Source organism: Streptomyces sp. MUM 2J (assembly GCF_022414535.1).
Lineage (GTDB): Bacteria > Actinomycetota > Actinomycetes > Streptomycetales > Streptomycetaceae > Streptomyces.
In genome coordinates this window covers 1-114438 of record NZ_JADWYM010000012.1, presented here as the reverse complement: position 1 = coordinate 114438, position 114438 = coordinate 1, and the positions used below count along the sequence as shown (strand labels likewise).

Sequence of the window (114438 nt, the reverse complement as noted above, 5' to 3'; positions counted from 1 at the left end):
CCCGAAGGCCGGCACGGTGTCCCGGCTCGCCATCAGCCGTATCCAGCAGGTGGAGGGCGGCGACCTGCTCGTCCAGCTCGCCTGAATCCGACCCGGAACCGGTGCACCGCCCGAGCCCGCTCAGGGGCCGGGCGGTGCACCTCGTTCACCGTCGGCGAGCGGACCCGCACCGCCCGAAGCGGGGCCGTGCCCGGGCAGGCGGCGCCGGGCTCACCGCGACGCGTTTGCGGAACCCGGCGGCGTGCCGGGTCCCGGAAGCGGCGCGCCCATGCCGGAACCGGCCGGACCCGGAGCGGGCGGCCCGTACGCCGGGACGCCCGCAACCGCCGGCCACGCGGCCCGCCGCACGTCGGGCACCGCGGTCCCGGGGACGGCGGGGCTCGTCGCGCGGAGGCGGCGGCGCCGGGCCCACCACAGGACGGCGGCGGCGTACAGCAGCACCGTCGGGATGTCGACGGCCGCTTCCGCCCAGCCCATGTCGGCGGCTGTCCCGTCCGGCTCCAGCGCCCCGGCGATCGCGGCGGCGATGCCCATGCCGGCCAGGTTGTTGACCAGATGAAGGGCGATACCCGCCTCCAGCCCGCCCGTCCGTACCGCGAGAACGCCCGGGGGCTGCCCGCCCCGGGATCGGTGCCGGGCGTGCGCCGTCGCCCCTGCCCCGGCCGGACCGTTTCAGCCGGGCGGTGCCGACAGGTGGATCAGGATCCCGCACACCTCGTCCACGATCTCCCGGGCCTCCGGCTCGTCCGCGCAGTCGCCCAGTTCGCGCGCGGCTCCTCCGATGACGGTGGTCAGTACGCTCACCCGGACCCGACCGGCGCGTCGCCGCTCGTCCACCTCCAGCAGCCGGGCGTTGCGCCGCACCCACGCGCGGTCCCACTGGCGGCGCAGCGCGTCGAAGCCCGCGGGGCCGTCGTCCTCCAGCAGGAGTCTGCCGAGCCTCCGGTTGTCCCAGGCACCCTCCAGGTACGCCCTGGCTCCCGCCATGAAGAGGGCGATCGGGTCGTCCACACCGCGACCGCGCTCGGCGGCCAGCGTGGCCGCGGTCCGGCGCTCCTGCTCCTCCCGGAACTCCTCCCAGAGGGCGAGGTAGAGACCTCGCTTTCCGCCGTAGTGCTGGAAGAGGCTGCCCACCGGGATGCCGGAGCGCGCCGCGATCTCGGTGAGGCCGGCGTCGGTGTAACCGCGCTCGGCGAACACCTCCAGCGCGGCGTCCAGCAGCACACGCCGGACCGTTCCGTTCTGCGCCGCCTGCTCCTCCGGCAGGCCTGTGGCCCCCTGCCCGCCCGGCAGCCGACGCGCCGCCCCGCTCCCGGCGGACTCCACGACGCCGCTCACCGGCCATCACCACCTTCCCCGGCCCCGTCGCGGATGGCGAGGGCGACCAGTAGTTCCAGGAGGTCGGCGATCCGGCGCGGATTGCGGCCGGTGCGTTCCTCGATCCGGCGCAGCCGGTAGTGGGCTGTGTTGTGGTGCACCCGCAGCCGTTCGGCGGCCAGCCGGAGATTGAGATCCGCCTCCGCGAAGGCCCGTACGGTGGCGGCCAGTGTGTCACCACGCCTGCGGTCCTCCTCCAGCAGGACGCGTACGCGGGGATCGACCAGCTGACGGGCGAGGTCGTCGGCACGCAGCGCCAGGTAGTCGAACGGCGACAGCCGCGGCAGCGCCGCCACCCCGCCCCCGCTCGGCACCAGGTCGAGAGCCGCCCGCGCCTCCTCGTACGCGCGCGGCAGCTCCAGCGCGCCCCGGGCGACCGTGCTGATGCCCATGCAGAGCATGGTGCCCTTTCGCGCGAGCCGCTCCTGCACGGCCTCGAAGTGGGCGCACACGTCGTCCGCGTCCATACCGGCCCTGAGCACGGGTACGGCCACCACCTCGCCGTGACGCACGACCACCAGGGTCCGGCCCGCCCAGGGCCCGGCGACACTCATCGACGCGCTCGTGGCGTACCCGCTCTCGGCCGAGGCGTGATCCCCCGAGCACGTGTCGGCGACGCAGACGGCCACGACCGCCATCATCGGCGAACGCGGTCCGATGCCGTACGCCTGTGCCGCCGCGAACAGCAGACCGCGCGACGGTGCCGTCCCGGCCAGGAGCTGGTCCAGGAGATCCCGCCGCTCCCGGTCCGCGTCCGCCACCACGTGCTGCTGGTACTCGACGTAGGCCTGCGCGGCATGGGTGCTGGCGTAGTCGACGTACCGCATCAGCGGGGTGACGAGGGACAGCGCGGCCTGCTGGGCCTCGGCGGACGTGCCCGCGCAGTCCAGCATCGCGTCCCACATGACCTGCCGGCCGACCCGGAAGGCACTGATCCAGTCCTCCAGGGCGAATCCCGCGCGGGCCCGGCGCATGGCCGCCGCCCGGCTGAAGACCAGGTCTTCGGCAGCCATCTCGCGGTCCCCGGCCAACGCCGCCAGCTGCATCCGGTAGTGCTCCAGCACCTGCTCCCGCACCTCGTCGAAGAAGCGCTCGTCCTGCAGCGCGTACGACGGGATCTCCGCGCGCATCACCTCGACGGCGGTCTCCGCCACCTCCTCCACCCGGTCGTGGACGGCGTGCAGGATCCGCCGCCGCTCCCGGCGGAGCGGTTCGGAGAGCGAGGGAGGGCCGAGGGCAGGACCGCTGGGCATGCCGCCGATCGTCGCCGCCGGCCTCGTGCTCCGTCAACAGGCCCGGCGTGAGACATCTCCCGGGACCTGTGCGCGGCGCACAGTTCGGCGGCGGGCAAGTTGGGTGCTCACACCCAATGTGCGGCCGGAACGCCCCCACCTACTGTGACGCTCGCCCACCCCCCCCAGCACGTCGGAAGGGGCGTCATTCATGCTCGCGGTCGACGGTATCACCGTGCGTTTCGGCGGCATCACGGCACTGGACGGTGTCGCGTTCACCGTCGAGCCGGGCACCGCCGTGGGGCTCATCGGGCCCAACGGCGCCGGCAAGACCACCCTGTTCAACTGCCTCACCAGGCGCTGCGTCCCCGACGGAGGAGACGTGCGGTTCGAGGGGGAGGACCTGCTGGCCCTCCCCCCGCACGCCGTGGCCGGGCGAGGCATCGCCCGCACCTTTCAGAACCTGGGCCTGTTCCCGCAGCTCACGGTCAGGGAGAACGTCATGGTCGGCGCGCACACCCGCGGGCGCACCGGGCACCTGGCCGCGGCGCTGCGGCTGCCGCGCGTGAGGCGGGAGGAGAGGGAGCTGCGTGCGCAGGCCGACGACCTGCTGCTGCGGCTCGGCCTGGCGGAGGTGGCCGACCACCCCGCCTCGGGGCTGCCGTTCGGCACGCTCAAACGCGTCGAACTGGCGCGGGCGCTCGCGGTACGGCCCCGGCTGCTCCTGCTCGACGAACCCGTCAACGGGCTCAGCCACGGCGAGGTCGGTGAGTTCGCGGACCTGGTCCGGTCGGTGCGCCAGGAGTTCGACCTCACGCTCGTCGTGGTCGAACACCACATGGGATTCGTGATGGACCTGTGCGACAAGGTGGTCTGCCTCGACTTCGGCCGGAAGATCGCCGACGGCTCGCCCGAGGAGATCCAGCGCGATCCGGCGGTCGTCGAGGCGTACCTGGGGGTGGCTGCATGAGCGAGCAGCCCTCCACCCGGGGCCGGGCACCTGCCGAGGAGGCCTTCCTGAACGTATCCGGCCTGCACGCCGGATACGGCCAGGCACGTGTGCTGCAGGGCCTCGACTTCTCCGTCGCCCGCGGTGAGGTGTGCGCGATCCTGGGGCCCAACGGCGCGGGCAAGACCACGACGCTGCGGGCCCTGTGCGGCATGGTCCGCGGCCGCGGCTCGGTCACCCTGGACGGCACCGAGCTGCTGGGCCGCTCGCCCGAACAGGCCGCCAGGCTCGGCGTGGCGCACGTCCCCGAGGGCCGGGGCACCTTCAACGACCTGACCGTCGAGGAGAACCTGCGCGTCGGCGCCCACCTGCGCACCGGCCTCCGGAGACGGGGCCGCGCCGGACGTGCGGCCGTGGCGGCCGACCTGGAGCGCGTCCACGGCTACTTCCCGGTACTGCGCCGGCGGTCGCGCCAGGCCGCCGGCAGCCTCAGTGGCGGGGAGCAGCAGATGCTCGCCATCGGCAGGGCGCTGATGCTGCGGCCCGCGCTGCTGCTCCTGGACGAGCCGTCCCTCGGGCTCGCGCCGCTGGTCACCCGTGAGCTGTTCGAGATCGTCCGTGCCGTCAACGAGGAGGAGCGCACCACCGTGGTCGTCGTCGAGCAGAACGCCCAGCTGGCGCTGGACATAGCGCACCGGGCCCACGTACTGGAGGCCGGCCGCCTGGTGCTGTCCGGACCGGCCGCACAGATCCGTGAGGACGGCCAGGTCGCCGAGGTGTACCTGGGCGTGTCCGTCCGCTCCCGGAAGGCCGGGTGAGCGCCGTGACCGAACTGTTGCAGCAAGTGGTGGAAGGACTGGGCTCCGGTGCGGTGTACGCCAGCCTGGCGCTGGCCCTGGTGCTGATTCACCGGTTCACCGGGATCGTCAACTTCGCGCAGGGCGAGCTGGCCATGCTCTCGACGTACGTCGCCTGGCAGTTGGTGGCGTCCGGGATGCCGTTCTGGCTGGCGCTGCCGGTCACCCTCGCGGTCTCCTTCGCGGGCGGCATGCTGGTCGAGCGGATCGTCATCCGGCCCGTGCGGGGCGCGCCCGAGCTGACGGTGGTCATCGTCACGGTCGGCCTCTTCATCTTCGTCAACGCGCTGGCCGGCCTGATCTGGTCGTTCACCGTGAAGGACTTCCCGCAGCCGTTCCCCGACGGCGGGATCGACCTGGCCGGGGTGCGCCTGGACGGGGCGACGCTCGGGATCCTCGGCGTGGTGGCCCTCGTGATGGGCCTGCTGTACCTGCTGTTCCAGCACACCTCCATCGGGCTGGTGATGCGGGCCGTGGCCTGCAACCCCGCCTCCGCCCGGCTGTCGGGCATCCGGGTGGGCCGGGTGCTGATGCTCGGCTGGGGGCTGGCCGCGACGGTCGGCGCGGTGTCGGGGGTGCTCGTCGCCCCGGTGCTGTTCCTGGAGCCCAACATGATGGGCGGGGTGCTGATCTACGCGTTCGCCGCGGCCACCCTCGGTGGTTTCGACAGCCCGGTCGGCGCGGTCGTCGGCGGCGTGGTCGTGGGCGTCGCCGAGACGTTGACCGGTGCGTACGTGGACGTGATCGGTGCCGATCTGAAGGTGGGCGTCCCTCTGATGATCATTCTGGCGGTGCTGCTGGTGCGGCCCCAGGGCCTGTTCGGACGGGCGGCGGTGGAGCGCGCATGAACGACGTCACCACGGTACTCGGCACCGGCCGCGTCCGGCCGCTGCGGGCCGCGCTCACCGTGCTCCTCGCGGCCGCCGCCGTCGCCGCACCCTTCTACTTCGCCCCCTTCCAGGTCTTCCAACTCACCATGGTGCTGCTCTACGCGGTGGCGCTGGCCGGCCTGAACCTGCTGGTCGGCTTCGGCGGGCAGATCTCGCTCGGGCACGGCGCGTTCTTCGCGGCGGGGGCCTACACGACGGCGGTCATGCTCGACCGGTACGACACCGGCCACCCGGCCACGCTGCCGGTCGCGGCCGCCGGATGCTTCCTGCTGGGCCTCGGGTTCGGAGTGCCGGCCCTACGGCTGCGCGGGCTGTACCTCGCCCTGGTCACCCTTTCGTTCGCGGTGTTCCTGCCGCCCTTGCTCAAGCGGCTCGAACCGGTGACGGGCGGATCCATGGGCCTGACCGTGGACAAGCTGCAGCCGCCCGTGTGGAGCGGGCTGGCAGAGGACCAGTGGACGTACTTCGTCGTCCTCGCCGTCGCCGCGGCGGCCCTGCTGCTCGCCCGGAACCTGCTGCGTTCCCGGGTCGGCCGGGCGCTGCGCGCGGTGCGGGACAACGAGGGCGCCGCCGAGGTCATGGGCGTGCGGCTGTCGCTGCACAAGACCCTCGCCTTCGCGTGGAGCGCGATGTTCGCCGGGGTCGCCGGGTGCCTGTACACCTGGGTGATCGGCTTCGTCTCGCCCGACTCCTTCAGCTTCGTCCTGTCCATCACCCTGCTGGCCGGCCTGGTGGTCGGAGGGCTCGCCTCGCTGTACGGCCCCCTGCTGGGCGCGGCGTTCGTGATGTACGTGCCGAGCGTCTCCCAGGACCTGAGCGAGGCGGCACCGGGAGTGGTGTTCGGCCTGCTGATCATCACGGTGATGTTCGTGGCCCCGACGGGACTGGCCGGTCTGCCGGGCCGTGTCCTGGGTGCCGTCGCCCGTCGTCCGCCCCGCCCCACCGCCACCCTGGACCGGACGCCCGAGGCCGCGTCCGCACCCGATGCCGAACCGGGGTCGCCGGCGGAATCCGGACCCTCCCCGACTCCCGACCCTGCGGACCCCGCGGTTGCCGACCCCGCAGCCGCCGACGCCGAACCCGTGGGCGCACCGCCCCGCACGACGGAAAAGGAATGAAACACATGCGCAAGACGACCGCTCTGCGGGCAGCCGCAGCCGTGACAGCCGCCCTGCTCACCGCAACCGCGTGCAGCAGCCGGCGAGGGCAGGACGCCCAGGACACCGCCGCCGACGGTGCGTGCAAGGGCCAGCAGACCACCGGCATCACCGACACGACCGTCAAGCTGGGCGGCATCTACCCCCTGTCGGGACCCGCCTCCGCGTACGGCACGATCAGCAAGGGCGTGGCCGCCTACTTCAAGTACGTCAACGAGCAGGGCGGCATAGACGGCCGCAAGGTGGAGTTCGTCGTCCGCGACGACGGCTACCAACCGCCCAAGGCGGTCGAGGAGGCCCGCAGACTCGTCGAGCAGGAGAAGGTCTTCGCCGTGTTCCAGACCCTGGGCACTCCCTCCACGGCGGCCGTGTGGGACTACCTCGGCAAGCAGAAGGTGCCGCAGCCCTTCGTCGCCACCGGCGCCTCCGTCTGGGGCACCGACGACCAGCATCCCTGGACCATCGGGTGGCAGCCCAACTACGTGGCCGAGGCCCGGGTGTACGCCAAGTACCTCAAGGACGAGCGGCCCAACGCCAGGGTGGCGGTCCTCTACCAGAACGACGACTTCGGCAAGGACCTGCTCGGCGGGTTCAAGAAGGCCGTCGCGGGCAGTGGCATCCAGGTGGTCGCCGAGGAGAGCTACGAGGTCACCGACCCCTCCGTGTCGGCCCAGATGACGAACCTCGCCCGCTCCGGGGCGGACGTGCTGCTGGACGTCACCACCCCCAAGTTCGGCAGCCAGGCCCTCGCCGCCGACGCCAAGAACACCAAGTGGAACCCGCTGCACATCGTGAACAACGTGGCCGCGTCCGCCGCCGTGCTCCGGCCCGTCGGGTTCGAGAACGTGCAGGGCGTAGTCTCGGCGACCTACTTCAAGGACCCCGCCGACCCGCAGTGGGCGAACGACCCCGAGATGAAGGCCTACCGCGACGCCCTGCACAAGTACGCCCCCGACGCCGACCCGGCCAACCAGTTCAACGCCTACGGCTGGGCCGTCGCCTCCAGCCTCCACAAGGCCCTGGACACGATGAAGTGCCCGACCAGGGAAGGGCTGCGGGACGCGGTGCGCAACCTCAAGGACGTGAAGGTGGGACTGCTGCTGCCCGGTGTCACCCTGTCCACGGGCCCCGGCGACGCCTTCCCGATCGAGACGATGCAGCTGATGCGGTTCAAGGGCGAGCGGTGGCAGGTGTTCGGGGAGCCGGTGGACACCCGCAAGGAGTTCGGCCCGCTCACGAAGTGAGCCGGCGGGGCGGACCGTCGCCCACGTGCTCAGACGGAGTTCAGCAAACCGTCGACCACCAGACCGCCGACGTTGACCACCATCGCGTCGAGCACGCCGAGTTCACGGAGGGGCTCGGCGACCATGGCCGAGGATTGGCCGCGATCCGTGGCGTCACCGACCACGGGCAGGCCACGGGTGCCCTCCTCGCCGACCAGGGCGGCGGTGGCCGCGGCGGCGGAGGAGGGGGGAGACGCCGGCGCAGGTCACCGATGCTCCCGCGCGGGTTTCCCGCGCGGGAGCATCCCGCGCGGGTTTCGCGCGCGGCTCTTGCATGTCCATGTCGTAAGGACCGGCTGCGCCGCTTCGAGGAGCCGACCGGCACCGGCCTGGACGCCCCGGACACCGTGGTGGAGCCCAGCTGGGCCCCGGCAGCACGCGGGCCGCCACGCGGCAGGGGAGGCTGCGCTCCCACCGGGCGTGACCGGTCGAGCGGCGGCGAACGGAACAGCGGCGGCTGCGACGCCGGAGCCGACAAGGCGATCAGCCCGTGTGAAAGGGCGCCGAGCGCCGACGCGGCCCTGCGGCGGCCGGGGCGGAGCGAACCGTCACGCGACCGGGGCCCGGGCGGACTGCTGCGGCGGCACCGTGGCCGTGCGCGCAGCCCGCCCACACCCTCGGGGTCATTCGGCTGCGGCGAGCAGCCGTGCCTCGCTCTCCTCGTACAGCCGCCGGCTCTCAAGGCTCGCGGCGGTGCGGCGGCGGTGGTCCAGCCGACTGCCCAGCCACCCCGCCAGGTAGCCGAAGGGGATGGACACCAGCCCGGTGGACTGCATGGGGAAGAGGTCGAAGTCGGCGTCCGGGAAGATGGCGGACGGTGTGCCGGAAACGGCCTTGGAGAAGACCATGAGCAGCAGCGCGCAGGCCGCGCCGCCGTACAGGGTGGCCAGCAGGCCGGTGCGCGTGAATCCTAGCCAGAACAGGGAGTAGGTGAGCGCGGGTGCGACTGCGGACGCGCCCATGCAGATGGCCAGAGTGGTCAGCACGCCGACGTCCCAGTTCTGGACCAGGGTGGAGAGACCGATGGCGATGATGCCCACGGCCACGCTCGTCCACGCGGCCACCGTCATCTCCGTACGCGGCTCGGCCCGTCCCCGCCGCGCCGCGTGGGCGAACAGGTCGTGGGCGAGCGAGGAGGCCGCGGCCAGCGTCATCCCCGCGACCGACGACAGCAGGGTGATGAACACCATGCCGGCCACGGCAGAGTAGAGGATCGTCGAGCCTGCGGAGGTGGGGGCGCCGCCGAGCACCTGCGAGAGCATGAGCACCGACGTTCTGCCGTGCGGGTCGGTGGCGGTGATGTACCGCGACCCCACCAGCGCCGCCGCCCCCGTACCCATGATGATCACGAGGAGGCAGAACGTGGTGACCGTGCCCACCGCCCACGACATCGAGCGACGCACGGCCGGCGCGTCCTGTGCGGAGTACAGGCGCATGGTGATGTGCGGCAGGCAGGCCGCGCCGAGGACGACGGTGATCTGAAGACCGACGAAGTCCAGCCGGTCGACGGCCGACGTGCCCAGCTGAAGGCCCTGCTGGAGGTAGGCGGGGCCTGCGCCGCTGCCGTGCTGGGCCGCCCTGAGCACGTCGCCGAGGTTCCAGTCGAAGCGGTTCAGCACGAGAGCGGCGACGACGACGCTGGTGCCGAGCAGGAGCACGATCTTGATCATCTGGATGAGCGCGGTACCTCTCATCCCGCCGAGCGCCGCGTAGATGATCATCAGGCTGCCGACGATGACGATGCTCGCCGTCCTGGCGCCCGCCACGTGCGGGATGTTGAGGATGAAGGTGAGCAGCGAGCCTGCCCCGGAGAGCTGGACGACCAGGAAGGGAAGGGTCGCCGACAACGTCACCACGCAGGACGCGACACGCACGCTCCGTCCCGGCATGTTGCGGGCCAGGACGTCACCCATGGTGAACCGGCCCGCGTTGCGCAGGGGTTCGGCCAGCAGGAACATCAGCAGCACCAGGGACAGGGCGGTGCTGACCGCGAGGACGTAGCCGTCGTATCCGGCGAGCGCGATGATGCCGGTGGTGCTCAGCACCGTGGCCGCGGAGATGTAGTCGCCCGCGATCGCCAGACCGTTCTGGAGCGGGGTGAGGGAGCGGTAGCCGGTGTAGAAGTTCGTCAGGTCGTCGCGTTCCGGCCCCGCCATCACGCACATGAGCAGTGTGACGGTGACCAGTGCGGTGAACAGCACCAGGACGGTGGTCTGCGTCCCCGAGTCGAAGGCGTTCATCTCGTCACCCCCGTGGTGCGGCCGGTGGCGACGGCCTGCTCCCTGACATTGCGGGCCAGCGGATCCACCGAGCGTTGCGCACTGCGTCCGTACCAGAAGACCGCCGCGAAGGTGACGAGGAGCTGGAGCACCCCGAGGGCCGTTCCCAGGCTCAGCTCTCCGGCGATCCCGGCCCCCATCAGACCGGGGGCGTAGCAGGACAGCACGACGTACACCACGAAGGAGCCGAGCGCTGCGAGCGTGGACGTCCGGCGGAGCAGGCGGTAGGCCGAGCGCAGGGCGGCGAGGTCGACACCGCGCCGGTGCGCGTCGTGCGCGTGTGGTTCGTCCCACGGTGCCTGCCCGTACGACGCGTACCGGGGGGTGCCGTCCCGGTACGCACGGGGCCCGGGATGGGGCGGCGGCCATCCCGTCTCTGAGGGCGGGTACCGGTTCTCGTCGGCGAATGTCATCGCAGGGCCTTCCGCTACGGCTCGGATCCGTGGAGGTGATGGGGGAACGGTTGGCGGCGCACGATACCGACTGGTCGGAATGACCGGTAAGGCTGCTGCGGGTCACGTTTCGGGGTCGGTACGGTTCCCGACCGGTGTCGTGCGGTCACCGTCCGTGCGGTGCCGTTCGGGCATGGCCCGGGCGACTCCCCGCCCGGGCGCCCGCCGTATGGTGAACCTCACACCCGTCGACATACCTACCGGTCGGTACCCTGCGGCGAAGCCGTGAACGACAGGAGGCACGATGCCTGCGACCAACCGCCAGGTCCGTCTGGCAGCCCGCCCGGTGGGCGAGGTCAAACCCGATGACTGGCAACACTGTTCAGAACCCGTCACCGAGCCGGGTCCGGGCCGGTTCGTGGGCCGGACGCGCGTCATCTCCCTGGACCCGGCGATGCGGGGCTGGCTGGACGACCGTCCCTCCTACCTGCCGCCCGTGGGCATCGGCGAGGTGATGCGCGCCGGATCGGTCATCGAGGTCACCGCGTCCAACCACCCCGGCTTCCAGCCGGGCGATCACGTGGTCGGCACGTTCGGCGTCCAGGAGTACGTGGTCTCCGACGGCAGGGGTGCCATGAAGGTCGACACCTCCCTCGCCGCGCCCTCGACGTACCTCGGCGCGCTGGGCATGCCCGGCATGACCGCCTACTTCGGCCTGCTGGACGTCGGGGCGCTGAAGGACGGCGAGACCGTCGTGGTGTCGGGGGCGGCCGGGGCGGTCGGCAGTATCGCCGGTCAGATCGCGAAGGCCAAGGGCTGCCGGGTCGTCGGCATCGCCGGGGGGCCGGAGAAGTGCGCCATGCTCACCGACGAACTGGGGTTCGATGCGGTGATCGACTACCGCGCCGAGGACGTCAGGAAGGCGCTGCGCCGGCACGCCCCCGACGGCATCGACGTCTACTTCGACAACGTCGGAGGGGACGTCCTCGACGCGGCCCTGACGCGACTGGCCATGCACGCACGCGTCGTCGTCTGCGGTGCGATCAGTCAGTACAACAACACCACGCCGGTCAAGGGCCCCTCCAACTACCTCTCGCTGCTGGTGCGTCGCGCACGGATGGAGGGTTTCGTCGTCTTCGACTACGCCGAGCGCTACGCGCAGGCCGCTCGGGAGATCTCCGCCTGGATCGGAGCCGGCCGCATCAAGGTCAAGGAACACGTGGTGACGGGGAGTGTGGACGACTTCCCCGAGACACTGGGGATGCTCTTCCGCGGGGAGAACGTCGGCAAGCTCGTCCTGGAGCTGGCATGACCGCCTCCGAGAGGGCCGCCGGAACGGGATGGACGGACGGCGTCGCGCTCCGGGGCAAGGTCGCCATCGTCACCGGCGGGGCCAGCGGACTGGGCCGTGCCACGGCCCTGACGCTGGCCGAGGCGGGCGCGCGCGTGGTCGTCGCGGACCTCGACGCGCGGGGTGGCCGCGAGGTGGCCGAGATGGCCGGCGGGCACTTCCGTGCCTGTGACGTCTCGGACCCCGACGCCAACCGCGCGCTGGTGGAGTTCACCGAGGAGCAGTGCGGCGGTGTCGACATCGCGTTGCTCAATGCCGGGGTGGCGACCGGATGCGGCCTCGGCGAGGACTTCGACCTGGCACGCTACCGCCGCGCGATGGGGGCCAACCTCGACGGCGTGGTCTTCGGCACCCACGCGCTGCTGCCGGCGATGCGGGCCCGCGGCGGAGGGGTGATCGTGGCGACCGCCTCCCTCGCGGGCCTGGCGGCCGTACCGCTCGATCCCCTCTACGCGGCCAACAAGCACGCGGTCGTGGGACTCGCCCGCTCCCTCGGGCCGGCTCTGGCGACGGAGAACGTGCGCTTCAACGCCGTCTGCCCGGGGTTCGCCGAGTCGCGGATCATCGATCCGCTGCGTGACATGCTCGCCGAGCAGGGACTGCCGATCATCCCGGCCCAGGTCGTGGCGGACACGGTGCTGCGGATCGTCGCGGGCGGCGGTACCGGCGAATGCTGGTTCATCCAGGCCGGACGCGACCCGGAGCCGTTCCGTTTCCGCACCGTCCCCGGACCGGGCGAGCCGGCCGCGGCGTGAGACCGGGACGCCTCAGGTCTCCGAAGGGCGCGACGGCGCACGGGTGCCTTCCGGAGAGGCGGCTCCACACGACCGCGGCCGAGGAGCCCTGAGTCAGGACGTCCTGCCGAGGACGGCACGCATACGGTTCGGCCGCACCCCGACCTCGGCCCGCGGGCGGGACACCGCGCGCGGGCGCGCCGGGCACCGGCAGGCTCCGGTCCCGGAGCCTGCCGGAGTGCGGTGGCGGGTCAGAGCTGCCCGCTGGCGGCGATGGTGACCTTCGCGGTGGTCGCCCCGCTGTGGCTGCCCAGCGACTCGATCTTCTTGACGAGCTTCATGCTCTCCTCGTCGGCGACCTCGCCGAAGACGACGTGCTTGCCGTCGAGCCAGTCGGTGACGATCGTCGTGATGAAGAACTGGGAGCCGTTGGTGTTGGGGCCGGCGTTGGCCATGGACAGCAGGCCCGGCTTGTCGTGCTTGAGCTGGAAGTTCTCGTCGGCGAACTTCTCGCCGTAGATGCTCTTGCCGCCGGTGCCGTTGCCGCGGGTGAAGTCACCGCCCTGGAGCATGAAAGCCGGGATGACGCGGTGGAAGCTCGAGCCGGCGTAACCGAAGCCCTTCTCGCCCGTGCACAGGGCGCGGAAGTTCTCGGCGGTCTTCGGGACGACGTCCTCGAAGAGGTTGAACACGATGCGCCCGGCGGGCTCGTCGTTGATCGTGATGTCGAAGTAGGTCTTGATCGTCATACCCCCATCCTCCCAGCATCCGGGCGGGCGCGCGCACACGCCCCCCTCACCTGCCGGTCCGTGTCGCCCGGCCCGGCAGGAACCGCGACGCGCCGAGCGGGAGGGCGAACGGAACGAATCGCGCCGCCACCTCGGCCCTCACGCGGCGCGACGCATGGCGGGACAGCCGGCTCAGGTTCTCCGGCCGCCGCCTGAACCGACCCGGCTCTGCCCGGGATCGCGCGCGCCGGTGTCACCGGGGGACGAGGCGCAGGGCATGCAGGGCGGCGCCGAGGTCGGCGACGGCCGCCGGGTCGGAGAGCGAACGCCTCGTCAGCTTCTCGATGCGGCGCAGCCGGTAGCGCACGGTGTTCGGGTGGACGTAGAGGCGGTCCGCCGCCTCCGCCGCGACGCCGCCCGCGGAGAACCAGTGCCCCAGGGTCCCCAGCAGCCGCGCGCGCTCCGCCTCGGGCAGGTCGAGCAGCGGCCCCATGGCGACCTGCACCAGACGGGTCGCCTCCGCGGGTGCCGCGGCGACGACCATGGTGAGCGGGCTGTCGTCGAACCGGGCCACGCCGGCTTCGTCGCCCGTCAGCCCGGACAGCGCCAGCCGGGCGAAGCGCAGCGCCTGGGGCGTGTCCCGCAGCGCGTCGAACCGCGGGCTGACCCCCACCCGTGCCCGACAGCGCCGCAGTTCCCTCAGGACCACCGCCTCCGCGTCCTGGCGCGCCAGCGCGACCAGCCCGATCTGCTCGTCGGGCAGCAGCCGCCAGGCCGAAGCCAGGTGCGCCTGGCGCAGCGCTGCCTCGATCCCGGGCAGCGGCTCCTGACCCGGATCCGGAACGGACGCCGCGACCACGGCGTAGGGTCCCCGCTCGGGCAGGCCGAGCTGCCGGGCCACCTCCCACGGGGTCGCGGACCCCGCGAGGGCGCCCGAGAGAAGGGCTTCCACCAGAGCCGAACGGCGGGCCTCCCGCTGGAGCACCAGCTCGGCGCTCGTCTCGCGGTAGGCGGCGGCCACGGCCTCCGCGTAGCGGCCGGACAGTGCCCAGATCTCCGACGATCCCGCCACCAGGTGCGCGTCCGTGACCTGGGGATGCCGGGGTGCCTCGGCCACGACCTGTGCCCACAGGAACTCGGAGCCGACGCGGTAGGCGTGCAGCGTGTCGGCCAGCGGCACGCCCTGCTCGGCGCGCAGCCGCCCGGTGTCCCGCGCGGGCCGTACGTCGGTCGCCGAGTCCGGGCCGGTGGCGATGTGCCGGAGGATCAGGTCGGCGTTGCCCCGGCAGGAGTGCCGCAGCGACGCGAACGGAATCAGCGACTCGTCCGCATAGGACTCGACCTCGTCACGGATGCGCTCCGCCATCCGTTCGCCCAGCTCCGGGACGCGCGCCCGCAGCGCCGTGCCCACCTCCGAAAGACCCATCAATGCAGCGTACAGCCATCTTCTTGTTCCCCTGGACAATTCACCGGGGCGGGCACTGTCGGTGCGGCCATGGACGCGCGCCGGCCAGGGAGCCACCATGCCGTGAGCATCGGCGGCGGCCCGTCCGCAGCGCCACGATCATGTGTGCAAGGAGGCATCATGGCCAATCTGGCGGAGTTCCTGGTCGAGACGGCAGGTCGGCAGCCGGAGCGCCCCGCGCTGCGCCTGGGCACGGCCACCCTGACCTACGCGGAGCTCGACCGGCTGAGTGCCCAGGCTGCCGCGCTGCTGCGCGCCGAGGGCCTGCGCGCCGGCGACCGGGTCGCCCTGATGCTGCCGAACGTGCCGGAGTTCGTCGTCCTCTACTACGGCATCCTGCGTGCCGGCGGGATCGTGGTCCCGCTCAACCCGCTGCTCAAGGCCCGTGAGACCGCGTACCACCTGGGCGACTGCGGCGCCGTGCTGCTCCTTGAGTGGCATGCCGCGCCCGGGGAGGGCACCGAGGGAGCGGTCGCCGCCGGGGTGCGGTGCATCTCCGTGGAGCCCGAGGCGTTCGCAGCCCGCCTGGCCGGGCAGGAACCGCAGGCCGGTACCGCCCCCGTCGCCGCGGACGACATCGCCGTCCTGCTGTACACCTCCGGCACCACCGGCCGACCCAAGGGAGCCGCGCTCACCCACGCCGGACTGCGGCACAACACCGACGTCAACGTCACCGAGGTGCAGCGGATGACGCCGGACGACGTCGTCGTGGGCTGTCTGCCGCTGTTCCACATCTTCGGCCAGACCTGCACCATGAACGTCGCTGTGCGCAGCGGCGCCTCACTGACCCTGGTGCCCCGCTTCGACCCGCAGACGGTGCTGGACGCCGTCGCACGCGACCGGGCGACGGTCTTCGAGGGCGTGCCCACCATGTACGCGGCGCTCCTGCAGCACACGGCGGCGGCCGAGGCCGACGTCTCCACGCTGCGCATGTGCATCTCGGGCGGCGCGTCGCTGCCGGTGGAGATCCTGCACGCGTTCGAGGAGCGGTTCGGATGCATGGTGCTGGAGGGCTTCGGGATGTCGGAGACCAGCCCCGTCGTCTCCTTCAACCACCCCGACCGGCCCCGCAAGCCCGGTTCCGTGGGCACGCCCATCCGCGACGTCGAGGTGCGGCTGGTGGACGACGCCGGCCGCGACGTCGCCCCGGGTGAGGTCGGCGAGCTGGCCGTGCGCGGGCCGAACCTGATGAAGGGCTACTGGAACCGTCCCGAGGAGACCGCCGCCGCCGTCCCGGACGGCTGGCTGCGCACCGGCGACCTGGCCCGCCGGGACGAGGACGGCTACCTCTACATCGTCGACCGCAAGAAGGACCTCGTCATCCGCGGCGGCTACAACGTCTACCCGCGCGAGATCGAGGAGGTCCTGCACGAGCACCCGGCGGTGGCCCTGGCCGCCGTCCTCGGCGTGCCCGACGAGCGCCTCGGCGAGGAAGTGGCCGCGGCGGTGGTCCTGCGGCCGGGCGCCGGGGTGACGGCCGAGGAGATCCGGGAGTTCGTGCGCGAGCGCGTCGCCGCCTACAAGTACCCCCGGAAGGTCTGGCTGGTGGACGCGCTGCCCATGGGCCCGAGCGGCAAGATCCTCAAGCGGGAGATCACGGCCCCGGCCCGCTGACGGAGGGCCGTCCGTGCGGTCGTCCGCGGACCACGCGCCGCTGTCCCGCGACAGCGGACGTGGACTGTTTGCCATCGGGGTCGGACCGGCCCCGCCGCCGGCCCGTGCTGCCTGCCAGGCAGGGCACGCAGGAGTTCGAGTCCGTTCTCCGGCGTAGGGAGCGGTCCGCGGGATTCACGGCGGCGCGCGGGAGCGTGCCCGGCCGCGGCGACGCACTGCGCCTGCGGTCGGCCGGGCGCGACGGACGCGGCAAAACGGTGCAAGGACGATGCGAGTTGTTCGGCTGCATCGTTTTGCGTGACGGTGAGCGGGACGGCGCAGCCGGATCTGCCCGTCGGGTCCGCGCACCGTGCGGACACACACCGTCCGAGCCGGGAGTGGTCGCCATGACCGCACGCCAGGAAGTCCGCACCGACGCCACGAGCCGGGCCACGGGCCGGCCGCAGGAGGACGTGCCCGGCGCCGACGCCGCACTGGCCGCCCGCTTCCTCGACGGGGACGAGAGCGCGCTGGCCGACGTCCACCGGGCGTGGAAGCCGCTGGTCTACGCCCTCGCCCGGCGCGGTGTCGGTGATGCGGGCGAGGCCGAGGACATCACCCAGAGCGTGTTCCTCGCCGCCTGGCGCGGCCGGAAGGGCTTCGACCCGGCCCGCGGCGCGCTGTCCGCCTGGCTGGTGGGCATCACCCGCCGCAAAGTGGCCGACGCGCTGTCCGCCCGCACCCGTCGCGGAGAACTGCTGGCCGCGGCGGGCTCCCGCATGGTGCTGGACGAACGGTGCCGCACCTCGGAACTCCAGGGCGCACTGGACCGGGTGCTGGTGCACCAGGCGATGGCGAAGCTACCGGAGGCGCAGCGCCGTGTCCTCAGCCTCACCTTCTACGACGACCTCACCCAGACGCAGATCTCCCAGGTGACCGGCTGGCCGCTCGGCACGGTCAAGAGCCACGCACGCCGGGGACTGCACCGGCTCGGCCGATGCCTGCAGGACAGCGAGGTCGCCTGCCCGGCCTGACCGCCGCCCCGCCCGGTCCCCGCGGGGCGGGCGCCTTGCGGCACCGCCCCTGCCAGGGGACATGCGTGCGGGAGTCCCGGCGTCCGACCCGGACGAAGCCTCCCGCCCGGTCGACGCGGTGGGAGCCGGACGGTGGCGGCGGGTGTCACGTCCCGCCGCTTCGTCCCGCCCCCTCCGCGGCGCCCGCCGGGGCACGCGCCCCGACCGCGGTGAGCACCGTCGAGACCGCCTCGGGCAGCCCGCGCGGGCGCAGCAGGGCCGGCGTGTGGTGCAGGCCCCACCCTGGACCACAGAGCAGGACCCGGCTGCGCGTGCGGGCGCCGGCCACGCCCCACCGCGTGTCGGCGATGTGCCCCGCCAGCGCGGTGTCCGCGGTGCTCCGGGACTGCGACCACAGCACCACGGCGCCCGGCCCGGTGCGCCGGACGGCGGCCAGCAGCGCCTCGGACGGCACGGCAGCGCCGAGCATCAGCACCGGCAGGCCGCGCTCGGCCAGCACCGCCGCCAGCGCCTCCAGCGGCAGCGTGTGCTGCTCGCCCGGAAGGCAGGCCAGCAGCGTCGGCGGGAGGTCCAGCGCCGGACGGCGCCGCGACGCCTCGACGTAGGCGCTGCGCAGCGCCGCGGAGATGTGCCACGACAGCAGGTGCTCCACCTCCACGTACCGGTCGCCGGTCGACTCCCACTTGCGGCCGACGGCACGCAGTGCGGGCGTCAGGACCGTTTCCCAGGCGGGAACCAGACCGTAGGACGCGACGGCGACGGCCACCTGCTCCCGGACGGCTCCGGAGTCCATCCGCACGGCCGCGCGGGCCAGCCCGCGGCACTCCAGGCGGACGTCTCCGAGCGGCAGACCGCTTCCCGAGTGCGAGCGCGTCCCGGCGGGCTGCTCCTCGACCGCCGCGGACCGGCGGGCCGGGCGGGCCGGGGCGTCCGGCGTGGGACCGGCGGTGGCGTGGGCGGGCGGATGCCTCAGTCTGGCCGCGCGGGCCGCCTCCGCCGGCGGGACGCCCGCGGCGGTGAGACGGCACATCTCCTGCACCACGGCGACGTCGTCAGGGGTCCAGCGGCGGTGACGCCCCTGGACCCGCGTCGCCGGACCCAGTCCGTAGCGCCGGTCCCAGGAACGCAGTGTCGTGGGAGAGACGCCGAGCCTGCGGGCGAGGAATCCGGTCGTCACCCCCGTGCCGGCCGGCTCCTCCCCGGTCACGTCCATCGTGCGCGCACTGCCTCGTCCTCTCTGCGGCGGTAGGCGCGGCGGTCGCCGCATGCCCGGCATGCGCGAGCCCGGGCACGCCCTTCTTCGCCCCGGCGGCCCGTCGCGGATGCACGGAGCCCCGGCGGCCCCCGTCCGAAGGAGTCGATCGGAATGCAACTCTTCACCGCCTTCCTCCGGAAAAGAGATCACAGCGGATGGGATACCGGTGTCACCGCGCATCCCGCCCCCACCCGAGAGGACACACCATGAAGCTGCGCGACGAGCTTCCCGTCGATCACCGGCTCGCCACGGTCTACCGCTACGGCGCCGGGCTGTGCGGCGTCACCCTGTTGGTGTTCGGCTGCCTGGGGTTCGCGGACCGGCTGAGCCCCTTCGACACCGGCGGAACCCGCATCGCCGGCCTCAGCACCAACGGCCTGCTGAGCCTGATCTCGGTCGTCGTCGGACTCGTCCTGCTCGCCGGGGCCGTCGTCGGGGGCAACACGGCGTCCACCCTCAACCTGACCGTCGGGACGTTGTTCCTGCTCAGCGGCTACATCCACCTGTTCACCCTCGACCGCTCCGCCAACGTCCTCGACTTCGGCATGAGCAACGTCATCTTCGCCTTCGTGATGGCCCTGCTCCTGCTCACCTTCGGCATGTACGGACGTGTGTCCGGCAGGTTGCCGCACGACAACCCGTACTGGCGCCGCCGGCATCCCCGGGAGGCGGCCCGCGCGTCCCTGGAGGCCCGGCGCCGCGCCCGGCCGTCCGAACCGACCTCGGCAGCCGGGTCCGCCACCGCCGGTCCGCTTCCGCGGCGGCCCGAGTGACCTCGGCCGGCGGCCCCTGCGAGCCGCCAGCGGCAAGCCGCCGACCGGCACCGGTGGTCCCACGTCCGCCGACCGGATGGCCGGCCCCCGCCCTCGACCGCACGCGTACCGACGACGGAGACGACGCCTGCCATGACCACGTTCCACTGGCTCTTCGGTGACCAGCTCGGACCCCACTTCCTCACCCCCGGCCCCGGCGGCCCCGGCCGGGACGAGCCGCTGGTGATGATCGAGGCCCGCTCGGTCTTCCGCCGTCGCCGCTTCCACCGCGCCAAGGCCCACCTCGTCCTGTCCGCGATGCGGCACCGCGCCGCCGAACTCGGCGACCGGGTCCGCTACGTCCGCTGCGACACCTACCGCGAAGGACTCCGCGAGGCCGTCGGCGAGGGCCGGGTGACGGTCCATCACCCGACCTCCCACGCGGCGCTCCGGCTGGTGGAGTCCCTCGGCACCGTCACCGTGCTGCCCGCCCGGGGCTTCCTCGTCCCGCACGGCGACTTCCGCGCCTGGGCCGACGGCCTGGACGGCGGGCGCCTGCGCCAGGAGGACTTCTACCGCCGGGTCCGGCGCCGCCGGCACCTGCTGATGGACGGCGACTCCCCGGCGGGCGGACGCTGGAACCACGATCACGCCAACCGCGAGGCCCCGCCCAGGGGCGCCGTCACCCTGGGCGCCCCGGCCCCCTACCGGCCACGTGAGGACGACATCGACGACGAGGTGCGGCACGACCTCGACCGGTGGGAACACGACGGCGCCGCCCGGTTCGTCGGCCGCGACGGACCCCGCCGCTTCCCCGCCACGCGCCGTGAAGCACTCGCGGCACTGCGGCGGTTCGTCGACCACCGGCTCGCCGGCTTCGGACCGTACGAGGACGCCGTGCTCGCGCGGGACCCGGTGATGAGCCACAGCCTGCTGTCGTCGTCGCTCAACCTCGGCCTGCTGGACCCCGCCGAGTGCGTCGAACAGGCCGAGGACGCCTGGCGGTCCGGCCGGGCGCCGATCAACAGCGTGGAGGGCTTCGTCCGCCAGATCGCCGGATGGCGCGAGTACGTCTGGCAGCTGTACTGGTACTTCGGCGACGCGTACCGCGAACGCAACGCCCTGCGCCACCACGCGCCGCTCCCCGACTGGTTCCTCGAACTGGACGCCGACGCGGTCACCGCACGGTGCCTGGCCACGGCACTCGCCGACGTGCGCGACACCGGCTGGACCCATCACATCCCACGGCTGATGGTCCTCGGCAGCCACGCCCTCCAGCGAGGCTGGGACCCGCGGGCGGTGACGGACTGGTTCCACCGCTGCTTCGTCGACGGCTACGACTGGGTGATGCTCCCCAACGTGGTCGGCATGTCCCAGTACGCCGACGGTGGGCGCATGACCACCAAGCCGTACACCTCCGGCGGCGCCTACCTCAACCGCATGAGCGACTTCTGCGGCGGCTGCGCCCACCGGCCGACCGAGCGCGTGGGAGAGCGGGCCTGCCCCTACACCGCGGGCTACTGGGCCTTCCTGCACCGGCACCGCTCCCTGCTGGCGGGCAACCGGCGCACCGTTCAGGCGGTACGGGGGCTGGACCGGCTCGGTGACCTGGGGGAAGTGCTCCGTCAGGAGCGGCAGCGGGGCGACGCCCCACCCTGAGCCCCACCGGGCCACGGCGACGTGGCCCGGCGGCGCTGCGCCCCGCGCCCGCTCACGGGACGGCCCGCGGTCCGCGCCCCAGGTCCCGCAGCACCTCGCGTGCGGCGCGCGCCCCCGAGGCCATCGCGCCCTGCACCGAGCCGGTGGCCCGGTGGTCCCCGCACACGTGGCGTCCGGGGCCCACCCGGGTCGTCCGGCTGAGCGGCTGGGGCGGAGGCATGGCGGGCAGCGCGTCGGTGACCGTACGGACTGTCAGCAGGTCCCAGGAGTCCGTGCCGGTGCCGTACGCCTCCCCGACCGCACCGCGCACCACGCGCTCCCGGCCCTCGGTGTCGTGGCCCAGGACCGACGTGGCCACCAGCGCGTGACCGGGCGGGGCGTGACCGCGCACCACCTCGCTCAGGACACACGTGTTGAGGAAGCGGCGCCGGGTGTCGACCAGCAGGGTCGGCTCGCCCAGCGGGGACCGCTCGGCGACGTGGTAGTACGTGGTCACCACGCGGTAGGCCGGAACCGCCACCCCGGGCAGCAGCCCGGCGACCGGTCCCGGTCCCGTCGCCACCACCACGGTACGGGCGGGCAGCTCCCGGCCGTTGGCGGTCAGGGCGCCGTCCGGCGTCAGGCGCTCCACCGGTGTCTCCAGACGCACGGTCCCCTTGGGCAGGGCGGCGGCCAGCGCACGCGGGACGGCCCCGACGCCGTCCCCGGGCAGGCAGAGGGTGCCGCGCAGCATGCTCCGCCACACCAGGTGGAAGAAGCGGCCGGAGGTCTCCAGTTCGTCCTCCAGGAAGACGCCCGACAGGAACGGCCGGAAGAACCGCTGGACGAACGCGTCGGAGAACCCGGCGTCGGCCAGCGCGGTCCGCGTGGTGGTGTCACCCGCCGCCTTCAGCCACCGCGGCGGCGCGAGCATGTCGCGGCCCGACAGCAGCCCGAGGGCGAGCAGGTCGCGGGGCCCGGCGAGACGGCCCGGCAGCAGTTCCGGCAGAGCGCCGGGGCGCCGCGTCGGATCGCTGAAGCGCATCCGCCCCGACTCCGCGTGGACGAGCACGCCCGGGGTGAACGGGCGCAGCCGGAGGTCCCGCAGCGTCAGCCGCCGCCGGACCTGCGGATAGGACGTGTTGAAGACCTGGAAGCCGCGATCGACGACGAACCCGTCCACGCGGTCGGTGCGCATCCGGCCGCCGACCGCGTCCGAGGCCTCCACGACCCGCACGTCCACACCGGCCGCCAGCAGATCACGCGCACAGGCCAGACCGGCCACACCGGCCCCGACGACGAGCACGTCCGTCGCGTCCCGGGCAGGGGACACACGACCACCTCTCCCACCTCCGGGCCGGCACCACGGTCGCGAGCGACGGCGGCCTCCGGCGCGCACCTGCCCCCAGTCTTCCCGGCGCACCGGGCCCGCGGATGCAGCCGGGCGACGCGTGTCGCGCGGCCACCCGGTGACGCCCGGCCGGCCCTTTCGTGACAGCAGCCGCTCCGGGCAGGCGGGGGCCACCCGGCTGCGACGGCGTTCCGAGTCGGGTTCCCGTGTGCACCTGCGGTGAGGCGAGCAGCTCGACGAACGTCGCGCGGTCCCGGGCTCGCGGAGCAGGAGCCGCTCGGTTCCGTTCGGGGCGGGCGCCCGGGCGACGGGGCGGAGAGCCGAGTCGACCCATGGCCGGCAGCCCCGTGAGAGTGACCGGCGAGAAGGCCGGCGCCACCAGGGCCGGGGCGATGCACCGGAGGTCCCGTCTCAGCCGGCGTCCCGACCCTCGCGTTCCGCGGCGCCCGCGGCGGGGACGGTGTTCCGGGCCGGAGCCATCGCCCACCGGATTCCCGCCGTCACCACCGTGCCGAGCGGGCGCACGCAGAGCCGGTCGGCCACCGGCAGCCGCGGCAGCCACAGCTCCCGGGCCGCCCAGGACGGCAGCATTGCCACGGCGTTCGCGGCCACGGCCCCGTACGGCAGGCGGGCGAGCAACGGCACCGGCGGGCGCAGCAGCAGGTACCTGGCCGTGGCGCGGGCCTCGGGCGTCGCCCGCAGCTCGCCGCGGTAGGCGGCCAGCCGCCTACCGAGTGCCGCTCGGTCGGTGGGTGGGTCCGGCACACCGAGCGCACGGGCGATGTGCGCCATGTCGGCGACGTAGCCGTCGCAGCCCGCGTCGTCCAGCGGCCGGGCGCCGTAGCGCTGGTGGGCACGGAGGAAGCTGTCGACCTCGGCGATGTGCACCCAGCACAGCAGATGCGGGTCGGCGGCGGCGTATGCCCGGCCCTCCGCGGTCGTGCCGCGCACCCGTGCATGGACGGCCCGTACCCGGTCGCAGGCCTCCTGGGCGCTGTCGGCGGGCCCGTAGGTGGTGACGGCGAGGAAGGTGCTGGTGCGCTGCAGCCGCCCCCAGGGGTCGCCGCGGAATCCCGAGTGCGTGGCCACGGCGGCCATGGCCAGCGGGTGCAGCGACTGCAGCAGCAGGGCCGACAGACCGCCGATGAACATCGAGGCGTCACCGTGCACCCGGCGCACGGGCCGGTCGGCGGCGAACCAGCGCGGTCCCGGTGCCCCGTGGATGTGCGCGCGGTTCGTCGGGCCCTCCGGCCCCGCCACCCGGGAGAAGATCGCCTCGCCGACGGCCTCGCGCAAGGGCGCGAGGTCCGGGAAGAGTGCCATCGGCCGCCTCCTTGCTCGCCGGGCCGCGACAGGGCCGTGCCGTTCCCATGGTGCGCCACCCGGTTCCGACCGGGACAGGCCCGTGACCACCTTGTGGCCGCGGTGGTCACCGGCCCGCCCACCCGGCCAGCCCGCGCAGGACGGCGCCGCGGCCCCGGTCCGGCACCGTCCACAGGGTCTGTCCCCGCACGCCCCACCGCTCCAGCAGCGCGTTCGCGGCGAGGAACCCGGTGGTCGCCGCGCGCTCCATCAGGGCCACCGGCAGGTCCGCGCGGACCAGATCGCCGGCCAGGACCACCGCCGGGTCGGGGGTGCGCACGGTCGGCCGGCCGGCGAAGCCGCCCACCGGGAACAGGGGGCAGTCGCCGCGCCACTCGTGCCGGGCGTCGACGACCGTGGCCGTCCTGGTCTCCGGGTAGACGTGGCGCAACTGGTCCAGCAGGCGCTTCTCCTCGACGTCGCGGGACGCCTCCGGCGGTACGGCGTACGCGTGCAGCTCCACCACCGAGCCCCCGGTGCGCGCGGCCCAGCGGGACGCCTCGTCCTCCCAGCGCTCCAGGACGCTGATGTTGTCCAGGGTGCCGAACCCGCTGGTGCCGAGGAAGCCCGGCCGGTCCCGCGCGACCGGCCGGTCCAGCCACAGGCGGCTGACCAGGAACGGCGGTGCCGTGCGCAGCCGCGCGATCCGCTCGCGCCACGGGCCGTCGCCCAGCTGCCCGGAGCCGGCGACCAGGGCGCGCAGCCCCGCGGCGTCCAGGGCGAGGACCACGCCGTCGTGGCGTCGCTCGTCGCGGTCGGTGGCGACGACCTGGCCCCCGGAGACCGGCGCGACGTGCTCGACGGCCGTGCCGGTGCGCAGGTCGGCGCCGTGTCCGGCCAGGTAGCCGGCCAGCGGGTCCCACAGGGCTGTGGGGAAAGGGGCGCGGGGCACGTCGAACAGCAGGCCCTCGGCGGAGCCGAGGAAGTAGATGTGGAACATCAGAGCCATCTCCGCCGCCGACAGCTGCCCGGGATCGGCGAAGAAGCTCCGGGAGAACACCTCGAACGCCAGGTGGCGGGCGCGTTCGGGGAAGCGGACCGCGTCCAGGAAGTCCTTTGCACTGGTGCCGTCCAGCTGCTCGTAGATCTCCGGCACCCGCACGTCGAGCAGCGCGAGCGCGGCCACCGGATCCATGGCGCGCAGGTCGCGCAGTCCGAAGGAGCGGCTGAGCGCGACGAAGCCGAGCGCGCTCCACGGCGGGGTGCGCGGCACGTGCCGGAAGCTGTCGCACAGCCCGCTGCCGTGCAGCAGCGGGTAGTCCGGCAGGCCGGTCAGCCCCTCCAAGGCGGGATCGGTGCGCCGGAGCAGGCCCCGCAGGTTGTAGTACTGCCGGAAGAACGCGTGGAATCCCCGGCTCATCGTGACGGCGGTGCCGTCCCGGAGCGTGGTCGGCCACCCCCCGACGCGCCCACCGAGGTACGGCTGCCGTTCGTACAGCGTGACCGCCACTCCCCGCTCCGCGAGCGCGGTCGCCGCGGCCAGCCCCGCGATGCCGCCGCCGACCACGCCGACCGACGGCCGGGTGCCGCCGACGCGCGGCGCGCCGGGCCGGGCGGGCAGCATCCGGGCCCGCCGGTCCCGGCCCCGGCGTGCACCGTCCCGGCGGGACGAGGAGGAGCCCGTCACCCGGCCTCCTCGTCGGTGGTCGCCCGGCGGGCGACGAACGTGTGCGTGATGCCCGTCTGCCAGCCCGGCAACGGCAGGGCCCTGACCCCGCGGAAGCCGGCCGCGCGGACCCGGCCCGCGAAACGCCCGGCGGTGTCGAACGCCACGACGCTGCGCCACAGATGACGGTAGAGCGCACCGTCCCCGAGGACGGCCGCGACGGGCTGCACCACCCCCCGGCAGACCAGCGTCCACACGGCCCGGTCCGTGCTCCGCCCGCTGAGGGCGTACTCGTGCACGCCCAGCCGCCCACCGGGCCGCAACAGCTCGTGCACCGTGGTGAGCACGGCATCGGGGTCGGTGACGTTGCGGAACAGATAGGCGGCGAAGACCGCGTCGAACGGCCCGCGTACACCGGCTTCCCGCAGACGCTCCGCCGGCGCGTGGACGAACCTCACCCCGTCCGCCCAGGGCTTGGCGGCGGCTCGCCCCAGCATGCCCGCGGACGCGTCCACGGCCGTGATGTCCGCGCCCGGCAGGACCGCCCGCAGCGCCGCGGTCGAGGCTCCGGTGCCGCAGCCGAGATCCAGCAGCCGCAAGCCCGCGCCGTGCCCGGGAAGCCCCAGGCGGCGCACCGAGCGGCGCAGGTGGGCGTGGTAGCCGGGGTTGACGGCCACCAGCGCGTCGTAACTGCGGGACGCGTGGTCGAACGCGGCGGCGAGATCCTCGTCGCGCAGCAGGGTCATGCGGTCTCCCGGAGACGAAGGGACGGGGCGGATCAGTCGAAGGGGCGGCGCGGCAGCCCGGGCAGCTCCACCGCGGACCGCAGCATCGGCCCGACCGGGGTGCGCACGCCGATGGAGAGGTCCTCCCACAGGCGGGTGCGCCCGTCGAGGAAGCGGAGCAGCTGTGCCAGGGGCACCTCCGCGAACAGCCGCGAGAACAGCGCCGGGCCGTCGACCCGTCCGCTGTCCAGCGCCCGCAGCAGTACGGCGTCCATGGCACGCGACCGTGCGGAGTGGACGGCGGGCGGCACCGGCCGCCGCCCCCGGCGCAGGGCGGCGGCCACGGCCCGCGTCTGCCGCTGCACGCCGGCGAAGGTGTATCCGGTTGCGGGGCGCGTCGCCCCGCCCGCGGCACCGATGCGGAAGACCGAGGCCCCCACTTGCCGCGGTACCGGCGCGTCCGTCATCGGGATCACCCCGGTCTCCGTCGCCAGGGTCCGGACCGCACCCAGCCGCAGCACCTCCTCGGCGTACTGCCGCACAGCTGTGTCGTAGCCGCTCGCGGTGAGCGTGCGCGCCGAGAACTCGGTGTACTCGACCAGCGCCTCGTGGGCGCCGAGCGGCAGCACGTACCCGAAGGACAGGCCGTGGGCGGGCTGCGGCGTGCGGAAGTCCATCAGCTCCGCCGTGCCCGGCTCGAACGCCGGCCGGGCCGTGCGTACGAACCAGCCGTGGAAGTGCTGCAGCAGCGTCGTCCGGGCGGCCGGCAGGCTGCCCAGCGGGCGGGAGTCGAAGACCCAGCGGGCGCTGAGCACACGTGACCGTCCGTCGGCGTCCTTCATGTGCACACGGGCGCCCCCCGCGACGTCCTCCACCGTCTCCACGACCGCCTCCACCCGCCGCACGTGGGGACTGCGCCCCAGGTCCCGTTCCACCAGGCACGTGAAGTCGTCGGAACGGATCATCTTGTAGCGCAGGGGCGCGATGGCGCCCTCGACGGGTGCACCCACCGGCGGGTGCACCCGCAGCCGCCCCCAGTCCGCCCGCACCGCCGCGTCGAAACGGCCGCGTCCCGCCTCCCAGAAGCACCAGGTCCGCGGAGGTGGCCGCAGGGGGCCGGGGGGAGCGTCCACCAGGACCACGGACGGCGTTCGCGTGCCGGGCACACGATCGGCCAGCCGATGCGCCAGGGACAGCCCCGCGGCTCCCGCACCCACCACGGCCACCTCGGTCTCCGGCACGCCGCCTCCCTCCGTGTCCGACCCTGGTCGGCGCAGCCGCCGTCGGCGCCGGCGCCGACGGCGGGTTCCCGTTCCCACACCGCACGCCATGCTTCCCCGCCGCGGGCCCCGGCGGATGCAGCAGGGCGGGAGAGGGACGGCAGATGCAGCAAGGCGGACGCAGGCGCGTGACACGGACGGAGGAAGAGCGGCGCCCGGTGCGGAACCCGCGGACCGGAACCGGGAAGGGACGGACCGGGCGGCGCACCCGGAGGACGGGCCCCCGACGACCGGCCGGCCCGGCACGACCGAGGCCCGGTACCGCCCCGCATCCGTACACGCCCCCCGCGCCGAAGCAGACGGGTGACGAAAGACACCGAGAACCACGACGAGAGGAACCGGGATGCGGCCCACACAGGCGAAGGAATACCCGGCGGCCATGCCGCCCGTGCCACGCCTGGTCCCCGTGTCGGGATCGCCCGCCCGGGCGCGACCCGACGGACCGTCCGCCGACGTCGACCACGGCCCCGCGGCCGTCGCCACGGACGCGCTCCGCCGGGACGGCCCGCTGCCCGCGGTCCTGGGCGACGCGCACACCGTCGACGCCGACGTGCCCGCCGCCGTCGGCCGCATGCTGGAGCATGTGCTGGCCGACCGCCTGGCCCGCGCCGGCCTGGTCGATCCGCTGTTCGCGAGGGACCTGGCCGACCGGGTCGCGCGCTTCACCCAGGAGGGCGGCAAACGCGTCCGGGCCCAGCTGCTGTGGTGGTCCCTGCGGGCCTGCGGCGGATCGGACCCGGCGGCGGTCACGGCCGCCCTGCGGACCGGCGCGGCGCTCGAACTCCTCCAGACCTGCGCGCTCGTCCACGACGACGTGATGGACCGCTCGTCCCTGCGCCGGGGCCGGCCCTCACTGCACGCGGACGTCCGCGTGCAGTACGCCGACCACGCACCGCCCGACCGCGTCGGCCGCTTCGGGGAATCGGCCGCGATCCTCGCCGGCGACCTCGCCCTCGCCTGGGCCGACGACCTGGTGGCCGAGACCCCGCTGCCCGCCTGGACCGCGATCGTGGTGCGCCGCCTGTGGAGCGACATGCGCACGGAGATGGTCGCCGGCCAGTACCTCGACGTCCAGGGCCAGACCACGGGCGCCCTGTCCATGCCGCGCGCCCTGCGTGCCGCCTGTCTGAAGAGCGCCCTGTACTCGGTGGAACGCCCTCTCGCCCTGGGCGCCGCCCTGGCCGGCGCGGACGACGCCACCCTCAAGCGGCTCTGCTCGGCCGGCAGGTGCGTCGGCATGGCCTTCCAGCTCCGGGACGACCTCGACGACCTCTTCGGCGATCCCTGCCGGACGGGCAAGACCTGCGGCGGCGACATCCGCGAGGGCAAGCCCACCTACCTGGTCGCCCTGGCCCGCGCCCGCGCCGAGGCCGCCGGGGACCGCGCCGCCCTCGGCGTGCTCGACCGCTGCCTCGGGAACACCGGCCTCACCCTCGCGGACCTCGACGACGTACGGGACGTGCTGACCGGCACGGGCGCCCGCGCCACCGTCGAGACGAAGATCGACCGGCTCGTCGCGCAGGGGCTGCGCCACTTCGACGGTGCCGTCCTCGACCCGGACACCGGCCCCAGGCTGCGCACGATGCTCGGCGCCGCGGCAGCCGCCAGCACCGCCTGCGGACCCCGCCCCGCACCGGGCACCCCCGCATCCGTGCCGCGGACCGCCTGCGCAGAGGAGAGCCGAGGATGAGCCGCACACTGCCCGGACGCACCGACCACGTCGTGGTGGTCGGCGCCGGACTGGCCGGACTGTCGTCCGCCCTCCACCTGCTGGGCGCCGGACGCCGTGTCACCGTGGTCGAGCGCGACGCCCTCCCGGGTGGCAGGGCCGGGCACCGCGCCCTGGGCGGCTACCGGATCGACACCGGACCCACCGTGCTGACCATGCCCGACCTCGCCGACGAGGCCTTCGCCGCGGTCGGCGACAGCCTGCGCCGACGCGTCGACCTCATCCCCCTCCACCCCGCCTACCGGGCCTGCTTCGCCGACGGAAGCGCCCTCGACGTCCACACCGACGCCGACGCGATGACCGCCGAGGTCGAACGTTTCGCAGGACCGGCCGACGCCGCCGGCTACCGGCGGCTGCGCGCCTGGCTGGAGAAGCTCTACCAGGTCCAGATGCGCCGCTTCATCGACGCCAACTTCGACTCCCCGCTCGACCTGCTCACCCCCGACCTCGCCCGGCTCGCGGCGCTCGGCGGCCTCGGCCGGCTCGACGCCCGGATCGGCGGATTCCTGAGCGACGGGAGGCTGCGCCGCGTCTTCTCCTTCCAGTCCCTGTACGCGGGTGTCCCACCGGCCCGCGCCCTCGCCGCGTACGCCGTCATCGCCTACATGGACACCGTCGCCGGCGTGTACTTCCCGCGTGGAGGCATGCACGCCCTGCCGCAGGCCATGGCCGACGCCGCCACCGACGCGGGCGCCGACCTGCGGCTCGGCCACCGGGTGACCCGCCTCGAACGCTCCGGCGAGCGGGTCACGGCCGTCGTCACCGACCAGGAACGCATCCCCTGCGACGCGGTCGTCCTCACCCCCGACCTGCCCGCCGCCTACCGGCTCCTCGGCCACCGGCCGCACAGGCCGATGAGGCTCCGGCACGCTCCGTCCGCCGTGGTGCTGCACGCCGGCACCGACCGCACCTGGCCCCAACTCGCCCACCACACCCTCTCCTTCGGCGCGGCCTGGCGTTCCACCTTCGACGAACTCACCCGCAGCGGACGGCTGATGAGCGATCCCTCCCTGCTCATCACCCGGCCCACCGCCACCGACCCCGGGCTCGCGCCCCCCGGCCGGCACCTGCACTACATCCTCGCCCCGTGCCCCAACACCGACATCGGCCCGAGCGCCGCCGAGTGGGGCGACCTGGGCCCGCGCTACCGCGACACGATCCTGCGCGAACTGCAACGCCGCGGCCTCGACGGCATCGCCTCCGCCATCGAGGAGGAATGCCTGGTCACACCCGCCGACTGGCACGACCGGGGACACGCCGCCGGCACACCGTTCTCCGCGGCCCACACGTTCGCCCAGACCGGCCCGTTCCGGCCCCGCAACCTGGTCCGCGGCACGGAGAACGCCGTGCTCGCCGGCTGCGGGACCACCCCCGGCGTCGGCGTTCCCACGGTGCTGGTGTCGGGCAAGCTCGCCGCCGCGCGCATCACCGGGCTGCCCACCCGCGCCACCGCCCGCCCCCGCCCCCGCCCCGAGCGGACCCCCGTGCAGGAGGAGGTCACCCCATGAGCGAACGGGAACTCGACGCGGCCCGGATCACCGACCCCGCGCTGCGCGCCGCCTACCGGCACTGCCGCACCCTCAACGCCCGGCACGGCAAGACGTACTTCCTCGCCACCCGGCTGCTGCCCGTAGAGCGCCGGCCCGCCGTCCACGCCCTGTACGGCTTCGCCCGCTGGGCCGACGACATCGTCGACTCCCTCGCCCCCGGCGACCGCACCGCCGACCGCGGCACGGCCCTCGTCCGGCTCCAGGAACGCCTCGAGGACGGCCTGCACCGCGGACACAGCAGCGAACCGGTGGTGCAGGCCGTCGCCGACACCGCGCGCCGGTACGCCATCCCGCACGACCACTTCCGCGACTTCATGACGGCGATGCGTGCGGACCTGGTGGTGACCGACTACCCGACCTACGCCGACCTGCGGCGCTACATGCACGGCTCGGCGGCGGTGATCGGCCTGCAGATGCTGCCCGTGCTGGGCACGGTGGTCCCGAGGGAGGAGGCCGCCCCGTACGCCGCAGCCCTCGGCGTGGCGTTCCAGCTCACCAACTTCCTGCGGGACGTCGGCGAGGACCTCGACCGCGGCCGCGTGTACGTCCCCGCCGACCTGCTCGCCGGCCACGGCGTCGACCGGGACCTGCTGCACCGGTGCCGGAACACCGGCCGCGCCGACCCCCGGGTCACGGCCGCCCTGAAGGAGTTCGAGGCGCTCACCCGCGACGTCTACCGTCAGGCGGCACCCGGGATCGCCCTGCTCGACCCGGTCGCACGTCCCTGCATCCGCACCGCCCACGTGCTCTACGGCGGCATCCTGGACGCCGTCGCCCGCGACGGGTACGCCGTCCTGCACCGCCGCGCTGCGGTGCCCCGCAGGCGCCGGGCGGCGGTCGCCGCGGACGGCCTCGCCCGGGTGGCCGTCGCACGGCTCCGCCACGGGCGGACCGCCCCGGACGCCGCGCCGAACGGACCCGAACCCCGGCCCGTCGCCTCCGGTCCCGCGAACCGGACCTCCCCCGGGGAGGCCGCGTGAGCCCCGCTCCGCCCGACCGGCGCCGCCGCCTTCCGCTCTCCCTGCGCAGGCGTCCGGTCCCCTGGGAACGCCAGCAGCCCACCTGGCGCGACGCGAAACCCGCGGTGATCGCGCAGGCGCTGAAGCGGGCCCAGGCCCGCCCCTCCGGCAACTGGTTCGTCGTCGGCGCCTCCCGCACCCTGCGCGAGGCCCGGCCGCTGGCGCGGACGGTGGCCGGACGGGAGGTGGTCGTCTGGCGCGGCCCCGACGGCCGACCGCTCGCCGGGCCCGGGGTCTGCCCGCACCTGGGCGCCCCCCTGGCCGACAGCCCGGTCCGCTGCGGCACCCTGGTCTGCCACTGGCACGGACTCGCCCTGAACGGCACCCCGTTCGCGGGCTGGGAGCCGCTGCCCGTCCACGACGACGGCGTGCTGCTCTGGGTACGGCTGGACGGCGCCGGCGCGGAACCGCCGCTGGACGCCCCGGTCGTCCCGCGGCGGCCGGACCCGGCCCGTTCCGTGGCATCGGTCTACGTGGGCACCGGTGTCTGCGAGCCCGAGGACGTCGTCGCCAACCGTCTCGATCCCTGGCACGGCGCCTGGTTCCACCCGTACTCGTTCGTCGACCTCACGGTGGTGGACACCCCCAGGAGTCCCGGGGACACCGACGACGGCTTCACCGTCGACGTCTCCTTCAAGGTGGCGGGCAGGCTCGTCGTCCCGGTCCGCGCCGTCTTCACCGCCCCCGAACCCCGCACGGTCGTCATGCACATCACCGAGGGGGAGGGGCGGGGCTCCGTCGTCGAGACCCACGCCACGCCCCTGGGACCGGACGAACGGGGCCGCCCGCGGACGGCCGTCGTCGAAGCGGTGGTGGCGGCCTCCGACCGCCCCGGATTCGCTGTCGCCCGCAGGGCCGCGCCCCTGGTGCGCCCGCTGATGCGCACCGCGGCGTCGCGTCTGTGGCGCGACGACCTGGCCTACGCGGAACGGCGGTGGCGGCTCAGGTCCACGGGAGGGTTCCCCGGCTGACCCCACGGCAGCCGGGGACGGCGGGCGCGCCCCGCGCCGTCCCCGTCCCGCCCCGACCCCGGCAGCAGGCCGTGCCTGCCGCCCCGGTATCGCCGGGGGCGGACGGCGCCCGGCGCGGCGGGGCACGGGCACGGGCACAGGGCGAACGAGGCGCGACGGCCGGGACGGCAGGGGGAGCTGCCATGTGGCCCTGCCCACCGGCGCGTGCGACGCACTGCGCCGCGGTGGCCGGATCGTTCTCGGCGATCCTGTCGTGGACCCCGCCAGGACGACGTACCGGGGCCGCGCCGTGAGCACGACGGCGGGTGCCTCGCGCGCCGCCGACCGGTCGGCGGCGCGCACCGCCTGACGAGGGAGCAGGCCGGGGTGGCCCGCGCGCACCGGGCACGGGGGGGCGTTGTCAGTGGTCCCCACTAGGTTCGTTGGTGCCCCGCCGGTCCGGCGCGGGTCTTCCCTCGTGCTGCAAAGGAGATGATGCGTTGTCCGGCTTCGAGAGGTCGAGCGCGGCGCGGGTGCTGCCGCCCGCCCGGCCGCGCAAGCTCGCCAAGGTTCCGTTCGTGGAGCTGGCCGAGGGACGCCTGCAGGGTGTCGTCTCCAGCGGCTCGGCCGTCGAGCGGGTCTACGTCTCCGCGGTCACCACCCGTACGTACGCCTACGCGTGCAGCACCAACAACAACCGCCCCTGCGGCGGCGCCCGCGGTGGCTTCTGCAATCACATAGGCGCTCTCGTCAACGAGGCGGTCCTGCAGTTCGGCGCCGAGCGCGTGGCCCGCTACCTGAGGGTCGACCTCGGCGACGCCGAGGCGAACGCGCAGACCGTCCGCGCCGCCATGAGCGCGACCCGCCCTTCCCCGGCCGGCGGCAACGCCGCCGCCTCGGTCTTCAGCCGCTTCCTGCGCCATCTGGCCTATCTGGAACTCGCCCCGGTCACCTCGCCGTTGCCGGAGATGCAGTGGTTCCCGCCCACGCGGGCGGAGGACACCGCGGCGCCGCTGCGCGACGCCGGCACGGCGACCGCCGCCGAGGAGCACGACCTGCTCGGCGAGCCCGTCGACGGGCTCGCCGAGGCCCTCGCCCCCGTCGACGCCTTCGACCGGAGCCTGTCCGGCGGCCTCGCGCGCCCCGGGCCCGACCAGGCGGCGGCGCTGCGGGAGCTCGCCGACGCGGTCGCCGCGACCCCGCTCGCCGACGCCGTCTGCGAAGCCGCCGACAAGGCGGCGGCCGGCGCCGCGGGCGAGGACCACCTCCTCGCACTCGCCGCCGCCCGCACCGCGCTGCTCGGCGCCGCGCACGACGCGCTCACCGCACGCGCCGACGAGGTGACCGGCCGGACCCGCACCGAGGAACCCGGTTACACCGCCGCCGGGCCGCAGGCGGCGAACCTGCTCGCCGCCGCCCGCTCCTGGCTCTGCGACCTGGCACGTACGGGCTGGCATGGCATCGACCACGACCTGGTCGCCGGCTCCGGCCAGGTGATCTCCGCGATGCTCCCCGACCCGGAGCTGCGCCGGGCGGCCACCCTCCTCGACGGCTTCGCCGCCGAGCTCGCCGCGTCCTGCCCGGGCGCCTCGCTGGACCGGGCACCCCTGCGCCGCTGGGCGGACCTGTGGGCGCGCGGCATGCTGCTGACGGTGCCCGGAACCGCCGCAGCGTCCGCCCCCGAAACCGCCACCGGCAGGCTGCTGCCGCTCGGCGTCGACGTCCAGGAACACGCCACGGCCGCCCAGGCCCAGGTCCACGCCGTGCTCGAACCCGCCGACGGGAGCACGCCCCGGCTGGTCCGGGCGAGCGTGTCCGTGCCGAAGCCCGACACCGTCCTCGGCGCCGGCCTCTGGCAACTGCTGCGTCCGCACATGGCGCTCCTGGCGTCCGCGGCCGAGGGTCGCTGCATGGACGTCGTCGACATGCCCGTCACCGCCGAGGGCGAGCTGCTCTGGGACGACGAGCACGCCCGCCCGGGTGAGCCCGCCGACCCCTTCGCCACCGCACGCGTCGTCCTGCCCACCGCCACCGCGGCACCCGTGGCCCCCCTGGACCGGCACCCGGCGTCTCTCGCCCACCCGGTCCTCCTGGAGGACTACGCCGCCGAACAGGACGACGACACCCTGACGTTCGTCCTCCCCGGGCACCGGCTGACCGTCGACACCGACCGCGTCCCGTCCGCCGGCCCGCTCACCCCGCAGGCCGTCGCCGCGTCCCGTGCCTGTATCGGGCTGCTCCGCTGGGACGGCGGGCGTTTCCTGCTCCAGCCGCTCGCCGTGGAGAGCACCGTGCGCCGGAAGGCGGTGGCGCTGCATGCCGGGGCCTGGGCCGCCGGTACCACCGACAAGGCCGGGCTGAGGGCCGAGAAGGCCGCCACCGACGCGGTGGCCGTGCTGCGCGAACGTGCGGGAAGGCTGCTGCGGAAATGACCGACCACACCACCGAGGGCCCCGCCCTGCCCGACGCCGACGGCAACCGGCGGCAGCTTCTGTACTGGCGGCTGCTCGCCCGCCTCCTCGACCCCGAGGAGCAGCCCGGCCTCGAGACCGCGTCCCTCGCCGTCGTCGAGGACATCGGACTGCCGCCCGCGCTGCTGGACCCGCAGTCCTCCGTCGACGCCCTCGTGCAGCGCCACCCCGAACTGGCGGCCGAGTTCGACGGGCTGATGGTGCCCGAGTCCGACGGCTCGGACCGGGACCGGACCGCCGAGGTCCGGCGGGCCGCGCTGGCGTCCAAGGTGCTGCTCAACGTGTTCGCGACCGGCACCGGCACGGTCACCGCCGGGCAGCTCGCCCGCTGGCAGTCCGACACGGCCTGGCTGGAGCGTGCCCTGGGGTGCCGGCCGGGCGAACTGCGCGGCCAGCGCGGCGGTGCGGGCTCCGCGGCCGGTCCGACGGGCACGGCAGCCGGCGGCCGGGCACCCGACCTGAGCACGCTGCTTCCGGCGATCGGACCCGAACTCGGCGCCCTGGAGGCCGATCTGGTCAAGCGCATGCACCTGCGCGAGGTCCTCGCCGACCCGCGGCTCGCCGCACAGCTCACGCCGAGCATGTCGCTCATCGAGCAGCTGCTGCGCGACAAGAACAACCTCTCCGGTGTCGCCCTGGCCAACGCCAAAGCCCTGATCCGCCGCTTCGTCGACGAGGTCGCCGAAGTACTGCGCACCCAGGTGGAGAAGGCATCCGCCGGCACCCTGGACCGGTCGGTCCCGCCCAAGCGGGTCTTCCGCAACCTCGACCTCGACCGCACGATCTGGAAGAACCTCACCAACTGGGACCCCGAGGAGGAGCGGCTCTACGTCGACCGCCTCTACTACCGGCACACCGCCCGCAGGACGACGCCGCAGCGACTGATCGTGGTCGTCGACCAGTCGGGTTCCATGGTCGACTCGATGGTCAACTGCACCATCCTCGCCTCCATCTTCGCGGGACTGCCCAAGGTCGACGTCCACCTGATCGCCTACGACACCCAGGCGCTCGACCTCACCCCCTGGGTGAACGACCCCTTCGAGACGCTGCTGCGCACCAACCTCGGCGGTGGCACGGACGGCACGGTCGCCATGGCTCTGGCCCAGCCGAAGATCGCCGAACCGCGCAACACGGTCGTGGTGTGGATCTCCGACTTCTACGAATGGAAAGGCGGACCGCTGTTCGAGAGCATGGCGGCCATCCACCGTTCCGGCGCCAGATTCATCCCCGTCGGCTCGGTGACAAGCGCCGGTCGCGGGAGCGTCAACCCCTGGTTCAAGGACCGTTTCAAGGACCTCGGCACGCCGGTCGTCTCCGGCCACATCCGCAAGCTCGTCCACGAGCTCAGGACGTTCCTCGCCTAGGAGACTGCTGCCGCGACACCCGGCGCTGCGACCGGAACGGTCCGCGGCCCGGTGAACCGTCCGGTCGCGGAACCGGGTCGCGTTCCGGCAGGCGCCGGCCCACCGTCCGCCTCGCCTTCCCCGCTCACCCCCGTCACGCCCCGCAGCTCCGCCCTGCCCCCTCCCCGCTCCGTCCCGCATCCCCGCACGTCCCCGTGCACCCTCCTGGAAAGGCCTTCGCATGTCCGACCTGTTGCGCGCCCCCGCCGAGATCAAGTACGCCGAGGAGCTGGACTGGCTGGAATCGGTCGACGACAACCCCAAGCCCTTCTCCTGGCGGCTGTCCCCGAAGATGATCCGTCTGTTCATCCTGGGCTCCGAGCGGGCCGACGGCCTCGACCGCGAGGTCTCCCAGAAGTGGTTCGGCGACCGCAGCATCGTCGAGCGGGCCATCGTCACCCTCGCCTCGGACCGCGGGCTGCTGCTGATCGGCGACCCGGGGACCGGCAAGAGCTGGCTGGCCGAACTGCTGGCCGCCGCGGTCTGCCGCAACTCCACGCTCGTCGTGCAGGGCACGGCCGGCACCACTGAGGACCACATCAAGTACTCGTGGAACGTGTCCATGGTCATCGCCAAGGGCCAGTCCCGGGAGTCGATGATCCCCTCACCGATCATGACGGCGATGGAGACCGGCGTCATCGGCCGCTTCGAGGAACTCACCCGCGCCACCAGCGACGTGCAGGACGCGCTGATCTCCATCCTGTCGGAGAAGTACATCTCGGTCCCCGAACTCGACAGCGACAGCATCGTCTTCGCCCAGCCCGGTTTCTCGGTCATCGCCACCGCCAACAGCCGTGACCGGGGCGTCAACGACCTGTCCTCCGCCCTCAAGCGGCGGTTCAACTTCGTGCGCATCCCGGTGGTGACCAACAAGAAGAGCGAGGCGGAGATCGTCCGCTTCCGCACCGAGGAACTGCTGCGCCGGCACAGCATCGACCTGGACGTGCCGCCGACCCTGCTGGACGTGCTGCTGCGCAGCTTCTCCGACCTGCGTGCCTCCGCCGCGGCGGCCGGCAGCGACGACGAGAAGCTGGAGTCGGCGCTGTCCACCGCCGAGCAGATCGGCGTCCTGGAGGACGCCGTCCTGCACGGGAACTTCTTCGGCGAGCGCGCCCTGACCGCCCGCACCCTCGCCTCCTCGCTCGTCGGATCGCTCGCCCGCCGCGAGCCCGAGGACCTCGCCATCCTCAACAAGTACCTGCACGGCGTCGTCGAACCGCGGAGCAAGGAAGAGGGCGGCTCCTGGCCGGAGTTCCTCGAAGGCGGGCGCGACGCGATCGCGACCCTGTCGTGAGCGCCGTGGACGAGGGAACCTTCACCGCCCTGCGCGGCCAGCTCCAGCAGGCCGCAGCGGCGTTCGCCGACGGGCCCCGGGCGCTGGAGGGCATCCTCCTCGGCATCGTCGACGACGTCGACCGCGCGGTACGCGAACCACTGGAGATCTTCCCGGTCTGCCACCACTCGCCCGCCTCGGCCCTCGCCATGGCGCGCCGGCTGCGCGAGAAGCAGCCGAAGGTGGTGTACCTGGAGCTCTGCGAGGACATGGCACCGCTGCTGACGGAGCTGCGCAACTGCCGGCTCCCGGTCGCCGTGCAGGCGTACGCCACCGAGGTCGACGGCTTCCCCGCCGAGTGGGCACCGCTGTCGGTCGTCGCCCCGATCACCGAGGCGTCCGCCGAGTACCAGGCGATCGCCTACGCGCTGGACACCCCCGGCGTCGAACTCGTCCTCGTCGACCGTTCCTCCGACCACGTCTTCCAGTGGCGGGAGAACGGCGACGGCACCGCCGAACCGGCCGACGCGGACGCTTTCGTCGAGGAGGAGGCCGCCCTGCACGGTGACGCGGTCGGCGTGGAGATCGGCGACCTGCGCCCCCGCTTCGCCGAACTGGAGGAGCACCTGCTGCGGCACGGCCGGGTGAGGCACTGGTCGGAGTGGTGGCACCAGTACGTGGAACTGCCCCTCGGGGACAGCGACCACGCCACCTACCTCCAGGTGATGCTGCTGATCGGAAGCCTCTTCCGTCGCCTCGCCCCGGGCGACCCGCACCGGGTCCGCGTCGACGAGGACCGCGAGCGTCACATGTGGACGCGGATGCGCTCGCACCTCGCCGCGACCGGCACCGACCCCGCCGACTGCATCTACGTCTGCGGCGCGTTCCACGCGGCCAGCCGGGTGGCGGAGTTCGGCGTGGACGGCGACGACGCCTTCGACATCAGCGCGCCCAGCGCCACCCGCTGGCAGCACGGGCTGATCCCGTCCAGCCACGCGGCGATCGAGGCACAGTTCGGCCTCACCGCCGGTTCGGTGTCCATCGCCGCGACCCAGTTCGCCAAGAACCTCCGGCGCACCCGGGTCGTGCCCTACCGGCTCACCGGGCAGGCCGGCTCCGGCACCGCGAAGAAGGGAGCGCGGAAGACGGCACAGGCGGCGGCGACCGCCACCGCGGCCCTCCCGCCCGGTGGCGCGCCCGCCGAACCCGACAGGCTCACCGGCTTCCTGCAACGGCCCCCGGTCCTGGACCGCCTCGACGAGACCGAACTCCTCGGCTGGTCGGTGGAGATCGTGCGGGCCGCCCGGCGCAACGGCTACCTCGCCTCCACCGCCGACGCCATCGCGGTGTTCGAGACGTCGATCCTGCTGGCCGGCATGCGCGACCGGGCCAAGCCCACGCCGTACGACTTCCAGGACGCGGCGGTCACCTGCATCGAGAAGGACCGTGTGCCGGGCCGGCGCGACGTGCGCCGCCTCACCGAGATCATGCTCGGCGGCGACCGGGTCGGCCGGGTCGGTTACGACGCCCTGCCGCCGCTCGCCCGCGACGTCCACGACCGGCTCGCCCCCCTCGCCCTCAGGCTTCAGCAGCGCGGCGTCCAGCGGGCCCTGCTCGACATGACGTCCCGGCCGGAGCTGGAGCAGTGCTCGGACGTGCTGTGGATGCTCCGTTACCTGATGCCGCACGGTGCCGCGCGTCCCGTCATGGGCGAACGGCGGCTGGGTGAGCGCCCCATCCAGGAGTCGTGGGACCTGGCCCTCGGCACCCATCAGCGGGCCCTCATCGAACTGGGCTACGAGGGCGTCAGCATCGAGCAGGTCCTCGAACAGCGGCTGCGGCGCACCGCCTACGGCCCCCAGGCGACCACGGCGACCGTCCTCGAAGCCGTCGAGGACGCCACCCTCTACCTGCACAGCCGCCGCCTCGCCGACGAACTCGGCCTGCACGCCCTGGAGGTGCTGGCGACCGAACGCAGCGTCGACGGCGCTCCGGAGGTCCTGCGCCGGGCCCGCCGGCTGCTCGGCCACTACCGCACCAGCGAGCCGTCCCTGCCCGCGTGGATCGAGGCCTTCGTCAAGACGGGCTACGCACACTACTGCACCCTGCTGCCCACGGCGTTCGCCGACGACGACGCGAGCGTCCGCCAGGTCGCGGCCATGCTGGGCTTCCTGTTCAGCATGGAGAGCCTCGCGCTGTCCCTCGGCTGCGACCGAGCCCAGCTGGAACTCGCCGTCGCCCAGTCGCATCCCGAGGACCCGGCCAAGACGGCCCTGCTGTGGGCAGCCGAGGCCCAGCTCGGCCGGCTCTCCCGCACCGATCTGCGCGCGCGGTGCGACGCACTGCTCGCCAACCCGCTGGTCGTCCCGGCCTACCCGCGCTACCTCAGCGGGTTCCTGCACGCCCTGGAACCGGTGCCCCAACTGGCCGACTTCGTCGTCGAGGCCGTCTCCCACGCCTTCGCCCGGCTGCCGGATCCGGTGCTGCTGCCCTGGCTGCCGACCCTGATCACCACCCTCCGTGACGGCGGCGACCTCGCACCCCTGCTGATCCGCGAGGCCGGCCGCGTCTTCCCGGGGCGGCTCGCAGCCCTGGACGCGTGGGTCCCGCCCTGGCACGGCGAACCGGCCGCGGAGCCCGCCGGCCCTTCCCGCGCTGGCTCTGCCGGGCGCGGAGCCCTGCCGCTGCTCGCCGCCCACCCCGCCACCTGCGACGCGACGGCGCACCTGCTCGGCTGCGAGGGGACATGGCAGGTGGCGGCGCCGGCCCCCGCAGGCCCCGTGCTCCTCGCCCGCCATCCGCGGACCGCGCAGGCGCTGCAGGTGCTGCTGGGCGGCACGGCACAGTAGTGAGTCACCGCCCCGGCCGGCGGGGAGGAAACGGCCGGGGCACACGGGCCGCGGGGTACCCCACCCCGGGGGCACCGGTCCCGGCCACGCGGCCCCGGCATACTGGATCAAGACAGCCCGGACCGCGAAGCGTGACGGCACCCCGAGGGCCCCGTCGCCGCGTCCGGGCAGGCACTCGCCACCGGCCCGCAACGGCGGAGCCGCGTGGCTCCACCGCGTCGTCAGGCGAGGGCCGCGGCCCCCGCTGGGCGGGGACCGCGGCCGTCGGGGTCGTCAGCAGGGTTTGCGCCAGGTGTCCAGTTCCGGCTTCTTCACCATCGACGACAGCCGCAGCGACCGCGCCTGCGGGCAGAACTCCTCCCGCGGTTCGGAGTACTCCACGTGGAAGACCGCCTTGCCCGCCTTCACGAACGGTTCGAGCCGCCGGCACTCGTCGTACTGGGCGCACTCCTCGTTGACGGCGAAGTCGAAGTGACCCAGCAACTGCGGGATCTGGGGCAGGTCGTTCTTCAGACCCACGGCCAGCCCCCGCTCGTGCGCGATCTCCGCGATCATGCGGTTGTAGCGGAGCTGGTCGGCCGCCGTGAGCGGGAAGCCCGTCTTGTTGCCGTACCCCTCGACCAGGTCCGGCTCCACGGCGTCGAAGCCCTTGTCCCGGCACATGTCGAACCGGCGTTCCATGAGGGGCCGCAGGACCGACACCTTGCGGATGTCCAGCCAGCGTTCGCCGTTCCAGCCGTTGGGCCCACCCAAAACCGACTGCGGGAAGTCGTGCCGGTCGGGGCGGAAGTCCTCCCACGCTCCCACGTTGATGTAGCAGATCACCTTCCTGCCGTCGCGGTGCAGACGGGCCACGTCCGAGGCGGAGTTCTCGAACCCGTCGATGTCGTAGACGGCGGCGTCGACGGAGGGGTCGACCCGCCCGTCGAGCTGCCACTGCCAGGTCAGCCCGGGCCGCGGCTGCCACAGCGCGGCCGTGCGCGGGCCGCCCGCACGGCCGTGGCCGCCGGAGCAGGCGGCCAGCGCCGCGACGAGGGCCAGCGCCAGGGCCGCGGCGACGGGCCGCGCGCCCCGGCTCACCGGTCCGCCTCGCTCAGTGCGGGCGTGAGCCGGGACCACGGGTTGGGCAGCTCTCCCGTCACGGGGCCGCATACGGCGGCCCCCCGCTCGTGCGCGGTCCGCACGGCGAGCGGGACGAGCTGCTCCGGCACCCCGTAGACGAGGTGGCACATCCGGTCCGGTGGCTGCCGCATGGCCCACGACGGGCGGCTGAACGTCGCCACGTACGTGGACCAGTGGCCCTCGAAGGTGACGGTGAGGTCCGCGAGCCGCGCATAGCCCGCAGCCGGGTGCACCCCCGGGTTCAGCACGACCGTCGAGGCACCCAGCCGGCGCACGGACCGCACCAGGCGGCGGCAGGCCGACAGCCCGTCCGGCCCTGCCGTCACCCGGTCCAGGAAGCATCCGTCCGCCGCGTACCACTGCTGATGCCGGCGTACCTCGGCGGTGACCTCTGCCGGGTCGCGCGTGCCGTAGTCCGTGTCGACGTAGCCGATCAGCCGTGCCCCCGCCGCGTGCAGTGCCTCCGCCGCCGCGGCGAACGCCGGATCCGGGGCGGACCCCGGCCCGTTCGCGGGGTTCATCACGACGGCGTAGGTGCGGCTGGCGCCGCCGATGAGGCGCTGCCAGGCTGCCGGGTCCTCCGTCGGATGGACGTACAGCGGGATCAGCAGACTCACCGCGTCCTCGCCGCCTCGGGCGGGTGCGAGCCGGAGCCCGCCGCCTCCCACAGCGCGGCCAGCGACGCCTTGAGGATGTGCTCGGGGCGCCAGCCGAGGGCGTCGCCGGCGGCGGTGATGTCGGAGCACTGCCACGACACCTGGGCGGAGCGCGTGGAACCGCCCCCGCCCTGCTCGGCGATCCGCCCCCGGAACCCGGCCACGTCCGCCAGCGTCCGCACCAGCTCGCGCACCGGGACCGCATCGCCGCCGCTGATGTTCAGCACCCGGGGCAGGCCGCCCGGGGCGGTGGCCGCGAGCACCACCGCCCGGGCCACGTCGCGGGCGTCCACGAAGTCCCGGTGGGCGGACAGGTCGCCGAGTTCCAGGACCGCCCCCGGATCGGCCCCGGCCTCCGCGAGGAGGCCGGCGACCCGGCCGGGCAGGCCGGTGGGCGGGGCTCCCGGGCCCACCGGGTTGCCGACCCGCAGCACCACGGCGTCCAGGCCCGACGCGGTCACCGCCACCGTGCCCGCGAGCTTGGTCGCACCGTACGGGCCGGCCGGGGAAGTGCCCGCCGACTCGGGCACCCGCGTGCCGGGTGCGCCGGGGCCGTACTCGGCGGCCGAGCCGAGATGGACCAGACGGGCCCGGGGCGCCGCCTCCCGCAGCGCCGCGCAGAGCACGGCGGGGCCGCGTGCGTTCACCTCCGCGAGCGTGACGGGGTCCCCGCCGGTCGCTCCCGCGCAGTTCACGACCGCGTCGGGGCCGACCGACGCCAGGGCTCCGGCCAGCTCCCGCGGCCGGTCCGACGCCAGGTCGACGGTCACCTCGGCGGCCGACCGGCCGCCGAGGAGCAGCCGCACGCCCGGACGGGCGCGCAGCTGCTCGACGACATGGCTGCCGAGGTATCCGGTGGAACCGAGAACCAGGATGCGCATGGGGTCTCAGGCTCCCTTGAGCAACAGCGACTTGCGGCTGGTGAACTCGGCGTTGGCCCGGTCGTAGTCGTCCGGACGCCCGATGTCGAGCCAGTAGCCGTCGAACTCGTAGGCCTGCGGGGGCCGCTGCTCGGCGAGCAGGTCCAGCACCAGCTCGTCGAAGCCCAGCGGCAGCCCCGGCGTGTAGGCCTCCAGCGTGGCGCGCGAGACGCCGTAGACGCCCATGGACACCCGGTAGTCGATGCTCGGCTTCTCCGTGAACGCCACGACCTGGCTGGCGTCCGTCGTCAGCACCCCGAAGTCGATGCGGACCTTGCGGGCGTAGGTGGCGATGGTCAGCGGCGCCCTTGACGCCTCGTGGCGGCTCAGCACGTCGGCGTAGTCGAGGTCGGTGAGTACGTCGCCGTTCATCACCAGGAAGTCCTCCGGAAGCCGGTCGCGGAGTGTGAGCAGCGGGCCCATCGTGCCGAGTGGGTTGTCCTCCATGGCGTAGTCGATGCTCATGCCCCACTGGGAGCCGTCACCGACGTAGGCACGGATGATCTCCCCGAGATGGCCGATGGCGATGGTGCAGCTGGTGAAGCCGGCCTTCGACAGCTGGCGCAGCACGATCTCCAGGATCGCGTGCTGGTCCCCGATGGGGACGAGCGGTTTGGGCAGCGCGGTCGTGTACGGCCGCAGCCGGACGCCCTTGCCTCCGGCGAGGATCACTGCGTGCATGGCGTACCTCCTGAGGTGGGTTCCGGTGGATCAGATGTTGTAGATGCCGGTCTTGTAGCGGGCCAGGTTGGACGGCTCGCCGAACCACTCCACGGTGCGGGCGAGACCCTCCTCCAGCGAGTGACCCGGCCGCCAGCCGGTCGCCGCCGTCAGCCGGGACGCGTCGGCGACCAGCCGCATGACCTCGGAGTCGGCGGGCCGCAGGCGCTGCTCGTCCTCACGGACGTCGAGAGGCACGTCCATCACCTTGCCGATCAGGGCGACGAGGTCGCCCACGGAGATCTCTCCGCCCGTGCCCGCGTTGAAGGTGCGGCCCACGACCTGCTCCGCCGGGGCGGACCCCACCGCGAGGAACGCCTGCGCGGTGTCCCCGACGAAGGTGAAGTCGCGTGTCGGGCGCAGATCGCCCAGGGTGATGGTGCGCTCCCCGGCTGCGAGCTGTCCGACGACGGTGGGGATGACCGCCCGCATCGACTGGCGCGGGCCGAAGGTGTTGAAGGGCCGGAGCGTCACCACGGGTGTGCTGAAGCTGGCGTGGTAGCTGTCGGCGAGCCGGTCGCCGCCTGCCTTCGAAGCGGCGTACGGGGACTGGGTGTTGATCGGGTGGTCCTCGGTGATCGGGACGGTCTGCGCGGTGCCGTAGGTCTCACTGGTCGAGGTGTGCACCAGACGCGGCGTGCCCAGTGCCCGCACCGCCTCCAGCACGTTCAGGGTGCCGGTGACGTTGGTGTCCACGTAGCTGTGCGGCGCCCGGTAGGAGTAGGGGATGGCGATGAGTGCGGCGAGGTGGTAGGCGCAGTCGGCGCCTTCGAGCAGTCCGCGGACCGAGCCCGGGTCGCGTACGTCGCCGAGGACGATCTCCACCTGGTCGAGGACGTCGGCGGGCAGCGTCTCCAGCCAGCCGTAGGAGGAGAAGGAGTTGTACTGGGCCATGGCCCTGACGCGGTGCCCGGAGGCCACGAGAGCCTCGGTGAGGTGAGAGCCGATGAATCCCTCGGCCCCGGTGACGGCGGCGAGCGGTGCGGAGGTCAAGACGGGGGGTCCTTTCGTCGATGTCGAACGTGTCGTCGATCGGAGTCGATCCGAGTCGAGTTGATGCGCCCCGAGCCGAAATTCGGCATGGTATGGACTGATTTGAGGCGTTTTGTGTGGTCAAGTCGTGAAGTTGTGTCATATGGACGTGCCGTATTGCCCGTTGCCGGTGGGGTGGCGGGGCCGGCACTCACCCGGCCGGGGTCAGGCGTGCTGTGCGGGCCTGCCGAGCACCCCGAGCGTGCAGACCGCGAGTCCGGCGGCGGCCACACCGCAGGCCACGGGCAGCGCGAGTGCGCCGGGCGGCAGGTGGAGCCAGGTGACAGCCCCGACCGCGACGGCGGCCGGCAGGCACAGCACGGCCGGCGGCCAGGCCGAGCCGAAGGCCTGGAGCAGCAGTGCGGTCCACAGGGTGGCCGCGAGTACCAGGACGGACGGGCCGGAACCGGTGAGCAGTGCCGGGGGGAGCAACAGCAGGAGGTAGACGGACAGGCACCGGCCGAGGACGGCCGTCGAGCGGAGCAGGAACTCCCGGGGCGTCGCGCTGACCCGGAGCGCGGCGACCGACCACCCGCGGTAGCGGTACAGCAGCCACTCGGCGGGGCCCATGCTCAGTGTCAGGGCGATCACCGCGTACGGGTGCCGTAGCCCCTCCAGCATGACGAGAAGGGCGGCGGCCAGGCCGAACAGGCCGTACGGGACCGAGGCGCGCAGGGGTGGCCGCGGGCCATCGGCGGCGGCCGGGGCGCGCAGACCGGACCACAGCACGCGGACGGTGACGGAGAGCGTGGCCAGGAGCGCCAGCAGCGTCAGCCCCGCCCGCGCCGCGGCACCGGGCTCCCACCACAGCGTGGCCGCCGCCCCGCCGACCAGCGGGCTGAGGGCGGCCAGCAGCAGCCGTTCCCGTCCCAGCACCAGCAGCACGCCGGCCGCCGCCAGGTAGAGCGCCTGGGCCGCCGCGACCGCGGTGACCGGACCGCCCCGGGCGGGCACCGCGGCCAGCGCCGTGGACAGCGCCGCACCCATCAGGGACCCGGTCAGCAGGGTGCGCGCGGCCTCCCGGCGACCGGTGACCATCCGCAGGTACGCCCGGTGGCCCAGGGCCTGTCCCCACGCCCAGGACACCACGCCCGCCACGATCAGGACGGGAGCGTACAGGTCCAGGCGCCACAGCGGCGCGGTGAGCACGTACGCCAGGGCCGGTAGCGCGAACAGCAACCCCCGCAGCAGGCAGCGCAGTGTGTCGGGCCGCCAGGGGTCCGCCGGGGCGGGTGGCTCCGGGAACGTCCGCGGTACTCGCTCGTACAGCGCCGACGCCAGTGAGAACAGGTTGGGGTGGCCGTACCGCTCCTTGATCAGGGAGGCGGACAGGCCCTCGGCCTCCAGGAGCGCGGCCACCTCCCAGGGGTGGACCGCGGGGCCGATCCGGTCGGCGAGTTCGGCGGCCAGCGCGTTGACCGCCTCCTCGTCGGGGCCCGGCCGGGGCAGCCGGATCGCCAGGGTGGTCTCGTCCCGGGTCCAGCGCGGGCGGCGGGGCTGCGGGGGCCGGGCCAGCCGGAGCGCCAGCGTGTCCTGCTCGGAGCCCCCGGGTTCGAGGGGCATCGGACCGCTCATCCGGTGAGACTCCCCAGGCCGGCGACGGTCGCTGCGGGCACGAGGATGCGGGTGGGCACCCGCTCCTCGCGGCGCGACAGTTCGTGGTAGATGCCGCGGAAGGTGTCGATGGTCTGCCGCAGCGTGAACTGCTCGATCACCCGCAGCCGCGCCGCCTCGCCCATCGCCCGGCGCCGCACCGGGTCGCCCAGCAGCTCCACCGCCGCGGCGGCCATGGCTTCCGGGTCGCGCGGCGGCACCACCAGGCCGGCGTCGCCGACGGCCTCCCGTACACCGCCCACGTCGGTGGAGACGGTCGCCCGCCCGCACGACATCGCCTCGATCAGCGTGAACGGGAAGCCCTCGCTGATGCTGGACAGCATCACCACGTTCCCCGCGGCATAGGCGTCCCTGATGTCGTCGACGCGGCCCTCGAACGTCACCGCGCCGGCCTGCCCCAACTCGGCGGCGAGCGCCTCGCAGCGTTCCCGGTAGGCCTCCCCGCCCCGTGGAGTCCCGCCGAACAGGCGCAGCCGCACGTCGGGCTGACGGGTGCGGACGATCGCGAAGGCGCGGATGAGCGTCTCCAGGTCCTTGATCGGGTCGACGCGTCCGGCCCAGCTGAGCGTGAGCGTCCCGGGCTCCGGGCCGGCCGGCGGGAAGGCCGCCGGATCGACGCCGTTGTACACCGTCCGGATGGACGCCGGATCGGCGCCGCCCTGTTCCTCCCAGAGCCGGTTGTAGCGGTTGCCCGGTGTGACCAGGGCGGCCTGGCGGTAGCTCTCCTGCGCGAGCAGCCGGAAGAAGCCGAGGACCAACGCCTTGACGGGCCAGCGGTACGGCGCGGTGCGGTAGCCGAGGTACCGCTCGCGCAGGTAGACGCCGTGCTCGGTCAGCAGCAGCGGGACCCCGTGGCGTTCGCGGGCCGCGAGACCGGGCAGGACCGCGACGCCGCCGCTGACGGCGTGTGCGACCCCGGTCTCCGGCGGCGGCGCGGACAGCGGACGCAGGGCGTGTTCGAGCAGGGCGGTTGCGGTCAGCGCGTCGTGCAGTGTCGGCTGTGCCTCCCGGACGGCCAGTCCGGGCCGGTTCCACACGGCGGTCAGGACGGAGATCGCCGCGTCGTCCCGGAGGAAGGGGCTGAGCCGTCCCTCCACCGCGGCCTGGGCCAGGACGTACAGGGAGGGCGCGAACCCGGCCTCGGCGTGCGGGTCGAGCAGCGCGGCGAGGAACTGCCCGTAGGCGTCGGCGAGCCGGTCGCGGGACCGGCCGCGCGGTGGGCGTCCCGGCGGGGCGTCGCCCCACATGGGGACGGACCGCACGCCGGTGACATGGCCCGGCAGGTCCCAGACGACTGGCTCGCGTCCGGTGCCGGTGACGGCGATGACGTCGAAGTCGAGGTCGGGCATGCCGGTGACGAGCTGGTCGCACCAGACACTGACGCCGCCGTGGCTGTGTGGATAGGTGCCTTCGGTGAGCAGGGTGACGCGCGTCGCGCTGGAGCGCCGCGCGCCGTGGTGAACGTGCAAGATGTGCTCCACGGCAAAGGTGTGGGGTCGTCGTGCCGGCCCGGCCGCGTGAGCGGGCTGCCGGGACCGGGCTGCCGGTGCGCCGGTCAGGGCTCCGCGGTCGGGGAGAGCGGTGTGGTGACGCCCTCGGGGATCCGTGTGCGCGGTGCCGGCCGGGCGGCCTTCGTGGAGCTGACCGTCTGGCCTGCCGTGGAGGAGGCGGCGGTGGACGCCGGGAGGGTGAGGGTGAGCGGGGCCGAGGCGGTGGTCTGGGACCGGCCGTCGGCGGTCACCTCGGCCCGCACCCCGTCGGCGCTGCCGGAGCAACCGCCGTGGACCGGGTAGTGGCGTCCGGCCCCGGGGCGGGCGCGGGTGTACGCGTCGACCTGCGGGATGCCGTAGGCCGACGCGTACGCGGCCAGCGCGGCCATCTCGGGGGAGTGCGCTGCGAACGGGTTGCCGTCCGGCAGGACGATCGTCTGGAACCCGGCACGCGGCCGGCCGTCCACGGTGTCGGCCGGATAGCCGGCGTCGATCACCGGCCGGTCGCAGCGGGCGCGGTCGATCTCGGTGTACGGCATTCCCGCGGTGCCCGGTTCGGCGGCGATGGCGTCGGCGGCCGGTCCGCCGTCGCTCACGACGAGTACCCGCAGGTCGATGCGGGGAGCAGAGGTGTCGGCCCGAGCCCCCGTGGCCGGTGTTCCGAGCGCGGTGATGAGCGCGCCCGTGGTGGGCAAGGTCGTGCGTATGGTCCGCTTCATGCGGTGTTGTTCCCTCCCGAGGCAGGGGCGATCACGGCTCCGCGGAGCGGACGCACCCCCACGCGTGACGCCGGCTTCCCCCTCAGAGGCCGGTCGTCGACGCATCCGTCGCGTCACATAGTGAGCTGTCTGTGGAGTTTTCGTGGTTGCGTTGCGAAACCTGACGGAAAAGTGCAGGTGCCCGAGATGAGACCATCCGCCCGTCCTGCGGCTGGGTCCGCCCGCTGTGTGTGCCGGGTGGCCGGTGGTTCCACGGGGCGCTGCGCAGGTCAGGCAGGGGCGTGATGTGCCGGCGGATGGCGGGGGCCCGTCGGTGGAACTTCCATTGGTCCAGACCAATATGACAATCTGTTGTGGCCGGAATCAGCTCACTGCGTCGCCCGGTCGGTTCGTCAGGCCGCACAGGGCGCGCGTCTCGGGCGTGTGGACCGGGGCCGCCGCTGGTGTTCGTGCCGTCGCTGAACTCGGCGTAAAAAGTCGATTTCCGGCCGAGGTGCTCGCCGCGGGGATCACGACGAACCGCCGTCGCCGGGGTGTGCCCCGGCTCCGTCGCCGCGGGGCTGCCACACCACTCCGCCGTCCTGCGGTCCCGTTCGGTCGCGGTGCTGCGGTGCTGCGGTGCTGCGGTGTGACGGGCGGTGCTTCACTCGCGCGGGTGAAGCATCGCCCGCGTTCCGCCCCGCACCGCATGGCCGCCGCGGCGCGGGGGAGAACGCGGGCAGGCGAGGAGCCCGACGCCGGAACGCCGAGGCCGTCCCTCGCGAAGGAGGAGAGAGCACGTGAGTGACGTCGTCTTCACCGCAGACTTCGCCTCCGACCGCCAGTGGGTCGCGGGGCACTCCTGGGCCTATCCAGGCGGCGGGCCCACCAATCCCGGCGACGACAAGCTGGACCACCTCACCCCGGACCCCTCGTACTCGCGCGAGGGCACGTTCCGCGCGACGCGCCGGCCCGACGGCCTCTGGGACACGGGCCTGCTGACCACCGAGGGCAGTGCCGAGGGCTTCATGCTGCGGGCCGGGGACCACCTGGAGACCCGGGTGAGGTTGCCGACCGGGCTGGGTGCGTGGCCGGCGATCTGGACCTGGCGGGACGGCGGCAACGAGGTCGACGTCTTCGAGTACCATCCGGACAACCCGGATCTGCTGGAGTTCACCAACCACGTGCACCGGTCCGGGGGTTACGTCCACGACGAAGCCGTGCGGCCCGGAGCGGTCGCCGACCTGGCCGTGACGTTCGGCAGGCGTGGCGTCGTCTGGTACCTCAACGGGGAGCGGGTCTTCGCCGACGCCCGTGGCGTGGGACTCGGCTGGCACGCCTACCTCATCGTCAACCTCTCGGTGTGCGCCGGCCGCTACCACCCGCCGCCGGACGCCGACACCACCGAGCTGTCCTACGAGGTGGAGCACCTGCTGGTGCGCCGCCCCGCCCACCGGTACCCGGGCGGCTGACGGGCCCGCGCACGCCCGTCGGGCCGGCCGTCCCCACAGGGTCCCCCCTGCCGGTGCGACGGTGGTTCCCCGGCCGGCGGTGCCGGACCGGGCGTCCCCGTGAACACGGTGGTGCGAGGCATCGGCCACCTCACCTCCTGGGGCGGTCAAAGACACGGCCGATCGGGCCGGTGTGACGATGCCATGAACCGCCGGCCCGGGAGCCGCTCGCCGCCGCGCGGAACAGGTCTGTACCAGCCTCTTGCACCGGGCCGTCGCGCGCCGCAAGCTCCCCTCATGGAGCTGGAGTTGCGGCATCTGAAGACCATCCGGGCGATCGCCGAGGCGGGCAGTCTGACCAGAGCGGCGACGGCGCTCGGGCTTGCGCAGCCCGCGCTCAGCGCGCAGCTCAGGCGCATCGAACGGGCCCTGGGCGGAGCACTGTTCGAGCGGGGCCGGCACGGTGTCCGGGCCACGCCCCTCGGTGAACTCGTCCTGGAACGCACGCAGATCGTGCTGCCCGCCGTGCGTGAGCTCCAGCAGGAGGCGGCCCGCTTCGCCCGCACCAGACGGCAGGCGGAGCGGCTGCGGATCGGCGGCACCCACGGCCCGCTTCTGGGCGCACTCGTGGACCACCTGGCCGGCGCCGCTCCCGCCACCACGGTGACCACCCGCGCCTCGTGGTCCGAGCGGGAACTGGCCGGCCTGCTCGCCGAAGGGCGGCTGGACTTCGCCCTCGCCGGCACCTGCGGGTCCGCCGCGCCGCCCGGCGCCCCGCACCTCGCCTGGCAGGAGATCGCCGTGGACCCGGTGTTCGTCATGCTCGCCGAGGATCATCCCCTCGCCCCCGGGCGGGAGGTCGACCTGGCCGCCCTCGCCGGCCAGGAGTGGGCCTGCGTGCCCGGTGACGGCTGCTTCGCGGACTGCTTCACGGCGGCCTGCGCCCGCGCCGGGTTCACCCCGCGCCGCATGTACGAGACGGACACCGCCTCCTGCGTGCACCTGGTGCAGGTCGGGCGTGCGGTGGGCCTGTGCCGGGCCACCTTCCCACCGACGCCCGGCCTGACCACCCGCCCGCTCGCCGGTACGCCGCTGGTGTGGCGGCACCTGCTGGGCTGGCACCCGGGAACCCAGCAGCCGGACACGGCGGCGGTCCTGCTGACCCAGGCCCGCATCGCCCACGCCAGGGCGGCTGCCCGCAGCGACAGCTACACCAACTGGCTGGCCCGGCGCGGCGATCCCGACACGGCGCTGCGGTGATCCGGGCGTTTCCATAACACCGGGGCAGGGGGTCGGCTGACGTCTTATGCCGCCCCGCGGCGCCTCCCTACGGTTTCGGCACTCCACCCGATTCCGAGGAGACCTCCCCATGCTCCTACGACATGCCAGAGCCGTCTGCGCCGCCGCCGCTGCGACGGCCGCGCTGGTCGGGGCCGGGCTCAGCGGCTCCGCCAGCGCCGGACCGGCCCACCCCGCCACCCCCACGGCGGCCGGGACCCTGCGCACCGCCGACGCCCCTCCCGGGCTCCTGAGCGCCCTGCAACGAGACCTCGGTCTGGACCGCCGCCAGGCGGAGCACCGCCTGGCGAACGAGGCCGAGGCGGGCGCCACCGCCGGCCGGCTGCGCGCCGCGCTGGGCTCCGACTTCGCGGGCGCCTGGGTGCGCGGCGCGCAGTCGGAGACGCTGACCGTGGCGACGACCGACCGGGCCGACGTTCCCGCCATCGAGGCGCGGGGCGCGCACGCCGCCGTGGTGACCCGTTCCCTGACCACGCTCGACGCGGCCAAGGCACGCCTGGACCGGGCCGCCGCGCACTGCTCCACCCGGGACACCCCGGTGTGGTACGTCGACGTGCCCACCAACACCCTCGTGGTGCAGGCGATACGACCGCAGGCCGCCCGCTCGCTGCTCGCGGCGGCCGGCGTGGACGCGTCCCTGGCCCGCGTGGCCACCTCGCCGGAACGGCCCCGGCCGCTGTACGACCTGCGAGGTGGCGACGCCTACTACATCGGCACCGGCAGCCGCTGCTCGATCGGGTTCCCCGTGACCCGCGGCACCCAGCAGGGGTTCGCCACGGCCGGGCACTGCGGGCGCGCCGGCAACACCACCAGCGGCTCCAACCGGGTCGCGCAGGGAACCTTCCAGGCGTCGGTGTTCCCCGGCAACGACATGGCGTGGGTGGCCGCCAACTCCGGCTGGACGGCGACGCCCTACGTGAACGGCTCGGGTTCCCAGGTCGCCGGGTCAGCCCAGGCCCCGGTCGGCTCCTCGGTGTGCCGCTCGGGTTCGACGACCGGCTGGCACTGTGGAACCGTCCAGCAGCTGAACACGAGCGTGACGTACCAGGAGGGCACCGTCAGCGGGGTGACCCGCACCTCGGTGTGTGCCGAACCGGGTGACTCGGGCGGCTCGTTCATCTCCGGCAGCCAGGCGCAGGGCGTCACCTCCGGTGGCTCGGGCAACTGCACCAGCGGCGGCACGACGTTCTTCCAGCCGATCAACCCGATCCTCCAGGCCTACGGCCTCACCCTCAAGACCAGCGGGAGTGACCCCGGCGACCCGGGCGATCCCGGTGACCCGGGTGGCACCTGGGCGGCGGGAACCGTCTACCAGGCGGGCGACACGGTGACCTACGGCGGGGCGACCTACCGCTGCATCCAGGGCCACCAGGCGCAGACAGGATGGGAGCCGCCGAACGTGCCGGCGTTGTGGCAGCGGCTGTGAGGCGCTGACACAGCCGGCCGGTGGGGACCCGGGCGTTCCTGACGGAGCGCCGGGGCCGCCCGGCCGGGTCCGGGCCGGCCCGGGGACCGGGCCACGGGGCCGGCGACCCGCCACAGGAGGAGGGCGGGTCGCCGGCCGGGCGCCGTCGGCCCCGCCGCCCGCCGGGGTGCGCGCTCGCCGTGGCCTGCGGCTCGCCGGGGGGACCGATCGCCGGGCCGGCTGTTCCGGAGCCAGGCCCTCGCACTCCATCCGCAGCGTCAGCCGGTCGTCCGTCAGGGGTCCTCCACTGTGGTGAGTTCGCCGTCCGCCGGTGTGTCTTCGGTGTCGCGGAGTTCGTCGGCCGGGTCGGTCCCACATGCCGGGGTAGACGGTTGCCCGGGACCATCGTGCGGGGAGATCACCATGCGCCGCATGGTGAGACGCAACGGCCCGCGTCCGCCGTCGAGTTCTTCCATCCACCGTGGCCGGATCCCGGCGCGGGGGCGGCGGGACGGCGGCGGGTTCAGGCCTCCAGAGGCGACCCGCCGGGCCCGCCCTGCCCCGTCGCCCGTCTCACCAGCGCCAGGATCCGCTTCTCGACCTCGTCGTCGATCTCGACCACGGCGAAAGCGGTCGGCCACATCAAGCCGTCGTCCAGCTTCGCCGGGTCGTTGAACCCGAGTGTCGCGTAGCGGGCCTTGAACTTCGCCGCGCTCTGGAAGAAACAGACGACCTTGCCCTCCAGGGCGTAGGCGGGCATTCCGTACCACAGCCTCGGCGCGAGGCCCGGGGCGCCGGCCTTGATCACGGCGTGGACGCGCTCGGCCATGACCCGGTCGGTGTCCTGCATTTCGGCGATCTTGGCGAGCACGTCCCGCTCCGCCTCCGCCGCCTTCTGGGCCCGTGAGCCGCGGCGCGCCGCCTTCCTCTGCTCCTGCGCGTGTTCCTTCATCGCGGCCCGCTCCTCGGCCGTGAACCCCTCGTACGCGCTGCCGCCGGCCATCGTCTCTCCCGTGGGTCGCTCGCTCGCAGCAGGTCCCGCGTTCCCGGCCGGACCCGATCGCTCCGTCACAGCATCCCCCCGCCGGACACGGCCCGCACCTGTGGCGACCACGGGAACCACGGCCCCGGGACACCCGGGCGGCACACCCGCCCCCCACCGCCCCCGCCGGCCTTCACGGGCAGCCCGGTACGGCGGGCACGTGCGGCAGGTACTACCGAAGAACGGAAGCGTGCCTCCATGGTGAACCGTGTCCCTGCCGGGCCCGCGGCGCGGGCTCCTCGGCCGGCCCGGAGGCGGCGTCGCCCCGCCCCGCGGTCCCGGGGCCCAGCGCACCGTCTGGCTGCGCGCCGACTCCACGGCGGCCGGGGCGGCGTCCGCGGCCCTGCCCTGAGCGCGCGTCCCCCTTCGGTGACCACGGGCCGGACACCCGGTCGCCGGGACCCCGGGCGAGGCCTTGCCGTCCGAAGCCCGACGCGCCGGGCGGCAGTGACGCGGGACTCGCACCGCGCCGCCGGGTGCCGTGTGCATCCATCGACTCCGCGGGCGGCGAAAACGGGGGCAGACGGCCGGTGACGACACTTCCGGCCGACCCCCTGCGGCAGGAGACGGACATGCACGAGACGGCCGTGGACCGCGCGACCGGCACGGTGTCACCCCATCGCGCCGCCGTCGCGTCCGTGCGGCACCCGGAGGACACCGGGTTGGCGGACGCACCGCTCACCTGGCGCTCGATCGGCCTGGAGACGATGGCGTCCATGCTGGTGGTGTCCCTGCGCCGCCTGGCGGCCCGGTACTTCGAGGCCGAGTGCCAGTGGCCGCGACTGCACCCGCTGAACGAACGTGTGACGGCCGTGCCGCACCACCCGCTGATCATGGTCGAGTCCCTGCGCCAGCTGGCCGTGGCCGTGGAACGTCGTCACCTGCCGCCCGTCCGGGGTGCGCGGCTGGAGGCCGTGTCGGTCAGCCTGGGGCTGCATCCGCGGACGAGGCCGACGGAACGGGGGGGTGCCACCGATGTGACGGTCCGCTGCGCCCTCAGCGACCTGGTGGTGAGGTCCGGAGCCGTCGAGGCGTACCGGCTCTCGGCGGAGTACCTGCACGCCGGGATGCTGTTCGGCCGGGGCACCATGCGCTTCGCCCCGCCGGCACCCGTGGAGGGGGCTGTCGCCGACGTGGTTCCGCCGCCGGCGCTGCTCCATCCCCCGGCCGCCGCGGTGGGCGCTGCCGGGGACCAGGACGTCCTGCTGGCGCGGGGGGCGCAGGGACGACTCGCCGTGGTCCCCCGCGACCCCGCGCACCCCGTCCTCCTGCCCGGACGGCCGATCCAGCTGCCCGCCCCGGCGGTCCTGGAAGCCGGACGGCAGGCGGCACTGCTGAGCTCCGGGATGACGGCCGCCGCGGTGATCGGGCTGCGCCTGGACCTCCGGGAAGCGGTCCCGTCGTGCGGAGCCCTGGTCGAGGTGGCCGGGGAGCCCAGTGGCGTCCGCTTCCTCGTCACGGCCGCCGGCCGGATCTCCGCCACCGGCACCGTCCAACTGCTGGGACGGTGACGCACGCCCGGAGAACCGGCCCGGAACGGGGGCTCCGGTGCCCGCGGACCCGCCCCTCCGCCCTTTCCGGCCGGATTCCGGAGCCACGTGTACGGCGCGCCGCCCGAGAGGGGGGCGCGCCGCACACGTGGGTGGGCGGAGGCGGATCGCCGACGCCGCCCCCTCGGCAGGGCATCGTGCGGGTCCCGCTGGTTCCGTCCGGCCCTACTTCCCCTGTACGCCCGCTCCGCCCTTCTCACCCAGTTTCCCGACGAAGTCCTGGGCCTTGTCGACAGCAGTGTCGATCTTGTCGCTGTGCTTGCCGGCGGTCCTGCCGTCGATGAAGTCGCCGACCTTCTCGAGCCCCTCGGAGATGGTGTCCCCGTGGGCCTCGGCGAGGTCCTCGGCCCTGTCCTTGAGGTTCTTCAGGGCATCGAACATGTGCGAACCTGTCTCCTTGTGCTGAACTGCCTGGTCAGGGCCATGTTCCCATGTCCGTCGGCGGTGGACGGGAGGCCGCGGGGGCGTGTTGGGTGCACCGCCCGGCACGGGGTGCGCCGGCGGGTTCCGGGTCGGTCGGCGGCCGGCCCGCGGCGGTGTCAGTACCACTGCGCCTTGGCGATCCCGGCGGTCAGCCGGGGCTCGGGAGGACTGCTGCTGATGGCGTATCGCTGCGCCTTCTGCCCCGCTTCGACGTCCCGGGCGCCCACGTAGACGGTCTCGACGACCTTCCCGTCCGAGTCGCTGAAGTCGACCTGCACCGCGAAGGAGGCGGTCCGGTCGGTGCGGTTGGTCATGGTGACGAGCAGCGCGCGCACGTTGTTCGTGGCCGACAGGGGCAGACCGGTCAGGGAGACGTCGCCCACGGCGTTGCCCTGCCCCTGGACCTCGCCCAGTTCCTTCCGGGCCTCCGTACGTGCCCGCTCGCTGTCCGCCGAGACGGATGCGGCGAACTCCGAGGCCCGGGCGGCGGCCGACGAGGCCGCGGATTCCTGGACCTCGGCCTTCCTCGACGCGGCCGACGACAGGATGCTCGTGGGCGCCTCACCCGAGAAGTTCGACGTGACGGGAGCGGTCGGCGCCGGGGCGGTGCCGCCGTCCCCACCGTCGCCGCCGCTGCAGGCAGCGAGTGCCAGCACACCGCTGACGGCTGCGCACATCCCGTGGGTCAAGGGGCGGCGCAGCGCGGGGCGGGGAGTCCGGGACGGTGTGCCGCTGTTCATGGGCTGCTCCTCGTTCGGGGCCGGCCGAGCCTCGACGCCCCCTCGGTGAGAAATGCGTGACACATCGCTTTCATGCCACTTTCACGGCAAGTGTGGGGGCGGCGCCGAGCACCTTCCAGCCAGGCGTACTCCAGCCGGTGCCGGGGACGGTGGCGGCCGGATCCGGCGACCGGCGCCCCGCCCCGGGCACCGGCCGAAAGGTCCTGGCGATCCTTCGGTGCGTCCGGCCGCGGCCCTCCTGCCGTGGCGGCGGCCCGCCCCGGCGGGGCACCCGAGGAGTCACGCCCGTGGGCGTGCGCCGCGCGGCGCCGTCCGGGGAGCCCGGGGGCCTCGGCGAAGACGGGTCATCCGCCCCCGTCGGTGTCGGTGTCGGTGCGGGTCCTCGCCGCCCGCCGCAGTCGGTGGTGGCGTCCCGCGCTCTGCTGCGTGACGGCGTCGCCGACCATCGTCCGTACGACGTCCTGGAGCCCGTGCAGCGCATGATGCCGGGCCGGGCCCGCGCCCGGGTCCTCCCGCAGTTCCTTCAGCAGCGCCCAGCACAGCATCATCATGACGAGCACGAACGGCAGGGCCACCAGAATCGTCGCCGTCTGCAGCGAGCTCAGCCCGCCCACCACCAGCAGCACCGCGGCCACCGCCGCCATCAGCACCCCCCACGTCACCACGAGCCAGGACGGAGGGTGCAGTGCGCCACGGCTGGTCAGCGAGCCCATCACGAGGGAGGCCGAGTCGGCGCTCGTCACGAAGTACGTCATGACCAGCACCATCGCGATGAAGGACGTGACCGTGCTGATGGGCAGGGCGTCCAGCATCCCGAACAGCGACGCCTCGGCACCGTCCTCCATGGTGCTCTCGAGGTCCGCCTCGCCGGTCGACTGCAGCCGCAGTGCCGAACCGCCCATCACGCAGAACCAGACGACCGTCGCCGCGCTCGGCACCAGCAGGACGCCGATGAGGAACTCGCGGATGGACCGGCCGTGCGAGATGCGGGCGATGAACGTCCCGACGAACGGAGCCCACGACAGCCACCACGCCCAGTAGAAGATGGTCCACGAGCCCAGCCACTCCCGGTCGGAGAAGGCTCCGGTGTGCGAGGCCATCGGCAGCAGGTTCTGCAGGTACCCGCCGATGGACGCCGGGATCGTGTCCAGGACGTAGACGGTCGGGCCGAGCAGGAAGACGAACACCATCACGCCCGCCGCGAGGACGATGTTCATCGTCGACAGCCACTTGACGCCCCGGTGGAGTCCCGAGAAGGCGGAGACGACGAACGCCGCCGACAGGGCCGCGATGATGACGAGTTGCGCGTTCTGGGTGGCGTTGATGCCGACCGTGATGTCGAGCCCTTCCGCGACCTGCAACGCGCCCAGGCCCAGGCTGGTCGCCGTGCCGAAGACGGTCGCGAAGACGGCGAGCAGGTCGATCACCCGGCCCGGCCACGACCCCGCCCGCCGCGCCCCGATGAGCGGCACGAACGCGGCGCTGAGCCGGTTGCCCCGGCCCTTGCGGAAACCGGCGTACGCCAGGGCGAGCCCTGAGATCCCGTAGATCGCCCACGGTGTGAGCGTCCAGTGGAAGAACGAGTACTGCATGGCCACCCGCGCGGCCCCGTCGGTCTGGGCCTGCACCCCGCTCCCCGGGGGTGGTGCGAGGTAGTGCGTGAGCGGTTCCCCGACGCCGTAGAACATCAGGCCGATGCCCATTCCCGCGCTGAACATCATCGCGATCCAGGCGAGGTTGCCGAATTCCGGCTCGGTGTCGTCCCTGCCCAGCCTGATCATGCCGAACCGGCTGAACGCGATCACCAGGCACAGGACCAGGAACACGTCCGCGGCGACCACGAAGAGCCAGCCGAAGTTGTTCAGGACCCAGGTCAGGCTCGTGGAGGAGACAGTGTCGAACGACTCGTCCCCGAGCCAGGCCCACAGCACCACGCCGACGACGGCGGCCATCCCGATGGCGATGAGGAGGCGGTCGGGCGATTCGGTCACCGGGATGCCGGGATCCGGCCCTGCCTTGGGCTGGTCAATCGGTTCCGTGCTCATGATGTCCCACTATGGTCGGAGATCATGTTCCCCTGTCGGGCGGCACGCCGCCCGACAGGGGCCTCGAACGGACGGCCGCGGCGCGCACCGCCGCGCACGCCCCGCGCCAGGTCGGGGGCGGGAGCGCGGCCGCCGGAGATCCGTGTCCGGTGCGGAAGCACGGGCCGGCCGCATGCGGGGCGGCTTCCGCCGATCGCCGCACGGGCCCGCGCCCGGGCGGGCTCACGTCGAACGGGCGCGAGGTGTCCCCCGGCCGGCCACGACCCGCACGGTCACCAGGTGCGGCCCGCCCGGAGCAGGAGGTCCCGCACGCGGGCGACGTCGGGATTGCCGGGGCGGCCCGGGCGCTGGGCCAGATAGCCGGTGTTGATGGGCGGGTCGTCCGGTTCCAGGAGCGGGACGAGCATGCCGGAGTCCAGCTCGTCCCGGCACAGATAGCGCGGCAGGACCGTGAAGCCGGCTCCCGCGGCGACGGCCGCGAGGACGCCGCGCAGATCGGGAACGGTGACGGCGGCGGCGCAGGACAGGCGCGTACCGAAGACGTGACGCCAGTAGCGGCGGGCGATCGGCACGTCCTCCGAGTAGGTGATCAGGGGGACGGTGCGCAGCGCCGCGGGCCCTTCCGCGGCGAGGCGTGCGCCGACCCGGTCGGCCCAGGAGGGCGCGGCGACCAGGACGAACTCCTCGTCCATCAGCGGTTCGGCGGTGAGGGTCCGGCCACGGGGACGGAAGGTGGCGATGACCAGGTCGTGCCGCCCGGCGCGCAGTTCGGCCAGGAGGGGCTCGGTCAGGCCCGGGGTGATCCGCAGTCGCACGCCCTCCGCGGTCAGCGGGGCCAGCGCCGGCAGGACGCGGGTGCAGATCAGTTCGGCGGGGCCCGCCAGGTGGACGGGGGGTGCCTGCCGGTCGGTCGAGGGTTCGGCGCCGGTGGCGGCGGCCAGCGCGTCGAGGGGTGCGCCGACCCGGGCAGCGAGGTCGTGGGCGACCGCTGTCGGGGAGACGCCGCGGGGCCGGCGGACGAACAGCTCGCGCGCCATCTGCCGCTCCAGGGAACGGATCTGAGTGGTCACCGTGGGCTGCGACAGGCCCAGGAGCCCGGCTGCGGCGGTGAACGAGCCGGAGCGGTAGACCGCCAGGAAGGTGCGCAGCAGATTCAGGTCCGCGCCCGGTGTCCCCGCAGCGGCCGGTGGCACGGCCGCCCCGTCGGAATGCCCATATGTCGTCACGAATCAGATGCCCCATCCCTGCGCCGGACGTGCTCCACCACGACCAGGATGCCTTGGCGGGCCCTTTCCGCGTGGTGCCCGCGCTGCGGGGCAGGGCACGGGCGTCCTCCGGCCCGCCCGGGAGACGTGGAGAACCGGGAGGCGAACGGGACCTGGGTTCTGCCGGCGCAGGTGGGCGAGCGCGGCCCGACCGGGGTGCCCGGTCAGCGGGCCGGGGCCGAGGAACCCAGCAGGCCGTTCAGCAACGCGTCGGTGGCCGGCCCCAGCAGTGCGCCGCCGTCCCGCACCGACTCCAGCCCCGTCACCAGGGCGACCGCGATGTCCGCGGCCCGGGCCGGCTCTTCGACCGTGCCCGGCTCCGCGAACAGCCGGATCAGCAGCTGCCGCAGGTCCGCGGTGAAATCGGCGCAGATGTTCCCGAACAGGCGGGCCTTGTGGTCCAGCAGTTCGGCGGTGTGGGGGGAGGGACCGCTGAGTTCGGCGACCAGGTCGAGCCTGGCCTGCAGGACGCCCCGTATCCGTGCCGCGTACGGGGCGTCCCGGTCGTCCGCCGCCCGCCGGGCCCGCTCGAGGGCCTGTGTGTGCAGGCGGTGGGCCAGGCGGCGGAAGACGTCGTCCTTGTTGCGGACGTACTGGTAGACAGCCGACCGGGACACACCCATGCTGGAGGCGATGTCGTCCATCGTCGTGCGCCGTACGCCGTACCGTGTGAGGCAGTCGTACGCGGCGTCGAGGACCTCGTCGAGCCGGTCGGAGCCCACGCGTCAGCCCAGCTTCTTCAGCAGCTCGGCGGCGAGCGGGGCGGAGGAGGCCGGGTTCTGGCCGGTGACCAGGTTGCGGTCGACCACGACGTTGGGCGCCCACGGCTCGCCCACCTGCACGTCCACACCGGCCTCGACGAGACGCGTCTCCAGCAGCCAGCGTGCCTTGTCGGCGAAACCGGCCTGTGTCTCCTCCGCGTTGGTGAACGCGGCCACCCGGTAGCCGGCGAAGGCGTTGCCGCCGTCGGCCCCCGTCGCGGCGAGCAGCGCCGCAGGAGCGTGGCAGACCACACCCAGCGGCTTGCCGGAGGCGAGCGTGTCGACGAGGAGCGCGCCGGAGGTGGCGTCGACGGCGAGATCCTCCATGGGGCCGTGACCGCCGGGGTAGAACACGGCGTCGTAGTCACCGAGTTCCACGTCCTCCAGGCGGAGCGGGGACTTCAGCTCGGCCATGGAGGCGAGGGTCGCGGCGATCCTGTCGGCCCCCTCCCGGCCGCCGTTGACCTCAGGTGCCAGGCTGCCCTGGTCGACGGTGGGCACGACGCCACCGGGGGTGGCGACGACGACCTCGTGGCCGGCTGCCCGGAACGCCTCGTACGGGGCGGCGGCCTCCTCGGCCCAGAAGCCGGTGGGGTGCTTGGTGCCGTCGGCCAGCGTCCAGTGGTCGACGCCGGTCATCACAAAGAGGATCTTCGACATGGTGAATCTCTCCGAGGCTGCTGGTGCGGGCCCGCGGGGGCCCGGGACGAGCCGCACGCACCGTCACGGTGTGCGGGTCGACACTCCGTGCACAGATCGTCAGTGCGGCGATGTCGTCGACGGTAGGCCGGACCGGCCAGCGGTGACCAATGCGGAATCCAATGCCGGACATCGGGATTCCGATGCCTTCTTCGGGAATGCGGTCCCGGGCCGTTCACCTGGCGGGGGCCGGCCCGATCCCGGTGGAGTGCGGGCGGCCGTGCCGGGCGGGGTGGCGGCGCCCGTGCCCGGTGGTACCGGCGGCCGCCCTCAGCCCACCGGTGCCGGCGTGCCGCGGAAGGTGCGCCGGTAGGCGAGGGGTGAGACACCGATCGCGGCGTGCAGGTGCTGGCGCAACGAGGTGCCGGTGCCGAACCCGACCTGTCCGGCGATGTCGTCCACCGGCAGGTCGGTGGCCTCCAGAAGGTGCCGCGCCTGCGCGACCCTCTGCTGGATCAGCCACCGACCCGGGCTCACGCCGACCTCGTCGTTGAAGCGGCGGGCGAAGGTGCGCAGGCTCATGCGGGCGTGCCCGGCGAGTTCCTGCAGGGTGATCGGCTCGTGCAGGTGCTCCAGCGCCCACTGACGGGTCGCGGCCGTTCCGTTCGCGGAGGTCTCGGGCACCGGGCGTTCGATGTACTGCGCCTGGCCGCCGTCCCGCCAGGGCGGGACGACGCACACCCGCGCCACCTGGTTGGCCACCTCGCTGCCGTGGTCCGCGCGCACGAGGTGCAGGCAGACGTCGACTCCGGAGGCGGCGCCGGCGGAGGTGAGCACCTGCCCGTCGTCGACGAACAGCACGTCCGGATCCAGCGCCACCTGCGGGTACCACTCACGGAAGCGCCCGGCCAGCGCCCAGTGAGTGGTGGCCGGACGCCCGTCGAGCAGACCGGCGGCTGCCAGCACGAACGCACCGGTACAGATCGACACGACGCGTGCCGTCCGGGGGATCGACGCCAGTGCCTCCCGCACCGGCGCCGGCACGTCGCGCGTGACGAGGGAGGAGTCGACCGGCGGCAGAACGACCGTGTCCGCCGTCGTCAGCGCCTCGGGACCCCGCTCGACGGTCACCGAGAAGTCCGCGTTCGTCCGGACCGGACCGCCGTCGACGGAGCAGGTCAGCACCTCGTAGCGGTCTCCCGCGGCCCCGAAGACCCGGCTGGGGATCCCCAGCTCGAACGGGTACACCCCGTCCAGGGCGAGCACGACGACACGATGAGCACGACGCATGGCAGAATCCTGTCGAAAGATGGCAATCATGCCATGGTACTCGGTGGGCCGGCCCGCGAGGCTGGAACGCATGACGAAGACCGCCACGATGCGTGCCATCAGCCAGGACACCTACGGAACCCCTGAGATCCTCAAGGAGGTACGGATCCCGCGACCCGCGCCGGGACCGAGCGAGATCCTCGTGTCCGTCCGCGCCGCAGGCCTCAATCCCACGGACTGGAAGCACCGCTCCAGCGAGCTGTTCCTGGGCGGCCGACTGCCCCTCGTCCTCGGCTGGGACGTCTCCGGGGTGGTCGAGGCCGTCGGTTACGGCGTCACCCTCTTCAAGCCCGGGGACGAGGTCTTCGGCATGCTGCCCTACCCGTACGGCGTCGGCTCCCACGCCGAGTACGTGACGGGACCGGCGCGTGCCTTCACCCACAAGCCCGACGGCATCGACCACCTCCAGGCCGGTGCCCTGCCCCTCGCAGCCCTGACCGCCCACCAGGCGATCGTGGACACCGCCGACGTCCGGGCCGGACAGCGGGTCCTCATCCATGCCGCGGCCGGCGGCGTCGGCCACCTCGCCGTGCAGATCGCCAAGGCCCGCGGTGCGTACGTCATCGGCACCGCCAGCGCCGCCAAGCACGACTTCGTCCGTTCCGTCGGCGCCGACGAGGTGATCGACTACCGCAGCACCGACTTCCGCGACGTGGCCCGCGACATCGACATGGTCCTCGATCCGCTCTCGGGCGACACCCGCGCGCGCTCCCTGGAGGTGCTGCGGCCGGGCGGCACGCTCGTCTCGCTGCTGCCGGGCACGGACCCGGGAGAGGCCGCGCGCGCGACCGAGCGGGGCGTGCGCGTGGAGACCCTGCTGGTCGAGGCGGACCACGCCGGAATGAACGCCGTCGCCGAACTGGTCCGGGCCGGCGTCCTGCGCGCCCACGTCGAGGCGGTCCTCCCGCTCGCGGAGGCGGCCAAGGCCCACGCCCTGGGCGAGACCGGCCGTACGACCGGCAAGATCGTGCTGACCGTGGACGCCCCCGCGTAGCGACGCGGCGGAGGCGGGGTGTGCTCGCGGAGCCCGAAAGGCGCCGCCGCACCCCCCGTTCCGCCCCGGGGCGCCGACGTCGGGCATGACGCGGGTCCCGGTCGCACGTCCCCCTCGCGGCTGCGGCCCGCCGGCGGGCGCAGGATGCCGCCCGCCGATGTGATCGACAGGGGCATCGCGGGCACCCCCCAGGGCGGGGCAAGCGCGCTCCGCGCCCCACGGCATCCCCCATGCGGCAGCGCCTGCCGCCACGGCGCGGAGCGTGATGCGCGAGCAGCAATGGAGGGATGAAATGCCCGGAAGTATCCTCTGTGTGTACTCATGCTCACGATCCGACCGAATCGGGTCCCGGCTCTGCGGGAGCGCACATGTCCTCCAAGCGACGCAGGAAGAAGAAGTCACGCCGCAAGCACGCCGCGAACCACGGGTGCCGGCCCCAGTCCTGAGCGGGTGACTCCGGCCGCCCCACCTGCGCGCCGCGGCCGGAGTCCCACCCGCCGGCCGCTGCTGCGCGCACTCCGGGCGGGCCGTGCCCGCGTCCCGGACCGTGCGCCGGGCGGCGGCACCGCGGCACACGGGGAAGTGCGAACCGCGCCCTCGTCCCGCACGGCCCCGGAAGGAGCGCGCAGCATGGATGACGCGGACCAGCCCTTCCCCCGCGAGGTCCCGGCCCGGCACCAGTGGCCGGCTCCACCCGGTGTCCTGCTCGACCTGCTCAGCGTGTCCGCCGTCGTGGTCGACAGCGGCGGTCGCATCGTGTTCTGGAGCCCGCAGGCCGACGACGTGTTCGGATACACCGCGAAGGAGGCGCTGGGCCAGTACGCGGTCCGCCTCCTGGTGCACAAGGAGCACCGCTACGAGGTGATGCAGTGGTTCGCCCGGCTGAGGGACGCCGGCACGAGCTGGGCCGGTGCGTTCCCCATCCGGCACAAGGACGGCAGCACACGCCTGGTGGAGTTCCGCAACATGCGGCTGCTGGACGACCTGGGCGACGTCTACGTACTGGGCATCGCCGCGGACCAGGCCATGGTGCAGGGGCTGGAGACCAAGCTGGCGCTCTCCGATCACCTGGTGTCCCAGTCACCCGTCGGCGTGGCGCTTCTCGACCCCGACCTGCGCTACGTGCTGGTGAACCCCGCTCTGGCCCGGATCAACGGCATTCCTGCCGCCGATCACATCGGCCGCCGCCCGCGCGACATCCACCCCGATCACGCCGAGATCATCGAGTCCGCGCTGCGCCAGGTCCTCAGCACGGGAGTTCCGCTGATCGACCGGTACCTCGTCGGACGGACCAAGGCCGACCCCGAGCACGAACACGCCTACTCCGTGTCGTACTACCGGCTCACCGCGCCCAGCGGACGGGTGATCGGGGTGGCGAGCTCCGTCGTCGACGTCACCGAACGTCACCTGGCCGCAGCCGAGACGGAGCGGGCCCGGCGCCGCCTCACCCTCCTCGCAGACGCCTCCGCACGCATCGGGACCACCCTCGAAGTGGAGCGGACGGGCCGGGAACTCGCCGCCATCGCCGTCCCCGACCTGGCGGATGTCGCGTCGGTCGACATCCTCGACTCCGTCCTGGCCTTCCGCCGTTCCTCCGGGCGGCAGGAAGGCCCGGAGCTGTTCCGCGCCCTCGCCGTGGCCGGGGCGTACCCGGCCGGCGTGACCGGCGCCGCCGATGTCGTGGGGGAGCTCTCCGCCTACGGTGCCGACCGCCTGATCACCCAGTGCGTCCGCACCGGACAGCCGGTCGTCGTGCCGCGGGCGCAGCGGGAGGACCTGCTGCGCATCGCCCGCGACGCCGATGCCGCCGATGTCTTCGCCCGCGCCGGCGTGCACTCCTACCTCGCGGTGCCCCTGATCGCTCACCACCAGGTGCTCGGGGCGTTCGACGTGATGCGCGCCCGCAACCCCCTGCCCTTCGACCACGACGACGTCCTCCTCGCCCGCGAGCTGGCCGCGCGCGCAGCCGTGGCCATCGACAACGCCCGCTGGCACGAGAGCGTGCGCAACTCCGCCGAGACGCTGCAGCGCAGCCTGCTGCCGGTACGCCCGCCTCCCAGGCTCGCCGGACTGGACGTCGCCTCGCGCTACGAACCGGCCCAGGCCTCCAGCGAGATCGGCGGTGACTGGTACGACGTGGTCCCGGTCGCCGGGGACAGGACCGCGCTCGTCGTGGGTGACGTCATGGGCAAGGGCATCGACGCCGCCGCGGCCATGGGGCAGCTGCGGGCCACCACCTGCGCCTACGCCGACCTCGGCATGGCGCCGCACGAGGTCCTCCATCACCTCGACAAGATCACCTGCGGTCTTGAGGACTTCATCGCCACCTCCGTGTACGCCGTCTACGACCCGCACCGGCACAGGTGCCGCATCGCCAACGCCGGACACCTTCCGCCGGTGATCGTGCCCGCCGGGCGCCGCCCCGAACTGCTCGCTCTCTCTCCCGGCGCACCGCTGGGGGTCGGCGGGGTCCGCTTCCGTACCAGCTCGTTCGTCCTGGAACCCGGCGACCGGCTCGTTCTGTACACGGACGGCCTGGTGGAGACCCGCGACGCCCCCATCGACGGGCGCCTGACGGCGTTGCTGAACGTCCTCGACGGCTGCCGGCAGCCGCTGGAGGAGACCTGCGACTGGCTCCTGAACGCCCTGCGGCACCCCTACGACCGCGACGACGTCGCGCTGCTGATCGCCCAGGCCCGCCCGCTGGAGAGTGAGCCGGGACATGCGGCCGGCAGCTCCCCGGAGTATCGGAACTGACTGCCCGGCAGCGGATCGAGCAGGATCGAAGAAGCCACCGCCCGCCGACCGTGTCTAGCGTCGAGGACATGACTCATCTGGCATCCATCACCCTCGGCGTGGCCGACGCCGAGGCCGCACAGCACTTCTACACCACCGCGTTCGGCCTGGGCCCGGGATCACCGGTGCGTCTGCGGACCGTCGAGGAGCCCACGAGCGGCTTTCGCGGATTCACCCTGGCCCTCACCGTCTCCCGGCCGTCCGACGTGGACGCCCTCGTCGACGCGTCCCTCGCCACCGGCGCCGTGCCACTGAAGCCGGCCACCAGGTCCCTGTGGGGATACGGCGGCGTCGTCCGGGCCCCGGACGGGGCGATCTGGAAGATCGCCACGGCGTCGAAGAAGGACACCGGCCCGGCCACCGGGACGATCGACGAGATCGTGCTCCTGCTGGGCGTCGAGGACGTCAAGGCGAGCAAGCAGTTCTACGTCGGCCGGGGCCTCGCGGTCGCCAAGAGCTTCGGAGGCAAGTACGTCGAGTTCGCCGCGGGCGCCACGGCTGCCGCCGCGCCCGTGAAGCTGGCGCTGTACAAGCGTCGCAGCCTGGCCAAGGACCTGGGCGTGGCCGCCGAGGGCACCGGATCGCACCGCATCGTCCTGGGCGGTTCCGCCGGTTCCTTCACCGATCCCGACGGCTTCGCCTGGGAAGCCGCCGCCCTGGCACCTTCCTCGTCCTGACAAGGCAGGAGGAGGCCCCCGGCTGCCCCGCTGCCCGCGGCGCAGCCGGGCCGGCAGCGCGGGGGGAGCCGTGCCCGCTCCGCCGGTCGCCCCCGTCGCGGGGCCTCGAAGCGGATCACCCGCCCGACCGGGCCACCTGCGCGGCCGCGTGGTCCAGAAGCATCTCCAGCGCGACCGGATAGGCGCTGTGCGGCATGCGCCGGGCCAGCAGCTCCGCTGTCGCGGCGATGTTCGGATGCGACTCGGCCGGCAGCCGCGCATAGGTGGAACGCCACATCTCCTCGTCGCCCGTACGCGCCTCCTCGGCCAGCGCCAGGGACCCGGCGTCCAGCGCCGCAAAGGCCAGACTCTGGTCGATGAACGCGTGGTACACGCCCACCGCCACCGCGTCGGCCAGCCCGGCACCCCGCAGTATCCCGAGGATCGTCTCGTCCACCGCGATCTCGCGGGGCCGGCCGGTCACCCGGCTCGCGGTGAGCACGGCAGCCTGCGGATGCGCCAGGTAGGAGGCGTGGATGGCCCGGCCCAGGGCCCTCAGGTCGGCCCGCCAGTCCCCGGTGGCCGTCCAGCCCTCCAGGGCCCGCCCCATCAGCTCGTCCCCGATGGCCCGGGTCAGATCGTCCATCCCCGCGAAGTACCGGTAGAGGGTGCTGGGGTCCGCGCCCAGCGCGGCACCCAGGCGGCGCGCGGTCAGGCCCGTGCTGCCGTGCTCCCGCAGCACACGCAGTGCCGTCCCCACGATGATCTCCTCCGTCAGCACGGTTCCGGACCGCGTCGGCCGCCTCCGGCGGCGCGCCGCTTCGGCCACCACAGGTTTCGCCATCCCGCCCTCGCCCTCCCCGGCCTCTCCCGCCGGACTCCTTATGCCAACGGGGTTGACCTTATCCTGCGCCGTGCCGTTGCATCGAGCCTGCCCGGAGGCGCCCGCCTCCCGGAAGAAAGGTGTCTGACATGCGCGTACTCCTCGTGGGAGCCGGCGGCGTAGGCACGGCCGTCACCCGCATCGCAGCGCGCCGCGGCTTCCTGACCCACATGGTCGTCGCCGACTACGACCTCGCCCGCGCCGAGGCGGCGGTCGCAGCCCTCGGGGAGGGCGGCGCCCGGTTCAGCGCGCGCCAGGTGGACGCGTCCGACCAGGAGTCCGTGCGCCGCCTGCTCGTCGACCAGCAGTGCGACGTCCTCCTCAACGCCACCGACCCCCGGTTCGTGATGCCGCTGTTCCACGCCGCCCTGGAGGCCGGCGCGCACTACCTGGACATGGCGATGTCGCTGTCCGCGCCCCACCCGTCCCACCCCAACGAGGAATGCGGGGTCAAGCTCGGGGACGAGCAGTTCGCCCTGGCCCGGCGCTGGGAGGAGAGCGGACGGCTGGCCCTGGTCGGCATGGGCGTCGAACCGGGGCTGTCCGACGTGTTCGCCCGCTACGCCGCCGACGAACTCTTCGACGACATCGAGGAGATCGGCATCCGGGACGGCGCCAACCTGACCGTCGAGGGCTACGACTTCGCCCCCTCGTTCAGCATCTGGACCACCATCGAGGAGTGCCTCAACCCGCCGGTGGTCTACGAGAAGGACCGCGGCTGGTTCACCACCGCCCCGTTCAGCGAGCCCGAGGTCTTCGACTTCCCCGAGGGCATCGGCCCGGTGGAGTGCGTCAACGTCGAGCACGAGGAGGTGCTGCTCATCCCGCGCTGGGTACCGGCACGCCGCGTCACCTTCAAGTACGGCCTCGGGGACGACTTCATCGCCAAGCTCAAGACCCTCCACGAACTGGGCCTGGACGCCACCGCCAAGGTGACCGTGCCCGGCGACCAGGGGCCTGTGCGCGTCTCCCCCCGGGACGTCGTCGCCGCCTGCCTGCCGGACCCGGCCGGCCTGGGCCACCGGATGACCGGCAAGACCTGCGCCGGCACCTGGGTCAAGGGCACCCGGGGCGGGGCACCGCGCGAGGTGTACCTCTACCACGTGGTCGACAACGAGTGGTCCATGCGCGAGTACGGCTCGCAGGCCGTGGTGTGGCAGACGGCGGTCAACCCGGTCGTCGCCCTGGAACTCCTGGCCACCGGCGCCTGGTCCGGCGCGGGCGTCCTCGGCCCGGAGGCACTGCCCCCGCGCCCGTTCCTGGACCTGCTCACCGACTACGGCTCCCCGTGGGGCCTGCGCGACGAGGCCTGACCCACAACGCCGCCGGGCGACACCCTCCGCCCGGCGGCGTACCCGTTCCGCACGGGCTCCCGGCCGCCGCCAGACCGCCGCCGGTGCACTCGGCGCCACTGCGGAGGGCACGGCCCACGGCGCCACGAGGACGCCGCCGCCCGGCACGGCAGATCGATCACCGAGCCGCTCAGGCCCGCAACCCCGGCAGCCGGTCCGCGCCGCCGATGTCCTCGGTTCCGATGACACCCAGCAGTTCGAGCTGGGCGGCGCCTTCGCTGCCGGGCGGGGCGGTGAACCACAGCAGCCGTTGACAGCCGTCCTCACTGAACATGCTGTGGCAGTCGAGCTCGATGACGCCAAGCGCGGGATGGACGATGCGCTTGTGGTCGCTGCGGCGCAGTGCGACGTCGTGGGTGTCCCAGAGAGCGGCGAACTCCTCGCTGCGCCGCCTGAGTTCACCCACCATCCGCTGCACCGCGGTGTCGCGTCCGCGGCGGGCCGCCACGGCCTGCAGATCGGCGACGAACACCCGGGAGTGGTGGGGATGGTCCTCGGCCGGGTAGAGGGCACGGGCATCCGGGTCGGTGAACCAGCGGTGGACCAGGCTGGCCGCGGGGCCGTGCGTCGCGGGGGGCCGACCGACCAGCGCGACGGCCAGCGGGTTCTGGACGAGGGTCTCGTGCAGGTCGGTGATCACCTGGGCGGGCGTGGTGGTCAGGCGGTCCAGCAGGCCGAGCAGGCCCGGCTGGACATGCGCGGCGGGCCCGTGCCCAGCCGGCGGAACAGGCCGGTCCGCAAGGTGGAACAAGTGGTCGCGGCTGTCACCGTTCAGGCGCAGGGCCCGTGCGAGGGCGGCCAGGACCTGAGTCGAGGGCTGGGCGCCGCGGCCGCGTTCGAGCTCCGTGTAGTAGTCGGCGGAGAGCCCGGCCAGCTGAGCGACCTCCTCGCGCCGCAGGCCGGGAACCCGGCGGCGGGGCCCGGTGGGCAACCCCACCTCGGCGGGACGGATCCGGTCGCGCCGGGATCTCAGGAATGCGGCGAGTTCGGCGTGGTTCACGCCCTCCATGGTCGCGCGTACCGGTGCGCTGAGCCAGGGGATGGCAACCCCTGGGTGGGCAGAGCCCTGGCTGACCTGCGGGGACCGTCCCAGGCTGGTGCTGCGGGCACAGCGCCGCAACCGCATCCGGCGGTGGCGCGCACGCCGCACGCCACGGCCTGCCGGCGGTGACGTCTTCGATCCGGCCTTCCCAGGAGAGCCCATGTCCTCCCACGAAACCTCGCAGAACCCCGTCCCGTCCGGTTCCGGCGGCGATCGGGCCCGCGTCGCCGTCGTCACCGGCGGTTCGCGGGGAATCGGCCGTGGGACGGTGAGCCGGCTGGCCGCCGACGGATTCGCCGTCGTCGTCGGGTACGCGGGAAGCCGCGATCTGGCCGAGGCGGCGGTCGAACAGGTCACCGGTGCCGGCGGCCGGGCGGTCGCCGTCCGTGCGGACGTCGCCGACGAGCGGCAGGTCGCCGAACTGTTCGGCACGGCCGAGTCCGAGTTCGGCGGCGTCGACGTCGTCGTGCACGCGGCCGGACGCATGCACCTGGCCCCCGTCGCGGACCTGGACCTGGCGGAGCTGGACGCCGTGCACCGCACCAACGTCCGTGGCACGTTCGCGGTCGCCCAGCAGGCTGCCCGGAAGATCCGTGAGGGCGGAGCCGTCATCACGTTCTCCACATCCGTGGTGGGCCTGGCCTTTCCCGGCTACGGCGCCTACAGCGCGAGCAAGGGCGCGGTCGAGGCCCTCACGATGATCCTCGCCCGCGAGCTGCGCGGCCGGGACGTCACGGTCAACGCCGTCGCTCCCGGACCCACCGCCACCGACCTGTTCCTGCAGGGCAAGGACGAGGAGACCGTCGCCCGGCTGGCAGCGCAGCCCCCGCTGGAACGCCTCGGCACCGTCTCCGACATCGCCGAGGTGGTGGCCTTCCTGGCCTCACCGGCCGGCCACTGGGTCAACGGCCAGGTCCTCCGTGCCAACGGCGGCATCGTCTGACGGCCCCCTCGCCCCTCTCTTCCTCTTCCGGCTCCTCCTCTTCGTCCTGCCTCCCTCCGTCCACTCCGCTCCTTCCTCCGAGGACCCATGACCACCGGAACATCCAGAACCGTCCTGCTCACCGGAGCGTCCAGCGGCTTCGGCGCGTTGACCGTACGCGCCCTGGCCCGAGCCGGACACACCGTCCACGCGGGGATCCGGCACACGGCCGGCCGCAACGCGCCGGCGGTGGACGACCTCAGGCGCTACGCCGCCCGCCACGACGTCGATCTGCGCGCCGTGGAACTCGACGTCACCTCCCAGGAATCCGTCGATGCCGCGGTCGCCCATGTCCTTGCCGCCCACGGCCGCCTGGACGTGGTCGTCCACAACGCCGGCCGTCTGGCGACCGGGCCCGCCGAGGCCTTCACCCCCGAGCAACTGGCGCAGCTGTACGACGTCAACGTGCTGGGTGCCCAGCGCGTCACCCGCGCCGCGCTGCCGCACCTGCGTGAGCAGGCGGAGGGCCTGCTCGTGTGGATCGGAAGCTCCAGCACCCGTGGCGGATGCCCGCCGTTCGTCGGCCCCTACTTCGCGGCGAAGGCCGCCCTCGACGCCCTCGCCGTCAGCTACGCCGCCGAGGTGCTGCGTTTCGGCGTCGACACCGCCATCGTCGTGCCCGGGGCCTTCCCCTCCGGCACCAACCACTTCGCCCACGCGGGTTCACCCGCCGACACCACCAGGGCCGCCGCCTACGACGACCGGTACGGCGCCCTGCTGACCGACCTGGATGCGCGGCTGGCCGCACTCGTTCCACCGGACGCCGACGCCGCGGACGTCGCCGACGCCGTCGTACGCCTCGTGGCGATGCCTGCGGGCACCCGCCCGCTGCGCACCCACGTAGACCCCAGCCGTGACGGCAGCGAAGTCGTCTCCGCGGTCGCCGACCGCGTCCGCGCCGACTTCTTCCGCCGCATCGGACTGGACGACCTGCTCACCGCAGGCAGCTCCCGCTAGGGCGTGTTTCGAAAGTCCCGCCTGCCTGGCGGCGTCTGGCACGCACGCTCGCCGCGTTGTCGGGCTCGACCCGATACATCCAGTATCGGGGCGACCCTCCGCCTTGCGATCGCACGCACCAGACGCCGCCAGGCCTGCCCTTCGGGCAGACGACGCTACTTTCGAAACACGCCCTAGATCCGCCCGTTTCCCTTCGAGAAGGAGAACCCTCCATGCCGTTCGCACACTTCAAGGTCCCCGCCGGAACCCTCGACGAGAAGCAGAAGGAGAAGATCGTCACCCGCACCACCGAGCTGTACGTCGAGATCTACGGTGAACGGGCCCGCGCCAACACCATGGTCCTGGTCGACGAGGTCGCCGACGGAGGCTGGGGAATCGGCGGCAACGTCCTGACCCTCGCCCTGCTCCAGCAGACGCCGGACCCGGAGGCCTGACGCCCGGCACTTCCCCGGCACGGCCCGATCCGCGCCTCGTGCCCGTCCGGCCCCTCGCCGTACGGGCACGAGGCGTGCCCTGACCATCAGCACCGGAGGGCGCCGGGACGACTCCCGACGCGGACGCTTCCCGGACCCGGGCCTCACGGTGCTGCGAGACGTGCGACGCGGTCGTTCGCCCTCAGCGGGCGCCGGTCTCGACCGAGGTTCTGGACGCGGTCGTGGCCGATGGCGCCGAGGTGTCGCTCTGCTGGAGTTCGGCGAGGAGCTGGTTCCGCCCGGCCATGAGCTCGGTGAGGATGCGTCGCGCCGCGCGCAGGAGTTCGGCCACGTCGCCACCGGCGAGTGCGTACCTGACCGTGGAGCCTTCGCGCATGGACACGACGATGCCGGCGCGGCGCAGGACGGCCAGCTGTTGCGAGAGACTGGACGGCTCGATGTCGATGTCGGCCAGCAAGTCACGCACGGGGACCGGGCCGTGCTGCAGCAGTTCCAGGACCCTGATACGCGCGGGATGGCCGAGCATACGGAAGAACTCTGCCTTTGCTTGATAGAGGGGGACCTGCATAGCGCTCTTCCTGCCTGTCGAAGTGGCCTTTCACGGCGCGGCGGTGTCCGGGGACGCAGCCGCGCCATGAGTCGTGCCCGTTCATTTTTCTCAGTCCGGCCGGCTTTCGTTCACGAATTGCCGTCCTCTCCAAGTGATGGCTTGAAGAATTCTTCAATTCATGGACATGAGTAGGCCGGGGTCGCAGGGAACCTAGACCTCGAGTTGTCCTTCGATCCGCTTGAGCTGGTGGCGGGCCATCGCCAGGTTCGAGCGGCTCTTGTCGATGACGAGGTAGAGGAACAGGCCGCTTCCGTCCCGGCCGGTCACCAGCCGGATGAGGTGGTACTGACCACCCAGGGTGATCAGGATGTCCTCGATCTGGCTCTTGAGCCCGAGTAGTTCCATGGTGCGCACCTTGGCGCGGATCACGTCCGTGTTCCCGGCCGCGGCGACCGTCAGATCCAGTTCCTTGCTCCCGCCCAGGGTGCCCAGGGCCATGCCGCTGGTGTAGTCGACGACAGCCGCCCCCAGTGCCCCCTCGATCGCGGTCATCATTTCCTTCAGTGCCACTTCCACGGTCGCCATCGGCGCCCTCCCCTTGATCGTCGGCTGTGGCCGGCTCCCTTTCAGGACCTGCCCGTGGACGCACCGTACGTGCGCAGGACCGGCGGGCGAGATGCCTGACCGGGAACGATTCAGGATGATCGGAAAGTGATCCGATGTGAAAAATCCATGATCAGGAATGCGGGATTGATCGAGGTCCGAGTAACCCTTCGGCGGGAGCGCCAGTCTCTGGACCGTTGACGGATCTGATGGTCGATGGACCGTGGGCCTTTTCTGCCCTCACTCTGAGCTGGTCAGATGAAGGGTGAGGACAGTGTGGGGGAGGCCGGTGATCCGGGTGGTCGAGCACCGCAGTGTGCGGAGGAGCCGCCAGGACTTGAGGGTGGCGACGGCCTCGCCTCGACGACATAGCGGTAGGCCGTCGTGGTTCCGACGCCGAACCCGGCCGCGAGCTGAGCGTATGTGTGCCCCACCCGCAGTTGGGCGAGGGCGAGCAGGGCCTGGCGGCCGGCGCTCAGGCGCCGCCGACGGGAGCCGATCGCACGGCGGTGCCGCCGCAACTGCTGTGTGAGGAAGCGGAGGGTAGAGCTGGACACGTCGACGCCCGACGGGTAGACAAACACATGAAGCCTCTGGTGGAGACGGTTCTCTTGGTCGAAAACCCATTTACCAGGGGCTTCACCACGTTGTCAGCCCAACCTCCGTACTCCAGAGGCAGGTTGGAAAGGGCTCACCAATCAGATGGAGGCTCAGCCCGTTGCTCCATCAGTGCCCTTTGAGGAGTCCGGCTGGGAGAAGATGTGCGTGTCAACCGTCCCGGTTCTGTGGCGCCACCTATGGTCACCTCCGTTCGGCATTGTGTCGATGAATTCCTGCATGGAATTGTAGAAATCAGATCATTTCCATGAGCCGACCCAAGGGAGATCGTAATGTCGGAGGAGCGGGAGGGATGGTCCAGGCGCAGTGCCCTCAAGGGGCTGACTGCTGCAGCTGGTGCCGTCTCGCTAAGTGGCGTGTCATTGCCGTCGGCGGTATCAATGCCGTTGACCAGGAACGGAACGGTGCCTCATGGGTCCCACGAGGCAACCGAGCTGACGGGGCGCCTCGTTCGCCCGCAGGATCCGGGCTACGAGTCGGCCCGGAAGTACTGGGACGAGTTGTTCAACTCATACCCGCAGGTTGTGGTGTTCTGTCAGAACACCGAGGACGTGGTGAATGCTCTCCGATACGCACGGGAGAACGACATCGCTTTCCGGGCCCGAAGCGGCCGCCACTCACTCGAGGGATGGTCATCGGTCGACGGGGGCATCACGATCGATGTCAGCGATCTCAAGTCGGTGCACATCGACCCGAGGGCGATGACTGCCACAGTGGGTACGGGGTTGACTCAGGGCGAGCTGGTCAACAACCTGTCGCCGTTCGGCTTCCCGACCGGCAACGAGGCGACCGTGGGGCTAGGCGGATTGATCCTGGGCGGAGGCATCGGGCTCTTCAGCCGGAAGATGGGCGTCGCCTGTGACAACCTGCTGGCCACCGAAATCGTCATCCCCGACGGCGCGTCGGGAGCGAAGGTCGTGCGGGCCGACTCGGAGCACCACTCGGATCTACTGTGGGCCTGCCGGGGCGGCGGTGGCGGCAACTTCGGCATCGCCACGTCGTACCAGCTCCGGATTCACGCGATTCCCAGGAAAGTGGGGATCTGGAAGGTCACCTGGCCGTTCCGTGCGCTGGAGCGTGCGCTGGACACGTGGCAGCGCTGGGCGCCGTCGGCCGATGAGCGGCTGAGCTCGACGTACAACGCCGGCATCCCCTCCGTGGGTATCGAGGTCAGCGGGACCTTCCTCGGACCGGCGGACCAGGTGCGCAAGATGGTCGAACCTCTGCTCGAGGTGCCAGGGGCCAGCTTCGAGGTGACCGCGGAGAGCTACGTGGACTACTTCAATGCTGAAAACTCGGGTCCGCGTGAGTACTTCAACTATAAGTTCACACCGATGTGGGTACATGAGCCGCTCCCGCGGAAGAGCCTGGGTGAAATCAGGCACATGCTGGCCAACGCGCCCAGTGAACACTGCAACTTCTGGGCCCTCAGCTGGGGTGGAGCGGTGCGCCGGCCGCCGTCGGGCGGCGCGGCTTGGTACTGGCGCGACCCCATCTTCTACGCCGAGCCCGGCACCGGCTGGAACGGCTCCGAGAACAACAGCTTGCACATCGGCTGGATCGAGCAGTTTCGGGACATCCTGCGGCCCTACTTCCACGGCGGATATGTCAACGTCCCGGACAGGTCGATCGCGAACTGGGGCGAGGAATACTACGGCGAGCACTTCAAGCGACTCCGGGCCATCAAGGGGAAGTACGACCCGCACGAGGTCTTCCAATTCGAGCAGAGTATCCCCCCGCTCTGCTGAGCCGGTTCCGTCGTTCCGGAGAACGGGCCTTGCCCCAGGGCCGGGAGGTTGCCGGTAGTTCGTCAAATCCGGCAGTAGACGTCAATGGGCCTTTTCTGCCCTCACTCTGAGCTGGTCAGATGAAGGGTGAGGACAGTCTGGGGGAGGCTGGTGATCCGGGTGGTCGAGCACCGCAGTGGGCGGAGGAGCCGCCCGGCTTCTGCGAGAGCGTCGACGGTGCCGTGTTCGCGGGCAGCGCGGACGTCGTGGACGGCGCCGGGCGGGGCCGGTGAGGCCCAGGGCAGTCGGGTCGGCCACCGGGGTGGAGGAACCGGGGCCGAGTCCGGACTGCTGTGGCCGTGCCGAGGCGGGACCGCCCGGTGCGACGGTCGAGGCCGGGGCGGGAGAGGGGGGAGGGAGCGGCCCAGCGGGCGCTTTCCGGGCCCCGGCCGCCGCAGAGGCCGGACGGTGGTCGGCGTCAGAGTCTGCTGCCGAAGTCCTGGGTCCACCACGGGCCGCCCGAGCCCTGGTGGACGCCCACCCCGAGGTTCTTGAAGGAGCAGTTCAGGATGTTGGCCCGGTGACCGGGGCTGTTCATCCACGCATCCATGACCGCCTGGGGCGTCTGCTGCCCCTGGGCGATGTTCTCCCCGTAGGAGGACCAGCGGTAGCCGGCGTCCGTGATGCGCTGCCCGGGACCGACGCCGTCGGGGTTGGTGTGGTCGAAGAAGCCGCGGGCGGCCATGTCGTCGGAGTGGGCCAGGGCCGCCTTGTCCAGCTGGGAGTCCTCCGTGAGCGGCCCGCAACCTGCCTTGGCCCGCTCTTTGTTGACCAGTGCGACGACCTGGCCCACGGTGCCGGAAGGGGTCGGTCCGGCCTGCGGCGCCGCGGCGGAGGGTTTCTTGGTCGGCCGGGGGGTGGGCGAGGGGGAGGAGGGCCTCTTCGTGGGGCGGGGAGTGGTCGGGGTGGGGCTGGGCTTCTTCGTGGCCGGGGCGGTGGGGCTCGGTGAGTTCGTGACGGTCGGCGATGCCGCCTCGACGGTGCGCGTGGCGGACAGGTCCACCACGGGGCCGTCGGCGGGCCGGCTCGCGGTCGTCTCCCCGTCGCCCGTTCCGGGGCCGGTCCCGAAGTACCACAGGCCGCCGCCCGCGACGCAGGCCGCCACGACCGCGCCGCCGATGGCCCGGCGCCGCACGCGCCGGCGTCGGCGTGACGCGCTGCGGGACGTGGAACGGCGGCCACCCGCGGCGCGGTGTCCGGAGCGCGTACGACCCGCGCCGGCGTCTGCAACGGCATCCGCGTCCGGATGAGCGGAGGCGGCTGCTGCCGCCGGGGACGCCGAACCCGCCAGGCCGATGCCGTCCGCCGCCCGGCCCCCCTTCGTGAGCAGCGCCGCCGACACGGGGACCAGCGCCAGGCCGGCCAGGAGCCCCTCGGCGGGCATGAGCCCGCTCCACAGACCGGAGCACCGCATGCAGGAGCGGGCGTGCCGGGCTATTCGCTTGCGCCACAGTGCCGACGGCCTGCCGTCCCAGCACGCCAGCACGCCACTCAGTTCCCGGCACGGCGGCTGCGCCTCCAGCGCCCGGACCACCACACGGCCCGCCTCCAGCTGGGCCTTCATCCGCTGCACCCGGACCGCGGTGTGCTGAGGGGACATCTCCAGCGCCGCGGTGACCTCGGCGCGGGTCAGTTCGCCGGCGCACTCCAGCCACCACAGCGACAACAGCGCCCGGTCGTCGGGCTCCAGCCAGCGTGTGGCCCGCGCGGTCTCCCGGCGCTGGCCGGACAGCTGCAGCCGCACCATGGTCAGGTCCACGAAGTCGGCGCCCGGGTCCGCGAGGTCCCGGGCTTCCTCCACGGCGCCCGGCGCGGACTGCCGGGCCTGCCAGTGCGCGCGGACCTGGTTCATCGCGATGGTCACGAGCCAGGAGCGGAAGCTGTCGGGGCTGCGCAGCCCACCCAGGGAGTTCAGGGCACGGAGCATGGTGTCCTGCACGACGTCGTCGACGTCGACGGAACCGTTCAAGGCACGGCCCACGATGTTGTAGACCAGCGGGAGGTACGCGCCGACCAGAGCGTCCTGGGCCGCTGAGTCGCCTGCTCGGGCCGCGGTGACCAGCGCCGCCGACTCCACCGTGTGCTGTGTACTCATCAGAAGCTTCCCTGTCCTCGGTGCCGGACGGTACTGCCCGACACATGGGAGACCCCCCGGCGAGCTTCCGATAACAACTTTTCGGAGACCCGTTCGACCCGAGACTCGCCGCACGGGGCGGATCCCACAAGGCAAGAAATCACAGTGACCGGCCCGAAGCGCCCCCACCGTCCCCGTACGGACGGCACCGGGCGCCGCCGAACGACCCTCCGGCCGGGCCCGCAAGGAGTCCCGGCGGGTATCGAGGTCCGCGACTCCGGCCGGCCCCGGATGGACCGCGATCCTCCCGGACTTCGTGTCAGATCATGGACGAGGGGCCGTGTCGCCGGGGTGGGCGGAGGGCGGGTTCGCGAAGGATGAGAGCATGGGGATCGTCCTGCCGACTCTTTTCGCACTGCTGGCCGCACTCAGCAACGCGCTCGCCACCGTGCTGCAGCGCCGGGCCGCACTCACCGTGCCGCAGTCCAAGGGGTTCCGCCCCGGACTGATCCTCGATCTGCTGCGACGACCCGTCTGGCTGGCGGGCATGCTGACGGTGATCGCGGCCGGTGTGTGGCAGGCGGTCGCACTGGCGACCGGTCCGCTGTCGCTCGTTCAGCCGCTGTTCGTCCTGGAACTGCCGCTGGCCCTGCTGTTCGCCTCGCTGATGCAACGCCGCCGCCCTTCCGGCACGTTGCTGCTCCAACTGCTCGTCGTCGTCGCGGGGCTGGGCCTTGCGCTGTGGTCCGCCGCGCCGGCAGGCAACCGTACGCATGTGTCCATCGACCGCTGGCTTCCCGTGCTGGTCGCCTGCGCGGGCGCCGTCGTCCTGCTGGCCCTCGCAGGGCTGAAGCGCCCTCCGGGCCGGCTCCGTGCCGCGTGTCTCGGTACGGCCACCGCGATCTGCTTCGCCCTCACGGCCGGTCTGATGAAGACCGCGGTGCACATCCTCACCGATGGCGGTATCGGTGCGTTCCTGACCTCGTGGCAGACGTACGCCTTCGCTGCGAGCGGGGTGTGCGCCATGCTCCTGCTGGAACACGCGATGCAGGGCGGGCCCCTGATCGCTTCACAGCCCGCGCTCACCCTGGGGGACGCCACGGTGAGCCTTCTGCTCGGTGTGCTGGTGTACGAGGAACGGGTGCGGGGCGGCTGGTGGCTGCTGCCACTGGCGTTCGGGGTCGGGCTGATCGTCGCCGGAGTGCTCGCCCTGGCCAGGAGCGAGGCGGAGGCGTTGTAGCACGTGCCGTCCTCGACGGGCTGACCGACGGGCGCCGACGGCACGTACGAGATGGTCCTCGCCGTCCGGCCGTCCGGCCGTCCGGCCGTACGAGCCGACGGACCCGCCGCCGTCGGTGAGGCGGCGCGCCGCGGGAAGGCACTCAGCCGCTCACGGGAGCTTCCAGGGGGCTCGGCTCGCGGGGGAAGAGCGCCTGGCCACGCTTGCGGCCGGGACCGGTGCCGACACTCCCGTCAGGATGCAGCCGCAGCGGTCGGGGCCGTCCTGGACGGCCCCGACCGCCGTGATCGCGCCGGACACGGCCAGGCCCTCTCAGCCGTTGGCCGGTCCGGCAGGTGCATGTCACTCATCGGCCGTTCGGGACCGTGTCCTCGAACGTCGTGCCCGCGGCGCGGTACGACGCGACCATGGCGGCTACCTGAGCAGGCGTCAGGACCCGGTCCCTGACGTGGAGCACGTAGTCGACCTGCTCGTCGTACGAGCGGGGCGTGGTGCTGGGCTGCCCGGCCAGGTCGATCAGCCACTGGTTGAAGTTGATCGACATGGGTCGCTCGGGCAGATACGCGGCGTCGTGCGTGCCGAACAGCTGGCCGTCGATGTAGTACCTGATGGCGCTGTCGTCGATGGTCAGCACCAGGTCGTGCCAGCCGGCGTAGCTCTGCCGGACCTGCGAGTGCTGGTTGACCGCCTGCCACGGGTCGGGGTTGTACGTCTCCCAGGACGTCGTGTAGAGGATGTGGGACGGCTCGCCCCAGCCCCCGTTGGGGAGGTACTCGAAGTCGTACTCCGAGTAGTCGTCGGCCATCGGGGCCTTGAGGTCGTTGATGGTGAAGAACGTCTGGACGACGCGGTCGCCGTCGGGCCCGGACACGGGCGCGTCGGAGAACTTCACCCGGGCCGCGTAGGTGCCGTTCTTGAACTTCGTCGCCTTGGTGAGCACCTCGGTCTGCTTGGTGGTTGCCGCGGTTCCCGCCGTCTGTGAACGGAGGTTCATCACCGAGTTGCCGCCGGAGACGGCGAAGGTGACGTTCTCCGGGGCCCAGGTCGCGCCGGGGACCCCCGGACCGCCGGAGTTGGACCGTACGTTCCAGCCGTTCGACGAGATCCTCGGGTCGCCTGAGCCGGTGTAGTTGAAGTCGTCGAACAGGGTCTGGCCGCCGGTGGGCGGCTCGGTGGGCGGATCCGTCGGATCGTTGCCCTCGGGGGCGGTGCCCCAGACCGTCGTGCCGGACAGCCGGGCGGTGACCTTCGGCCAGTCGGCGTAGGCCGTCTGCGAGGGGCCGAACGAGTAGTCGTCGCTCTGCTGCAGCCTCTGCCAGTCCGACCGGTAGAAGCGCAGCTGCATGTCCCCGGTGTCGGCGCCGGGCGTGAGACTGCCCGCACCCGGGGTGAAGCCGATCTCCAGGTAGCGGTCGGCGGTCGCCGTGGGGCTGGACAGGGTGCCGAAGGCTCCGGTGATGTTGCTGCAGCCCCTGACCGCCCAGGAACACGCGAAGCGGTACGAGGTGCCGGAGCTGTCGGCCTTGAAGTAGTAGCGGATCTTCACGGCGCTGAGCTGGACCGTGCCGTCCCCGGTGTTCCTGATCCTGAACCAGGGTTCGGTCTGGTCCGCCGTCGCGCCCGTGGCGCTGGTCCGGTACTGGACCGTGACGTCGTCGGTGGCGGCGCTTGCGGTGGCGGGCAGCGCGGCGAGGCCGGCTGCGGCGGTGGCGACGGCCGCGGCCGTCGCCACCGCCGTGCGCAGCGAGGTCGGGCGGGTTCGGGAGGTCATTCCGAGTCCTTTCCGGGATGGGGTGGTGGGGATGTCGGTTCGGGTAGGCCCGCCGGAGTGGCGGGGAGGAGGGCCGAGGACGCCGAGGACGGTCGGGGAGGACCGGGGTGTCAGGGATGGCGGCGGACCTCGAGCGCGTCCAGCCGGGTGGTGTGGTGTCGCAGGCGGGAGCAGAAGTCCTCCCATTCGGTGGGGCCGCTCCAGCCGCGGTCGGCCAGGGCGCACAGTCGGGGGAAGGTGAGATAGTCGAGACGGTCGGGGCTGGCCGCGTACTCGGTCCACAGCTGGGTCTGGGTGCCGAGCACGTGAGCGGCGCTGTCCGGGGAGGCCCCCGCGGGTATCGGGTCGTTGTCGTGGACGTCCCGCAGGCTCACGACGGCACCGGCTTGGGTGCGGGGCTCATGGGGGGCGGTGCTCTGGGGGTAGTCGAGGTACGTGGCCCGGTAGTGGGCGTTGATCACGTCCTGTCCCCGGTCGGCGGCCGCCAGCGCGTGCAGGGGGTCCCGCCAGGCCATGACGACGAAGTCCTCGGGCAGTTCCGTCCCGGTCTCGGCCCAGCCGACCGGACGCCGGCCGTTCGAGCCGAGGAACCTCCCCACCCGGTCGAGGAACCAGCCGTGCAGAGCCGCGGGTCCGTCGAGGCCTTCGTCCCGCATGCGCGCCGTGGCCTCGGGGCTGCGCTCCCACTCGGTGAGCGGGCACTCGTCCCCGCCGACGTGGATGTACGGGGAGGGGAAGACGTCCATGACCTCGTCGAGCACGGTTCGGCAGAAGTGGAAGACGTCCTCGTGCACGCCGAGGACGGTGTCGCACACTCCCCAGCGGGTCCACACGTCCAGCGTCCGGCCGGGATCGTTGCCCAGGCGCGGGTACGCGGCCAGGGCGGCCCGGACGTGCCCGGGCATCTCGATCTCGGGCACGACCGTGACTCCGCGGGCGGACGCGTACTCCACCAGAGCGGTCAGCTCGGCGCGTGTGTACGAGCCGGAGTGCGCCGTTCCGTCGTAGTGGTCGCCCGTGGCGTCGGTCGCGGACCGTGCGCGGTGGCCGCCGATCTCGGTGAGCTTGGGGTAGGCCGCCACGGGCATGCGCCATCCCTGGTCGTCGGTCAGATGCAGGTGGAAGACGTTGATCTTGTGCAGGGCGAGGAGGTCGACGTAGCGGTGCAGGTACGCGGCGGGCTGGAAGTGACGGGCCACGTCGAGCATGGCCCCGCGCCAGGGGTGCCGGGGCGCGTCGGTGATCTCCGTGCAGGGGACGGACCAGTCCACCCCGGCCTGCGGTCGGCGCGCCAGGGCCGGTACGGGCAGGAGCTGACGGAGCGTCTGCACCCCGTGCAGGAGGCCGCCGAGGCGAGCGGCGCGCAGCAGGACCGACCGCGGCCCGACCGACAGCCCGTACCCCTCGCCGCCGAGGCCGCTCAGGGCCGGGTCGAGGGCGAGGGCGACGGTACCGTCGGCGGCGGGAGCAAGGGGCAGTCCGGTGGCGGGGGAGAGGAGGGTGCGCAGCAGCCGGGCCGCGGGTTCGGCTCCCTCGCCGACGCGCAGGCGTGTGCCGGTGTCGAAGGTGAAGCGTCCGGGCCTGGTCCGGATCCTGGCGGGCCGGGGCACGAGCGCGGTGGTGGGCAGCGGGTGGGGGGACACGGACGTCTCCTGTGAGGGCACGGTTGTCTCCGAGGGGCCGCGCAGCGGGAAGGGCCGGGCGAGTGCCGGTGGAGCCGGCGGACCGCCGGACCGCCGGGGCGGCGGGGCGGCGGGGTCGGGTGCGGGTGGGTCAGCCCTTGACGGCGCCGGCGGCGAATCCGGCGGTGACGTGACGTTGGAGCAGGAGGAACACGGCCAGGGCGGGCAGCGCGAACAGCGTGGAGGCAGCCATGGTGGCGCCCCAGTCGGTGCCGAAGACGTTCTGGAAGGAGGACAGCCAGACCGGCAGTGTGCGGCTGCCCTGGTGCTTGATGATCAGGAAGTTGGCGTAGGTGAACTCGTTCCAGGCCGTGATGTAGCCGAAGAGGGAGGTGGCCATCAGCCCGGGAGCGAGCAGCGGGAAGGCGATGTGGCGGAAGGCCGCCGACCGGGTGCATCCGTCGACCCGGGCGGCCTCCTCCAGTTCCGGCGGGATGGCGGCGATGAACCCGCGCAGCACCACGATGGTGAACGGCAGCGTCATCATGAAGTAGATCAGTGTGAGGGTGGGGAGCCGGTCGAGCATGCCCGTGTCGCGGGAGATGATGTAGACGGGGATGATCAGCGCTTCCCAGGGTGCCATCTGCGCGATGAACACCATGAGGATGAACGCGCGACGGCCGCGCCAGCGCATGCGGGCCACGGCGAAGGACGCGCCGAGTGCCACGACCAGGGCGAGCAGCACGGCGGCCAGGGTGACCAGGATGCTGTTGCGCCAGAACAGCCCGAACCCGTCGGCGTCGACGGCGGTGCGGAAGTGGTCGAGTGTCCATGCCCGGGGCAGGAGCCGCGGTGTGCCGGACTGGATGTCCCGATTGGGCTTGAACGCGGTGGCGACCATCCAGTAGACGGGGAAGAGGCAGACCGCGATCGTCGTCCCGGCGGCGGCGTGCACCGGAAGGCGTCGTAGACGCGGGCGGCGAACCGGGGTCACAGGGCCTCGCCCTCCTGACGGAAGAGCTGACGGAAGTAGAGGACGAGTACGGCCGCCATCATCAGGACGGTGATCACGGAGACCGCCGAACCGAGGTCGTAGCGCTGACTCGCGAGTGCGGTCTGGACGGCGTACACGGGCAGGATCGTCGTCGCGTCGCCCGGTCCGCCGTTGGTCATCACCCAGATCTGCACGAAGGCCTTGAAGGTCCAGATGACCTCCAGCGACAGCACCAGCATGAAGATCGGCCGGATCAGCGGGAAGGTGATCGTGCGGAAGATGCGCGGGGCCGAGGCGCCGTCGATGCGCGCCGACTCGTACAGCTCCGCCGGCACCGTCGTGAGGGCCGAGTGCAGGGTGATGGCCGCGAACGGTACGGACTGCCAGACGATCAGGACGACCAGGATCACGAAGGCGGCCGGGCCGTGGGCGAACCAGGGATAGCGGTCGAACGAGGCGAACCCCAGTTCCTTGAGGGCCCAGTTGACGATGCCGAACTCCGAGTGGAACAGCCACTGGAAGACCGTGGTGGCCGCGAGGACCGGCGTCGCCCAGGTGAGCACGAGCGCGCTGAGTACGGCGGTGCGACCGATCCGGCCGAGCCGTTCGATCACCAGGGCCACCAGGGCGGAGAGCAGCATGATCAGGACGACGTTGACGGTCATGAAGAGGAACGTGCGGCGTACGACCTGCCAGAAGCGGGGGTCCGACAACAGCGTCTCGTAGTTGCGCAACCCCACGAACCGGGCGTCGCCCCGGATGAGCTGACGCAGCTGGAAGTCCTGGAGCGAGATCAGGACGGTGCGTGCCAGGGGGTAGACGAGCAGGTACAGCATGCCCAGCACGGTCGGTGCGACGAGCAGGTAGGGCCATGCGCCACCGGCGGCGAGCCGTGGCCGCGCGGCCCGGACCGGGGAGGTGAGCCGCCGGGCGGGGCGCCGGCTGGGCGGAGGGCGCGTCGCGGTGCGTTCGCGGGTGACCGGCACGGCGTCGTCTCCTTTCGGTCTGCCGGGAACAGAGGGCTCAGGAACCGGACTTCATGGCGGTGGTGATCGCCTCGGACGCCTTGACGGCCTCGGTCCGGGTGTCGGCACCGGTGAGTACGGCTGTCATGTAGTCCTTGATCGGGTTCTTGGCTTCGACCGCGGCCCAGCCGGGGGTGTTCGGAGTCGCCCGGCCGACGGCGGCGCCGGCGGCCATGGCGGAGGTGCCGGGGTCGGAGGCGACCGCGTCGGCCAGGGTTGTCTTGTTCGGCACGTAGCTCATGGCGACGGCGAGCTTGCGCTGCCATACCTCGCCGGTGAGTTCCCTGATGAAGGTGTACGCGGCCTCGTGCTTGCCGGACGCCACGGGAATGACGAGGTCGGAGCCACCGATGAAGACGGAGCCGGGCTTGGCCGCGGTCTTGCCCGGGATGGGGAAGAAGCCGAGCCTGCCCTCCAGCTCGGGGTTGTTCTCGATGACGGCGCCGGCGCCACCGGGTGTGGAGATGATCTGCGCCACCTGCCCCTTGGCCATGACCTCGGCCTGTGGCGGCTCCGCCTCGTCGGAGTCCCGGGGGCCTCGTCCCAGCGCCTGGAGCCGCTGGTAGAAGTCCATACCGGCCAGCGCTTCGGGGGTGTCGAGCGTTCCCCGCCAGGAGTCCCCGGACCGGCTGGCCAGGTCGCCGCCCTCGTCCCAGATGAACCCGGCCAGCGCGTACCACATCTGGCCCGGCAGATAGATGCCCTGGGTGCCGGCGGAGTTGAGCTTCTTCGTCGCGGCGATCCACTGGTCGCGCGTCTTGATGGCCGCCGGGTCGATGCCGGCCTTCCGGAACAGGTCGGTGCGGTAGATCACGACACGGTTGGCGGCGTAGTACGGGATGCCGTACTGCTTGCCGTCGTACGCACCGGGCTCGGCCAGTCCGCGCAGCCAGTCCCGGCCCCCGAGCTCCCCAACCCTGTCGCTGAGGTCGAGCAGCCCGCCGCTCTGCGCGAACCGGGCGACCTGGGTGTTGCCCGTCTCGATGACGTCGGGGGCGTCGTTGCTGGCGAGCGCGGCGGTGACCTTCTCGCCGATGCCGTCCCACTCCTGGATCTGCACCTTGACGTCGATGTCCGGGTGCGCCGACTCGAAGCCCGCCACGAACTCCTTCTGGAATTTCCCCGAGATGCTGTCCCTCATGAGCCAGACGTCGACGGTGGTCCTGCCCCCGGCGGAGGCGCCGGAGGAACCGGAGCTGCTGCAGGCGGTGAGGCCGCCGGCGATCACCAGTGCGCAGACAGATGCGAGCGTACGGAGCTTCACAGTTCACCCTTGGGGAGGAGAGAGCACCAGGCAACCTGACCAGTTCGGTAACTGGATAGGTGACCTCTTGTTGGTCGTTGAAGGTGGCATAGACCAATCGAGGCGTCAACCCCTCACGTTCACACGCCTTTTGGGCATCCCGATGTGGGTGATCTCTGACGGCGAGGGGTGAAACCGTCTACACTGCACCTGACCAGTGGTCCATCGGTGGTTAGATCGGGGCACGTGGCCGGGGAAGCACACTGCAGCGGGGCGGGAGCGGCACATGAGCACAGGTGGCGGGTCGGGAGCGGTCCTCAAGCGCGAACGCGTCCGCGACTACATCCTGGAACTCATGGAGGCACTCCGCCCCGGAGACGCCATTCCGTCCGAGCGGTCCCTGTGCGCCACCCTGAACGTCTCCCGGCCCACACTCCGGGCGGCCGTCGACGAGCTCGTCGCCGCGGGTCTCCTCGTGCGCGAGCACGGCCGTGGGATGTTCGTGGCGCCCGAGAAGATCATCCAGGAACTCGTCTCCGACCAGCGGGCCATGGCCGTTCCCCGGGCCTCCGGCATCTGGTCGAGCCGTCTGCTGGAGTTCACCACCATCGCCGCCGGCGCCCGGGTCGGGCGCAAGCTCCACCTGTCACCCGCGGCCGACATCGTCTACGCGGCCAGGCTGCGGCTCGTGGACGGTGCGCCCATGGCCATCGAGCACCTGCACATCCGGGCCGACCTGGCTCCCGCCCTGACCGCACGGGAGCTGGAGGCCGGTGACCTGTACGACCATCTCCGTGACCGGCACGGAATCCAGGTGAGCGAGGCGGTGCAGACCATCGAGCCGACGGTGGTCAGCCAGGCGGAGTCCAGGCACCTCGGCATTCCGCACCTGTCGCCCGCGCTGCTCTTCGAGCGACTCACCCGTGACACCGCCCACCAGCCTGTCGAGTACGTCCACTCCGTCTACCGGGGCGACCGCTACCGCATCGTCTCCCGCCTGGCCCTGGGGCCCACCGCCCCCGAACCCGCCGGTGGGGCGGCCCATCTCCCGGGAATCCCGCCCGGCGTCCTCACCCAGCGGGAACCCCTCGCCCACACGACCAGAGGGGACGTGCAGCCGGCTCGTTGACCCCGGCCTCACCTCGTCGGCGCCGTGGGAGTGCCGGCGCGGGTGCCGTGCGGCCGGGCGTCCGTGGCCGGCTGCGGACGCGGGCCGTCGACGGAACCCGCCGGGTGCCCGTGACATCGGCGAGCGGTCCCGGGGCGGTGCCGTCGAGACCGGCGGGGAAGCCGGTCGCCGAGCGGGGCCGTCGCTACGAAGCCGGCCTCGTCCCGCCCTGTGTGGCCTGCAGATCGGCCAGGAGTTCGGCCTGCCCGGCGAGCAAGCCGGACAGGATGGCCCGTGCGACCCGCAGCAGCTCCGCGACCTGTGGGCTGGTCAGCGAGTAGTACACGGTCGAGCCCTCCTTGCGCGTCTTGACCAGGTTGGCCCGGCGTAGCACGGCCAGCTGCTGGGACAGGTGCGCGGGCTCGATTCCCACCTCGGGCAGCATCTCCGCGACCGCGTGCTCGCGCTCGCTCAGCAACTCCAGGACCCGGATACGGGCCGGATGGCCCAGCGTCTTGAAGAACTCGGCCTTCAGTTGGTACAGCGGTGTGCTCACCGTGCCGTCTCCTCTCCGAGACTGCAGCACGGCACCATCGGCCGGAGCTCGGCGCATCGCGTCCATCCACTCGTCAAGAACATGTGGCCCATCCTCGCCTGCGGCAGTGGCCACGCCGAACCCGCACCCGGGGCCGGGGGCTCGGAGTGCGGTGGTGGCGACCTCAGGAATTGCTAATATTAGCAATTCCTGAGGTCATGGAGGAGGGCGCGTGAGGATCACCCCGCTGCGCGGCATCGGCGTGTCCTGGCTGAAGTGTCCCGCCTGCCGTCTCAAGTGCCGCCCCGCCGCCGTCGGCCCGGACGGCGGCTGCCCTCGCTGTGGGAACGCCGGGATGCTCCGGCTGTCCTTCGGCGGCCGTCCGGCCCGGTCGGAGCGGGACACCGACCCGGTCGCGGGTACCCACCGGAACTGACCCGGCGCGAAGGGCGGACCGGGAGACAGGACGGGTGACCGGGGCACGCCGGCCGGATCCGCAGTTCGCTTCCAGGGGAGTGCACCACCAGAGAGGGCCGTGCACGAAGCAACCGCAGGGGTTCTTGGCGCGGACGCCGACAGTGTCTCCGGCTTCCGACCGGCCGCGACGGCATCCGCCGAGGACGTGGTGAACGCCGCGGACGAGGAGGCCCACGTCATCGAGCCGGTGCGAGACGGGGGCGGTGCCTCCCACCGGTGCCCGGGCCGAAGGTCACCCGTACGCGAGACCGCCCGGGACGACGTCCCGGGCGGTCGGGCAGGGCGAGGTGCCCGGTCAGGCCTTCTTGACCACGCTGGACTTGAGCTGCATGGCGCCGAACCCGTCGACCTTGCAGTCGATGTCGTGGCCGTCCACGCCGTCGACGAGGCGGATGTTGCGCACCTTGGTGCCCGCCTTGATGCCGGTCGGGCTGCCCTTGACCTTCAGCGTCCTGACGACCGTCACGGTGTCGCCGTCGGCCAGCACGTTGCCGACCGCGTCCTTGACCACCCTGTCGCGGGAGCCGCCGTGCGCGGACTCCTCGGACGGTGACCACTCGTGCCCGCACTCGGGGCACACCAGGAGCGCACCCATCTCGTAGGCGTACGTACCGGAGCACGCGGGGCAGGGAGGAAGAGTTTCACTCATGGCACAGCTGTCTTTCAGTCGGTGAGCGGAGATGCGGATGAGGCGGGCCACCCGTCGGTGCGCCACGCCTGCAGCCCTTTCTCGGGGTCCGACGGGCGCCGGGCGTGGGCGGCGAGGGCGGCGGCGAGGTCACAGTGGACGGGGATGTCCGGACAGTCGCCGTGCGGGACCAGCGAGCCGTCGGCGGGAATGGCGGCCAGTGCCAGGCTGCGGCCCGCGCCGGCGAGGCGGTGTGCGGCCTCGGTGATGGCCAGTTGGCCCTCCGCGGACCAACTGCGCAGCTCGGTCAGGTCGAGGATGATCGGTCCGCTGCCGCGGGCGATGACCCAGCCGACCGCGCCGCCGAAGCGATGGACCGCGTCCGGGCCCAGGTATCCGGCGACGGAGAGGATGCCGAGCCCCTGCTCGCTGGTGTAACGCCACTCGATGGTCATGGGGTGAACTTCCTTGTGCTGCCCGCTGGGTTCAGAGGGGGAGGGTGATCCAGATGCTCTTGCCCCGCCCGTCGGCGTCCGGACGGACGACCGCGCTGCCGCCGAGGCCCAGGGTCACCTCCATGACGGTGGCCAGCCCGCCGGTCCCGCTGCCGAGTGCGCCGTGCAGCGGAGGCCGGCAGGGGTGCCGGTCGTGGACGGCGAGGGCCAGGCAGTCCCGGCCCGCCGCGTAGATGACGGTCAGCTGCGGGGAACGGGCGGCGGCATGCCGGACGCTGTTGGTCACCAGCTCGGCCAGGATCAGCAAGGCGGGGTCCACAGCGGGATGGCGCAGACCGATGCCCCACTCCACCAGGGCCAGTTCGGCCGTCTCACGGGCCATGCGCACGGCCGCCGGTACCGCCGGCAGCGTGAGCACGTGCCGGTGGGGGAGGGCTTCCAGTTGCGTGGACATCACGCCTCCACACGGATCAGGCGAAAGCCGCTGACCGTCTTGAGGTGCAGGCGCAGCACCGTGTCGTGCGGGCCGTGCGTCCATCCGGTGAGGGTGCGCCGGTAGTGGCCCGCTTCGTCGGGATCGGCGATCACCTCGGCGGGGCCGGACAGGGTCACCGTCCAGCCGGTGCCGGGCGCGACACGGATGTCGTCCACCTGGTACGTCACCGCCTCCCGCACGACGGCCGCCTGCACGGGGGCCCGGACGATCAGACATCCGCACTCCCACACATGGCGGGCGGGCCGTACGACGGTCTGCCCCCGCTGCGGATACACCAGCCGCCCCAGGCTGCTGCCCTCCACCAGCCACAGTGCCTCCGCACCGGAGAGCCCGGCCATGCGCAGGGCGGCGAGGGGGTGGTTCATCGCACAGGCTCCTCACGCGCTTCGGGGGACTCCGGCGGATTCGGGATCGCCGTCTGCTGCCTCCGGGCGGCACCCTGGGGCAGGACTCCCACCGCCTCCAGATGATCGCGAGCGGCCCGGATCGCCTCCGGTGTGGTGGCGTAGTCCCGGCCCTCGTGCCGCAGCAGCTCCAGCGCCCCGACGGAATCGAGGACCTGGTGCTGGTCGGGGCGTATCCCGGAGGCCAGGACGAGGATGCCGCGCCTCGTCAGCTTCTCCACCGCGTCCTTGAGGACCAGGGCACCCGTGGCGTCCAGGGCGGACACCCGCGACATGCGCAGGATGACGACCCGTACGTCGGCCAGTCCGGTCAGCTCCAGCAGGAAACGGTGCGCGGCGGCGAAGAACAGCGGCCCGTCGATGCGGTAGGCGACGATGTGCTCGGCGAGCAGGGCGTGCTCCTCCGCACTGTGGTCGCCGCGGTCGAGGGGGACCTCCTCGAGGCGGGCGTCCTTGGCCACGGCACGCAGGGCGAGAGCACCCGCCACGGCCAGACCGATGATCACCGCGTACACGAGGTCCAGGGCCAGGGTCGCGACCGCGGTGAGCACCAGGATCAGCGCGTCCGAGCGGGTGGCCCTGGCCATCGCCCTGAGCGAGCCGACCTCGACCATACGGACCGCGGTGGCCAGCAGTACACCGGCGAGGGCGGCGAGCGGCATCTTCGAGACCAGGGGCGCGGCCGCGAAGACGATCACGGCGAGGACCGCGGCATGGGTGAGGGCGGCCAGCCGGGAACCGGCACCGGTACGGACGTTGACCGCGGTGCGGGCGATCGCGCCGGTCGCGGGCACGCCGCCGAACAGCGGCGCCGCGATGTTGGCCAGCCCCTGGCCGAACAGCTCACGATCCGGGTCGTGCCTCTGCCCCACCGTCATGCCGTCCGCCACCGAGGCGGACAGCAAGGACTCCAGGGCCGCGAGCGCCGCCACGGCCACGGCCGGTGCGAGCAGGGTGCCGAGCGAGCCGAGTTCCAGGAAGCCGAGCGAGGGCGCGGGGAGCCCGGACGGGAGATCGCCGATCGGCTTCACCGCGTCCAGGCCCGCGACCTGGGCGACGATCGTGGCCGCGACGACGGCCAGGACGGAGAACGGGACGGTCGGCCGCCAGCGGGCGCCGATCAGCATGACCGCGGCCACCGACACCGCGAACGCGGCCGCCGTCCCGTTCGGATGCCGCACGAACTCCTCGACGGCCCGCCAGGCGACGACCAGCACGCGGTCGCCCTCCGGCTTGGGCACTCCGAGAGCGTTCGGGATCTGCTGCAGGCCGATCACGCAGGCGATGCCGAGAGTGAAGCCCTCGACCACCGGGGCAGGCACGTAACGCATGTACTTGCCCGCCTTCAGCACCGCCAGCGCGACGAGCATCACGCCCGCCATCAGCCCGACGGTCAGGACCGCGCCCGGCCCGTACTCGGCGACGATGGGCACCAGGACCACGGTCATCGCGCCGGTGGGCCCGGACACCTGGAGGTTGGACCCGCCGAACACCGCGGCGAGCGCCCCGGCGACCACCGCGGTCGCCAGTCCCGCCTCGGCGCCGAGTCCGGAGGAGACCCCGAAACCGAGTGCGAGGGGCAGGGCCACCATCGCCACGGTCAGTCCGGCGAGCAGATCCTGCCGGGGGGCACGCCGCACGTCCGCCAGGTCGCCACGGGTGGGCAGGAGTGCGGTGAACAGGGCTGTCGCCCGCCTGATCGCCGAGGTCATCGCGCAGTGACCTCGGCTTCCCGCAGCTCGGCCAGCAGCTCGCCCTGCCCTGTGAGCATCTCGGTGAGGATGCGGCGTGCGGCCCGCAGCAGTTCGGCCACGTCCCCGCCCGACAGCGCGTAGACGACGGTCGAGCCCTCCCGGGTCGAGGTGACGATCCCGGACCGACGCAGCACCGCCAGCTGCTGCGACAGGCCGGACGGCTCCACCTCGATGGCCGTCAGCAGGTCCCGTACCGGCATCGGTCCGTCCTGGAGCAGCTCCAACACCCGGATGCGTACGGGATGCCCCAGCATCCGGAAGAACTCGGCCTTGGCCTGGTACAGCGGAACGGACACAACCCCTCGACTTCCCCGAAGAGAGCCCCGCCTCGGGGCAGCCACCAAAGGCTGTGCCCACGGCTACCTGCGAACACAGTCAATACAGCATCTAGCTAATTGCGAAAATTTGCAATTCAGCATCTGTCTCATCGCGGGCAGGCCCGCCGGGCCGCGACTGCCGCCTGCGCCGTCGGCGTGCCCACCGGGCAACGGCGTGTGATCCACCGCTGCAGTCGCCGTTCCCGGCCGCGGTCCGCGCGGACGGCTGCACGGGGCCGGGCGCGGGAGGGTGATGCGGCGTGCGGACGGTCACGCCGGCCAGCTCGGCCACACGTCCCACGGTCAGGTGTTCTTCCAGGGCGCCGACCACGCGGCATGACGCCACGTGCGGGTCGAGCAGGTCGCCCTTGCCAGACTCGCGGGCCGGTGCCCGGACCGGACGGACGCATCCGTCGGCGACCGGCCCGGCGAGGGGTCAGGCACTACGGGGAGCGCCGTGCCGAGGGTGACGGCGCGGAGCCGGCGGCCCGTGCACAGTGCGGCCAGTCGTGGAAGTCGCGTTCCCGGCTCCACAGACGCCGGGCCGCCTGGATGTTCCACTCCGGGTCCAGGGCCTTTCGCGGGGTGCCGTCCAGATCCCGCAGACGGGCGTCGGAGATCTGGAAGACGCCCCAGTTCCGGGTGCCGTTGGTGTTGGGGAGGATGTGCAGCGGGTCGAGGAAGGACTGGCAGTCGGCGATGGCCACCGCCGTGTCCGGTGCCTCGGGGAACACCTCCCGGATCCGCTGCCGCACCCTCTCCGGCGGCCATACGTCCATGCGGACGGGTGAGGAGGAGAGCGCCTTCTTCGTGGGCTCCCCCACGACTCCGTTGGGCGGCAGGCCGGCCAGCACCTGGAAGGCCGTGACCCGACGGAGCGTCTGCGGCCCGAAGTCCCCGTCGACGTCGATGTCCGCACCCTTGGCGTGCAGCAGTCGCTGCACCTCCCTCGCGCACGCGTCGTGCTGGCCCATGGCGACGACCGGCGAGCAGGCGGGCGAGAACAGCAGCCGGCTGTCGCCCGAACCGCCCGGGCCGTCCCCGGTCCCGGGTGCGTCACGACCGTTCGACAGCGCCAGGGCGGAGACGCCGAGCGCCACGACCGCGGCGGTGGCGAGGAGAGCGGTCATCAGCCGACGGCGGCCGGCGCCTCGCCCGGGTGCCGGGCGGGCGCCCGCCACCCGGGCGCCGTCTTGGTCCGCTTCCGCTGCACCGGTCCCACCGGGCGGGCCGGTGTTCTCGTCATCCGTGGCAGCCGGCCCGCGGTCCGCGGTCGCGGCCGCCTCGCCCATGACGGAGTCCGTGCCGGCTGCCGGGTGGTCGCGGGCCTCCTCGGCGGGATCCGGGCCGTCGGCCCCCTCCTGCTCGGCGGCCTCGTGGGCCCTGGCCGCGTCTGCGAGGGCCCACAGGCGATGAAGGGTCCGCAGCTCGTCCGGAGCGGCACCGCACACCGTGGCCAGCCGGTGCACGCTTCCGTAGTCCTGGGGCACGGACCGTCCCCGGCAGTACCGGTGCAGCGTGGATCCGGGTATTCCGGACTTTTCGGCGAGGGCTGCGTAACTCAGCCCGGATCTGCTCTTCAGAGCGCGAAGTTGCGCGGCGAACCGCTCGGTCTCTGGGCACGCAGGCGCCACTGTTCCCCCTCCACCAACCGGACAGGACGTTGGTCGGGCGTCTCATGCCCGACACTCTGCCACCGCAGGCATCCCATGGCCGTCCCAACGGCTCGGGAACGCCGCAGGCGGTCGGCGTCCCGCAGTCCCGGCATCCCGATCGGCCCGCCTTCGTTGCCGGCTCCGGTCTCGAATCGCCAGCATCGGGCCGTCCGATCACCAGCCCACGACCTTCGAGGAGATCAGACTCATGCGCCTCACCCTTCGCCGGCACGGTCGCGCCACCCCGCTCTTCGCGGTACTCGCCGTCAGCGCCGCCGCAGCCACCGCACTGGCCGTGCCCACCTCGGCGTCGGCGGCACCGGACACCGCCACCTCGGTGGACTGCGCCAGTGGTGATGTCTGTTTCTGGACCGGCTTCAACTTCACGGGCAAGAGGTGTGCGTGGTCCGTGGCCGACCCGGACTGGCAGAACGGCGCCATCAGGTGCTCCTGGGCCGCCACCGAGAACGTGAAGTCGGTGTGGAACGCCGGCACCGGCAACTACAGCGGCGTCGCCTACTACACCGGCGCCAACTACAGCAACCGGATCGGGTGCACCAGGCAGCAGCAAGGCGGCAACCTCGCCGGGACCTACAAGGTCCGTTCCCACAAGTGGATCTCGGGCAGCTGCGGCTGAACCGCGCACCGCGTGTGGCAGCCTGACGTGAACGCGGCGGTCGGTGCGCCCGGGTGAGCGTACCGACCGGAGCGGCTGCGTCCGGTGGCGGCCGCCACCGGACGCAGCCGGGTGGAATGCGACCGTCGGCCCGTCGCGAGGCGTCTCCCTCTCTTGCGGGCCCTCGTCTCGGTTCGGTGCCGGGAAGCCTTCGTCCCGGCAGGGGCTTCCGGCTCGGGCAAGGCGCCCTGGGGAAGGGCCTGTTCGCTGCGGGGGCGCCTCTGCGACCTGCGTCCAGCCGGGTGAGGCGGGGAATGGAGGGGCTGCCTGGCGTGTCAGGGGGCCGGGTGGGGGGCTGTGCGGGTGGTGAGGCGTTCCCAGTTGCGGTGGGCGATGTCGGCTTTCTGCTGGTCGGTGAAGGGCGCGTCGGTGAGGAAGGAGCGGGCGGCGCCGTTGCTGGTGTCGACGTAGGGGAAGCCGCCGGGGCGGAAGCCGTAGGTGAAGGGGTAGTCGGTGGAGTAGAGCATGCGGTCGGTGCCCATGACCTCGGCGGTCCAGCGAAGGTAGCGGGGGCTGTTGGTGCCGCTGCCGGCGACCCAGAAGTTTTGCCTGAAGTAGTCCGCGAGTGGTCGCTGGAGGCCGCCGGCCTCCGCGAAGAATCCGGTGTGGTCGAGGTAGAACATGACGATCTCGCCCCAGTGCCCGGCGATCACTTGCAGGTCGGGGAACCGGTCGAAGACACCCGAGAAGATCATCCGCAGGTACTGGATGCCGAGGTCGTAGTACCAGCCGATGCCGGCTCCTGCCAGCCAGGTGCCTATCCGGCCGATGCCGGAGTAGTAGGCGTCGATCACCGGCTGTGCCGGCGTCTGCGGGTGGAAGTGCAGGGGCACCCCCAACCGCTCGGCGGTGGCGTACAGCTCGTCGTTGTGCGGGTGGTCGGCCGGTTTGTCTCCGGTCCGGCCGTACAGCATGGCGCCCGGGAAGCCCAGCTCGCCCACCGCGCGCTCCAGTTCGGCCGCGGCCGCGGCCGGCGACTGGGTGGGGATCGCGGCGAACGCCTGGAAGCGGTCCGGGCGCGAGGCGACGATCCGGGCGAGTTGGTCGTTGGCCTCGCGGGCCACGCCGATCGCGTCGGCCTGCGGCAGGTCCTGCACGCCCGGCGAGGACAGCGACAGGACGGCGACGTCGATGCCCTGGTCGTCCATGTGGGCAAGCCGCTGTGCGCCGACCTCGCGCAGGTTCCTGGCGATCGGGCCGTCCCCGAAACCGCGGGCGGGCGTCCGCGGTGATCCGGCCCGCCGGTACGCCTCGTGGACGGCAGGCACGACGACGGTCTCTTCCACTCCGATGATCTTCAGGTGTTCGGGCATGGAGACGCTCCCAGCGTTGTTGTTTCCGGTGGAATCCCATAGAAGGTACCACCGATAATATCAACGTCAACACCTGTGCGATAACGGTGGTAGCCAGGCGGTGGCCGAGTGGCGATATCGTTGGTTCATGCCTGTCGACCCGAATGCCGGACCGCTTGTCGCGGAGCCCGGCGCCACAGCGCGCGAGCAGACCCGTCGCCGGATCATCGACGTCGCGATCGACCTGCTCGAGCGCGGAGGTCGTGATGCGGTCACCACCCGTGCGGTCGCCGACGCCGCCGGACTTCAGCCGCCGGCCCTGTACCGGCTGTTCGGCGACAAGGAAGGACTGCTCGACGCCGTGGCCGAACGCGGGTTCAGCCGGTTCCTGGCCTCCAAGCACATCGACCCCGACCCGCAGGACCCCCTCAAGGAGCTGCGGGCCGGCTGGGACACCGCGGTCGAGTTCGGGCTGGCCAACCCCGCGCTGTACACGCTGATGTACGGCGAACCCGTCAGGTCCGCCGTCTTCCACATCGGCCTCGAACTCCTCAGGGAGCGCATCCGCCGCCTGGCTGTCGCGGGCCGACTGCGCGTCGAGGAGGATCTCGCGGCCCAGATCATTCACGCCACGGCACGCGGTGCCGTGCTGACCTGGCTGTCCCTTCCCGAGTCCGAGCGCGACCCCGCCCTCCTCGTCGCGCTGCGCGAGGCGATGATCGCCGCCGTCACCGACCAGGTGCCGGCCGTACGGGAAGAGGGCCCCGCCGGTGCCGCCCGCGCCCTGCGCGCCGCGCTGCCCGACCAGGACCTCCTGAGCCACGCCGAACGGCAACTGATGGTGGAATGGCTCGGTCGACTGTCCACGGAGCCGCCCCGCGGACGCACGGGCAGCACCGACCGGGGGAGTACCGACCGGGTCCGGGACTGAAGGTGCAGAGGCCGGCGGCAGCGACCGCGTTCAGGCAGGGTTGCCGGGCTCGGAACGACTGACGCCTCGACAGAACGTGCCGCGGGCAGAGGCCGGATCCGCCGAGACGGGGCCGCCCGAGTCCCTGCCCGCTGCACCGCGCGCCTCTGCCGCCCGTCCGTGCCTCTTTGAACGGACCGTCGGCCCCTTCCCGCCCGTGCCGCGCGTGGCTGCCGACGGCCCCGGACGGGCCGACGCGCCGCGTCTCCCCCCGCTCCGTGATCACGCCGAGGTGCCCGGTCAACGGTGCGATACGGCGGTCGGGCGACCGGTCGCGCGCCGTGTTCGTTCCGTCCACCCGCCCGAACAGCGCCGACCGCACCGCGGGGGCGGCGAAGGCGAGGAATTCTCGGGAAAACCGTTGTCCGTGCGGGTGCCGCCGGTCTCCCAGGTGCCGGACATCAGACCGGCAGACCCGAACCACCACGGAGCGATGCAATGCCCCTGTACAACGAATCACCCACTCGTCCGGACGAGCCCGGGCACGAGGAATCCCGGCGGGGGCACCGCCCGGACCAGCGCCGCCACCGCCGCCCGCGCGGATGGAAGGGAACGGTTGCGGTCCTGTCCGGCACCGCGGCCGTGGCGGGTCTGGTGGTCGGCACGATCGTGCTGACCGGGCCGGATCCGGATGAGGTGGCCACGGCCACCGTGACCACCCCCACGGCGAAGTCCGACCCCGCCCCGCCGAGGGGCACGCTCTCCCCGTCCCCGTCCGCTTCACCGTCGGCCTCACCGTCGGCCACCCCGTCCCCGTCCGCTTCGCCGTCCTCCGGTGCGGCCTCCTCGCCGGCCCGCAGCCGCGCCACCCTGACACGCTCTTCTCCCCCCGCGGCCCCTGCCCCGGCGAAGACCGCGTCGTCGAAACCCGCGTCGCCCAAGGGCGGCCCGGTCGGCCCCGACCCCACGCTTCCCGGGCCCCGCTCGACATCGCAGAGCACCAGCGAAGCGGAGGCGATGTCGCTGCGGCTGCTCAACGCGGAGCGGGCGACGGTCGGTCTGCCCCCGCTGGCCCTGCGCGCCGACCTGAGCGACTTCGCCCGCAGCTGGGCGCGGCACATGCGTACCTCCGGGTTCGGCCACTCCAGCAGCTCCGACACGCAGTACCTGGTCACCGGCGGCCGCACCTGGATAGGCGAGAACATCGTCTGGTGGAGCGACGAGTCGATGACCGCCCAGGAAGCCGCAGAGAAGTTCCAGGCCATGTGGCGCCACAGCCCGGGCCATTACAAGGCCCAGACCAGCACGTCGTTCACCGAGGTCGGCGTGGGTATCCACCACGACGACTCCGGCTGGTGGGGAGTGCACAACTTCTCCGACGCACACTGACCGCGCACCGGCCCGCCTCGGCCGTCCGGCAGACCCGCCCACCCCGGCACGGCCGCCGTGCCCGCCATGCCGGATGGTCGAGGCACCGGGCCCGTTCGTCCAGGACCCCCGCAGACGAACGCCGTCCCCGGCGGCACCCGCGGACGTGGCGGGGGATCCGCTTGCGACCGACCGGCGGCGGCCCGCCGTCCCAGCCCCCCACGACGTCCGTGGCGCCGAGGCACGTCGTGTCGAGGCCGCTGCCGGGACACGCGGCGACGATCTCGACCCCGCGGGCGAGCGGTGACGGTCACCTTCCGCCGGGGGGCGGTCTGCCCGCGTTCCCGGCGGTCGGCGGCGACCGGACCGGTGCTGCCGTGGCCACCGTCCGCGATCGCCTCCTGCCGTTCCGGTGCCGTGCGACCGGCCGGGAGGAGCTGCCGGGCGGCCGCCTCACACGTCCTGCTCGGCCCAGACCGTCTTGCCGTCCGGCGTGTACCGCGTGCCCCAGCGCCGTGTGAGCTGGGCGACCAGGAGAAGTCCGCGTCCCCCCTCGTCGAACGCGCGCGAGCGTTTCATGTGCGGCGTGGTACTGCTGGCGTCGGACACCTCGCACATGAGTGCGGAGTCGCGGATCAGACGCAGCGTCAGCGGGGGGCGGGCGTAGCGGATCGCGTTGGTGACCAGTTCGCTGGCCACGAGTTCGGTGGTGAACGACAGCTCCTCCAGCTCCCAGTCCGCCAGCTGCTCCGTGACGAGGCGGCGGACGCGCGCGACGTCGGCGGGGTCGGCCGCCACGTCCCAAGTGGCGATGTGGGAGGAGGAGAGCGCCCGCGTGCGCGCCAGCAGGAGGACCGCGTCGTCCTCGTACTTCTCCGGTGAGAAGCCGCGCAGCACCTTGTCGCAGAGGCTTTCGAGGGAGGCCGACGGCCCGGTGAGCAGCTCGCCGAGCACCCGCAGCCCGTCGTCGAGGTCGCGGCCTGCGGAGTGCGGCAGGCCGTCGGTGTAGAGCGCGATGACGCTGCCCGGGGCCAGTTCGACGCAGTCGGTCTCGAAGGGCAGCCCGCCGACGCCCAGCGGCGGACCCTGCGGGGACTCCGTGAAGCGGACCGTGCCGTCGGGGGAGACGATGGCGGGCGCCGGATGCCCGGCGCGGGCGGTGGTGCAGCACCGGGACACCGGGTCGTACACCGCGTAGAGGCAGGTGGCTCCGGCGACCGGGGTGTGCTGTGCCGGTGTTCCGCGCCGGGCCGCGTACTCCTCCTCGTCGAGGCGGAGGACGAGGTCGTCGAGATGGGTCAGCAACTCGTCCGGCGGGATGTCGATGTCGGCCAGGGTCAGCGCGGCCGTGCGCAGCCGGCCCATGGTCGCGGACGCCTCGATGCCGTGGCCCACGACGTCTCCCACCATCAGCCCCACGCGCGCGCCCGACAGGGGGATGACGTCGAACCAGTCGCCTCCGACGCCCGCGCTGGACTCCGCCGGAACGTAGCGGGTGGCGATGTCCGCCGCCGAGAGCCGTACACGGCGGCGCGGGAGCAGGCTGCGCTGCAGGGCCAGGGACGTGCTGCGCTCGCGCGCGTAGCGGCGGGCGTTGTCGATGGCTAGTGCCGCCCGGGTGGTGATCTCCCGTGCGAGCAGGATGTCGTCCGTGTCGAACACGTCCGGGGTGCGGTGGCGCATGCAGTGGACGACACCGAGCAGCGTTCCGCGGGCGAGCAGCGGCGCCGTGATGAGGGAGTGGACGCGGTGGAGCCGCAGGATCGCCGCGTAGCGGGGATCGTTCCCGAGCCATTGCCGGACGTCCCGGTCGTCGGCCCAGTGCCCTGACGGGGTGTCGGCCGTCAGGGCTCGCGCCATGGGCGACAACGGGTGGTAACGACAGGGCAGGCCGGGGCGTGCGGCGGACTCGGGGCAGTCGTCCAGGACGGAGCTCTGCGCGGCGCGCAGAAGCTGCGGCTCGCCGTGCCGGGCGGGAGAGGTGCCCGAGCGCAGCACGTCCTCGAAGAGGTCGACGGCGGCGAAGTCGGAGAAGTGGTCGACCGCCACCCGTGTGAACTCCCGCGCGGTCTCCGACACGTCCAGGGTGGTGCCCAGACGGACACTCGCGGCGTTCATGACCGCGAGCCGCTGCCGGGTGCGGTACTGACCGGTGATGTCGAGGGCGGAGACGGGTGCCCGGCGCGGGTGCCGGGGCGGGGTGTCACCGGCCAGCCGGGAGAGCGCGGCCGGCAGGCCGGTCAGCGACGTGATGACCGCGTCGGCCTGCGCCAGGTCGTGCCGACCGGGGGCGGGCGGCGCCTCACCGCGGAGCATCCACACGGTGCGCAGCCCCGCTCGCGACGCTCCCCGGACGTCGGCGTCGAGCCGGTTGCCGACATGGACGGCGCGCTCGGCCGGGACGCCGAGCCGGTCGAGCACGGTGCGGAAGGCCTCCGCCGCGGGCTTCTCGGCGGAGTCGACTCCGCCGAGGACGACGGCGCCGAAAAGCGGGGACAGGCCGTCGCGCCGCAGTGCGTCCCGCACCTGCGGCGGGGAGTTGGAGAGGATGCCGAGCCGGTAGTCGTCGGCCAGTGCCCGCAGCACCGGTGCCACATCGGGGTAGAGCGACTCGACGGGATAGGCCCAGTGCCTGGCGATGTGAGCGCGCAGCAGAGCGACGTCCCCGTCGCGGAGGAACCTTCGGGCGAACGCCGTGCGCAGACCGGCCCCGCCTTCGCGCTCCGCCTCGTACAGGGACCAGAACGCGCTCTCGTCGAAGTCGTCGGCCAGCTCGTGGACCGCGCGGTAGAGCGCTTCGACGAAGCGCTCGTCGTCGTAGATCGAACCCCCGATGTCGAACACCACCGCGTGGACAGGGCCGGCCCTCGTGCCTTCGCTCTGCGCGCTGTGGCTTGCGGTGGCGTCGACTCCCACGCTGAGCCTCCCGGACACGGGGCGCTCCCGTCATCAACCATCGTGGCACCGAGCCCTCCGGCACGCGAACCGCCCGGCGGAGGCGGGACGCCCCCGCCGGGACGTCACGCCTCCGCCGGAGCGCCTCCGCTACGGCTTCCCGCCGGCCCCGCCGCGGCCGGCGAGGACCTCCGGGTTGGCGCAGTGGGCCAGCGGTTCGCCCCGCAGGTGGCGGACCGTCTCCGCGGCGCAGATCCGGGCCGCCTGGTGCGCGGTCTGCTTGCTGGCACCCGCGAGGTGGGGTGTCATCACGATGCCGGGGGTGCGCAGCAGCCGCGAGTCCGCCGGGAGGGGTTCCTCGGGGAAGACATCGAAGGCGGCGGCGAACAGATGCCCCCGGTCGAGGGCGTCGCAGACCGCGTCGTAGTCCAGCAGTCCGCCCCGCGCGCAGTTGACGATCACGGAGCCACCCGGCATGGCCGCGATCTGCTCGGCCCCGATCATGCCGCGGTTGTCCGCCGTCAGCCGGGCGTGCAGGGACAGCACCCGGGACCGCGCCAGCAGCTCGTCCAGGCTCACGTTCTGCACTCCGGGCGCCGCGTTCGAGGACAGGTACGGGTCGTGGACGAGGACGTCCGCGCCGAAGCCGCCGAGGATGCGGGCGACGCGGTGCCCGATGGCGCCGTAGCCGACGAGTCCCACGGTGGTGCCGGCCAGTTCCATGCCGACCTCGTCGTACCGGTAGTAGTCGCCGCGCCACACCCCCCGGGCCAGTTCGTGGTGGGTGTGGGGGATGCGGCGCAGCGCGGCCAGCAGCAGGGCGACGGTGTGCTCCGCCGTCGCGGTGGCGTTGCGGCCCGGGGCGTACGTCACCGCGACACCGTGTTCCGTGGCGGCCTCCAGGCTGGCGTTGACCGGCCCGCCGCGGCCGACGGCGAACAGTTCGAGGTCCGGGCATGCCTCCAGGACCCGGCGGGTGAGCGGAGCCATCTGGGTCACACAGATCCGCACGCCCTGGAGGGCCTCGATGAGCTGTTCCTCCGTGCCGGACGCCTCGTGCACCTCGGCGACGTCGCCGAAGGGTTCGACGGGCCAGGGCAGCTGCAGCTCGCGGATCTCCAGTCCCCCGGGGGGACCGCCGTGCCCGGCGCGCAGCGCGTCGGCGAGCAGGCCGGTGTGGACGAAGTGGTCGCCTGCGGCGAGGATCCTGACGGTCACGGGGTCTCCTCCTCGGGTCCGGCGGCCGGGGCCGGGAAGTCGCCGAAGGCTTCGGCGGGGGTGTTGAACTGCACCAGTGCTGCCGTGTCCGTGCCGTGGAAGCGCAGTTCGGTGATCGCGCAGTTGCGCATCAGGGGGAACAGGCGCCGGTACTCCGACAGCGGGACTCCCAACAGATGGCACAGGAGCAGCCGGTTCAGGGTGCTGTGGCCCACGACCACGACCCTGCCGTCCGGGTGGAGACGGTGGATCTCCCGCAGGGCCGCCATGCCCCGTTCGACGGCGTCGGCCGGACGCTCGCCGTCCGGCAGGTGGTGGAGTGCCGGGTCGGCCTGGAAGGCGGCGAGCTGTTCGGGGAACACGTCGCGCATGTCGGCGGTGGTGAGTCCCTCGCCGCGCCCGAAGTCGATCTCCCGCAGCCGGGGGTCCTCGCGTGGCTCCAGCCCGGTGGCCTCGGCGACCGGCCGGGCCGTGTCGCGGGCACGAAGCAGCGGCGAGACCCACAGGGCGTCCGGTCGCGCGCGCTTGGCCCACGCCGCGAGCTGCTCCGCCTGTTCGCGCCCGCGCGGGGTGAGCGGGATGTCGCTGCGGCCCGTGTAGCGGTTCTCGGCGTGCCAGATCGTCTCTCCGTGGCGGACGAGTACGAGATCGGTCACAGGTGGGCTCTCCTTCGTGCGTGCCGGGCGACGGCCGTGGGCAGCCAGCCGTGCTCTTGCAGTGCGTCGACCAGCTTGAGATGGCTCTCCAGCAGGCGGCGGGTGTGCTCGGGCCGCGGTTCGACCACGGCGCGCAGCCGCACCATGTCGCGGGCGACGGCGCCGAGCGGGGTGGTGGCGCCGAGCGGGGCGGTGGTGCCCGCGCGGGCGAGGACGGCCATGCCGAGCGCGGCCTCGGCGTTGTCCGGCAGCCCGAGGGGACGGGCGAGGACGTCGGCGCGCAGCTGGCACCAGTAGCGGCTGCGGGCCCCGCCGCCGGTGAGGGTCACCGGTCCGTCGAGGGGGGCGCCGAGCAGCCCGAGGTAGTCGAAGCAGAGGCGCTCGACGAACGCGACACCCTGCAACAGCGAGGCGTAGTAGTCGGCGTCCGAGGCACCGCGCCGGTTCCCCAGGGTGAAGCCCTCGGCCCTCGGGGCGAGGAAGGGGAACCGTTCTCCCCTGGAGGCGAGCGGGTACGTCACCAGGCTGGACGGCTCGTACCGCTGGGCCCTGGCGTCCAGCCGGGCGAGGTCGTGCCCGGGGAACACACGGGAGAGGACTCCCGCACCGGTGCTGGAGGCGCCGCCGGGCAGCCAGTTCCCGTCCGGGGCACGGTGCGAGTAGACGACCCCCAGGGGGTCGCGCAGTCGCCGGGCGGTCACGCCCTTGAGCACGAGAGTCGTCCCGAGCACGGAGTTCCACGCACCGGGCTCCAGGGCACCCGCGCTGATCTGGGCCGCGCAGCCGTCGGTCATGCCGGCGACCACGGGGGTGCCCTCGGGGATGCCGGTGGCCTCGGCGGCCTGCGCGCACACGCCGCCGAGCACGGTGCCGGGCCGTACGACGTCGGGCATCAGTCCCGCGGGGATCCGCAGGTCCTCGAAGAGCTTGGTGGGCCATGTCCCGCGCTCCGTGTCGTAGCCCGTCTTGAGGGCGTGGCTGGAGTCCGTGGCCACCGGGCCGCCGGTGAGCTGCCCACCTACGTAGTCGGCCTGGTGGAGGAGCCGGGCCCCGGCGGGGAGGCGGGAGCGGCGGCCGAGCAACCAGAGCAGCTTGGGCAGCGCCCAGGAAGGCTGCGGCCGGTGCCCGAGCCGTTCCCACAGGGCGGCACCGGCCTCGGCGGCCAGGGGGGCCTCCTCGACGGCGCGGGAGTCGTCGTACATCAGGCCCGCGGTCAGGGGGCGCCCGGTGCCGTCGGCGAGCAGGATCGTGCCCGAGGTGGCGCACACGGCGACACCGCGCACCGGGGTGCCGGGCACCGCGCCGAGAGCCTGGCGGCACGCCGTGCGCACCGCGCTCCACCACTGCTCGGGGTCCTGTTCGTGCCGGGGACCGTCCCGGCGGCTCCGCAACTGCTCGGCGCCGGAGCCGCGGGTGCCTCCCGCCGCGTCGACGGCGAGCACGCGGACGCTCTGGGTGCCCAGGTCGATGCCCAGCCACACCTCGGGGCGGGGGTCCGGTTCAGGCATGAGGGTCTCCGGTGGAGGTCGTACCGGCCGGGCGGGGGGACGTGTCCGGGCAGGGTGGGGAACCGGCGAGAACCTGCCAGCCCCTGGCGGACAGGCCGCGAAGGGCGAGGAACGTCTCGAAGCGGGACGCGTGGAACGCGCTGCGCTGCGCGTCCGGTTCGTCGGCCGTCCGGATGCGTACGTACCGGCGGGCGGCGGTGGTGATGTCGGGTTCCTCGCCGAGGCTGACCAGACCGCTCAGGAAGGCACCCTTGGCGCCGACCTCGCTGTCGGCCGACCGCACGGTGCGCAGTCCGGTGACGTCGGCGATGAGCCGGCACCAGGCGTCGCTGGCAGCGCCGCCGCCGCACAGGCGCAGTTCGTCCGTCGCGGCGCCGGAGGCGGTGAGGCAGTCGCGGATCACCATGGTGAGCCCTTCGAGGACGGCCCGGGCGATGTCGCAGGGCCGGTGGTCCAGGCTCATCCCCCAGAACGTGCCGCGGGCGTGCGGGTCGAGGAAGGGCGCCCGTTCCCCGGCCGGTGAGAGGTAGGGCAGGAAGACCAGGCCGCGGGCGCCGGGCGGGCTCTGGACGGCGAGCTCGCCGAGCTCGGCCGGTGTGCCCAGGCCCAGGGTCTGCACGGCCCAGGCGATCACCTCGGTGCCCGCGAGGGTGGGGAAGGCGCGCAGCGTGCGGCCGGGCGAGCCCACCGCGATGGTCAGCCCGGACGGCTCGCCCCCGGTGTCGAGGCCTTCCCGCACCACTTCGGTGCACAGCGTGGTGCCGAGGATCGTGCAGGCCTGGCCCGGTGCGGTGGCGCCGACGCCGATCGCCGTCGATACGACGTCGTACGGGGCCATCACCACCGGCAGTCCGGCCGGCAGGCCCAGCTCCTCGGCGGCCCGGCCGGTGAGTTCCCCGACCCGCCCGTCGTCGTCGCGTACCGGGGGCAGCAGCCGCGCCGCCCAGTCCAGACCGAACAGTGTGCGGATCCCGGGGGAGTAGTGCCGGGTCCGGGGGTCGAGGAAGGGGGCCGAGGCGTCCGACTCGTCGACGGCCGTCACACCGGTGAGGCGCAGGAAGAGCCAGCCGCCGCAGTACAGGGAGGCGGAGGAGCGCGCCAGCCGGTCCGGATCGTGCTCGGCGAGCCAGGCGAGCACGGCGTTGGGCAGACCCGGGAACGTCAGCGATCCCGTGCGGCGGAAGGCCTCCTCCAGGACTCCGGAGGCCCGCCAGGCCTCGACGGCGGGCGCGGCGCGCCCGTCCGACCACAAGATCGCTGGCCCGGTCGGCTCCCCCTTGTCGTCGACGAGCCAGCAGCCGTCGCCCTGCGCCGTGAAGGCGATGAAGCGCACGCCGTCCGCGGCATGGCGCCGGGCGGACCGGACGGTGGCCACCACGGCTTCCCACACCGCGCTCATGTCCTGTTCGGCCCAGCCGGGCCGTGGACGCCGGACCGAGGTGGCCTGGCGTACGACGGCCATCTCGTTGCCCTCGTCGTCCAGGACAACGGTCTTGATCATGGAAGTGCCGACGTCGACCGCGAGCACGGACATCGGGATGGCTCCTTGTCCCAGCGCACTGCTGAGTGAGGGGGACGGTCGGGCCGCGGTGCGGCCCGGCGTCTCCGGTGGGCGGGTGTGCGTCCCACCCCTCCAGCTTGACGGGCCGGACGGGCGTTCGGCGGGGTGACGGTCCGGGGCCGGGCCGGACAGGGGTTCGGCGGGCCGTCCGGCCCGGCCCCGGCCGGTGGACCGGGGCGGTGGGGGCGTGCCCTGGCGGCCGTCGCCGCGCGGCGGGGGCGGGGTGCCGCCGGTCACCCGCGTCCGTGCGAGGCCCGTGACCTCCGGGCGACCGAGTCCAGCGCCACCGCGAGGAGCAGGACGCCTCCGGTGACGGCGAAGCGGTAGGCGGAGCTGAGGCTGAGCAGGGTCAGACCGCTGGAGATGGACTGGATGACCGTGACGCCGAGAAGAGCCGAGAAGGCCGATCCCCGGCCGCCGAAGAGGCTCGTGCCGCCGATGACGGCCGCCGCGATGGCGTTGAGGTTCACGTCACCCCCACCGCTGCTCTGGTTCGCCGACGCCAGGCGGGCGGCGGCGAGCACCCCGCCGAGCGCGGCGAGGGTGGTGCAGGTGACCAGGGCGCCCGTGTACACCCGCCGTACGTCGATGCCGGCCCGGCGCGCCGCCTCGGCGTTGCCGCCGACGGCGTACAGGGTCCGGCCCCACCGGGTGCGGGTGAGGACGTGGTGAGCGGCGATCACGAGAGCGACGAAGGCGACGTACATCCAGCCGACGCCCCGGGCGCGGTTCAGGTACCAGACACCGGACTCCAGCAGAACCAGCAGGGCGCCCGACCGCAGCGCGGTCAGCCGCAACGGTGGGGCGGACAGACCCGCCCGCGAACGCCCCCGGGCGCGGGCGAAGCCGCTGACGAAGTGCCCGCCCGCCGCGCCCAGGGCCAGGAGGTAGGACAGCCACACGGGGACGTAGGCCGTCTGCGCGAAGTGGACCAGGGCGGAGTCGAAGGGGATGTTGACCGAACCGCGTTCGCCCAGGATCCCGAGCTGGATGCCGAGGAAGCCGAGCAGGCCGGCCAGGGTGATCACGAAGCTGGGTACCCCGAGCCGGTTGTACACCTGCCCGTAGAACCAGCCGATCAGCGCTCCCGCGGTCAGGGCGGCCAGCACGGCCAGGGGCCACGGCAGCCCCCGGTCGACGAACAAGAGCGCCATGACGGCGGCGGCGAGGCCGCTGACCGAGCCCACGGAGAGGTCGATCTGGCCGACCAGCAGGACGCAGACCACCCCCAGGGCGATCACCCCCACGGGCACGCTCTCCATGGCGAGGTTGCCCAGGTTGGCGCTGGAGAGGAAGGTCGGGTTGGCCGTGTCGAGCACCGTCCAGATGACGATCAGGCCGGCGACCACGGGGAGGGCACCCAGGTCCCCGGAGCGGAAGCGGTCGGCGAGTGCGCGGGCGGTGCCGCGTATCCCGGTGTGGACGCGCAGGCGTTCGTCACGCAGGTCGAGGGCGACGGGCCGGATGTCGGTCGTGGTGTCGTTCACGGGGTCACCTCTGGGGTGCGGGCGGAGGCATGGTCGGCGGAGCGGCTCGCGGCCCTGCGGGCCACCACGTTGTCGGTGGCTCCGGTGATCGCGGCGACGACTTCCTCGGCGGTCACGGAACCCACGTCGAAGACGCCGTTGTTGCGGCCCAGACGCAGCACCGCCACCCGGTCCGCGACCGCTTTCACGTCGGACATGTTGTGGCTGATCATGATCACGCCGAGTCCGCGTTCCCGGAGGCGCTCGATCAGGTTGAGGACCTCCGCGGTCTGGGCGACGCCGAGGGCCGCGGTGGGTTCGTCGAGGATGATCAGCTTGGGATCGCCCAGGAGGGACCGCGCGATGGCGACGGTCTGGCGCTGCCCTCCCGACAGGGAGGCGACCGGCGTGTGGAGGCTGGGGATCTTCGCGGAGAGCTGGCCGAGGAGCTCCCAGGACCGGGTCTCCATCTCGACCTCGGCGAGCCGGTGCGGGCGTATCTCACGGCCGAGGAAGAGGTTCTGGATGACGTTGAGGTTCTCGCACAGCGCGAGGTCCTGGTAGACGGTGGCGATGCCCAGCTTCTGGGCGGCGCTCGGGTCGGGGACGGCGACCGGGCGCCCCTGGAAGGACAGGGTGCCGCCGGCGTCCGGTGTGTGGACGCCCGCGAGCACCTTGACCAGGGTGGACTTGCCGGCCCCGTTGTCCCCGACGAGCGCCACGATCTCACCGGCGTGGACGTCGAGGTCGATGCCGGTGAGGGCGGCGACCGCGCCGAAGGTCTTGCTGATCCCGCGCAGGGACAGCACGGGCGTCGGGGCGCCCTTGGGCCCGGCGGCTGCGGATGTGGGCATGAGTCTGCCTCGCATGGTCTGGGGCCGTCAGGCCGCCCCGGGGAGCGGCCTGACGGAACCCTCGGGTGGGGATGACGGGGGTGACTACTCGATGCCGGCCTTGCGGCAGGCCTCGGCGTAGGCGGCCGTGCAGATCTCGGATGTCTTGAAGGGCCCGTTGTCGATCAGGGTGACGGCGAGGTTGTCGAGGGTGACCACCGTCGGCTCGAACAGCCGGGCGGGGGTGTCGAAGATCGACGTCGGTGCGGCGGGGGTCTCGCCCTGGGCGAACCCGTAGGCGATCTCCGCCGCGGCCTCCGCCACGGTCTTGATGGGCTTGGAGATGGTGTTGTACTGCTCGCCCGCGACGATGTGCTGCGCGGCGGCGAGTTCGGCGTCGTTGCCGGTGACGGGCGGCACCGTGTCGATCCCCGCGGCCTTGAAGGCGGCGATCGTGCCGCCGGCCGTGCCGTCGTTGGCCGCGACCACGCCCGCGATCCTCCCCTTGTACTGGGTGATCTTGGAGCTGACCCAGTTCTGTGCCTTGGTGGGGTCCCAGCCGGGGGTGTCGTACTCGTCGAGCAGCTTCAGTCCGCTCGGGTCGACGGCCTGGTGGATGCCCTTCTTGATCAGGCCCGCCGCGGCGTCGGTGGGGGAGCCGTTCACCTCCAGCAGACCGCCCTTGGCGCCGGTCTCCTTCAGGTGGTCCACGAGGGACTTGGCGATCATCCGGCCGATCGCCTCGTTGTCGAACGAGACGTAGTAGTCGGCCTTGCCGTCGGGGATGGGACGGTCGTAGGCGATGACGGGCACGCCCTGTGCGTGCGCCCTGTTCACGATGGTGGCCGCGGCGGCCGAGTCGACCGGGTCGATCACCAGCGCCTTGACGCCCTGGGCGAGCGCGGAGTCGGCCTGTCTCTGCTGGGTCGCCGGGTCGGCCTTCGCGTTGGCGTACACCACCTCGCAGTCGGCGCAGAGGGAGGACAGCTTCGCCTCGAACAGCGGCTTGTCGAAGAGCTCGTAACGAGTGGAGGCGATGTCCGGCATCAGGAAGGCGACCTTCATCTTCGCCGAGCCGGAGTTCGACGTGCCGCCGGCGCATGCGGTGAGGGTGGCGAGAGCGGCGAGCGCCGTCACGCCGGTGGCTGCCTTCAGGGCGCGGTGCTTGAACATCGGATTCTCCTTCGCCGCCGCCGGAGCGGCTGGGGCGTGGCCGGGGGCGCGGCACGCGCGGTGCGGGACGCGGGGGAGCGGAGCCGTCGGCCCCGGGCCGGGTGGATGAGGAGCCCGCATGGCCGGACCGGTTCCTGCCGCTTTCGTGGAGCGCGGGGACCGCTTCCTCGGGATGAGCCGGTGTTCGACGGCTCCGCCCTGCGGGTATGTGAGATCTAACTCCACGGATGTTAAATCTGACAAGGCTGCTGGTGTTTTCTGTTACGTCTTCGCAATCCGAGGCAGCGCCGTCCGTCTCCCGGCACGCGCGGTGACAGGTACCTTGAGGTGCATGGATGACAAGAAGCTCGTCGTGGCGGAGGACAACGACCGGTCCGGTCTCGGCCTGAGCGAGCGGCGTGAAGTGATACGTCGCGAGGTGCTCCGGCAGGGCTTCACACGGATCGACGACCTCGCCCGGGTGCTCCAGGTCAGCGTGATGACGGTGCACCGCGACCTGGACGCTCTGGCCGAGGAGGGGTGGCTCACCAAGGTCAGGGGCGGTGCCACGGCCAACCCCTCCGCGCTCCAGCAGGCGGGGGTACGCGAACGCACGGCGGCGCTCAACGCCGAGAAGGAAGCCATCGCCGCCGTCGCCGCCGAGTCCCTCCACCGGGGGCAGACCGTCTTCGTCGACGAGAGCACAACGGCCCTCGCGCTGCAGCCCCACCTGGCCGCGGCCGCGCCGCTCACGGTGGTGACCAACTTCCTCCCGCTCGTACGGGCCCTCGGTGCCGTGAAGGGCATCGAGGTGGTCACCCTCGGTGGCCGCTACTTCCCCCTTCAGGAGGCGTGCCTCGGCTACCAGACAGCACAGGCCATCCGGAACCTGCGGGCCGACCTGCTGTTCATGTCCACCACCGCGGTCAGTGCCGGCGCCTGCTACCACCGGTCCGAGGCGACCATCGAGGTCAAGCGGACGTTCATGCAGTGCGCCGACCGCTCGGTACTGCTCGTCGACCACGCCAAGTTCGGCCGCCGCGCCCCCTACCTGCTCGCCCCCCTGGACAGCTTCGACCAGATCGTCACCGACTCGGGTGTCGACGACGAGGAGATCGCGGCGCTGCGGGAGGGGGGCGCCCAGGTGCGTATCGCGCCGGTGGGCCGCGCGTAGCGTGCACGTGCGGCCGCGGGCGAGCGGTGCGTTACTGGGACTCGGGGGACAGGTCCCACTCCGCCGGACGCCGTGGACGCACCGTTGGACGCGAAGACACAGCGAGCGCACCGGGGACGGCTCGACCGCCTCGGCATACCGAGGCCGCTGGCCTGGGGCTTCCCCGGTGTCCTGATCTTCATGATCGGCGACGGTGTCGAGTCGGGTTACCTGTCGCCGTACCTGACCGACCAGGGCGTGTCCGGGAACGGGGTGGCCCTGCTGTTCACGGTGTACGGCGTCAGCGCCGGCATCGCCGCCTGGCTGTCGGGAGCGCTTTCGGACCTCTGGGGGCCGCGCCGGGTGATGTGGGCCGGCCTGGCCGTCTGGGTCGCCTTCCAGCTCCTCTTCCTCGTGGTCGCGGTCCCGACGGTGAACTACCCCCTCCTGCTGACCGCCTACGGACTGCGGGGGTTCGGGTTCCCGCTGTTCGCCTTCGGCTTCCTCGTGTGGATCGCCGCCGCGACACCGGCGGCCCGGCTCGGCAGCGCCGCCGGATGGTTCTGGTTCGCCTTCACCGGCGGACTGCCCACCCTGGGCTCCCTGGTGGCCAGCGGTCTCGTGCCGCGCATCGGCGCCTACCGGACTCTGTGGGCCGCTCTGCTCCTGGTGGCCGCCGGTGGACTGATCGCCCTCCTCGGCGTGCGTGACCCGACGGGCGGACGCCGCCTGGCACCACAGGGCGAACGGCCGCTGGCCACACTCCTCGGAAGCGTCAGAATCGTGTGGCGCAACCCCCGCATCGGCGTCGGCTGCCTGGTGAGGATCATCAACACCGCACCCGAGTTCGGTTATCTGGTCTTCCTGCCGATCTTCTTCACGGAGACCATCGGATTCAGCCTCTCGCAGTGGCTTCGCCTGCTGACCGTGATGTTCGCCGTGAACATCGTCTTCAACCTGCTCTTCGGCCTGGTGGGGGACCGTTTCGGCTGGCGTCGCACGGTGGCCGTCTTCGGCGGCGTGGGCTGCGCGATCACCACACTCCTGCTGTACTACGTGCCTACGGCCGCCGGGGACGACTACCCCCTCGCCCTGCTCGTCGCAGGTCTGTACGGGGCCACTCTGGCCGGCTACGTCCCGCTGTCCGCACTCATGCCGTCGCTGGCGCCGCAGCACAAGGGCCAGGCCATGGCGGCGCTGAACCTCGGCGCCGGCGCCTCGGCCTTCGTGGGACCGGCGATCGTGGGAGTCCTGCTCGCGCCCCTCGGCGTGGCGGGTGTCATGTGGGTCTTCGCCGGGCTGTACGCGTCGAGCGCCGTGATGACGACCTTCCTGCGGCTGCCCGGCGAGACGGCCGACCGCGGCCGACGCCCGCAGACCGAGCGGGCCGCCGCGGACGTGGCCGGGCTCGCCGCCCGGGCCGGCGGCACTCTGCTGGGCCATCCGGTACGGCTGCGTCCGACCCCCGGCCAGGACGTGGAGCTGATCCTGTTCGACGTGGGCGGCACGCTGTACGACGACGACTGCTTCGCCCAGGCCCTGTACCGGGCGGCATGCGACCTGGGCGGCAACACCGTGGACGAGGCCGAGTTCTGGCACCTCTACGACGCGCAGCGCGAACGCGGGGCGGGCTCACTGCACCGGGCGGTCGCGGCGGCGTTCGTCCCCGGTCGTGAGCAGGAGCTGCGTCGCCTCACCCGCCGGCACTGGCACTACCCCGCCGAGGCGCTCTATCCGGACGTCGTACCGGTCCTCACCGCGCTCGCCGGCCGCTACCGCCTGGGCATCGTGGCCAACTCCCCGGGCCAGGTGCTGGCCGCCCTGGAGCGCGACGGGCTGCGTGAGCTCCTCACCGTCACCGCGCTCTCCGACGACGTCGGTGCGGAGAAGCCCGATCCGGCTGTGTTCCGGCATGCGCTGGCCCGGGCCGCGGTCCCGCCCGAACGCGCTCTGCACGTGGGCAACAGACTGGAGAACGACGTCCGTCCGGCCCACCGGATCGGCATGCGGACCGTCTGGATGCTGCGGGGGGAGGCCAGCCACGCCCCCACTCTGCGGCAGCTCGCGGAGCCCGACGCCGTGATCACCACCCTGACGGGCCTGCCGACCGTGCTGGCACGCCTGGCGGGAGGCGACCCTCCCGGCGGGAACGCCGCCCGCTGAGCCACCCGGCCGGCGCCGCGGCAGCAGGCCGCGTTGCTTGCCGGGGCCGGAGCGGGCCGGGGACACCACCGCCCGGACTGCAGGGAACCCTTGCCGCTGCCGTCCGGCTCCGTGCCCTGCCGGGGAGACAGGTCCTGGCCGAATCCGCCGGGGGCGTGCCCGGCCACCGGTGGGTGCAGACGGGGACGCCGACGGCGAGGGCACGCCGGTACTCCGGCCCGGCCGGCCGCAGAGCCGGCTCCCGGTGCTCCGCGGGTCAGTGCTGCTGCCCAGGGTGGTGGGAGACGTCCTCCCGAGCCCGGCGCCAACGTGAGACCGCCTGCTCGACGACGCTGTCCCACTGTCGTCGGACCTCCCGCTCGGAGGGGCGCCGGCCCTGACGGATCAGGATGAGCTCTTCGCGCACCTCTCGGCCCAGCGCGGCCGACGCGACGAGGACGAGCATCACGGTGAAGAGGGCCGAGAGCATGGCGAAGACCGCGCCCACGACGCCGTAGCGGGACGCGTACACGTTGAAGAGACGCGGCAGATACAGGGCCGCGCCCAGTGAGTAGGCCGCCAGGAGGATGGTGGCGGTGATGCCGAAGGGAATCAGGTCCGGCCAGGCGATGCGTCCTGCCGACAGGATCCGGCCGCTCCAGACGAGGAACACCGCGTTGACCGCCGCCTCGCACACCACGGCCGACAGCGCCAGTCTGCCGCCGAGCACCATCGAGATCCACCCGGTGACCAGGATGTAGCCCCCGAGACCGGCGATCCACCACAGGCCGTTGCGCGAGTTGCGCACGCTGAGGGGCTTGAGCTCCCACGTCTGTTCGAAGAGCCGTTGCGCGGCGCGCGCGAAGCTGAGCGCTGAGATCGTCAGGAAGAGCGCTCCGAGGACGCCCACGCCCGCGCCCGCCGTCTGCGAGGCGGAGAAGAGGGAGTCGACCGCCTCGGCGCCGGCTCCGTCGAGGTCGTAGCGATGGATGATCCGCTCCGAGGCGTCCGACGGGACCAGGCCGCCCAGTACGGCTCCCAGCAGGACGGCGAGCGGAATCAGCGTGGTGAGGGCGCTCGACGCCAGAGCCATCGAACGGTCGAAACCGACGATCCTCTGGAAGCGGTTGACGACGCGCAACGCGAAAGCAGGACGCAGCCAGAACGTCAACGTCCTGAAGATACGCTCGCGGTTGATCCTCGCCGTCCTGCCCTCCACGGGATCCGGTGAACTCCGGCCGCCCGACCGTACCGGCCGACGCACGGCGGGTCCGCCGCACGACACGCGTCCTTCGTCCGAAAGGCCGGGACCGGGAATCCAGGTGCGCTCCGCCGGGGGTCCTGACAGGATCCACAACGCCGCTGCGTTTACCGGTTCGAGCGGGATGCAAGCCCCTTCTCCATGATCGCGATTTCGGTGT

Annotated in this window: 98 protein-coding genes and 4 pseudogenes (1 of these 102 only partly in view); 43 read left to right on the top strand and 59 right to left on the bottom strand. The window is 72.9% G+C overall.

What is annotated here, in order from left to right; genetic code table 11:
• On the top strand, positions 1-85 hold the 3' portion of the coding sequence (locus I3F54_RS13640; RefSeq protein WP_240119019.1) for a pyruvate carboxylase. The gene continues 3290 nt to the left of window position 1, outside the view; 85 of the gene's 3375 nt are visible here — the last part of the coding sequence; the start codon falls outside the window, past its left edge; its stop codon occupies positions 83-85.
• A gap of 125 nt (positions 86-210) precedes the next feature.
• Here I3F54_RS13640 and I3F54_RS13635 read toward each other — a convergent pair whose 3' ends face one another.
• The 3 genes from I3F54_RS13635 to I3F54_RS13625 all read right to left on the bottom strand — a co-directional run bounded on the left by I3F54_RS13635 (position 211) and on the right by I3F54_RS13625 (position 2630).
• On the bottom strand, positions 211-534 hold the full coding sequence (locus I3F54_RS13635) for a hypothetical protein (RefSeq protein WP_240118985.1): 324 nt from the start codon (positions 532-534) through the stop codon (positions 211-213).
• A gap of 138 nt (positions 535-672) precedes the next feature.
• Positions 673-1338: a TetR/AcrR family transcriptional regulator gene (locus I3F54_RS13630; RefSeq protein WP_240118984.1), complete on the bottom strand. Its 666-nt coding sequence runs from the start codon at positions 1336-1338 to the stop codon at positions 673-675.
• Positions 1335-2630, bottom strand: a complete 1296-nt coding sequence (locus I3F54_RS13625; RefSeq protein ID WP_240118983.1) for a CdaR family transcriptional regulator — start codon at positions 2628-2630, stop codon at positions 1335-1337. The genes I3F54_RS13630 and I3F54_RS13625 overlap by 4 nt, the downstream gene beginning before the upstream one ends.
• 190 nt (positions 2631-2820) lie before the next feature.
• Between I3F54_RS13625 and I3F54_RS13620 the strand changes: the two genes are divergently transcribed.
• Genes I3F54_RS13620 through I3F54_RS13600 form a run of 5 tightly spaced genes read left to right on the top strand, consistent with a single transcriptional unit; the run spans position 2821 to position 7706 of the window.
• Entirely contained in the window at positions 2821-3579 is a 759-nt protein-coding gene (locus I3F54_RS13620; protein ID WP_240118982.1) for an ABC transporter ATP-binding protein, read from the top strand.
• Positions 3576-4376: an ABC transporter ATP-binding protein gene (locus I3F54_RS13615; protein ID WP_240118981.1), complete on the top strand. Its 801-nt coding sequence runs from the start codon at positions 3576-3578 to the stop codon at positions 4374-4376. The genes I3F54_RS13620 and I3F54_RS13615 overlap by 4 nt, the downstream gene beginning before the upstream one ends.
• 5 nt (positions 4377-4381) lie before the next feature.
• On the top strand, positions 4382-5263 hold the full coding sequence (locus tag I3F54_RS13610; RefSeq protein ID WP_240118980.1) for a branched-chain amino acid ABC transporter permease: 882 nt from the start codon (positions 4382-4384) through the stop codon (positions 5261-5263).
• Entirely contained in the window at positions 5260-6423 is a 1164-nt protein-coding gene (locus I3F54_RS13605; protein ID WP_240118979.1) for a branched-chain amino acid ABC transporter permease, read from the top strand. The genes I3F54_RS13610 and I3F54_RS13605 overlap by 4 nt, the downstream gene beginning before the upstream one ends.
• A gap of 5 nt (positions 6424-6428) precedes the next feature.
• Positions 6429-7706 carry an ABC transporter substrate-binding protein gene (locus I3F54_RS13600; RefSeq protein ID WP_240118978.1) on the top strand — a complete coding sequence of 426 codons (1278 nt, stop codon included), beginning with the start codon at positions 6429-6431 and terminating at the stop codon, positions 7704-7706.
• Between the two features lie 662 nt (positions 7707-8368).
• Here I3F54_RS13600 and I3F54_RS13595 read toward each other — a convergent pair.
• Both I3F54_RS13595 and I3F54_RS13590 read right to left on the bottom strand, forming a co-directional pair.
• Positions 8369-9985, bottom strand: coding sequence for a cation acetate symporter (locus I3F54_RS13595; RefSeq protein ID WP_240118977.1), 1617 nt, complete (start codon positions 9983-9985; stop codon positions 8369-8371).
• Entirely contained in the window at positions 9982-10437 is a 456-nt protein-coding gene (locus tag I3F54_RS13590; protein WP_240118976.1) for a DUF485 domain-containing protein, read from the bottom strand. Before I3F54_RS13590 ends, I3F54_RS13595 begins: the two co-directional genes overlap by 4 nt.
• A gap of 283 nt (positions 10438-10720) precedes the next feature.
• Between I3F54_RS13590 and I3F54_RS13585 the strand changes: the two genes are divergently transcribed.
• On the top strand, positions 10721-11728 hold the full coding sequence (locus tag I3F54_RS13585) for an NADP-dependent oxidoreductase (RefSeq protein WP_240118975.1): 1008 nt from the start codon (positions 10721-10723) through the stop codon (positions 11726-11728).
• Positions 11725-12522 carry an SDR family NAD(P)-dependent oxidoreductase gene (locus I3F54_RS13580; protein ID WP_240118974.1) on the top strand — a complete coding sequence of 266 codons (798 nt, stop codon included), beginning with the start codon at positions 11725-11727 and terminating at the stop codon, positions 12520-12522. The genes I3F54_RS13585 and I3F54_RS13580 overlap by 4 nt, the downstream gene beginning before the upstream one ends.
• A gap of 230 nt (positions 12523-12752) precedes the next feature.
• On the opposite strand, the gene I3F54_RS13575 is transcribed toward I3F54_RS13580, so the two are convergent.
• Positions 12753-13250 carry a peptidylprolyl isomerase gene (locus I3F54_RS13575; protein WP_240118973.1) on the bottom strand — a complete coding sequence of 166 codons (498 nt, stop codon included), beginning with the start codon at positions 13248-13250 and terminating at the stop codon, positions 12753-12755.
• Positions 13251-13482: 232 nt separating this feature from the next.
• The gene (locus I3F54_RS13570) at positions 13483-14655 is read right to left on the bottom strand and encodes a CdaR family transcriptional regulator (protein WP_240118972.1); all 1173 of its coding nucleotides are present in this window, start codon (positions 14653-14655) and stop codon (positions 13483-13485) included.
• 159 nt (positions 14656-14814) lie between these two features.
• Here I3F54_RS13570 and I3F54_RS13565 point away from each other — a divergent pair, with 159 nt between their 5' ends.
• Positions 14815-16308 carry a long-chain fatty acid--CoA ligase gene (locus I3F54_RS13565; RefSeq protein WP_240118971.1) on the top strand — a complete coding sequence of 498 codons (1494 nt, stop codon included), beginning with the start codon at positions 14815-14817 and terminating at the stop codon, positions 16306-16308.
• A 386-nt stretch (positions 16309-16694) separates the two neighbouring features.
• On the top strand, positions 16695-17321 hold the full coding sequence (locus I3F54_RS13560) for a sigma-70 family RNA polymerase sigma factor (protein ID WP_240118970.1): 627 nt from the start codon (positions 16695-16697) through the stop codon (positions 17319-17321).
• A 145-nt stretch (positions 17322-17466) separates the two neighbouring features.
• On the opposite strand, the gene I3F54_RS13555 is transcribed toward I3F54_RS13560, so the two are convergent.
• Positions 17467-18534 (bottom strand): MerR family transcriptional regulator, encoded by a 1068-nt coding sequence (locus I3F54_RS13555; RefSeq protein ID WP_240118969.1) that lies wholly within the window; start codon positions 18532-18534, stop codon positions 17467-17469.
• A 248-nt stretch (positions 18535-18782) separates the two neighbouring features.
• Between I3F54_RS13555 and I3F54_RS13550 the strand changes: the two genes are divergently transcribed.
• A complete protein-coding gene (locus I3F54_RS13550) occupies positions 18783-19349 on the top strand; it encodes a DUF4383 domain-containing protein (protein WP_240118968.1) in 567 nt (188 codons plus the stop codon).
• Between the two features lie 132 nt (positions 19350-19481).
• Positions 19482-20987, top strand: coding sequence for a cryptochrome/photolyase family protein (locus I3F54_RS13545; protein ID WP_240118967.1), 1506 nt, complete (start codon positions 19482-19484; stop codon positions 20985-20987).
• A gap of 52 nt (positions 20988-21039) precedes the next feature.
• On the opposite strand, the gene I3F54_RS13540 is transcribed toward I3F54_RS13545, so the two are convergent.
• From I3F54_RS13540 to I3F54_RS13520, 5 genes are all read right to left on the bottom strand, one after another.
• Entirely contained in the window at positions 21040-22299 is a 1260-nt protein-coding gene (locus I3F54_RS13540) for an NAD(P)/FAD-dependent oxidoreductase (RefSeq protein WP_240118966.1), read from the bottom strand.
• 429 nt (positions 22300-22728) lie between these two features.
• Complete coding sequence (locus tag I3F54_RS13535; protein WP_240118965.1) at positions 22729-23640, bottom strand: oxygenase MpaB family protein; 912 nt, start codon at positions 23638-23640, stop codon at positions 22729-22731.
• Positions 23641-23746: 106 nt separating this feature from the next.
• The gene (locus I3F54_RS13530; protein ID WP_240119018.1) at positions 23747-25243 is read right to left on the bottom strand and encodes an FAD-dependent oxidoreductase; all 1497 of its coding nucleotides are present in this window, start codon (positions 25241-25243) and stop codon (positions 23747-23749) included.
• A 59-nt stretch (positions 25244-25302) separates the two neighbouring features.
• Positions 25303-26031, bottom strand: coding sequence for a class I SAM-dependent methyltransferase (locus I3F54_RS13525; RefSeq protein ID WP_240118964.1), 729 nt, complete (start codon positions 26029-26031; stop codon positions 25303-25305).
• A 32-nt stretch (positions 26032-26063) separates the two neighbouring features.
• Complete coding sequence (locus I3F54_RS13520) at positions 26064-27251, bottom strand: lycopene cyclase family protein (RefSeq protein WP_240118963.1); 1188 nt, start codon at positions 27249-27251, stop codon at positions 26064-26066.
• A 382-nt stretch (positions 27252-27633) separates the two neighbouring features.
• Between I3F54_RS13520 and I3F54_RS13515 the strand changes: the two genes are divergently transcribed.
• From I3F54_RS13515 to I3F54_RS13470, 10 genes and pseudogenes are all read left to right on the top strand, one after another.
• Positions 27634-28980, top strand: coding sequence for a polyprenyl synthetase family protein (locus I3F54_RS13515; protein ID WP_240118962.1), 1347 nt, complete (start codon positions 27634-27636; stop codon positions 28978-28980).
• Entirely contained in the window at positions 28977-30527 is a 1551-nt protein-coding gene (locus tag I3F54_RS13510; protein WP_240118961.1) for a phytoene desaturase, read from the top strand. Before I3F54_RS13515 ends, I3F54_RS13510 begins: the two co-directional genes overlap by 4 nt.
• The gene (locus tag I3F54_RS13505; RefSeq protein WP_240118960.1) at positions 30524-31549 is read left to right on the top strand and encodes a phytoene/squalene synthase family protein; all 1026 of its coding nucleotides are present in this window, start codon (positions 30524-30526) and stop codon (positions 31547-31549) included. Before I3F54_RS13510 ends, I3F54_RS13505 begins: the two co-directional genes overlap by 4 nt.
• Positions 31546-32559 carry a DUF5914 domain-containing protein gene (locus tag I3F54_RS13500; RefSeq protein WP_240118959.1) on the top strand — a complete coding sequence of 338 codons (1014 nt, stop codon included), beginning with the start codon at positions 31546-31548 and terminating at the stop codon, positions 32557-32559. Before I3F54_RS13505 ends, I3F54_RS13500 begins: the two co-directional genes overlap by 4 nt.
• 184 nt (positions 32560-32743) lie before the next feature.
• Complete coding sequence (locus tag I3F54_RS13495) at positions 32744-32908, top strand: hypothetical protein (protein ID WP_308373464.1); 165 nt, start codon at positions 32744-32746, stop codon at positions 32906-32908.
• A gap of 130 nt (positions 32909-33038) precedes the next feature.
• Positions 33039-33533 (top strand): annotated as a pseudogene (locus tag I3F54_RS13490) (hypothetical protein); the annotation flags it as partial.
• An 18-nt stretch (positions 33534-33551) separates the two neighbouring features.
• The gene (locus I3F54_RS13485) at positions 33552-34970 is read left to right on the top strand and encodes a hypothetical protein (RefSeq protein ID WP_240119017.1); all 1419 of its coding nucleotides are present in this window, start codon (positions 33552-33554) and stop codon (positions 34968-34970) included.
• Entirely contained in the window at positions 34967-36373 is a 1407-nt protein-coding gene (locus I3F54_RS13480; protein ID WP_240118958.1) for a VWA domain-containing protein, read from the top strand. Before I3F54_RS13485 ends, I3F54_RS13480 begins: the two co-directional genes overlap by 4 nt.
• 220 nt (positions 36374-36593) lie before the next feature.
• On the top strand, positions 36594-37706 hold the full coding sequence (locus I3F54_RS13475; protein ID WP_240118957.1) for an AAA family ATPase: 1113 nt from the start codon (positions 36594-36596) through the stop codon (positions 37704-37706).
• Positions 37703-40534 carry a DUF5682 family protein gene (locus I3F54_RS13470; protein WP_240118956.1) on the top strand — a complete coding sequence of 944 codons (2832 nt, stop codon included), beginning with the start codon at positions 37703-37705 and terminating at the stop codon, positions 40532-40534. Before I3F54_RS13475 ends, I3F54_RS13470 begins: the two co-directional genes overlap by 4 nt.
• Positions 40535-40807: 273 nt before the next feature.
• Here I3F54_RS13470 and I3F54_RS13465 read toward each other — a convergent pair whose 3' ends face one another.
• From I3F54_RS13465 to I3F54_RS13430, 8 genes and pseudogenes are all read right to left on the bottom strand, one after another.
• A complete protein-coding gene (locus tag I3F54_RS13465) occupies positions 40808-41614 on the bottom strand; it encodes an endo alpha-1,4 polygalactosaminidase (RefSeq protein WP_240118955.1) in 807 nt (268 codons plus the stop codon).
• On the bottom strand, positions 41611-42273 hold the full coding sequence (locus tag I3F54_RS13460; RefSeq protein ID WP_240118954.1) for a spherulation-specific family 4 protein: 663 nt from the start codon (positions 42271-42273) through the stop codon (positions 41611-41613). The genes I3F54_RS13465 and I3F54_RS13460 overlap by 4 nt, the downstream gene beginning before the upstream one ends.
• On the bottom strand, positions 42270-43193 hold the full coding sequence (locus I3F54_RS13455) for an NAD(P)-dependent oxidoreductase (RefSeq protein ID WP_240118953.1): 924 nt from the start codon (positions 43191-43193) through the stop codon (positions 42270-42272). Before I3F54_RS13455 ends, I3F54_RS13460 begins: the two co-directional genes overlap by 4 nt.
• Positions 43194-43199: 6 nt before the next feature.
• Entirely contained in the window at positions 43200-43913 is a 714-nt protein-coding gene (locus tag I3F54_RS13450) for a sugar phosphate nucleotidyltransferase (RefSeq protein ID WP_240118952.1), read from the bottom strand.
• Positions 43914-43943: 30 nt separating this feature from the next.
• A complete protein-coding gene (locus tag I3F54_RS13445; protein ID WP_240118951.1) occupies positions 43944-44945 on the bottom strand; it encodes a GDP-mannose 4,6-dehydratase in 1002 nt (333 codons plus the stop codon).
• Positions 44946-45149: 204 nt separating this feature from the next.
• Positions 45150-46559 carry a hypothetical protein gene (locus tag I3F54_RS13440; RefSeq protein WP_240118950.1) on the bottom strand — a complete coding sequence of 470 codons (1410 nt, stop codon included), beginning with the start codon at positions 46557-46559 and terminating at the stop codon, positions 45150-45152.
• Positions 46556-48067 carry a GT4 family glycosyltransferase PelF gene (gene pelF / locus I3F54_RS13435; RefSeq protein ID WP_240119016.1) on the bottom strand — a complete coding sequence of 504 codons (1512 nt, stop codon included), beginning with the start codon at positions 48065-48067 and terminating at the stop codon, positions 46556-46558. The genes I3F54_RS13440 and pelF overlap by 4 nt, the downstream gene beginning before the upstream one ends.
• A gap of 251 nt (positions 48068-48318) precedes the next feature.
• Positions 48319-48807: pseudogene (locus I3F54_RS13430) on the bottom strand (hypothetical protein); the annotation flags it as partial.
• 779 nt (positions 48808-49586) lie between these two features.
• Here I3F54_RS13430 and I3F54_RS13425 point away from each other — a divergent pair.
• The 3 genes from I3F54_RS13425 (at position 49587) to I3F54_RS13415 (ending at position 52962) form a co-directional block, all read left to right on the top strand.
• Positions 49587-50258: a beta-glucanase gene (locus I3F54_RS13425; protein ID WP_240118949.1), complete on the top strand. Its 672-nt coding sequence runs from the start codon at positions 49587-49589 to the stop codon at positions 50256-50258.
• A 276-nt stretch (positions 50259-50534) separates the two neighbouring features.
• A complete protein-coding gene (locus I3F54_RS13420) occupies positions 50535-51497 on the top strand; it encodes a LysR family transcriptional regulator (protein ID WP_240118948.1) in 963 nt (320 codons plus the stop codon).
• A 109-nt stretch (positions 51498-51606) separates the two neighbouring features.
• Positions 51607-52962, top strand: a complete 1356-nt coding sequence (locus tag I3F54_RS13415) for an alpha-lytic protease prodomain-containing protein (RefSeq protein WP_240118947.1) — start codon at positions 51607-51609, stop codon at positions 52960-52962.
• A gap of 502 nt (positions 52963-53464) precedes the next feature.
• On the opposite strand, the gene I3F54_RS13410 is transcribed toward I3F54_RS13415, so the two are convergent.
• Positions 53465-53944 (bottom strand): iron chaperone, encoded by a 480-nt coding sequence (locus I3F54_RS13410; protein WP_240118946.1) that lies wholly within the window; start codon positions 53942-53944, stop codon positions 53465-53467.
• 247 nt (positions 53945-54191) lie between these two features.
• Between I3F54_RS13410 and I3F54_RS13405 the strand changes: the two genes are divergently transcribed.
• Together I3F54_RS13405 and I3F54_RS13400 are read left to right on the top strand one after the other, a co-directional pair.
• On the top strand, positions 54192-54335 hold the full coding sequence (locus tag I3F54_RS13405; RefSeq protein WP_240118945.1) for a hypothetical protein: 144 nt from the start codon (positions 54192-54194) through the stop codon (positions 54333-54335).
• 220 nt (positions 54336-54555) lie between these two features.
• Positions 54556-55494, top strand: a complete 939-nt coding sequence (locus I3F54_RS13400; RefSeq protein ID WP_240118944.1) for an AfsA-related hotdog domain-containing protein — start codon at positions 54556-54558, stop codon at positions 55492-55494.
• 204 nt (positions 55495-55698) lie between these two features.
• Here I3F54_RS13400 and I3F54_RS13395 read toward each other — a convergent pair whose 3' ends face one another.
• From I3F54_RS13395 to I3F54_RS13365, 7 genes are all read right to left on the bottom strand, one after another.
• On the bottom strand, positions 55699-55914 hold the full coding sequence (locus I3F54_RS13395; RefSeq protein WP_240118943.1) for an antitoxin: 216 nt from the start codon (positions 55912-55914) through the stop codon (positions 55699-55701).
• A gap of 158 nt (positions 55915-56072) precedes the next feature.
• Positions 56073-56696, bottom strand: a complete 624-nt coding sequence (locus I3F54_RS13390; protein WP_240118942.1) for a hypothetical protein — start codon at positions 56694-56696, stop codon at positions 56073-56075.
• Positions 56697-57040: 344 nt separating this feature from the next.
• Complete coding sequence (locus I3F54_RS13385) at positions 57041-58741, bottom strand: BCCT family transporter (protein WP_240118941.1); 1701 nt, start codon at positions 58739-58741, stop codon at positions 57041-57043.
• Positions 58742-59013: 272 nt separating this feature from the next.
• The gene (locus tag I3F54_RS13380; RefSeq protein ID WP_374205919.1) at positions 59014-59967 is read right to left on the bottom strand and encodes a LysR family transcriptional regulator; all 954 of its coding nucleotides are present in this window, start codon (positions 59965-59967) and stop codon (positions 59014-59016) included.
• A gap of 203 nt (positions 59968-60170) precedes the next feature.
• Entirely contained in the window at positions 60171-60728 is a 558-nt protein-coding gene (locus I3F54_RS32090) for a TetR/AcrR family transcriptional regulator (RefSeq protein WP_308373460.1), read from the bottom strand.
• 3 nt (positions 60729-60731) lie between these two features.
• Positions 60732-61427 (bottom strand): type 1 glutamine amidotransferase domain-containing protein, encoded by a 696-nt coding sequence (locus tag I3F54_RS13370; protein WP_240118940.1) that lies wholly within the window; start codon positions 61425-61427, stop codon positions 60732-60734.
• A 309-nt stretch (positions 61428-61736) separates the two neighbouring features.
• On the bottom strand, positions 61737-62696 hold the full coding sequence (locus I3F54_RS13365; protein ID WP_240118939.1) for a GlxA family transcriptional regulator: 960 nt from the start codon (positions 62694-62696) through the stop codon (positions 61737-61739).
• 88 nt (positions 62697-62784) lie between these two features.
• Here I3F54_RS13365 and I3F54_RS13360 point away from each other — a divergent pair, with 88 nt between their 5' ends.
• The 3 genes from I3F54_RS13360 (at position 62785) to I3F54_RS13350 (ending at position 67202) form a co-directional block, all read left to right on the top strand.
• The gene (locus I3F54_RS13360; RefSeq protein ID WP_240119014.1) at positions 62785-63729 is read left to right on the top strand and encodes an NADP-dependent oxidoreductase; all 945 of its coding nucleotides are present in this window, start codon (positions 62785-62787) and stop codon (positions 63727-63729) included.
• Positions 63730-64359: 630 nt separating this feature from the next.
• Positions 64360-66486 carry a SpoIIE family protein phosphatase gene (locus I3F54_RS13355; protein WP_240118938.1) on the top strand — a complete coding sequence of 709 codons (2127 nt, stop codon included), beginning with the start codon at positions 64360-64362 and terminating at the stop codon, positions 66484-66486.
• A gap of 68 nt (positions 66487-66554) precedes the next feature.
• Complete coding sequence (locus I3F54_RS13350; protein WP_240118937.1) at positions 66555-67202, top strand: glyoxalase; 648 nt, start codon at positions 66555-66557, stop codon at positions 67200-67202.
• Between the two features lie 115 nt (positions 67203-67317).
• Here the strand turns inward: I3F54_RS13350 and I3F54_RS13345 are convergent, their stop codons facing one another.
• Entirely contained in the window at positions 67318-68025 is a 708-nt protein-coding gene (locus tag I3F54_RS13345) for a TetR/AcrR family transcriptional regulator (protein ID WP_240118936.1), read from the bottom strand.
• A 128-nt stretch (positions 68026-68153) separates the two neighbouring features.
• On the opposite strand from I3F54_RS13345, the gene I3F54_RS13340 reads away from it, so the two are divergent.
• Entirely contained in the window at positions 68154-69377 is a 1224-nt protein-coding gene (locus I3F54_RS13340) for a saccharopine dehydrogenase family protein (RefSeq protein ID WP_240118935.1), read from the top strand.
• A gap of 169 nt (positions 69378-69546) precedes the next feature.
• Here the strand turns inward: I3F54_RS13340 and I3F54_RS13335 are convergent, their stop codons facing one another.
• Positions 69547-70416 carry a helix-turn-helix transcriptional regulator gene (locus tag I3F54_RS13335; RefSeq protein ID WP_240118934.1) on the bottom strand — a complete coding sequence of 290 codons (870 nt, stop codon included), beginning with the start codon at positions 70414-70416 and terminating at the stop codon, positions 69547-69549.
• 202 nt (positions 70417-70618) lie between these two features.
• On the opposite strand from I3F54_RS13335, the gene I3F54_RS13330 reads away from it, so the two are divergent.
• The 3 genes from I3F54_RS13330 to I3F54_RS13320 all read left to right on the top strand — a co-directional run bounded on the left by I3F54_RS13330 (position 70619) and on the right by I3F54_RS13320 (position 72831).
• The gene (locus tag I3F54_RS13330) at positions 70619-71401 is read left to right on the top strand and encodes an SDR family oxidoreductase (protein ID WP_240118933.1); all 783 of its coding nucleotides are present in this window, start codon (positions 70619-70621) and stop codon (positions 71399-71401) included.
• Positions 71402-71488: 87 nt separating this feature from the next.
• Positions 71489-72397 carry an SDR family NAD(P)-dependent oxidoreductase gene (locus I3F54_RS13325; protein WP_240118932.1) on the top strand — a complete coding sequence of 303 codons (909 nt, stop codon included), beginning with the start codon at positions 71489-71491 and terminating at the stop codon, positions 72395-72397.
• A gap of 212 nt (positions 72398-72609) precedes the next feature.
• Positions 72610-72831 carry a tautomerase family protein gene (locus I3F54_RS13320; RefSeq protein ID WP_240118931.1) on the top strand — a complete coding sequence of 74 codons (222 nt, stop codon included), beginning with the start codon at positions 72610-72612 and terminating at the stop codon, positions 72829-72831.
• A 181-nt stretch (positions 72832-73012) separates the two neighbouring features.
• On the opposite strand, the gene I3F54_RS13315 is transcribed toward I3F54_RS13320, so the two are convergent.
• The 3 genes and pseudogenes from I3F54_RS13315 to I3F54_RS13305 form a co-directional block, all read right to left on the bottom strand.
• Entirely contained in the window at positions 73013-73399 is a 387-nt protein-coding gene (locus I3F54_RS13315) for a metalloregulator ArsR/SmtB family transcription factor (RefSeq protein ID WP_240118930.1), read from the bottom strand.
• A gap of 192 nt (positions 73400-73591) precedes the next feature.
• Positions 73592-73966, bottom strand: coding sequence for a hypothetical protein (locus tag I3F54_RS13310; RefSeq protein ID WP_240118929.1), 375 nt, complete (start codon positions 73964-73966; stop codon positions 73592-73594).
• A 374-nt stretch (positions 73967-74340) separates the two neighbouring features.
• A pseudogene (locus I3F54_RS13305) lies at positions 74341-74568 on the bottom strand (transposase family protein); the annotation flags it as partial.
• Positions 74569-74874: 306 nt separating this feature from the next.
• Here I3F54_RS13305 and I3F54_RS13300 point away from each other — a divergent pair.
• Positions 74875-76350 carry an FAD-binding oxidoreductase gene (locus I3F54_RS13300; protein WP_240118928.1) on the top strand — a complete coding sequence of 492 codons (1476 nt, stop codon included), beginning with the start codon at positions 74875-74877 and terminating at the stop codon, positions 76348-76350.
• Between the two features lie 101 nt (positions 76351-76451).
• Here the strand turns inward: I3F54_RS13300 and I3F54_RS13295 are convergent.
• A pseudogene (locus tag I3F54_RS13295) lies at positions 76452-76637 on the bottom strand (IS5/IS1182 family transposase); the annotation flags it as partial.
• A 170-nt stretch (positions 76638-76807) separates the two neighbouring features.
• Positions 76808-78484: a sigma-70 family RNA polymerase sigma factor gene (locus tag I3F54_RS13290; protein WP_240118927.1), complete on the bottom strand. Its 1677-nt coding sequence runs from the start codon at positions 78482-78484 to the stop codon at positions 76808-76810.
• Between the two features lie 364 nt (positions 78485-78848).
• Between I3F54_RS13290 and I3F54_RS13285 the strand changes: the two genes are divergently transcribed.
• On the top strand, positions 78849-79703 hold the full coding sequence (locus I3F54_RS13285; protein WP_240118926.1) for a DMT family transporter: 855 nt from the start codon (positions 78849-78851) through the stop codon (positions 79701-79703).
• 346 nt (positions 79704-80049) lie between these two features.
• On the opposite strand, the gene I3F54_RS13280 is transcribed toward I3F54_RS13285, so the two are convergent.
• The 5 genes from I3F54_RS13280 to I3F54_RS13260 form a co-directional block, all read right to left on the bottom strand.
• Positions 80050-81474: a cellulose binding domain-containing protein gene (locus I3F54_RS13280; RefSeq protein WP_240118925.1), complete on the bottom strand. Its 1425-nt coding sequence runs from the start codon at positions 81472-81474 to the stop codon at positions 80050-80052.
• A gap of 110 nt (positions 81475-81584) precedes the next feature.
• Positions 81585-83117, bottom strand: a complete 1533-nt coding sequence (locus tag I3F54_RS13275) for a beta-N-acetylhexosaminidase (protein WP_240118924.1) — start codon at positions 83115-83117, stop codon at positions 81585-81587.
• Between the two features lie 130 nt (positions 83118-83247).
• Positions 83248-84051 (bottom strand): carbohydrate ABC transporter permease, encoded by an 804-nt coding sequence (locus I3F54_RS13270; protein WP_374205918.1) that lies wholly within the window; start codon positions 84049-84051, stop codon positions 83248-83250.
• 35 nt (positions 84052-84086) lie between these two features.
• Positions 84087-85076: a carbohydrate ABC transporter permease gene (locus I3F54_RS13265; RefSeq protein ID WP_240118922.1), complete on the bottom strand. Its 990-nt coding sequence runs from the start codon at positions 85074-85076 to the stop codon at positions 84087-84089.
• Positions 85077-85113: 37 nt separating this feature from the next.
• Positions 85114-86379, bottom strand: coding sequence for an extracellular solute-binding protein (locus I3F54_RS13260; protein WP_240118921.1), 1266 nt, complete (start codon positions 86377-86379; stop codon positions 85114-85116).
• 265 nt (positions 86380-86644) lie between these two features.
• Between I3F54_RS13260 and I3F54_RS13255 the strand changes: the two genes are divergently transcribed.
• Complete coding sequence (locus I3F54_RS13255) at positions 86645-87487, top strand: GntR family transcriptional regulator (protein WP_240118920.1); 843 nt, start codon at positions 86645-86647, stop codon at positions 87485-87487.
• Positions 87488-87671: 184 nt separating this feature from the next.
• Here I3F54_RS13255 and I3F54_RS13250 read toward each other — a convergent pair whose 3' ends face one another.
• On the bottom strand, positions 87672-88022 hold the full coding sequence (locus I3F54_RS13250) for a metalloregulator ArsR/SmtB family transcription factor (RefSeq protein ID WP_240118919.1): 351 nt from the start codon (positions 88020-88022) through the stop codon (positions 87672-87674).
• 211 nt (positions 88023-88233) lie between these two features.
• Between I3F54_RS13250 and I3F54_RS13245 the strand changes: the two genes are divergently transcribed.
• Positions 88234-88437 carry a hypothetical protein gene (locus I3F54_RS13245; protein WP_240118918.1) on the top strand — a complete coding sequence of 68 codons (204 nt, stop codon included), beginning with the start codon at positions 88234-88236 and terminating at the stop codon, positions 88435-88437.
• Between the two features lie 336 nt (positions 88438-88773).
• Here I3F54_RS13245 and I3F54_RS13240 read toward each other — a convergent pair whose 3' ends face one another.
• The 7 genes from I3F54_RS13240 to I3F54_RS32380 form a co-directional block, all read right to left on the bottom strand.
• Positions 88774-89127 (bottom strand): zinc ribbon domain-containing protein YjdM, encoded by a 354-nt coding sequence (locus I3F54_RS13240; protein ID WP_240118917.1) that lies wholly within the window; start codon positions 89125-89127, stop codon positions 88774-88776.
• A 14-nt stretch (positions 89128-89141) separates the two neighbouring features.
• Positions 89142-89561: an STAS domain-containing protein gene (locus I3F54_RS13235; protein ID WP_240118916.1), complete on the bottom strand. Its 420-nt coding sequence runs from the start codon at positions 89559-89561 to the stop codon at positions 89142-89144.
• Between the two features lie 31 nt (positions 89562-89592).
• A complete protein-coding gene (locus tag I3F54_RS13230; protein ID WP_240118915.1) occupies positions 89593-90015 on the bottom strand; it encodes an ATP-binding protein in 423 nt (140 codons plus the stop codon).
• Positions 90015-90422: a pyridoxamine 5'-phosphate oxidase family protein gene (locus I3F54_RS13225; RefSeq protein WP_240118914.1), complete on the bottom strand. Its 408-nt coding sequence runs from the start codon at positions 90420-90422 to the stop codon at positions 90015-90017. Before I3F54_RS13225 ends, I3F54_RS13230 begins: the two co-directional genes overlap by 1 nt.
• The gene (locus tag I3F54_RS13220) at positions 90419-92173 is read right to left on the bottom strand and encodes a SulP family inorganic anion transporter (protein WP_240118913.1); all 1755 of its coding nucleotides are present in this window, start codon (positions 92171-92173) and stop codon (positions 90419-90421) included. The genes I3F54_RS13225 and I3F54_RS13220 overlap by 4 nt, the downstream gene beginning before the upstream one ends.
• On the bottom strand, positions 92170-92511 hold the full coding sequence (locus tag I3F54_RS13215) for a metalloregulator ArsR/SmtB family transcription factor (protein WP_240118912.1): 342 nt from the start codon (positions 92509-92511) through the stop codon (positions 92170-92172). The genes I3F54_RS13220 and I3F54_RS13215 overlap by 4 nt, the downstream gene beginning before the upstream one ends.
• A gap of 464 nt (positions 92512-92975) precedes the next feature.
• Entirely contained in the window at positions 92976-94166 is a 1191-nt protein-coding gene (locus I3F54_RS32380) for a helix-turn-helix domain-containing protein (RefSeq protein ID WP_240118911.1), read from the bottom strand.
• A 229-nt stretch (positions 94167-94395) separates the two neighbouring features.
• Here I3F54_RS32380 and I3F54_RS13200 point away from each other — a divergent pair, with 229 nt between their 5' ends.
• The gene (locus I3F54_RS13200) at positions 94396-94824 is read left to right on the top strand and encodes a peptidase inhibitor family I36 protein (RefSeq protein ID WP_240118910.1); all 429 of its coding nucleotides are present in this window, start codon (positions 94396-94398) and stop codon (positions 94822-94824) included.
• A gap of 314 nt (positions 94825-95138) precedes the next feature.
• Here I3F54_RS13200 and I3F54_RS13195 read toward each other — a convergent pair whose 3' ends face one another.
• Positions 95139-96176, bottom strand: coding sequence for an amidohydrolase family protein (locus tag I3F54_RS13195; RefSeq protein WP_240118909.1), 1038 nt, complete (start codon positions 96174-96176; stop codon positions 95139-95141).
• Between the two features lie 127 nt (positions 96177-96303).
• On the opposite strand from I3F54_RS13195, the gene I3F54_RS13190 reads away from it, so the two are divergent.
• Together I3F54_RS13190 and I3F54_RS13185 are read left to right on the top strand one after the other, a co-directional pair.
• Positions 96304-97086, top strand: coding sequence for a TetR/AcrR family transcriptional regulator (locus I3F54_RS13190; RefSeq protein ID WP_240118908.1), 783 nt, complete (start codon positions 96304-96306; stop codon positions 97084-97086).
• Positions 97087-97563: 477 nt separating this feature from the next.
• The gene (locus I3F54_RS13185; RefSeq protein ID WP_240118907.1) at positions 97564-98454 is read left to right on the top strand and encodes a CAP domain-containing protein; all 891 of its coding nucleotides are present in this window, start codon (positions 97564-97566) and stop codon (positions 98452-98454) included.
• Between the two features lie 432 nt (positions 98455-98886).
• On the opposite strand, the gene I3F54_RS32375 is transcribed toward I3F54_RS13185, so the two are convergent.
• From I3F54_RS32375 to I3F54_RS13145, 8 genes are all read right to left on the bottom strand, one after another.
• Positions 98887-101367: an HAD-IA family hydrolase gene (locus I3F54_RS32375; protein WP_240118906.1), complete on the bottom strand. Its 2481-nt coding sequence runs from the start codon at positions 101365-101367 to the stop codon at positions 98887-98889.
• Between the two features lie 111 nt (positions 101368-101478).
• A complete protein-coding gene (locus I3F54_RS13175; protein ID WP_240118905.1) occupies positions 101479-102546 on the bottom strand; it encodes a 2-hydroxyacid dehydrogenase in 1068 nt (355 codons plus the stop codon).
• Positions 102543-103202: a histidine phosphatase family protein gene (locus I3F54_RS13170; protein ID WP_240118904.1), complete on the bottom strand. Its 660-nt coding sequence runs from the start codon at positions 103200-103202 to the stop codon at positions 102543-102545. The genes I3F54_RS13175 and I3F54_RS13170 overlap by 4 nt, the downstream gene beginning before the upstream one ends.
• Positions 103199-104710 carry an FGGY-family carbohydrate kinase gene (locus I3F54_RS13165; RefSeq protein WP_240118903.1) on the bottom strand — a complete coding sequence of 504 codons (1512 nt, stop codon included), beginning with the start codon at positions 104708-104710 and terminating at the stop codon, positions 103199-103201. The genes I3F54_RS13170 and I3F54_RS13165 overlap by 4 nt, the downstream gene beginning before the upstream one ends.
• Entirely contained in the window at positions 104703-106244 is a 1542-nt protein-coding gene (locus I3F54_RS13160; protein WP_240118902.1) for an FGGY-family carbohydrate kinase, read from the bottom strand. The genes I3F54_RS13165 and I3F54_RS13160 overlap by 8 nt, the downstream gene beginning before the upstream one ends.
• A gap of 260 nt (positions 106245-106504) precedes the next feature.
• Positions 106505-107758 carry a sugar ABC transporter permease gene (locus I3F54_RS13155; RefSeq protein ID WP_240118901.1) on the bottom strand — a complete coding sequence of 418 codons (1254 nt, stop codon included), beginning with the start codon at positions 107756-107758 and terminating at the stop codon, positions 106505-106507.
• Positions 107755-108591 carry an ATP-binding cassette domain-containing protein gene (locus I3F54_RS13150; RefSeq protein ID WP_240118900.1) on the bottom strand — a complete coding sequence of 279 codons (837 nt, stop codon included), beginning with the start codon at positions 108589-108591 and terminating at the stop codon, positions 107755-107757. Before I3F54_RS13150 ends, I3F54_RS13155 begins: the two co-directional genes overlap by 4 nt.
• Positions 108592-108675: 84 nt before the next feature.
• The gene (locus I3F54_RS13145; RefSeq protein ID WP_240118899.1) at positions 108676-109743 is read right to left on the bottom strand and encodes a sugar ABC transporter substrate-binding protein; all 1068 of its coding nucleotides are present in this window, start codon (positions 109741-109743) and stop codon (positions 108676-108678) included.
• 331 nt (positions 109744-110074) lie between these two features.
• Between I3F54_RS13145 and I3F54_RS13140 the strand changes: the two genes are divergently transcribed.
• Both I3F54_RS13140 and I3F54_RS13135 read left to right on the top strand, forming a co-directional pair.
• Positions 110075-110896 (top strand): DeoR/GlpR family DNA-binding transcription regulator, encoded by an 822-nt coding sequence (locus tag I3F54_RS13140; protein ID WP_240118898.1) that lies wholly within the window; start codon positions 110075-110077, stop codon positions 110894-110896.
• A gap of 84 nt (positions 110897-110980) precedes the next feature.
• Positions 110981-113038 carry an RbtT/DalT/CsbX family MFS transporter gene (locus I3F54_RS13135; protein WP_240118897.1) on the top strand — a complete coding sequence of 686 codons (2058 nt, stop codon included), beginning with the start codon at positions 110981-110983 and terminating at the stop codon, positions 113036-113038.
• A gap of 256 nt (positions 113039-113294) precedes the next feature.
• On the opposite strand, the gene I3F54_RS13130 is transcribed toward I3F54_RS13135, so the two are convergent.
• Positions 113295-114188 (bottom strand): YihY/virulence factor BrkB family protein, encoded by an 894-nt coding sequence (locus I3F54_RS13130; RefSeq protein WP_240118896.1) that lies wholly within the window; start codon positions 114186-114188, stop codon positions 113295-113297.
• Between the last annotated feature and the right edge of the window lie 250 nt (positions 114189-114438).

Excerpts from the sequence above, each read along its gene's own strand:
- I3F54_RS13635 (WP_240118985.1), bottom strand. The coding sequence starts at position 534 with ATGGGCATCGCCGCCGCGATCGCCGGGGCGCTGGAGCCGGACGGGACA.
- I3F54_RS13625 (WP_240118983.1), bottom strand. The coding sequence starts at position 2,630 with ATGCCCAGCGGTCCTGCCCTCGGCCCTCCCTCGCTCTCCGAACCGCTC.
- I3F54_RS13620 (WP_240118982.1), top strand. The coding sequence starts at position 2,821 with ATGCTCGCGGTCGACGGTATCACCGTGCGTTTCGGCGGCATCACGGCA.
- I3F54_RS13615 (WP_240118981.1), top strand. The coding sequence starts at position 3,576 with ATGAGCGAGCAGCCCTCCACCCGGGGCCGGGCACCTGCCGAGGAGGCC.
- I3F54_RS13605 (WP_240118979.1), top strand. The coding sequence starts at position 5,260 with ATGAACGACGTCACCACGGTACTCGGCACCGGCCGCGTCCGGCCGCTG.
- I3F54_RS13600 (WP_240118978.1), top strand. The coding sequence starts at position 6,429 with ATGCGCAAGACGACCGCTCTGCGGGCAGCCGCAGCCGTGACAGCCGCC.
- I3F54_RS13595 (WP_240118977.1), bottom strand. The coding sequence starts at position 9,985 with ATGAACGCCTTCGACTCGGGGACGCAGACCACCGTCCTGGTGCTGTTC.
- I3F54_RS13590 (WP_240118976.1), bottom strand. The coding sequence starts at position 10,437 with ATGACATTCGCCGACGAGAACCGGTACCCGCCCTCAGAGACGGGATGG.
- I3F54_RS13585 (WP_240118975.1), top strand. The coding sequence starts at position 10,721 with ATGCCTGCGACCAACCGCCAGGTCCGTCTGGCAGCCCGCCCGGTGGGC.
- I3F54_RS13580 (WP_240118974.1), top strand. The coding sequence starts at position 11,725 with ATGACCGCCTCCGAGAGGGCCGCCGGAACGGGATGGACGGACGGCGTC.
- I3F54_RS13575 (WP_240118973.1), bottom strand. The coding sequence starts at position 13,250 with ATGACGATCAAGACCTACTTCGACATCACGATCAACGACGAGCCCGCC.
- I3F54_RS13570 (WP_240118972.1), bottom strand. The coding sequence starts at position 14,655 with ATGGGTCTTTCGGAGGTGGGCACGGCGCTGCGGGCGCGCGTCCCGGAG.
- I3F54_RS13565 (WP_240118971.1), top strand. The coding sequence starts at position 14,815 with ATGGCCAATCTGGCGGAGTTCCTGGTCGAGACGGCAGGTCGGCAGCCG.
- I3F54_RS13560 (WP_240118970.1), top strand. The coding sequence starts at position 16,695 with ATGACCGCACGCCAGGAAGTCCGCACCGACGCCACGAGCCGGGCCACG.
- I3F54_RS13555 (WP_240118969.1), bottom strand. The coding sequence starts at position 18,534 with ATGGACGTGACCGGGGAGGAGCCGGCCGGCACGGGGGTGACGACCGGA.
- I3F54_RS13550 (WP_240118968.1), top strand. The coding sequence starts at position 18,783 with ATGAAGCTGCGCGACGAGCTTCCCGTCGATCACCGGCTCGCCACGGTC.
- I3F54_RS13545 (WP_240118967.1), top strand. The coding sequence starts at position 19,482 with ATGACCACGTTCCACTGGCTCTTCGGTGACCAGCTCGGACCCCACTTC.
- I3F54_RS13535 (WP_240118965.1), bottom strand. The coding sequence starts at position 23,640 with ATGGCACTCTTCCCGGACCTCGCGCCCTTGCGCGAGGCCGTCGGCGAG.
- I3F54_RS13530 (WP_240119018.1), bottom strand. The coding sequence starts at position 25,243 with ATGCTGCCCGCCCGGCCCGGCGCGCCGCGCGTCGGCGGCACCCGGCCG.
- I3F54_RS13525 (WP_240118964.1), bottom strand. The coding sequence starts at position 26,031 with ATGACCCTGCTGCGCGACGAGGATCTCGCCGCCGCGTTCGACCACGCG.
- I3F54_RS13515 (WP_240118962.1), top strand. The coding sequence starts at position 27,634 with ATGCGGCCCACACAGGCGAAGGAATACCCGGCGGCCATGCCGCCCGTG.
- I3F54_RS13510 (WP_240118961.1), top strand. The coding sequence starts at position 28,977 with ATGAGCCGCACACTGCCCGGACGCACCGACCACGTCGTGGTGGTCGGC.
- I3F54_RS13505 (WP_240118960.1), top strand. The coding sequence starts at position 30,524 with ATGAGCGAACGGGAACTCGACGCGGCCCGGATCACCGACCCCGCGCTG.
- I3F54_RS13480 (WP_240118958.1), top strand. The coding sequence starts at position 34,967 with ATGACCGACCACACCACCGAGGGCCCCGCCCTGCCCGACGCCGACGGC.
- I3F54_RS13475 (WP_240118957.1), top strand. The coding sequence starts at position 36,594 with ATGTCCGACCTGTTGCGCGCCCCCGCCGAGATCAAGTACGCCGAGGAG.
- I3F54_RS13455 (WP_240118953.1), bottom strand. The coding sequence starts at position 43,193 with ATGCGCATCCTGGTTCTCGGTTCCACCGGATACCTCGGCAGCCATGTC.
- I3F54_RS13450 (WP_240118952.1), bottom strand. The coding sequence starts at position 43,913 with ATGCACGCAGTGATCCTCGCCGGAGGCAAGGGCGTCCGGCTGCGGCCG.
- I3F54_RS13440 (WP_240118950.1), bottom strand. The coding sequence starts at position 46,559 with ATGAGCGGTCCGATGCCCCTCGAACCCGGGGGCTCCGAGCAGGACACG.
- I3F54_RS13420 (WP_240118948.1), top strand. The coding sequence starts at position 50,535 with ATGGAGCTGGAGTTGCGGCATCTGAAGACCATCCGGGCGATCGCCGAG.
- I3F54_RS13415 (WP_240118947.1), top strand. The coding sequence starts at position 51,607 with ATGCTCCTACGACATGCCAGAGCCGTCTGCGCCGCCGCCGCTGCGACG.
- I3F54_RS13410 (WP_240118946.1), bottom strand. The coding sequence starts at position 53,944 with ATGGCCGGCGGCAGCGCGTACGAGGGGTTCACGGCCGAGGAGCGGGCC.
- I3F54_RS13400 (WP_240118944.1), top strand. The coding sequence starts at position 54,556 with ATGCACGAGACGGCCGTGGACCGCGCGACCGGCACGGTGTCACCCCAT.
- I3F54_RS13395 (WP_240118943.1), bottom strand. The coding sequence starts at position 55,914 with ATGTTCGATGCCCTGAAGAACCTCAAGGACAGGGCCGAGGACCTCGCC.
- I3F54_RS13390 (WP_240118942.1), bottom strand. The coding sequence starts at position 56,696 with ATGAACAGCGGCACACCGTCCCGGACTCCCCGCCCCGCGCTGCGCCGC.
- I3F54_RS13385 (WP_240118941.1), bottom strand. The coding sequence starts at position 58,741 with ATGAGCACGGAACCGATTGACCAGCCCAAGGCAGGGCCGGATCCCGGC.
- I3F54_RS13370 (WP_240118940.1), bottom strand. The coding sequence starts at position 61,427 with ATGTCGAAGATCCTCTTTGTGATGACCGGCGTCGACCACTGGACGCTG.
- I3F54_RS13365 (WP_240118939.1), bottom strand. The coding sequence starts at position 62,696 with ATGCGTCGTGCTCATCGTGTCGTCGTGCTCGCCCTGGACGGGGTGTAC.
- I3F54_RS13360 (WP_240119014.1), top strand. The coding sequence starts at position 62,785 with ATGCGTGCCATCAGCCAGGACACCTACGGAACCCCTGAGATCCTCAAG.
- I3F54_RS13355 (WP_240118938.1), top strand. The coding sequence starts at position 64,360 with ATGGATGACGCGGACCAGCCCTTCCCCCGCGAGGTCCCGGCCCGGCAC.
- I3F54_RS13350 (WP_240118937.1), top strand. The coding sequence starts at position 66,555 with ATGACTCATCTGGCATCCATCACCCTCGGCGTGGCCGACGCCGAGGCC.
- I3F54_RS13345 (WP_240118936.1), bottom strand. The coding sequence starts at position 68,025 with ATGGCGAAACCTGTGGTGGCCGAAGCGGCGCGCCGCCGGAGGCGGCCG.
- I3F54_RS13340 (WP_240118935.1), top strand. The coding sequence starts at position 68,154 with ATGCGCGTACTCCTCGTGGGAGCCGGCGGCGTAGGCACGGCCGTCACC.
- I3F54_RS13330 (WP_240118933.1), top strand. The coding sequence starts at position 70,619 with ATGTCCTCCCACGAAACCTCGCAGAACCCCGTCCCGTCCGGTTCCGGC.
- I3F54_RS13325 (WP_240118932.1), top strand. The coding sequence starts at position 71,489 with ATGACCACCGGAACATCCAGAACCGTCCTGCTCACCGGAGCGTCCAGC.
- I3F54_RS13320 (WP_240118931.1), top strand. The coding sequence starts at position 72,610 with ATGCCGTTCGCACACTTCAAGGTCCCCGCCGGAACCCTCGACGAGAAG.
- I3F54_RS13315 (WP_240118930.1), bottom strand. The coding sequence starts at position 73,399 with ATGCAGGTCCCCCTCTATCAAGCAAAGGCAGAGTTCTTCCGTATGCTC.
- I3F54_RS13310 (WP_240118929.1), bottom strand. The coding sequence starts at position 73,966 with ATGGCGACCGTGGAAGTGGCACTGAAGGAAATGATGACCGCGATCGAG.
- I3F54_RS13300 (WP_240118928.1), top strand. The coding sequence starts at position 74,875 with ATGTCGGAGGAGCGGGAGGGATGGTCCAGGCGCAGTGCCCTCAAGGGG.
- I3F54_RS13290 (WP_240118927.1), bottom strand. The coding sequence starts at position 78,484 with ATGAGTACACAGCACACGGTGGAGTCGGCGGCGCTGGTCACCGCGGCC.
- I3F54_RS13285 (WP_240118926.1), top strand. The coding sequence starts at position 78,849 with ATGGGGATCGTCCTGCCGACTCTTTTCGCACTGCTGGCCGCACTCAGC.
- I3F54_RS13280 (WP_240118925.1), bottom strand. The coding sequence starts at position 81,474 with ATGACCTCCCGAACCCGCCCGACCTCGCTGCGCACGGCGGTGGCGACG.
- I3F54_RS13255 (WP_240118920.1), top strand. The coding sequence starts at position 86,645 with ATGAGCACAGGTGGCGGGTCGGGAGCGGTCCTCAAGCGCGAACGCGTC.
- I3F54_RS13240 (WP_240118917.1), bottom strand. The coding sequence starts at position 89,127 with ATGAGTGAAACTCTTCCTCCCTGCCCCGCGTGCTCCGGTACGTACGCC.
- I3F54_RS13235 (WP_240118916.1), bottom strand. The coding sequence starts at position 89,561 with ATGACCATCGAGTGGCGTTACACCAGCGAGCAGGGGCTCGGCATCCTC.
- I3F54_RS13230 (WP_240118915.1), bottom strand. The coding sequence starts at position 90,015 with ATGTCCACGCAACTGGAAGCCCTCCCCCACCGGCACGTGCTCACGCTG.
- I3F54_RS13225 (WP_240118914.1), bottom strand. The coding sequence starts at position 90,422 with ATGAACCACCCCCTCGCCGCCCTGCGCATGGCCGGGCTCTCCGGTGCG.
- I3F54_RS13220 (WP_240118913.1), bottom strand. The coding sequence starts at position 92,173 with ATGACCTCGGCGATCAGGCGGGCGACAGCCCTGTTCACCGCACTCCTG.
- I3F54_RS13200 (WP_240118910.1), top strand. The coding sequence starts at position 94,396 with ATGCGCCTCACCCTTCGCCGGCACGGTCGCGCCACCCCGCTCTTCGCG.
- I3F54_RS13195 (WP_240118909.1), bottom strand. The coding sequence starts at position 96,176 with ATGCCCGAACACCTGAAGATCATCGGAGTGGAAGAGACCGTCGTCGTG.
- I3F54_RS13190 (WP_240118908.1), top strand. The coding sequence starts at position 96,304 with ATGCCTGTCGACCCGAATGCCGGACCGCTTGTCGCGGAGCCCGGCGCC.
- I3F54_RS13185 (WP_240118907.1), top strand. The coding sequence starts at position 97,564 with ATGCCCCTGTACAACGAATCACCCACTCGTCCGGACGAGCCCGGGCAC.
- I3F54_RS13165 (WP_240118903.1), bottom strand. The coding sequence starts at position 104,710 with ATGCCTGAACCGGACCCCCGCCCCGAGGTGTGGCTGGGCATCGACCTG.
- I3F54_RS13160 (WP_240118902.1), bottom strand. The coding sequence starts at position 106,244 with ATGTCCGTGCTCGCGGTCGACGTCGGCACTTCCATGATCAAGACCGTT.
- I3F54_RS13150 (WP_240118900.1), bottom strand. The coding sequence starts at position 108,591 with ATGCCCACATCCGCAGCCGCCGGGCCCAAGGGCGCCCCGACGCCCGTG.
- I3F54_RS13145 (WP_240118899.1), bottom strand. The coding sequence starts at position 109,743 with ATGTTCAAGCACCGCGCCCTGAAGGCAGCCACCGGCGTGACGGCGCTC.
- I3F54_RS13140 (WP_240118898.1), top strand. The coding sequence starts at position 110,075 with ATGGATGACAAGAAGCTCGTCGTGGCGGAGGACAACGACCGGTCCGGT.